General features: G+C 34.9%; 99 protein-coding genes and 1 pseudogene (2 of these 100 running past the window's edge). 59 read left to right on the plus strand and 41 right to left on the minus strand.

Features of this window, described 5'->3' with window-relative positions:
• The 5 genes from ACEN92_RS05770 to ACEN92_RS05790 all read left to right on the plus strand — a co-directional run.
• Positions 1 to 33, plus strand: partial view of a glycoside hydrolase family 97 protein gene (locus ACEN92_RS05770; protein ID WP_495641418.1) — the end only. The gene continues 1914 nt to the left of window position 1, outside the view; 33 of the gene's 1947 nt are visible here — the last part of the coding sequence; its start codon lies off the left edge, out of view; the stop codon is at positions 31 to 33.
• Between the two features lie 398 nt (positions 34 to 431).
• Positions 432 to 896, plus strand: coding sequence for an Hsp20/alpha crystallin family protein (locus tag ACEN92_RS05775; protein WP_495641419.1), 465 nt, complete (start codon positions 432 to 434; stop codon positions 894 to 896).
• 44 nt (positions 897 to 940) lie between these two features.
• On the plus strand, positions 941 to 1387 hold the full coding sequence (locus tag ACEN92_RS05780) for a DUF2541 family protein (protein WP_495641420.1): 447 nt from the start codon (positions 941 to 943) through the stop codon (positions 1385 to 1387).
• A 21-nt stretch (positions 1388 to 1408) separates the two neighbouring features.
• On the plus strand, positions 1409 to 1867 hold the full coding sequence (locus tag ACEN92_RS05785) for a YbhB/YbcL family Raf kinase inhibitor-like protein (protein ID WP_495641421.1): 459 nt from the start codon (positions 1409 to 1411) through the stop codon (positions 1865 to 1867).
• Positions 1868 to 1880: 13 nt separating this feature from the next.
• Positions 1881 to 2324 carry a DUF2188 domain-containing protein gene (locus ACEN92_RS05790; protein WP_495641422.1) on the plus strand — a complete coding sequence of 148 codons (444 nt, stop codon included), beginning with the start codon at positions 1881 to 1883 and terminating at the stop codon, positions 2322 to 2324.
• A 78-nt stretch (positions 2325 to 2402) separates the two neighbouring features.
• Here the strand turns inward: ACEN92_RS05790 and ACEN92_RS05795 are convergent, their stop codons facing one another.
• Positions 2403 to 3275, minus strand: a complete 873-nt coding sequence (locus tag ACEN92_RS05795; RefSeq protein ID WP_495641423.1) for a class I SAM-dependent methyltransferase — start codon at positions 3273 to 3275, stop codon at positions 2403 to 2405.
• Positions 3276 to 3280: 5 nt separating this feature from the next.
• Positions 3281 to 3535, minus strand: coding sequence for a toll/interleukin-1 receptor domain-containing protein (locus tag ACEN92_RS05800; protein ID WP_495641424.1), 255 nt, complete (start codon positions 3533 to 3535; stop codon positions 3281 to 3283).
• 337 nt (positions 3536 to 3872) lie between these two features.
• On the opposite strand from ACEN92_RS05800, the gene ACEN92_RS05805 reads away from it, so the two are divergent.
• The 5 genes from ACEN92_RS05805 (at position 3873) to chrA (ending at position 7487) form a co-directional block, all read left to right on the plus strand.
• Complete coding sequence (locus ACEN92_RS05805; RefSeq protein ID WP_495641425.1) at positions 3873 to 4454, plus strand: TetR/AcrR family transcriptional regulator; 582 nt, start codon at positions 3873 to 3875, stop codon at positions 4452 to 4454.
• Between the two features lie 56 nt (positions 4455 to 4510).
• Positions 4511 to 4969, plus strand: a complete 459-nt coding sequence (locus ACEN92_RS05810) for an acyl-CoA thioesterase (protein ID WP_495641426.1) — start codon at positions 4511 to 4513, stop codon at positions 4967 to 4969.
• Positions 4970 to 5021: 52 nt separating this feature from the next.
• The gene (locus ACEN92_RS05815; protein ID WP_495641427.1) at positions 5022 to 5570 is read left to right on the plus strand and encodes a nucleotidyltransferase family protein; all 549 of its coding nucleotides are present in this window, start codon (positions 5022 to 5024) and stop codon (positions 5568 to 5570) included.
• A 365-nt stretch (positions 5571 to 5935) separates the two neighbouring features.
• A complete protein-coding gene (locus ACEN92_RS05820; protein ID WP_495641428.1) occupies positions 5936 to 6367 on the plus strand; it encodes a DoxX family protein in 432 nt (143 codons plus the stop codon).
• A complete protein-coding gene (chrA, locus tag ACEN92_RS05825) occupies positions 6357 to 7487 on the plus strand; it encodes a chromate efflux transporter (RefSeq protein WP_495641429.1) in 1131 nt (376 codons plus the stop codon). Before ACEN92_RS05820 ends, chrA begins: the two co-directional genes overlap by 11 nt.
• Before the next feature lie 97 nt (positions 7488 to 7584).
• On the opposite strand, the gene ACEN92_RS05830 is transcribed toward chrA, so the two are convergent.
• Positions 7585 to 7761 (minus strand): hypothetical protein, encoded by a 177-nt coding sequence (locus tag ACEN92_RS05830; RefSeq protein WP_495641430.1) that lies wholly within the window; start codon positions 7759 to 7761, stop codon positions 7585 to 7587.
• Between the two features lie 171 nt (positions 7762 to 7932).
• Here ACEN92_RS05830 and ACEN92_RS05835 point away from each other — a divergent pair, with 171 nt between their 5' ends.
• On the plus strand, positions 7933 to 8364 hold the full coding sequence (locus ACEN92_RS05835; protein ID WP_495641431.1) for an IS110 family transposase: 432 nt from the start codon (positions 7933 to 7935) through the stop codon (positions 8362 to 8364).
• On the plus strand, positions 8358 to 8933 hold the full coding sequence (locus ACEN92_RS05840; RefSeq protein ID WP_495638449.1) for a transposase: 576 nt from the start codon (positions 8358 to 8360) through the stop codon (positions 8931 to 8933). Before ACEN92_RS05835 ends, ACEN92_RS05840 begins: the two co-directional genes overlap by 7 nt.
• Before the next feature lie 73 nt (positions 8934 to 9006).
• On the opposite strand, the gene katG is transcribed toward ACEN92_RS05840, so the two are convergent.
• Complete coding sequence (gene katG, locus ACEN92_RS05845) at positions 9007 to 11280, minus strand: catalase/peroxidase HPI (RefSeq protein WP_495641432.1); 2274 nt, start codon at positions 11278 to 11280, stop codon at positions 9007 to 9009.
• Positions 11281 to 11586: 306 nt separating this feature from the next.
• On the opposite strand from katG, the gene ACEN92_RS05850 reads away from it, so the two are divergent.
• The 4 genes from ACEN92_RS05850 (at position 11587) to ACEN92_RS05865 (ending at position 14949) form a co-directional block, all read left to right on the plus strand.
• The gene (locus ACEN92_RS05850) at positions 11587 to 12036 is read left to right on the plus strand and encodes a DUF4262 domain-containing protein (protein ID WP_495641433.1); all 450 of its coding nucleotides are present in this window, start codon (positions 11587 to 11589) and stop codon (positions 12034 to 12036) included.
• A gap of 595 nt (positions 12037 to 12631) precedes the next feature.
• Positions 12632 to 13075 carry a hypothetical protein gene (locus ACEN92_RS05855; protein WP_495641434.1) on the plus strand — a complete coding sequence of 148 codons (444 nt, stop codon included), beginning with the start codon at positions 12632 to 12634 and terminating at the stop codon, positions 13073 to 13075.
• Positions 13076 to 13457: 382 nt separating this feature from the next.
• Positions 13458 to 14297 carry a helix-turn-helix domain-containing protein gene (locus ACEN92_RS05860; protein ID WP_495641435.1) on the plus strand — a complete coding sequence of 280 codons (840 nt, stop codon included), beginning with the start codon at positions 13458 to 13460 and terminating at the stop codon, positions 14295 to 14297.
• A gap of 94 nt (positions 14298 to 14391) precedes the next feature.
• A complete protein-coding gene (locus ACEN92_RS05865; RefSeq protein WP_495641436.1) occupies positions 14392 to 14949 on the plus strand; it encodes a YbhB/YbcL family Raf kinase inhibitor-like protein in 558 nt (185 codons plus the stop codon).
• 323 nt (positions 14950 to 15272) lie between these two features.
• On the opposite strand, the gene ACEN92_RS05870 is transcribed toward ACEN92_RS05865, so the two are convergent.
• From ACEN92_RS05870 to ACEN92_RS05915, 10 genes are all read right to left on the minus strand, one after another.
• On the minus strand, positions 15273 to 17534 hold the full coding sequence (locus ACEN92_RS05870; RefSeq protein ID WP_495641437.1) for a glycosyl hydrolase family 28 protein: 2262 nt from the start codon (positions 17532 to 17534) through the stop codon (positions 15273 to 15275).
• A gap of 44 nt (positions 17535 to 17578) precedes the next feature.
• Complete coding sequence (locus ACEN92_RS05875) at positions 17579 to 20797, minus strand: pectinesterase family protein (protein ID WP_495641438.1); 3219 nt, start codon at positions 20795 to 20797, stop codon at positions 17579 to 17581.
• 231 nt (positions 20798 to 21028) lie between these two features.
• Positions 21029 to 22720, minus strand: coding sequence for a glycoside hydrolase family 28 protein (locus ACEN92_RS05880; protein WP_495641439.1), 1692 nt, complete (start codon positions 22718 to 22720; stop codon positions 21029 to 21031).
• 199 nt (positions 22721 to 22919) lie between these two features.
• Positions 22920 to 24158 carry a glycoside hydrolase family 88/105 protein gene (locus ACEN92_RS05885; RefSeq protein ID WP_495641440.1) on the minus strand — a complete coding sequence of 413 codons (1239 nt, stop codon included), beginning with the start codon at positions 24156 to 24158 and terminating at the stop codon, positions 22920 to 22922.
• A gap of 210 nt (positions 24159 to 24368) precedes the next feature.
• On the minus strand, positions 24369 to 26018 hold the full coding sequence (locus ACEN92_RS05890) for a glycoside hydrolase family 43 protein (RefSeq protein WP_495641441.1): 1650 nt from the start codon (positions 26016 to 26018) through the stop codon (positions 24369 to 24371).
• A 328-nt stretch (positions 26019 to 26346) separates the two neighbouring features.
• Entirely contained in the window at positions 26347 to 27996 is a 1650-nt protein-coding gene (locus ACEN92_RS05895; protein WP_495641442.1) for a DUF5123 domain-containing protein, read from the minus strand.
• Positions 27997 to 28095: 99 nt separating this feature from the next.
• Positions 28096 to 29988, minus strand: coding sequence for a RagB/SusD family nutrient uptake outer membrane protein (locus ACEN92_RS05900; protein WP_495641443.1), 1893 nt, complete (start codon positions 29986 to 29988; stop codon positions 28096 to 28098).
• A gap of 20 nt (positions 29989 to 30008) precedes the next feature.
• Positions 30009 to 33221 (minus strand): SusC/RagA family TonB-linked outer membrane protein, encoded by a 3213-nt coding sequence (locus ACEN92_RS05905; RefSeq protein WP_495641444.1) that lies wholly within the window; start codon positions 33219 to 33221, stop codon positions 30009 to 30011.
• 76 nt (positions 33222 to 33297) lie between these two features.
• Positions 33298 to 34113 carry a hypothetical protein gene (locus ACEN92_RS05910; RefSeq protein WP_495641445.1) on the minus strand — a complete coding sequence of 272 codons (816 nt, stop codon included), beginning with the start codon at positions 34111 to 34113 and terminating at the stop codon, positions 33298 to 33300.
• A gap of 996 nt (positions 34114 to 35109) precedes the next feature.
• Positions 35110 to 39447 carry a hybrid sensor histidine kinase/response regulator transcription factor gene (locus ACEN92_RS05915; protein ID WP_495641446.1) on the minus strand — a complete coding sequence of 1446 codons (4338 nt, stop codon included), beginning with the start codon at positions 39445 to 39447 and terminating at the stop codon, positions 35110 to 35112.
• Positions 39448 to 39760: 313 nt separating this feature from the next.
• Here ACEN92_RS05915 and ACEN92_RS05920 point away from each other — a divergent pair, with 313 nt between their 5' ends.
• Positions 39761 to 42349, plus strand: coding sequence for a glycoside hydrolase family 3 C-terminal domain-containing protein (locus ACEN92_RS05920; RefSeq protein WP_495641447.1), 2589 nt, complete (start codon positions 39761 to 39763; stop codon positions 42347 to 42349).
• A gap of 119 nt (positions 42350 to 42468) precedes the next feature.
• Here ACEN92_RS05920 and ACEN92_RS05925 read toward each other — a convergent pair whose 3' ends face one another.
• Positions 42469 to 42720: a DUF7218 family protein gene (locus ACEN92_RS05925; RefSeq protein WP_495641448.1), complete on the minus strand. Its 252-nt coding sequence runs from the start codon at positions 42718 to 42720 to the stop codon at positions 42469 to 42471.
• Between the two features lie 519 nt (positions 42721 to 43239).
• On the opposite strand from ACEN92_RS05925, the gene ACEN92_RS05930 reads away from it, so the two are divergent.
• Both ACEN92_RS05930 and rhuM read left to right on the plus strand, forming a co-directional pair.
• Positions 43240 to 43455 carry a hypothetical protein gene (locus ACEN92_RS05930; RefSeq protein ID WP_495641449.1) on the plus strand — a complete coding sequence of 72 codons (216 nt, stop codon included), beginning with the start codon at positions 43240 to 43242 and terminating at the stop codon, positions 43453 to 43455.
• Between the two features lie 422 nt (positions 43456 to 43877).
• A pseudogene (rhuM, locus tag ACEN92_RS05935) lies at positions 43878 to 44482 on the plus strand (RhuM family protein); the annotation flags it as partial.
• Here the strand turns inward: rhuM and ACEN92_RS05940 are convergent.
• The 3 genes from ACEN92_RS05940 to ACEN92_RS05950 all read right to left on the minus strand — a co-directional run bounded on the left by ACEN92_RS05940 (position 44483) and on the right by ACEN92_RS05950 (position 48250).
• A complete protein-coding gene (locus ACEN92_RS05940) occupies positions 44483 to 46597 on the minus strand; it encodes a T9SS type B sorting domain-containing protein (RefSeq protein ID WP_495641450.1) in 2115 nt (704 codons plus the stop codon).
• A 143-nt stretch (positions 46598 to 46740) separates the two neighbouring features.
• Positions 46741 to 47469, minus strand: a complete 729-nt coding sequence (locus ACEN92_RS05945; RefSeq protein WP_495641451.1) for a hypothetical protein — start codon at positions 47467 to 47469, stop codon at positions 46741 to 46743.
• A 139-nt stretch (positions 47470 to 47608) separates the two neighbouring features.
• Positions 47609 to 48250: a GNAT family N-acetyltransferase gene (locus ACEN92_RS05950; protein WP_495641452.1), complete on the minus strand. Its 642-nt coding sequence runs from the start codon at positions 48248 to 48250 to the stop codon at positions 47609 to 47611.
• 197 nt (positions 48251 to 48447) lie between these two features.
• Between ACEN92_RS05950 and ACEN92_RS05955 the strand changes: the two genes are divergently transcribed.
• Positions 48448 to 49245, plus strand: a complete 798-nt coding sequence (locus ACEN92_RS05955; protein ID WP_495641453.1) for a ThuA domain-containing protein — start codon at positions 48448 to 48450, stop codon at positions 49243 to 49245.
• 90 nt (positions 49246 to 49335) lie between these two features.
• Here ACEN92_RS05955 and ACEN92_RS05960 read toward each other — a convergent pair whose 3' ends face one another.
• The 8 genes from ACEN92_RS05960 to ACEN92_RS05995 form a co-directional block, all read right to left on the minus strand.
• On the minus strand, positions 49336 to 50172 hold the full coding sequence (locus ACEN92_RS05960; RefSeq protein WP_495641454.1) for a DUF4249 domain-containing protein: 837 nt from the start codon (positions 50170 to 50172) through the stop codon (positions 49336 to 49338).
• Between the two features lie 4 nt (positions 50173 to 50176).
• Positions 50177 to 52789: a TonB-dependent receptor gene (locus tag ACEN92_RS05965; RefSeq protein ID WP_495641455.1), complete on the minus strand. Its 2613-nt coding sequence runs from the start codon at positions 52787 to 52789 to the stop codon at positions 50177 to 50179.
• A 101-nt stretch (positions 52790 to 52890) separates the two neighbouring features.
• A complete protein-coding gene (locus ACEN92_RS05970; RefSeq protein WP_495641456.1) occupies positions 52891 to 53733 on the minus strand; it encodes a FecR family protein in 843 nt (280 codons plus the stop codon).
• A gap of 9 nt (positions 53734 to 53742) precedes the next feature.
• A complete protein-coding gene (locus tag ACEN92_RS05975) occupies positions 53743 to 53952 on the minus strand; it encodes a hypothetical protein (protein ID WP_495641457.1) in 210 nt (69 codons plus the stop codon).
• 45 nt (positions 53953 to 53997) lie between these two features.
• Complete coding sequence (locus tag ACEN92_RS05980; RefSeq protein ID WP_495641458.1) at positions 53998 to 54516, minus strand: RNA polymerase sigma factor; 519 nt, start codon at positions 54514 to 54516, stop codon at positions 53998 to 54000.
• Positions 54517 to 54718: 202 nt separating this feature from the next.
• Positions 54719 to 57508: a DUF8487 domain-containing protein gene (locus ACEN92_RS05985; RefSeq protein WP_495641459.1), complete on the minus strand. Its 2790-nt coding sequence runs from the start codon at positions 57506 to 57508 to the stop codon at positions 54719 to 54721.
• Between the two features lie 45 nt (positions 57509 to 57553).
• The gene (locus ACEN92_RS05990; protein ID WP_495641460.1) at positions 57554 to 60961 is read right to left on the minus strand and encodes a tetratricopeptide repeat protein; all 3408 of its coding nucleotides are present in this window, start codon (positions 60959 to 60961) and stop codon (positions 57554 to 57556) included.
• 19 nt (positions 60962 to 60980) lie between these two features.
• Positions 60981 to 62357, minus strand: coding sequence for a sugar porter family MFS transporter (locus ACEN92_RS05995; RefSeq protein WP_495641461.1), 1377 nt, complete (start codon positions 62355 to 62357; stop codon positions 60981 to 60983).
• Between the two features lie 330 nt (positions 62358 to 62687).
• On the opposite strand from ACEN92_RS05995, the gene ACEN92_RS06000 reads away from it, so the two are divergent.
• Positions 62688 to 63566, plus strand: coding sequence for an AraC family transcriptional regulator (locus ACEN92_RS06000; protein ID WP_495641462.1), 879 nt, complete (start codon positions 62688 to 62690; stop codon positions 63564 to 63566).
• Positions 63567 to 63624: 58 nt separating this feature from the next.
• On the opposite strand, the gene ACEN92_RS06005 is transcribed toward ACEN92_RS06000, so the two are convergent.
• Both ACEN92_RS06005 and ACEN92_RS06010 read right to left on the minus strand, forming a co-directional pair.
• Positions 63625 to 65040, minus strand: coding sequence for a sulfatase family protein (locus ACEN92_RS06005; RefSeq protein WP_495641463.1), 1416 nt, complete (start codon positions 65038 to 65040; stop codon positions 63625 to 63627).
• A gap of 383 nt (positions 65041 to 65423) precedes the next feature.
• Positions 65424 to 68336, minus strand: a complete 2913-nt coding sequence (locus ACEN92_RS06010) for a S8 family serine peptidase (RefSeq protein ID WP_495641464.1) — start codon at positions 68334 to 68336, stop codon at positions 65424 to 65426.
• Positions 68337 to 69460: 1124 nt separating this feature from the next.
• On the opposite strand from ACEN92_RS06010, the gene ACEN92_RS06015 reads away from it, so the two are divergent.
• Complete coding sequence (locus ACEN92_RS06015) at positions 69461 to 70864, plus strand: exonuclease domain-containing protein (protein ID WP_495641465.1); 1404 nt, start codon at positions 69461 to 69463, stop codon at positions 70862 to 70864.
• Between the two features lie 19 nt (positions 70865 to 70883).
• Here ACEN92_RS06015 and ACEN92_RS06020 read toward each other — a convergent pair whose 3' ends face one another.
• Both ACEN92_RS06020 and ACEN92_RS06025 read right to left on the minus strand, forming a co-directional pair.
• Positions 70884 to 71921: a hypothetical protein gene (locus tag ACEN92_RS06020; RefSeq protein ID WP_495641466.1), complete on the minus strand. Its 1038-nt coding sequence runs from the start codon at positions 71919 to 71921 to the stop codon at positions 70884 to 70886.
• A 16-nt stretch (positions 71922 to 71937) separates the two neighbouring features.
• Positions 71938 to 72975, minus strand: coding sequence for a hypothetical protein (locus ACEN92_RS06025; protein WP_495641467.1), 1038 nt, complete (start codon positions 72973 to 72975; stop codon positions 71938 to 71940).
• Positions 72976 to 73226: 251 nt separating this feature from the next.
• On the opposite strand from ACEN92_RS06025, the gene xth reads away from it, so the two are divergent.
• Together xth and ACEN92_RS06035 are read left to right on the plus strand one after the other, a co-directional pair.
• The gene (gene xth, locus ACEN92_RS06030; RefSeq protein WP_495641468.1) at positions 73227 to 74003 is read left to right on the plus strand and encodes an exodeoxyribonuclease III; all 777 of its coding nucleotides are present in this window, start codon (positions 73227 to 73229) and stop codon (positions 74001 to 74003) included.
• A 33-nt stretch (positions 74004 to 74036) separates the two neighbouring features.
• Positions 74037 to 74543: a DNA-deoxyinosine glycosylase gene (locus tag ACEN92_RS06035; protein ID WP_495641469.1), complete on the plus strand. Its 507-nt coding sequence runs from the start codon at positions 74037 to 74039 to the stop codon at positions 74541 to 74543.
• Positions 74544 to 74655: 112 nt separating this feature from the next.
• Here the strand turns inward: ACEN92_RS06035 and ACEN92_RS06040 are convergent, their stop codons facing one another.
• Complete coding sequence (locus tag ACEN92_RS06040; RefSeq protein WP_495641470.1) at positions 74656 to 75270, minus strand: YciE/YciF ferroxidase family protein; 615 nt, start codon at positions 75268 to 75270, stop codon at positions 74656 to 74658.
• Between the two features lie 312 nt (positions 75271 to 75582).
• On the opposite strand from ACEN92_RS06040, the gene ACEN92_RS06045 reads away from it, so the two are divergent.
• The 6 genes from ACEN92_RS06045 to ACEN92_RS06070 all read left to right on the plus strand — a co-directional run bounded on the left by ACEN92_RS06045 (position 75583) and on the right by ACEN92_RS06070 (position 82243).
• The gene (locus ACEN92_RS06045) at positions 75583 to 75987 is read left to right on the plus strand and encodes a response regulator (RefSeq protein ID WP_495641471.1); all 405 of its coding nucleotides are present in this window, start codon (positions 75583 to 75585) and stop codon (positions 75985 to 75987) included.
• Positions 75988 to 76038: 51 nt separating this feature from the next.
• Positions 76039 to 77640: a sensor histidine kinase gene (locus tag ACEN92_RS06050; protein ID WP_495641472.1), complete on the plus strand. Its 1602-nt coding sequence runs from the start codon at positions 76039 to 76041 to the stop codon at positions 77638 to 77640.
• Between the two features lie 174 nt (positions 77641 to 77814).
• On the plus strand, positions 77815 to 78615 hold the full coding sequence (locus ACEN92_RS06055) for an SDR family NAD(P)-dependent oxidoreductase (RefSeq protein WP_495641473.1): 801 nt from the start codon (positions 77815 to 77817) through the stop codon (positions 78613 to 78615).
• A gap of 133 nt (positions 78616 to 78748) precedes the next feature.
• Complete coding sequence (locus ACEN92_RS06060) at positions 78749 to 79495, plus strand: DUF72 domain-containing protein (RefSeq protein WP_495641474.1); 747 nt, start codon at positions 78749 to 78751, stop codon at positions 79493 to 79495.
• A 184-nt stretch (positions 79496 to 79679) separates the two neighbouring features.
• Positions 79680 to 81260, plus strand: coding sequence for an FAD-dependent oxidoreductase (locus tag ACEN92_RS06065; protein ID WP_495641475.1), 1581 nt, complete (start codon positions 79680 to 79682; stop codon positions 81258 to 81260).
• A gap of 224 nt (positions 81261 to 81484) precedes the next feature.
• A complete protein-coding gene (locus ACEN92_RS06070) occupies positions 81485 to 82243 on the plus strand; it encodes an SDR family oxidoreductase (protein WP_495641476.1) in 759 nt (252 codons plus the stop codon).
• 108 nt (positions 82244 to 82351) lie between these two features.
• Here ACEN92_RS06070 and ACEN92_RS06075 read toward each other — a convergent pair whose 3' ends face one another.
• Entirely contained in the window at positions 82352 to 82477 is a 126-nt protein-coding gene (locus ACEN92_RS06075) for a hypothetical protein (protein WP_495641477.1), read from the minus strand.
• A 385-nt stretch (positions 82478 to 82862) separates the two neighbouring features.
• Between ACEN92_RS06075 and ACEN92_RS06080 the strand changes: the two genes are divergently transcribed.
• The 5 genes from ACEN92_RS06080 (at position 82863) to ACEN92_RS06100 (ending at position 86377) form a co-directional block, all read left to right on the plus strand.
• Positions 82863 to 83309 (plus strand): response regulator, encoded by a 447-nt coding sequence (locus ACEN92_RS06080; protein ID WP_495641478.1) that lies wholly within the window; start codon positions 82863 to 82865, stop codon positions 83307 to 83309.
• A 10-nt stretch (positions 83310 to 83319) separates the two neighbouring features.
• Positions 83320 to 85089: an ATP-binding protein gene (locus ACEN92_RS06085; protein ID WP_495641479.1), complete on the plus strand. Its 1770-nt coding sequence runs from the start codon at positions 83320 to 83322 to the stop codon at positions 85087 to 85089.
• Positions 85090 to 85154: 65 nt separating this feature from the next.
• Complete coding sequence (locus tag ACEN92_RS06090) at positions 85155 to 85586, plus strand: DUF2383 domain-containing protein (protein WP_495641480.1); 432 nt, start codon at positions 85155 to 85157, stop codon at positions 85584 to 85586.
• A gap of 128 nt (positions 85587 to 85714) precedes the next feature.
• Positions 85715 to 86110 carry a hypothetical protein gene (locus ACEN92_RS06095; RefSeq protein ID WP_495641481.1) on the plus strand — a complete coding sequence of 132 codons (396 nt, stop codon included), beginning with the start codon at positions 85715 to 85717 and terminating at the stop codon, positions 86108 to 86110.
• 36 nt (positions 86111 to 86146) lie between these two features.
• The gene (locus ACEN92_RS06100; protein WP_495641482.1) at positions 86147 to 86377 is read left to right on the plus strand and encodes a YtxH domain-containing protein; all 231 of its coding nucleotides are present in this window, start codon (positions 86147 to 86149) and stop codon (positions 86375 to 86377) included.
• Between the two features lie 279 nt (positions 86378 to 86656).
• Here ACEN92_RS06100 and ACEN92_RS06105 read toward each other — a convergent pair whose 3' ends face one another.
• Entirely contained in the window at positions 86657 to 87313 is a 657-nt protein-coding gene (locus tag ACEN92_RS06105) for a DUF6766 family protein (protein ID WP_495641483.1), read from the minus strand.
• An 89-nt stretch (positions 87314 to 87402) separates the two neighbouring features.
• A complete protein-coding gene (locus ACEN92_RS06110) occupies positions 87403 to 87969 on the minus strand; it encodes a YciE/YciF ferroxidase family protein (RefSeq protein WP_495641484.1) in 567 nt (188 codons plus the stop codon).
• Positions 87970 to 88303: 334 nt separating this feature from the next.
• On the opposite strand from ACEN92_RS06110, the gene ACEN92_RS06115 reads away from it, so the two are divergent.
• A complete protein-coding gene (locus ACEN92_RS06115) occupies positions 88304 to 89020 on the plus strand; it encodes a YqjF family protein (protein ID WP_495641485.1) in 717 nt (238 codons plus the stop codon).
• Between the two features lie 102 nt (positions 89021 to 89122).
• Here the strand turns inward: ACEN92_RS06115 and ACEN92_RS06120 are convergent, their stop codons facing one another.
• From ACEN92_RS06120 to ACEN92_RS06135, 4 genes are all read right to left on the minus strand, one after another.
• Positions 89123 to 89470, minus strand: a complete 348-nt coding sequence (locus ACEN92_RS06120; protein WP_495641486.1) for a hypothetical protein — start codon at positions 89468 to 89470, stop codon at positions 89123 to 89125.
• Positions 89471 to 89574: 104 nt separating this feature from the next.
• On the minus strand, positions 89575 to 90576 hold the full coding sequence (locus ACEN92_RS06125; RefSeq protein WP_495641487.1) for a chemotaxis protein CheB: 1002 nt from the start codon (positions 90574 to 90576) through the stop codon (positions 89575 to 89577).
• Between the two features lie 80 nt (positions 90577 to 90656).
• A complete protein-coding gene (locus tag ACEN92_RS06130; protein ID WP_495641488.1) occupies positions 90657 to 91238 on the minus strand; it encodes a YciE/YciF ferroxidase family protein in 582 nt (193 codons plus the stop codon).
• Between the two features lie 33 nt (positions 91239 to 91271).
• A complete protein-coding gene (locus ACEN92_RS06135; protein ID WP_495641489.1) occupies positions 91272 to 93425 on the minus strand; it encodes a catalase in 2154 nt (717 codons plus the stop codon).
• Between the two features lie 302 nt (positions 93426 to 93727).
• Between ACEN92_RS06135 and ACEN92_RS06140 the strand changes: the two genes are divergently transcribed.
• The 10 genes from ACEN92_RS06140 (at position 93728) to ku (ending at position 101348) form a co-directional block, all read left to right on the plus strand.
• Positions 93728 to 94864 carry a glycosyltransferase gene (locus ACEN92_RS06140; RefSeq protein WP_495641490.1) on the plus strand — a complete coding sequence of 379 codons (1137 nt, stop codon included), beginning with the start codon at positions 93728 to 93730 and terminating at the stop codon, positions 94862 to 94864.
• Positions 94861 to 96000, plus strand: coding sequence for a UDP-galactopyranose mutase (gene glf / locus ACEN92_RS06145; RefSeq protein ID WP_495641491.1), 1140 nt, complete (start codon positions 94861 to 94863; stop codon positions 95998 to 96000). Before ACEN92_RS06140 ends, glf begins: the two co-directional genes overlap by 4 nt.
• Positions 95997 to 97154, plus strand: a complete 1158-nt coding sequence (locus ACEN92_RS06150; protein ID WP_495641492.1) for a glycoside hydrolase family protein — start codon at positions 95997 to 95999, stop codon at positions 97152 to 97154. Before glf ends, ACEN92_RS06150 begins: the two co-directional genes overlap by 4 nt.
• Positions 97155 to 97158: 4 nt before the next feature.
• Positions 97159 to 97599 (plus strand): adenylyltransferase/cytidyltransferase family protein, encoded by a 441-nt coding sequence (locus ACEN92_RS06155; RefSeq protein WP_495641493.1) that lies wholly within the window; start codon positions 97159 to 97161, stop codon positions 97597 to 97599.
• A 2-nt stretch (positions 97600 to 97601) separates the two neighbouring features.
• Complete coding sequence (locus tag ACEN92_RS06160; protein ID WP_495641494.1) at positions 97602 to 98219, plus strand: SET domain-containing protein; 618 nt, start codon at positions 97602 to 97604, stop codon at positions 98217 to 98219.
• Positions 98220 to 98645: 426 nt separating this feature from the next.
• Positions 98646 to 99014: a response regulator gene (locus tag ACEN92_RS06165; RefSeq protein ID WP_495641495.1), complete on the plus strand. Its 369-nt coding sequence runs from the start codon at positions 98646 to 98648 to the stop codon at positions 99012 to 99014.
• Between the two features lie 186 nt (positions 99015 to 99200).
• On the plus strand, positions 99201 to 99680 hold the full coding sequence (locus ACEN92_RS06170; protein WP_495641496.1) for a hypothetical protein: 480 nt from the start codon (positions 99201 to 99203) through the stop codon (positions 99678 to 99680).
• Positions 99681 to 99772: 92 nt separating this feature from the next.
• The gene (locus tag ACEN92_RS06175; RefSeq protein WP_495641497.1) at positions 99773 to 100144 is read left to right on the plus strand and encodes a SpoIIAA family protein; all 372 of its coding nucleotides are present in this window, start codon (positions 99773 to 99775) and stop codon (positions 100142 to 100144) included.
• A gap of 13 nt (positions 100145 to 100157) precedes the next feature.
• A complete protein-coding gene (locus ACEN92_RS06180) occupies positions 100158 to 100544 on the plus strand; it encodes a YidH family protein (protein WP_495641498.1) in 387 nt (128 codons plus the stop codon).
• A gap of 24 nt (positions 100545 to 100568) precedes the next feature.
• Positions 100569 to 101348 carry a non-homologous end joining protein Ku gene (gene ku, locus ACEN92_RS06185; RefSeq protein ID WP_495641499.1) on the plus strand — a complete coding sequence of 260 codons (780 nt, stop codon included), beginning with the start codon at positions 100569 to 100571 and terminating at the stop codon, positions 101346 to 101348.
• Here ku and ligD read toward each other — a convergent pair.
• Entirely contained in the window at positions 101345 to 103909 is a 2565-nt protein-coding gene (gene ligD, locus ACEN92_RS06190; RefSeq protein WP_495641500.1) for a DNA ligase D, read from the minus strand. The two genes, ku and ligD, sit on opposite strands and share 4 nt — an antisense overlap.
• A gap of 219 nt (positions 103910 to 104128) precedes the next feature.
• On the opposite strand from ligD, the gene ACEN92_RS06195 reads away from it, so the two are divergent.
• Positions 104129 to 104323 carry a hypothetical protein gene (locus ACEN92_RS06195; RefSeq protein ID WP_495641501.1) on the plus strand — a complete coding sequence of 65 codons (195 nt, stop codon included), beginning with the start codon at positions 104129 to 104131 and terminating at the stop codon, positions 104321 to 104323.
• A gap of 64 nt (positions 104324 to 104387) precedes the next feature.
• On the opposite strand, the gene ACEN92_RS06200 is transcribed toward ACEN92_RS06195, so the two are convergent.
• Positions 104388 to 104633 carry a hypothetical protein gene (locus ACEN92_RS06200; protein WP_495641502.1) on the minus strand — a complete coding sequence of 82 codons (246 nt, stop codon included), beginning with the start codon at positions 104631 to 104633 and terminating at the stop codon, positions 104388 to 104390.
• 183 nt (positions 104634 to 104816) lie between these two features.
• On the opposite strand from ACEN92_RS06200, the gene ACEN92_RS06205 reads away from it, so the two are divergent.
• The 12 genes from ACEN92_RS06205 (at position 104817) to ACEN92_RS06260 (ending at position 115205) form a co-directional block, all read left to right on the plus strand.
• Positions 104817 to 108098, plus strand: coding sequence for a CheR family methyltransferase (locus ACEN92_RS06205; protein WP_495641503.1), 3282 nt, complete (start codon positions 104817 to 104819; stop codon positions 108096 to 108098).
• Positions 108099 to 108542: 444 nt separating this feature from the next.
• Positions 108543 to 108923 (plus strand): hypothetical protein, encoded by a 381-nt coding sequence (locus tag ACEN92_RS06210; RefSeq protein ID WP_495641504.1) that lies wholly within the window; start codon positions 108543 to 108545, stop codon positions 108921 to 108923.
• Between the two features lie 68 nt (positions 108924 to 108991).
• Entirely contained in the window at positions 108992 to 109678 is a 687-nt protein-coding gene (locus tag ACEN92_RS06215; RefSeq protein WP_495641505.1) for an SRPBCC family protein, read from the plus strand.
• A gap of 184 nt (positions 109679 to 109862) precedes the next feature.
• Positions 109863 to 111629, plus strand: a complete 1767-nt coding sequence (locus tag ACEN92_RS06220; protein WP_495641506.1) for a hypothetical protein — start codon at positions 109863 to 109865, stop codon at positions 111627 to 111629.
• 19 nt (positions 111630 to 111648) lie between these two features.
• Complete coding sequence (locus ACEN92_RS06225) at positions 111649 to 112101, plus strand: hypothetical protein (protein WP_495641507.1); 453 nt, start codon at positions 111649 to 111651, stop codon at positions 112099 to 112101.
• Positions 112102 to 112222: 121 nt separating this feature from the next.
• Entirely contained in the window at positions 112223 to 112681 is a 459-nt protein-coding gene (locus ACEN92_RS06230) for a hypothetical protein (protein WP_495641508.1), read from the plus strand.
• Between the two features lie 74 nt (positions 112682 to 112755).
• On the plus strand, positions 112756 to 113073 hold the full coding sequence (locus ACEN92_RS06235; RefSeq protein WP_495641509.1) for a hypothetical protein: 318 nt from the start codon (positions 112756 to 112758) through the stop codon (positions 113071 to 113073).
• Positions 113074 to 113175: 102 nt separating this feature from the next.
• The gene (locus ACEN92_RS06240) at positions 113176 to 113562 is read left to right on the plus strand and encodes a hypothetical protein (RefSeq protein ID WP_495641510.1); all 387 of its coding nucleotides are present in this window, start codon (positions 113176 to 113178) and stop codon (positions 113560 to 113562) included.
• 18 nt (positions 113563 to 113580) lie between these two features.
• Positions 113581 to 113739 carry a hypothetical protein gene (locus tag ACEN92_RS06245; RefSeq protein ID WP_495641511.1) on the plus strand — a complete coding sequence of 53 codons (159 nt, stop codon included), beginning with the start codon at positions 113581 to 113583 and terminating at the stop codon, positions 113737 to 113739.
• Positions 113740 to 113743: 4 nt separating this feature from the next.
• Positions 113744 to 114223, plus strand: coding sequence for a hypothetical protein (locus ACEN92_RS06250; protein WP_495641512.1), 480 nt, complete (start codon positions 113744 to 113746; stop codon positions 114221 to 114223).
• Between the two features lie 124 nt (positions 114224 to 114347).
• Positions 114348 to 114638 (plus strand): hypothetical protein, encoded by a 291-nt coding sequence (locus tag ACEN92_RS06255; RefSeq protein ID WP_495641513.1) that lies wholly within the window; start codon positions 114348 to 114350, stop codon positions 114636 to 114638.
• 87 nt (positions 114639 to 114725) lie between these two features.
• Positions 114726 to 115205 carry a hypothetical protein gene (locus ACEN92_RS06260; RefSeq protein ID WP_495641514.1) on the plus strand — a complete coding sequence of 160 codons (480 nt, stop codon included), beginning with the start codon at positions 114726 to 114728 and terminating at the stop codon, positions 115203 to 115205.
• Positions 115206 to 115329: 124 nt separating this feature from the next.
• On the opposite strand, the gene ACEN92_RS06265 is transcribed toward ACEN92_RS06260, so the two are convergent.
• Positions 115330 to 115343: the 3' portion of a hypothetical protein gene (locus ACEN92_RS06265; RefSeq protein WP_495641515.1), read on the minus strand. The gene runs 190 nt beyond the window's last position; only the last 14 of its 204 coding nucleotides appear in the window; its start codon lies beyond the right edge, outside the window; it ends in the stop codon at positions 115330 to 115332.

Genomic DNA, 115343 nt, shown 5'->3' on the forward strand with positions numbered 1-115343 from the left:
GCAAATGGCGGGACCGTGATATTTATGCCTTAAATCATAAAAATCTGCCACATATATAATGTAAAAAACACTGTTTAAACAAGGTTTGACTTTTAATTAAAGTTGAACCTTGTTTTTTTTATAATAGTTTTTCAGTAAATATACTTATGCAATTTAAGCAACAATATTCAAAATACATGGATTAGATCCACGAGCTTTAAATCTGATTGTTAAAAATTAATTTAATAAAAATTTTCTGCAACTTTTGTTATAATTTCTTAGAATATTATAAAGATTTCGTGAAATTATGTAATACTTCTGGTTTCTGCTACTGTAATTTTAATGCTCTTTAAATAAAAAAATAAAGTCACCAAAAAAAAATAAAGTCACCAAACAATTCATTTGCCTTAAAGCAATATGAACCAAGCATTTAAAAATAAATATTAAAATTTATGACACAACTAACAAAAAGAAGAAACGGAAATGAATTGTTTCCTTTCTTAAGAAATGATTTCCCGGTTAACAGGTTTTTCACTTCAGATCTCTTTGATTTCGATGATGATTTTTTTAACGCCACTATGACCGTCCCTCCTGCTAATATAACTGAAACTAATGATGATTTCAGGGTCAATCTTTCAGTTCCCTGCATGAAAATAGATGATTTTAAAGTAGATATTAAAGATGGCATTCTCATTATCAGCAGTGAAAAGGAAGAAAAAAGCAAAGAGTACAAGCATAAAGAATTTTCATGCAGCAGCTTTTCCCGCTGCTTTACACTACCCGATGATGCCGATGAAAACAATATCAATGCAAAATATGATAATGAAATACTGCAGATAACCATTCCGAAAAAGAAAGTAACAGTTTCCAAATCCAAAGAAAAGATTACCGTTTCTGACATTAATAATTTAAATTAAATAAGTACCTGAAAAAAGTATTAAACTATTAAAAATCAAACATTATGAAAAATTTAAAAATAATATTATTTGTTTTATTCTTAGCAGCAAACTACACCACTGTATCTGCACAGCAGCCGGGAGTTGTACTTAGTGATAAAAGCGGATGGCATAAAATCGGTGAAACAAAAGTTAATTTCAAAACCGAAACTGACGAAATCATTGTCATTGGTGCCAATCGTTTCAGCGCAATTAAGATTAAAGTAACTGAGGCTCCGGTGAACTTAAAATCATTTGACATCCATTTTGATAAAGGTGACATCCAAAGCGTCACTATTGGAGAAAACATTAAAGCGCCGGGCGAAACCCGTGTCATACAATTGGATGGAAAAGGAGAAAGAATCATAAGAAAAGTAACGTTCAGATATAACACAGCTGCAGGCAATGCCGGCAACAGGGCACATTTGGAACTTTGGGGATTAAAAACAAATGCGGACAAAAAGAACAAATAATAAATTCATGAAAGCAATATTATGACAAAAGTCCTTAATAAACCGCTGGTAGTGACAAGTCCGGTTTTTGCAAATAACGAAATTATTCCGTCCAAATACACCTGTATTGGATCTGATATCAATCCGGCAATTACTATAACCGACATACCTGACGGTACAAAATCGCTGGCTCTTATCATTGATGATCCCAATGCGCCCAACGGTCCTTTCGATCATTGGGTTATGTGGAATATTCCGGTAACCGGCAAGATTAATGAAAACAGTGCACCCGGCGTTCAGGGTAAAAATGGAAAAGGCGAAAACAAATACATGGGACCTTGTCCGGCAAACGGCACACATCATTACAATTTCAAAATATATGCTCTCGATACAAAACTGGATTTGCCTGCAAGTTCAGACAAAAATATGCTTCTCAAGGCAATGGATAAACATATCCTTGCCTCGGGCGGGCTTATAGGCCTTTTTAATAAGACAATCTAAATTCAGTATTATTATGCCATGGACAAAAACCAATTACCCTTTTTCCATGAAAAATCTTCCTGCTGAAGTACGGAATAAAGCTGTAGAAATAGCGAATGCCCTTCTCGAAGAAAGACACATGGATGAAGGGATTGCAATAGCCACCGCCATCAGCAGAGCCAAGGACTGGGCCGCAGAACATGGCAAAAAAACAGATAATCCGGAAAAATCAAAAATCACAGATATCAAAAAGCATGGCCAGGATCGTATCGTGATTCCTTATAATAAAGAATGGGCAATCAAGGTAGAGGGCAGAAAAAAGGTTGAAAAAACATTTCATACCAAAAAGGAGGCGATAAGCCAGGCACGACAGGAAGCTAAAGAAGCTAACGGCTCCCTGACCATCCAGTTGAGAACAGGGCGGGTGGAAAAAAGGATTTCCTACAACCCAAATAATAAGGGACAAAAACAATCTTGATAAAGTGGTTTACGATATTAAATTTCCGCTAAGGAAAATAAAGCCAGCTATTGCACAAAACCGCTTTTAGCTTTGTGGTTATTGCTTTATTGCTATTGCTGCTCTATAAAACTCATATCCATTTTCAGCCCGATTTGGTAAATATTTAGCACGATATTCAGTTGCGCCCATATCTTCAAGAAGCAACATGCCAAATTGCTTTAAATAATCTGATAGTTCCTCTGGCTGAAAACCAAAAGTCCATTTTTCTTCAAGTTTGTCAAGGTTCTCCAAAAGCTTTTCCCCTCCTAAAAATGAACGTGGATTTTCAAGAATTTTTCTGTGAACATAAGTAAAAATAACATAACTGTTTGTTGTAAATTTTGCAATAAAACTAAAAGTACTTTTTATGGCGTCTTCTGTGAGATAATTTGTGACACCTTCCCAAATAACTGTAGTAGGTTTTGTAAAATCAAAATTATGTTGAGCCGCCAATTCTTCAAGACTTTGTTTATTAAAGTCAATTTGATAAAACTCAATGTTTTTTGAAAGGTTACCAATACGGCTTTTATAAGTTTCGGTTTTAAAATTGGATGTGTTTGGATGGTCAATTTCTATTACTGGTATTGACTCTAAAAAATCAAGACGTAATGCTCTTGTGTCAAAACCTGCTCCCAGAATTATTACCTGCGTTACCCCCTTGGCGACTGTTGATTTCAGTAAGTCATCAATATATTTTGTCCGGGCTATTCCTGAGGAAAATGCTCCCGGGATTTTCTTTTGAATTGTATTACTAATATATTTTCTAATAACTGGATACTTAGACATTCGGACTGCAAATCTCAATTTGGCTTCAAGAAAGTGTATAGCATAAGGATCAGAAAATAATTTATCGTTTGCCTCACGTTCTGTTTCCAATGCTCTAAATAAAGCCATATACTGAGCCGTTCGGCTTGTTTTGTGTGTTTTCATTTCTTTTAGGTGTTGTTTAATATTACCGATAATGTTCTGGTGTTATAGCGGGTTTCTTTATTAACCCAAGGTTTTTGAATTGATACGTCTGAAAGAAAAGTAACAAATCTTTCACTTGATTCAATTCCACTTGCAATTTTATCTATCAAACTGCTTCCGCCAACAATCTCAAATTTATCAAGCCACGATTCTAATTCTGGATGTTTCTTTTTTAATTTGTTGTATATATGCTCAACCAAATGGTCTATCTTCGGTTGCATGCGAAAGAAATATTTTTTTCATAATGTAAACGTTTTCGTGAAGAAAAATTGGTCAACTTATTTATATGTATGACAAATCATACAAATATACCCAAATCAAAGCAAGTATGTGTAAATTTTAATCATATATTAATTTTACCTATTACCCCACATTTAAGCATAGCAACATTCAATAAATAACCTAATATCAGGCAGCTAGCAGTAAATAGGTTCATTTATCTGCATCCCTCCTTTCTTTTTACTGGAATCTTAATGATTGTTTTTTTTTACATTTATTAAATACCGATCGGTATTTAATATTATATTTGTTCTGATTTTTTTATTCAAACAAAAATATATGAATACTTCAGAATTTATATTAGATAAAGTAGCGCCCATTTTTAACAAACAAGGATACGTTGGAACTAGCCTGACTGATATCACTAAGGCAACCGGTCTCACAAAGGGTGCTATTTATTGCAATTTTTCTAACAAAGAAGATTTAGCATTAAAGTCATTTCAGCTAAATATAAATCTGGCAATAACACCCTTATTCAAATTGGTTGCTGCTACAGAAGGCAGTATAAATAAGCTGTCTGCCATAACAGATTATCAACGAAGCTATTATGATTTAGTCAAAGACAGAGGTGGATGCCCGATGTTACGAGTGGGAGTTGATACAAAATTTATCAATCCGTTATTATTTAAAACAGCACAGAATTTGTCTCAAAAATTTACTGCCGGCCTGACCAATATTATCAGTGAAGGTATCAGTAATAATGAAATCCAGCAAAATACTGATCCGGCTAAATATGCAAAAATAATTTTATCACTAATTGAAGGAAGCTCCCTTCTGGCATTTACCCATAGTGATCAAACATACATAACCACCGCTATGGATTTTATAGATAATACAATAATTGACAGCATCAGGAAATAAAAAAAATTTAACCCGTCAGATACCGATTGGTATGTGATATAAATATATTTTGGAAAATGGAAAAAATATTAAAGACAAAAAGAAAAATCAGATTTCAGGATTGTGATCCTTTTAATCATTTAAACAACTCAAAGTATTTGGAATACTTCATTAACGCCCGCGAAGACCAAATTGCAGAGCACTATGACCTTGACGTATTTAAGTACATGCAGACAACTGGGCTTAGCTGGGTTGTTGCCTCTAATCAGATATGTTATTTGAAACCGGCTTCTACGATGAAAACAGTATTAATCGAGTCTCAACTGATTCAATATACGGATAATCTTCTGCTGGTTGAAATGAAAATGTGGAATGAAAAGCAGATGGAACAATATATATGTCCTGCCTTGGGAGTAATTGAAACAAGAACGAATAATCATAAGAACAATGTAATACTAACATGGTCTGACAAAAATTTGGATTTTGAATCCCAACCTTCACCAAATCCACAACTGTTCACTGTTGTTTTTATATGACAATGGAGAACTCAATAATTTTATAAAAATAAATAGTAAATCCTACTAAGCAATGGAATATCGAAATGAATTAATTGACATAATAACAAAGGATGAACTAATTATTGAAACTCTTAATATCGTTAAAAATTTAAAACTAAATGATTGTTGGGTTGGAGCTGGATTTATAAGAAATAAAGTTTGGGATGTTTTACATGAGAAAAAAACAATAAAACTTAATGATATAGACGTAGTCTTTTTTGATGAAACGAATGTTTCAGAAACGTTAGAAAAAGAAATAGAGCAAAAACTTACTGAAATAAATCAAAAGATTAAGTGGTCTGTTAAAAATCAGGCACGAATGCATTTTCGTAATAATCATCTGAAATATATTAACACTGAAAATGCAATTTCCTATTGGCCAGAAACTGCAACAGCTATTGCGGTGAGATTAAATTTAAATGATGAAATCGAAATTTTGGCACCATACGGTTTAAGTGATTTGTTTAATTTAATAGTTAAACCTACTCCCGACTTTGATTTAATCGTTTTTCAGAAAAGAGTAAATGAAAAAAAGTGGAAAAAACAATGGAAAAATTTAAAACTAAACAACAACAGTTAACTTCTTAAGTCAAGAGACATTAAACTTTTTTAAAAATACTATGCAAGAATCTAATCAAGAACTAAATTTCTTAATTCGAATTTCTTATTGTCAGTATTTGATTTGTTTATCAAAGAACCTCCAAAATCAATGCCTTTGGAGGTTTATTTTTTAATGATCCTTACTGATCTTTTAAGAACCATTTTTTGCAAGGTTTGAAGATAAATTGCAATTAAACAACTGTATGATGCATTCTAAATCATTTTATTTTTAGCAAATTAGCTGCATTAGCATGTAAAAAAGACTATTTATTATTCGATCTGTTTTGAATATTTTTAAGCAATTACGACCTTTACCTCTGAATGTTTCAAAAAATGAACTGACAAATGAAATATACAATATTCAACACAGACAATTCCAAAACTACGATCCTGATCAGACTGATGACAGGAACAGTATTTCTATCCGAAGGCATTCAAAAATTTCTATTTGCGGACAGTTTAGGCACTGGCCGATTTGCAAAAATCGGATTACCTGTTCCTGAGTTTTTAGGAAGTTTTGTCGGTAGTTTTGAAATTATTTGTGGTGCTTTGATTTTACTTGGTCTATTGACAAGGCTTGCGAGCATTCCGTTAATCATCATTATACTTATTGCCATTGCCACAACAAAGACAGAAATTTTAGCCGAAAAAGGTTTTTGGGCAATGCTTCACGAAAGCAGAACCGATTGGGCAATGCTTTTAAGCAATATCTTTCTTTTAATAAAAGGCGGCGGCTTGTGGTCACTTGATAATAGAATGATGAAGAATGAAAGATAACGCTGACTTAAAAGAAATAGCGAAGCTTTTTCTAAAACTTGGAGTAATTGGTTTTGGCGGTCCTGCTGCTCATATTGCCATGATGCGGGAAGAGATTGTTATAAGAAAAAAATGGCTGAGCGAACAGCATTTTCTTGACTTAGTTGGTGCTACAAATTTGATCCCAGGTCCAAACAGTACTGAAATGGCAATCCATATCGGACACGAAAAAGCGGGTTGGAAAGGTTTAATTACAGCCGGACTTTGTTTTATACTGCCGGCGGTTTTTATTACAGGAATTTTTGCCTGGCTCTACAGATTATACGGACAGCTCCCGGAAGTACAGCCTTTTGTTTATGGTATAAAACCTGCTATTATCGCCATTATTCTTGGTGCAATTTTTCCATTGGCAAAAAAATCAATAAAATCAATTGAATTGGCAGTCATTGGAATTTTAGTTTTAATAGCTTCCCTGCTGAATTTCAGTGAAATTTATCTAATGTTCGGAGCAGGTTTTCTTGCCTTGTTTCTGGCTTCAGTGAGAAGCAAAAAAATGACAAATACAAACAGTATTTTTCCATTTACATTTTTGCAGGTATCAAATGCAACTATTCTCTCCGTAACGAATTCAAATCTATTTTGGATATTTCTGAAAGTTGGTGCCATACTTTATGGCAGTGGTTATGTTTTATTTGCTTTCCTAGACACGGAATTAGTTTCTACAGGGCTTTTAAATAAACAGCAATTGATTGATGCAATTGCAATTGGTCAGCTTACCCCCGGTCCCGTTTTTTCTTCTGTAACATTTATTGGATATCAAATCAACGGACTAGCTGGTGCAGTGGTTTCGACAATCGCTATATTTTTGCCTTCCTTTATATTTGTTGCATTGCTAAATCCAATTGTAAGGAAAATGCGGAACTCAAAAACATTTTCTGCATTTCTTGATGCTGTTAATGTGGCTTCGGTAGCAATTATTATAGCTGTTTGTTTTGACATGGGTAAAGTGACTATAACAGATTGGAGAACAATATTCATTGCGGTTTTAAGTATTGCAATCACATTTGGATACAAAAAAATAAATAGTGCTTTTATTGTTTTGGGCGGTTCATTTATAGGGTACTTATTGACATTGGCATAAATTTAAAAAAAGCTAAAGAGATATTTAATACAAATCTTTTGGTAAAATAAAAAGGAGCCATAATTTGGCTCCTTTATTATATTGATTATGATTTTTATTAAAAATAGATCAAAAAGTATAAATTTGAGTAAAATATCTTTATACTTCCAAAATCATTATCATCCTGAACCCATTCGGCTTCGCTCAGGATAAACTTAGTCGAAGGCTTTTTAAATGAAAGGGCTTCGACTCCGCCTTTACTTTGGATTTGATAAAAAGCTTTAAATTTATTCAAAGGAAAGCAGAGGTGAACTTTCGACTCCGCTAGTTAAGAACTATGCTGTGCATTAGTCCTCTGCCTTCCCCTTGAATCCCGTTGAATTGCTTCAAATAGAATGATAGACATAGCGGTCTAATAAAGGCTCTAAAGAAGTTCAACATTTTTGTTTATCTTAAATTCAAAGTTATGAAAAAGTATTCATTTTATGTCGGCATTGATGTATCAAAAGCTAAATTAGATATTAATATTCTTGATGCTTCAACTCTTAGGTCAGAGCATTTTAGCATAGAAAATAATATCAAAAACATTTCTGTTTTTATCAAAAATATGAGCAGGCAGGTTAATAAAGAATATATTCTTTTTTGTTGTGAAAACACAGGTATTTATACCAATCATATATCAAGTGCTTCAGTAAAACTCAATCTGGATTTATGGATTGTTCCTGCGATTGAAATAAAAAAATCAAAAGGAATTTCAAGAGGAAAAAATGATAAAATTGATGCCAGGGATATTTCTTATTACAGTTACAGAAACATAGATAAATTAAAACTATTTACTTTAACAGGCATAGAGATTCTAAAACTAAAAATTCTTTATACCGAAAGAGAAAAATGCTAAAAGCCTTATTGCTTATACAAGCTACAAAAGAAAATAAAGATTTTACAGATAAAATAATTTTCAGGGAAGTATCTCAAATTAACCAGGCTCTGGCTAAATCTATTAAAAATTCGATCAATAAAATTGAGTCGAGAATTAAAGAAATAATTAAATCAAACGATCAATTAACCAAACAAATCCAACTTATCAGATCAATTCCCGGGCTCGGAGAACAAACCAGCGTGTATTTGATTATTGCAACAAAAGGATTTACAGCGTTTAAAAACTGGAGGCAATTTGCCTGTTACTCTGGTGTTGCCCCTTTTGAACATAGCTCTGGTTCCAGTGTAAAAGGAAGGACCAGAGTGAATCATATGGCTGATAAAAAAATGAAGTCACTATTGCAAATGTGCGCTATGACAACATTAAAATATGATCCACAATTAAAGGAATATTACAATAAGAAAAAAGTGGAAGGCAAAAACTCAATGTTGGTTTTAAATAATATCAGATGCAAACTTATAAGCAGGGTCTTTGCTGTTATAGCAAGGGAAACTCCATATATAAATACCTATAAATTTGCATCGTAATTTTTTAGTACTTTTTGTTGTTTTTTATCATAGAATGCTCAGCCTGACAACTATTTTAAATTAACTAAACGAGTTAAATTAAATTAAATCGATCCAGATTCATTACTTTATTCCATGTGGCAACAAAATCATTTATAAATTTCTCTTGTGCATCGCTGCTTGCATAAACTTCTGCAACAGCTCTTAATTCTGAATTAGATCCGAAAACAAGATCGGCGCGCGTTCCAATCCATTTTGGCTGACCTGTGGTACGATCATTTCCTGCATAAAGTTCCTTATCATTAGACACTGCCTTCCATTGTGTATTCATATCAAGCAGATTGATAAAGAAATCGTTGGTAAGCTGACCCGGACGATGAGTAAAGACACCATTTTTTGTACCGTCAGAATTAATATCAAGCACACGCAATCCTCCCAGAAGTACTGTCAATTCCGGTGCTGTAAGTGTCAATAAATTTGCTTTATCAATAAGAAGTTCCTCTGTAGAAACCGCCGATTTTGTATTTCTGTAATTACGGAAACCATCTGCTTTAGGTTCCAGATATCCGAATGATTCAGCATCTGTTTGTTCCAAAGAGGCATCCATACGACCCGGAGAGAAAGGTACTGTAACTGAATATCCTGCATCTTTAGCCGCTTTCTCTACTCCTGCACATCCTGCTAAAACTATTAAGTCGGCCAGTGAAACTTTTTTTCCATTTCCTTGTGCAGCATCAAATTCTGTTTTGATATTTTCAAGTTTGTTTAAAACCTGACCAAGCTGAACAGGGTTATTAACCTGCCAGTTTTTTTGCGGAGCGAATCTTATACGTGCTCCATTGGCACCCCCACGTTTATCCGATCCTCTAAAAGTAGATGCCGAAGCCCATGCAGTTGCAACTATTTGGGATGTACTTAATCCTGCATTTAATATTTTTCCTTTTAATTGAGCAATATCGTTCTCATCAATCAATGTATGGTTAACTTCCGGAATAGGATCCTGCCATAACAATTCTTCCTGAGGTACATCTGGCCCCAGATAACGGCTGCGTGGTCCCATATCACGATGCGTTAGCTTAAACCAGGCACGTGCAAAGGCATCTGCAAATTCATCCGAATTTTCCAGGAATCGGCGTGATATCTTCTCATAAGCAGGATCTAACCTTAATGATAAGTCAGTTGTAAGCATTGTTGGGAGATGTTTTTTGGTACTGTCAAAAGCATCCGGAATAATCGCTTCGGCATTTTTGGCTACCCATTGGTGTGCACCGGCAGGGCTTTTAGAAAGTTCCCATTCAAAACCAAATAAATTTTCGAAGAAGTTATTACTCCATTGCGTTGGCGTTTTTGTCCACGTAACTTCCAGTCCGCTTGTGATTGTGTCAGCACCTTTACCGGAACCGAAACTATTTTGCCATCCAAAGCCCTGCAATTCAATACCTGCAGCTTCCGGTTCTTTATCTACGTGATCAGAAGAAGCTGCTCCATGCGTTTTTCCAAATGTATGTCCTCCTGCAATCAGTGCTACTGTTTCTTCATCGTTCATTGCCATACGTCCAAAAGTATCTCTTATGTCTTTGGCAGCAGCTATAGGATCAGGATTTCCGTCCGGTCCTTCCGGGTTTACATATATAAGTCCCATTTGAACGGCTGCAAGAGGTTTTTCCAGATTTCTGGAGTGAATCTGGCCATCTGCATTATCATCAGCTGACACAACACCATGCTCTTTCGGTACGCCCTCAGAGCCATCTTTATAACGTTCATCCCCACCCAGCCATGTAGTTTCAGCACCCCAGTAAACCGATTCGTCCGGTTCCCAAACATCTGCTCTTCCTCCTGCAAAACCAAATGTTTTGAATCCCATAGATTCCAAAGCAACATTTCCGGTTAGTATCATTAAATCGGCCCACGAGATTTTTTTACCATATTTTTGTTTGACTGGCCATAAAAGTCTTCTGGCTTTATCAAGACTCACATTATCAGGCCAGCTGTTAAGGGGAGCAAAACGCTGCTGTCCCGCACCCGCACCACCGCGTCCATCATGTACACGATACGTTCCTGCACTGTGCCACGCCATTCTAATAAATAAACCTCCATAATGACCAAAATCTGCCGGCCACCAATCTTGTGAATCCGTCATAAGATCATGCAGATCTTTTTTTACTGCTTCAAGATCAAGGCTGTTAAAAGCTTCTGCATAATTAAAATTGCCTCCCATCGGATCTGATAATGGGGAATTCTGTCTTAGGATACTTACTTTTAGCTGTTTTGGCCACCAGTCTCGATTCTTTGTGCCTGATGCAGCCGCATTATCCATACTTCCGTTATGAAAGGGGCACTTGCTAATGTCATTTGATTGATTTTCCATAAATTATTCTTTTGATTTTTGTTATTTTTTCGAATGACTAAATTACGAACTATATAAAAGAGTTGCATGTGCTATTTATATTATATTAATCTACTTTGATAGATAAAATCTATTACGAAAGAATTATTATTTTGATAAATGCATTTATCAGATTAAATAATTTTTGTACAGTACAAATCTTTTTTATATCAGCTTGTTATTTGAAATTTCTTTTTCACGAAGAAAGTTTTATCTTGGCAAGAAAAACTCAATTCGTTAAGATCAGCAGCTTCGCTTATCGTCAAGACGTTATATGCTATTTAAAAAATGGAGGAAGAAAAAAAAGAAAGATATTTTAAAAAAGTTAATCAAAATATAAATCAAAATGGATTCCACACTACTTATGTGACAGAAAACATTGATTTTACTCCTTTTGGTTATTCAACTGGAATTTACAAAAATTTCAAGATTCCTGAATTATTTATATCTGGATTACCTAATGGTCTAACTACAGAGTTAATTAAAAATTACATTGAAAAATATAAGTTTGGAATAATACCCATCAACAAAAAAATTGATGATTTAATTGACAGATTCCAGATTTATTTTATTGAAGTTGAAAATGAATCCCTAACAGAACATGTCTTAAGTTCAATAAAATATTATGATAATAATGAATTCAAATACTTGCAATTAATATTTCCAGACTTAAATGGACATTTTCCAAATGAACCTGATTATGATTATGATCAGAAAATTTTAGGCAATTTAAATTAGACAAAAGAAAAGTATATAACCACCGTTTGGTAATATGGCGGATTTAGACTTAATTTAAAGGTGATTTTGTACTTGTAAATTAGTCATATCAGAAAGTTTAGACTTCTTTATCCGTAACTGTCAAGCCACGGAATATTCCCGCAAACAGATAAAAAATTACACATAAGAACATATTTTAAATTATATCGACTTAAAGAAGAGCAAATGAGACTCCATAAAAATGACATTCTGTTTTATATAAGTTTACTATTTGCAGTTTGGTTTGCTTGGACTGGAATGGTTTGGACATATAATGCAGCACTTTTCATTTCATATCCTATTGGAATTATTAGTTTCATTCTATGGAGAATAATTAAAAATGAAAATAGAAAAAGAACTAAATTTATACCAATTATTTTGATAATCGGTTTAACACTTTCCTTATCAGTCTTACTTTATTTACTCATATGGGACTAAGAAAAGGCGCATTCTAAATTAGAAGTTATTAAGCAGTAATAGCCGCTTAGTTCAGATTTTTGTTTTGCTGAAAAGTAATCATTCATAAATTACAAATAGCTATAGAAAGGCGAGAACATTAAACAAAAAACGTAATAAATTGATACTAATCAAAATCTTAGCTACAGTTCTTCTTTTAATTTTAGTTTTATTGTTTACCTACATTTATTTAATAAATAAAATAAGTGCAAAAAAGCATAATGATTTTAAGAAAAAACTTGAAGGAAAATCATTGTATATTACTACAGATAAGAAAGGCTTTCAAAGCATAAATAATCAAATAATAGAAAAGCTCGACAAAGAAATAATTCATATTGTACTTTTATCTGGTACAGTAAAATCCATTTATGATACAGATAAAATTCATCGTTTCATTAGCTATGAAAAATTAAAAAAGTTTCCAATTACACTTAAAATTGTTAATCAAAATGTTATCTATAAAAGTTTCTATGATGATTTTAAGCAAGCTACCAAAGATGAAGTACATGAAGGGATTCTTCAAAAAAAGATAATCGATTGGTATAAGGAAAAAGTAAAAAACTGATTATAAGGTCAAATACTAATATAGATATGCCTTGGCAAAATCTGAATTTGGTATAATTTAAAAACACCAAATTATACCCAGTCATTTAAAACACAACAAATCATTATACTTTAAATAACTGAATTAAAACTTTAAAAATTACCCTCTGATCCCACCCTGGCTCGATTACATCGAACACCTACTTACATTAATAGATAAATATAGCGTTTGCAACGCGGCCAGCTAAAAACAGGAGCAACTTTAAACAAAGTGTACTTTTATTTTTTTATTTCATAGTTTTCCTTAAAAACCAATACTTTCATATATTTGTTTGTACCAAAAACTGAAGTTTTTCACAGGCTGACGCTAAGTGCAATTCAATTTAAATGACACTCACAACATAATGAACATTCAAAACCTTCCTAATGATTTAAATATTGATAGCCAAAGTGAGGTGCAAATTTTTGATTATCACGTAGCAACTTCCAGTGTCAAGAATAAAGTTATGCTGAATAAGCATATTTTTAGCTTTTTACTTGAAGGAACAAAAGAACTCATCACGCATGATGAGAGAATAACTATTAATAATGACAAGTTTTTACTGATAAAATCAGGAAATTTTTTAATGACTGAGCATATTCTTTCTGAAACAAATGCCTATCGAAGCGTATTATTCTTTTTTAATGATGATATGCTCCTGAAATTAGCGCAAAAAAACAATCTTTCAAAAACGGTTAATTCAAGTTCTAAACCTTATGAGATATTCCAATATGATGATTACATTCATGATTTTGTCAGGAGTTTAATTAAAATAAAAACACACGATAATACACTAAAAAATAAATTATTAAAAACTAAGTTTGAGGAAATATTGCTGTATTTATTGCACAAAAACGGTACTGCGTTTTTAGATAACATACTTACCGGCCAAGACAGTCAAAGCAGGCATTTTACAGCTGTAATTGAAAGTAATAAATTGAATAATCTAACGATTCAGGAGCTTTCCTTTTTATGTAATATGAGCATTTCTACTTTCAAGAGAAATTTTGAAAAACACTATCAAACCAGTCCCATAAAATGGTTTCAGGAAAAAAGACTAGAACATTCCGCTTACTTATTAAGTACTAAAAAAATGCGTCCTATTGATATTTATTCCGAAATTGGGTTTGAAAGCTTATCGAGTTTCACTCAGGCATTTAAAATAAAATACAACACTACTCCGAAACAATTTCAACTGGAATAATGAACTTTTGGAAACACTTTTAGAACTTTTAAGAGTAACTAAAAAGTTTTACACCAAATTATCTTTACAGTCTAACTTTTTAAATAATTAAAAGATGAAAAAGATTAATTTGGTATTACTTTGTTTGCTGTTTTCAACAAGTATAATTTTTGCTCAAAAGTCATTTACTTTAACCAGCAAAGATTTAGGCGGACAAGCCACAAAGATTGAAGAATTTAACAGTTTCGGCTGCACTGGAAAAAACCAGTCACCTCAATTATCATGGGCAAATGCACCCGAAGGCACTAAAAGTTTTGCAATTACCATGTATGATCCAAACGCGCCAACAGGCAGCGGATTTTGGCACTGGGTTGTATTTGATATTCCCGGAAATATTAATGAATTAGTTACAAACGCAGGGAATTTAACGTTAAATCTTACACCTAAAGGAGCTATCCAGAGTGTTACAAACTATGGTGTTGCCGGATATGGCGGACCTTGCCCTCCTGAAAACCACGGTATACATCAATATATAATAACTGTACACGCTTTAAAGACTGATAAATTAGGTTTGGATTCCAATGCAAATCCTGCTATTGTCGGTTACTATCTATGGATGAATACCATCGCAAAAGCAAGTATTGTAGCCTATTATCAAAGAGAAAAAAAATAAATAAATTTGAAGCAGCACTATTAAAACCAAAAGCCTTTTTGTTGAAAAACAAAAGGGCTTTTGGTCAACAAATAAATTGGTCTTAACACAGGTTTTACTCTTGTATCGTTGTTCATAATTTTACAATTTATTTTCAATAGATTATTTGAAATAATTGGGACAAAGCCCAAGCTCCATCCCCATTACATTGAATAAACATCATAACTAGTACTACCGATTCCTCGGGCAATTTTAGATTTACAACACTTTTACAGGTATTTACCTCTTTTGATTCTTTTACTGTTTCCAGTCCAAAAGCATTAAAAGTATTGACCGTAAATCGATTATTCTTTGATAAACTTCGCTGTGTTAATTTTCCCATTGTCCAACATAATTTGTACAAGATAGCAACCGGCAGAAAATCCTTCAGCATCAATGGTTTGTTGAGTTGAATTATTCCCGTTCAGCTCTTTTATTTTTGCACCGGAAAAATTATAAATTACAATTTTTTCAATCCCTGAATCCGTATTTACAGTAAAATTACCTCCCTTTACCGGGTTTGGATAAAAAGAAAATTTATTAGTAAAACTTACATCCCCCACTGATAAATTACATGATGTCGAGGCTCCCGTCGTTGTATTAATGCCGTTTATTATATTGCTGCCGTTTACTGTTTCTGCTTTATAAGGAATAATCGCATCCCCTTTACCACCAGGAATAGTAATTGAGGAACAGTTTTGGAATACAAGCCCTGTTACGAAATTGGCAACCATTCCTTTAGTGTTTGCGCTAATCTTCACATTATCGAAAACAACGTTGATGGCAAAGGATTCCGGTAAAGCATAAATTATACCTGCATTATCAGAATTGGTTACAGTAATATTTTTGAACGTAATATTTTTCCAGGCCGGGGTAGTACTCGTGACAGTTCCTGCTACCAAAGTTGATGGTGCAGCCGTAGGTTCTTTGGGATACCAGCTGGTAATGGCAAAAGGAGTTGATACATTTCTCATGGTAACATTCGAATAGGTAAATGAAGTCTCCCCTCCACCACGAGTATTATTGGATTTAAGACGAAATCCGTTGGAGGTCCCTATAAAGCTGCAATTATCTACGATAAGGTTGCTTACGTTGGAGGTATAACTTCCTACCGAAACACCATGACCATCACCAAAACTACAATTTTTAACTATAACATTTTGAGTATTAGTATCTAATGCTATATTATCATCACCTACAGAAAAATAACAGTTTAATACATCCAGTCCGTTCCAGTACCAGACATCAAGGGCATCTGTGTTTGGTGCAGATGAAGGTGCCATAACAGTAACGTTCTTAATTGTCCCTTTTGATCCTTGACCGCTCCCGCTTTTTCCCATAGTAATGCTAACATTTGGAGCGTTTTGTATCGTAATATCAGTAATTAAAACTGTATTACAGGCCTTAAAACGTATTATACCAGGACGACCGATACCTGTTGCATCAAAAGCAGTCCACCAGGCACTGCCATTTCCTTCAATAGTACCCTTTCCACTTATTTTAATATTAGTAAGATTCTCTCCATAAATAAAGGTTGTATAAGTATCTGTCGTTCCACTATTTGGATAAGAACCGGCAGGAAGTCCGTTTCCATTTCCGTAAGGCATTAATTGCAAAGTGGCTCCGGCTGAAATAAAAAGGTTAACATTGCTTTTCATGGTAATAGGACCACTCAAAAAAGGGGAAGCAGCAGCAGGGATAACAACGGTACCGCCTCCTGCAGCGTTTGCAGCAGTAATAGCAGCATTTATTGCTGCCGAATTATCAAGATTGGAAGTACTGCCTCCATATATTAACTCTGTAATTACATACTGGGTAGAAGGTATGTTTGGCTGCATCTGAGTAGAAGGGATATCAGGAAAAGTAACCGCTTGAAATTGTGCAATACGAGTAATGTTTGCAGTCATAGTAACCGCAATTGTACTATTTGTAGAAACAACTGCTCCATTTTCATCTATCCATTGAACAAAATTATATCTAAAATTATCTGTTGCTGTTAATGTTACTACTGTTCCCTGAAGAAAAGAAGTACCTCCCGGATTCGCAGAAATAGTACCTGTTGAAGCAGGGCTGACATTCGTTGTCAAAGTAAAAGCAGCAGCATTAGGATCACTTGTGATTTTTTCAAAATAATCGATATTGAACAAGTAACCGGTATTTGTTGGATGCTTAAAAACCAGATATAAATCGTGTGTACCCGTTGTTTGCGTAATTGCTGTAGAAAATATTTTGTAATCGCTAAACCCTGAACTTCCTGATACAGCAGCTGTTCCAATTAAAGTCCCTGTTGTCGAATCTAATCGAAACTCAATATTCCCGCCAGTTGCTCCCGAAGCCAGTATATCAAAGCGAGTATCATATTGATCAAATACCTGCCCGGTAAATTTAATCCAGGTTCCGTTTTTAATATAACCAACGTTACCTCCGCCGGAAAGAGCAGCATTAGTTTCTTTCTTTGCTCCGGAATTTCCACTATAAGTTTCGGCTTCAATTCTTGTTATAGTTTCCGCATATCCTATTACTGAAAATAGTACCAGTAATAAGGAAATAAAATATTGTTTTTTCATTTTGCTATTGTTTGGTTTAAATAATTTATCCGATCCTTCCTGCACTAATTTTTAATAACTTTCACTTTATAAACAACTCCTTCTGCATTTTTCATACTAACAATATACACACCTGAAGTCAACATGCTTAAATCTACTGATCTGGTTATATTAGCTGCCAATACGCCTTGTTTAACTTTCTGTCCCTGAACCGAATACACTTCATAATTCAGGCTTCCGATTCCTTCAGGCAATGTCAGGCTGACAGCATTATTTGTAGGTATTGGATATGCGCTTACTTCTTTTGGTTCTTTTTTCTTTCCCAAACCCAAAGTAGCGAATGTACTGACAGCACTCAAACCACCGTATTCATTGGCCGTTTGTACCGTATATACATAATTTCCTCCTGCTGCGGTAGTATCAATATAGGTATCATCTGTTGTAATAGCCAACACCTTATTATCCCTGCTCACCACATAGCAAATAGCATATTGATTATCATCCCATTTAAGAGTGTTGTTTCCAGGATTCGAAAGATTAGCCGGTGCTTCAATTTGTTCTACCACCAAACGCGGATCCCATTTGTCTGTTCCGCTAAGGACATTTTCAATCGTATATTCATCCGCCTGTGCTTTGGTTAAAACCGGATTATAATTTCCCGTTTGGGCAATACCGCTTACTGTGAATACATTGGTTCTGTTAGCTGTATTAACTGCTACTCCATTTGCATTTACGCTATTGTATTCTGCAAAAAGTGCCGGTAATGTTCCCATACTTGCCCAACCTTGGGTATTAGGTTCATTTATCATTGTAGTATTCAGATAAACAGCTCTTGGAGCATTTTGCCAAGGGCGTCCTAAATAATAACCGGTAGCCGCAGTAATGGTATTGTTATTAAAAATATATCCGTACTTATTGTCGACAGTATGATTTGGAGCCACAATATAGCCGCCTCCGACAGAAACCAGTTTACATTCTTCAAACCAATGTGTTCCGCCTCCGCAGATAAAATCCACATCTCCTTCAATGGTTGATTTATAGTAAAAACTTCTGTTTCCGCCCGTAACCTGAGTATCTTGTCTGCTTCTTAGTTTGATTCCGTTATATACATTTCGGTCTCCGGCAGGATTAAGTGCTGGTTTTTGACCAGAATTAACTACTCCGTCTTTATGCTCAATGATTATATTTTCCATGTATAAATCATTGGCTTCAATCGAAAGGACCGGGTTTTTAATTCCCTGACCAGGATTTCCCTGAAGAATTACTTTATCCTTAGATTGGGCAATCAATGACACGTTATTTTTTCCTGAAGGAAGCTGAAGCAAAATTCCCTGTGGATTTGTACCATCTCCTCCAAGATTATAAGTTCCGTTAGTAATCAGTACCAGAAATCGGGCTGATGAATTGGAAGGTGCCGCATTAAATGCTTCGGCTATGGTTTTTACATATTTTCCGGAAGCCACTTGTTCTGCTGTTGCATTTACATCTACAATCAAATTAAATACACGTTTTGCAGGAACCGGTTTTTCCATTGTTTTAAATGTCAAATTCACTGCCTGGGCATGATTACCCGAAAGATCTGTAACAAGTCCGACTGGCATACTGAATATATATTGTGTATTATAGTTTAAACCGAAATAACTGAATTTCACCGTTTTATTTATAAACTCCGGATTTAAAGTTTTCCCGTTAAGTGTTGCCTGTCCGGTACCTAACTGAACTTTTTCATCATAATTAAGGATAATATTTCCGCTTGCACCAACTGTAGTTGAAGCAGCTGCAGGAAGTGAAGATAAAAGTACCGGAGCAGTTGCATCTGAAACAAAAACTTCCTCTGCTTTTACCATAACATTTGATAAAACCGTTGCCGTTACATCTGTGGCAGTTCCGTGTTTTGGTCCGCTCACATTCGGAAACCATCTGATATATACTTTTTCTTTTCCTTCTGCATCCACAGGCAATATTCCTCCAATGGAAGTAACCGAGCTTGTATTTATTGTAGTTAAAGCCGAGATATTTTGAAAGTTTACACCATCAAGTGAATATTGAAAAGTCCATTCATTGCAACCGTAATAATAACCAATCAGTCCCGATGAAATAGCAATATTTTTATATCCAACAGTTGAAAAAGAGGTCATAAAATAGAAGAATTCACCTCTGTTTGTGTTCCATACTCCTACACCATTTATTCCGCCTCTGTTTAAAAGCCTCACATTCGGAGCAAAAACATTATCCGTAACATTATAAGCTGATAACTGGGGTTTGTTTTCCACATTAGAAAATAATTCGGCAACCCTTGGATTAGCATATTGATCGTTCTTAAATGTCCATCCCGCTATAAATGTTGCATTATCATAAGTACCCGTGATAGTTTTGTTTTCATTCATTGTTACAGAAGTGCTCAATTCTGTTGATCCGTCAGACCAATTATTGAACTTAATAATATTATTTTCAACAGCGGTAATTGTAACATTTGTTCCTGCTTCATAAACAGAGAATGCTCCATCTTTACCGGCAGGAGAAACTGTGTATTCTCCCAAGCCGAATGCACCTGCAACATTTACGTTTAAAGTATATGTATTAACTGCTGTATATTCTGCAGTAAGGGTAGTATTTGAAGTTATAGTAAAAGTATATGGATTTGCCGTTGAAACAACTGTTCCATTACCATCTGTCCATCTAACAAAATTATATCCGAAGTTTTTATTTGCGGTTAATGTAATTGCGGTTCCCTGATTAAATGCACTGCCGGCGGGATTCGAAGAAACTGTTCCTGATGAAGCGGGACTAACAGTAGTCACCAAAGTATAAGTAACTGCATCCGGAATAGTAGTGACTTTTTCTAAATAATCTATATTGAATAAGTACCCCGTATTTGTTGGATGCTTAAAAATAAGGTATAAATCATGTGTCCCGGTTGTAGGTGTAATTGCAGCCGAAAACATTTTGTAATCGCTAAATCCGGTGGATCCGCTTACTGTTGCTGTTCCTATTAATGTCCCTGTTGTCGAATCCAGTCTAAACTCAATAGTTCCTCCGGTTGCTCCGGCGGCTGCTACATTAAAACTAGTATCATATTGACTAAATACATGTCCGGTGAAACTAATCCAGGTATTATTTTTAATATACCCAACATTTTTTCCTCCCGATAGTGCAGCGTTATTTTCTGACTTTGCACCTGAATTTAAATTATAACTTTCGGCTTCAATTTTGAGAGTGGTTTGCGAAAATCCCATTACTGAAAAGAGTGTCAGTAACAAGAACATACAGTATTGTTTTTTCATTTGTGGTTTGGTTTTAGTTAGTAACTTATTTTTTCCTGCTCTAAAATTTTAATAAAGTAAGATTTCAGAAAGAGGCTCATCCATATTTAATTTTTTCTCTGATTTAATTAGTTTTTAATGATAAATTTTTTTGTCAGTTCGAGTAATCCCGCCCAAAAGTTAAAAATCAGTATATTTATGATAATCCTACGTTTTAGAACTAATCACTAAGGACTAGTTACTAAGAACTAATCATTCAATTATTTTCACCTGATCTTTAATCGATTCCAGCACTTTTACATCTGTATCAAAATTCATTTTCTTACCATCCTTTTTCAATGCTATTTTTTTTGTGGAAGTACCTCCAATCCAAAACAATTGATTTTCTCCGGCAGCTTTAAAACTTCCGACATTTATATTCTGGCTATTCGAAAGACTTACCGCTATGCCTGGTTTATCAAGTTTTAAATCAATATTTTCAAAATTAATTTTACTCGCATAATTTATTCGAACCCCAATATCCGATCGAACAATCATGTTTTTAAATTGAATGTTTTCAACAGGCATTTCAGGAAGTCCCATAATTTTCATGGCTTGTTTAGCTCCATCAACATAAATATTTTTAAAATACATGTTTTTGAAAACAGGAGTTGTTTCAGATACAGGAGCCTTTTCTACAATCATTTCACCTGTATAAGGATCTTCGACCCCAGTCTTATTAAAATAGTACATCTCAAAACGAATTGCCTCTGTAGGAATGTCACTCATCCTGATATCTTCCATCCAGATATTTTCAACTAAACCGCCGCGACCTCTGGTTGATTTGAACCGTAATCCGCAATCCGTACCAATAAACGTAAGGTTCTTAACAAACAGATTACGAACTCCACCCGACATTTCGCTTCCTATTACAAATCCACCATGACCGTGATAAACCACACAGTCTTTGATTACAAATAATTCGGTTGGTTTTCCGCGTTCACGTCCTTCCTGATCCTTACCCGATTTTATACAGATAGCATCATCACCAACATCAAAACGACAGTTTGTTATTGTGCCAATTCGGCAGGATTCCAAATCAAGTCCGTCACCGTTTTGTGAATACCACGGATTGCGAATATTCAGGTTGCTTAGCGTTACATTTTCACACATTAACGGATTTACATTCCACGCAGGAGAATTTTGAAAAGTAACCCCATCCAACAACATTTTTTTACAATTAACAAGGCTTACCATTACCGGACGAAGGGCGTGTTTGTATGGTTCCATATTTTCAACAGTAGCCGTTTTGGGAAGCTTATTTCTTTCTTCATTACCTGTAAAGGAACCTTTAGAAGGATACCAGGTCTTACCATCTTTAGAAAGAATACCACCTGAGCTAATCAGGTTCTTCCATTGCTCATTAGACAATTTACCAATTTTAACGGGTCTCCATTTAGAGCCGTTTCCATCAAAAATTCCCTCTCCTGTAATGGCTATATTTTCTAAACCAACTCCCATAATAGGAGATTCGCATCGAATGACCTTATTGCCTTCAAAATAGGAACTGATTAATTTGTATTGATTTAAATCGCCTGTAAACAAAATATAAGAGCCGTTTTTTGTGTGCAGATTGACATTACTTTTCAGGTATACTGGGCCTGTAGTCCATAATCCTGAAGGAATAACAACAACGCCTCCACCCGACTCAGAGCATTTCGTGATGGCATCGTTAATCGCTTTCGTACAAAGTTGTTCCGTATTTGGAACAGCTCCGAAATCAACAATATTCAAAGTATCTTTTTTAAATTTTGGAATCTGGACTTCCGGCATATCGAAAGGAAGTTTTTTGTCTATTGAAACCTTATCTTCTGGTTTAGATGTATTTTGAGCAACGATCTTATTGTTGCAGAAAATAGAGAATATTACTATCCAAATCAGGAAAGTTGTTTTAGTTTTTATCATAATCAATTGTATTTTTTAATTTCTTAACTCATGTTTTTTAACATATAGAAACATAGATTTTTTCTATTCTTCTTTAAGATTGCAAAAGAAGCTAGCTTCCACGCATAGCCAATCTATATGAATTGATGCAAGTGAAACGTCTTTAAGCATTTAGTAACTATGTTTTTAGCCTGCACTGAGCGGAGTCGAAGTGTGTTAATTACCGGAGTTTCTTACTTTGTTTTTCATCCAAAATCTTTTGCAATTCGATACCCGCCATAATAAACGGACCAACAGCCTTAGCGTCATCATCCCTGATAGGTTCTGAAATATAATATTCGAATGACCCGTCACGATCTTTAGGATTTTTTCCTCCTAATCCGGCAACAGCACAACATTTTGTAATCGAAATAGTTCTATCGGGATTTTCTTTTATGAATTGTTTTTGAATTCCGTTAAAACCAATTCTGGCAGATTTTAGAAATTTTGAACCTACATATCCTTTTCGATATGCTTTTGCAAACGAATAAACAAACATGGTTGAGCAGGTTGATTCCAGATAATTGCCTTTGCGCCCGGGCTGATCCATTACCTGCCACCAAACTCCTGAATCGGCTTCCTGTGCTTTGCGGACAGCTGTGAATACTTTTTGCAATATTTTTATTAAATCTTTGCGTTTTGGATGATCTGCCGGAACAAAATTTAAAATATCCACCAAAGCCATACAATACCAGCCCTGAGCGCGTCCCCATATGTGAGAAGAGCGCCCGGTTTCCTTATTTGCCCAAAACTGTGCCTTCTTCTCATCATAACCATGAAAATTCAGGCCGGTTTTTGAATCAAAAGTGTGTTTTTGAATCAATTCTGCCTGCAAAATGGCATCATCAATTGACTTCGGAACATTAAAAACTGCTCCGTATTGTGCAGAAAACGGATCTGCCATATAAACACCATCCAGCCACATTTGCCACGGATAACTTTTCTTGTGCCAATAACCTCCATCTGAATTTCTCGGGTGTGTTTCCAGTTGTTTGTGGATTGTATCCATTGCTTTTTTGTAGTGCTCATCACCTGTTCTCTTGTAGATCTCAAAAAGGATTTTTCCGGAGTTTACTAAATCAAGACTATACTTTTCCAGTCCGTAACCTCCTAATATTTTTCCTTCCATATCAATCAACTGATTGGCATATGAAAGTCCGTAGTCCCAGTACTTTTGCTCTTTGGTATATTCATAGAGCTTCTGATTTGCAAGCGTTACTAATCCGTTTGTATAGTTCCATTTAGGAAATTTTACTCCGTCAAGGAACACTGCATTTGGTGTACGTTTTTGATCAGAATCAGCCATTTTTTTAGCCCATTCAATCGGTAAAATTTGATTATCCTTTAATTTTGATTGTCCAAATGAAGCCAAATGACAAACCAGAATTGAGAGAATGAAATATTTAATTTTGTTTATCATTGTTTATTACTTACCTGTTGTAATTGTTTGAAAATCTATCCTGATATAAAACAAATACATCAAAAACATAAAATTGAGTAATGTATCTTATACTTTCAGAAGTGAATGTCATCCTGAGCGGAGTCGAAGGCTTTTAAACGGAAAGGGCTTCGACTAAGTTTATCCTGAGCGAAGCCGAACGGACTCAGCCTGACACCTTTTATTTGCTTATTACTTATCTTCTTCTACTCTAAACCAATCATAATCAGCATAACTGCTGTCACTAATAGACTTGGTGCCTGTTGCAAAAAGTCCTATTTTTGCTCCTACCCAACGTCCTGCGCTTGGTTTGAAAGGTTTTCCAAATGCTTTAAATGTTTTGCCATCAGTACTATAATAAAAAGTAACCTTCGCGTCAAAAGGCTCAATATTTTGCAGCATTTCAACTTTGGCACGGAAAAACACATTTTTTTGGTCAATCGGCATAGAAGTTATTTCTGTCTCGATATCTTTAGAAGTACGGGCGTCTTTCATCTGTCGCTGTACCAATTTTAATTTTCCATCTTTGCCTTGCTCTATAGCGATGTATGCGTAATCTTCACCAAATACAATTAAACCTGTGCTGCTTTCTTCCGCATCTGGATTATTTTCGAAACTGAGTTTTGTTGTTGTTGTAAAATTGGCACCGGGAAATTTTTGTAACAGCAAGTTGGGCATCATCCACATCGATTTTATCTCTTCGCTGTGAGGAATACAGTTTAAGCGCATAAATCCCAAATTAGCCGACGACCATCCCCATTGTTGACCAGGATTTTGATTGGCCTGCCACTGCCATTGTAACCCAAATTGATGTCCATTGAATTCATCAGAAGAAACCAAGGGTGTAGCAGGATAATTTTTCCCCACATTTGGTTTTGTCCATTCCATAACCGGTTCACCAATACCATCTTTGTTTGAGTCTTTTCCCATGATTGGCCAGCCGTCTTTCCAGGTAACTGGCTGAAGATTGACAACGCGCCCATAAGCCCAACGATCCTGAAAATGTATAAACCATCCGTCTCCGTTTGGAGTTTCGACATATGCCCCCTGATGTGGTCCGTTCATTTTTGTATCACCCTGATGCAGCACAATTTTAGACTCATAAGGCCCCCAAACATTTTTGGAACGCATTGCCAATTGCCATCCGGGTTTTACGCCTCCGGCCGGGGCCATAACCCAATAGTAACCATCTCTCTTGTACATTTTTGAACCTTCGACAGTGGTATGACCATTATGTCCATCAAAAACCATCGCCGGATTACCAATCAATTTGGTACCATCGGGCGTAAGTTCTGATAACATTAAAACGGTCTTTACATTGGCCCGGCTGCCTGCAAAGGCATAAGACAAATAAGCTTTTCCATCCTCATCCCAAAACGGACAGGTATCAATAATTCCTTTTGCTTCTTTAATCAATACCGGCTCTTCCCATGTACCTGCGGGGTCTTTAGTTTTGACCATGTAGATTCCAAAATCAGGATCACCCCAATAAATATAATATTCACCATTATGATACCGAATTGATGGAGCCCAGACACCATCGCCATGGCGTACGGTACGAAAATGCTCAACAGGAAATTGATTTTGCAATGCATATCCAATCAACTCCCAATTCACCAAATCTTTTGAATAAAGAATTGGAAGTCCCGGAGAACTGTTAAAACTGGAGGCAGTCATATAATAACCTTCTTTTCCGGCACATACATCCGGATCTGAATAATCCACATGTAAAATGGGATTCTTGTACTTTCCGTTTCCTAAGTCACCATTCCATCCCTGAGCGCTTGCTCCTAATCCATAAACTGCCAAACTTATGGACAGCAATAATTGTTTTAATTTCATTTTAAATAGTATTTAATCAAGTTTTTTAAAAACTTGCGTCAGATATGTGCCTTAGATTTAGATAAACTGATACCAGAATTATATTTTTTTGAATTGCCTCCTGCTTTAGCTGGGGGTAAATTAAGGAAAAGTATAAGCTGGCTTTAGCCAAATAAACTGTTGCCTTTTTTGGCTAAAGCCTCTTACTTTCTTCAAATAAATCCTCCAGCTAAAGCAGGAGGCAATTCAAAACTTACTTTTTTACAGTTAATCTGATTTTGAAACATGGTAGGAAAAAGAAGTATCCGTGTGGATACTTCTTTTAAACTAAAAAATTAACCGGCAGGGTTTAAGGAAGCCATCTAAGATCGCCTACTTTGTTTGTAACAATCGGAGAGTTTGCATCTTTGATTGTTAGATCTCCTGCTTTTGGATTCACGAATAAGTCTTGTGCACTTATTCCTAATGCGGTACCCTGAATACTCGTAGGTCCCAGCAGATAATTTGTAGTGGTATAATTATTACTGAATGAAGTTGTACAACCTGCAGCAATTGCCTGAATTACTTTACCACAAGCAGAAGCTAATAATACATTCTTGAAAACCAACGTAGACCCTACGGCTGCCGGGATATTAATTAAGGAACGATTATAAGCATAATCATAAATCGTTACATTGCTGTATTCTAAATAAATCGGATACGTAGACGTACCATAATCAAACAAGTTTTTAAAGTTGTACGTATTGTTGGTTGTCCCATAATAATCTCTCATAAAAGTACAATTGTTGAAAACTGCTCTTTTAAAATTGTCTGCTCCGGCAGAACCCATAACAAAAGTACCATAGGTTCCGGAATGACCGCCAACTTCATCCAAAGTACAATATGTCATCTCAAAGTTGCCTACTTCTTTATATTTCCCGTTTCCCTGATGTCTCCAGAAACCGCGTTTAAAATTATTAAATACACAGTTATAGAAAGTAACTTCTCCTATTGTCCAGGAGGTACCACTATTAAAGAAATAACTGGCATCAATTGTTTGATAAAAACGAATGTTTTCAAACGCTAATGAACTCAAAAAGGATCCTTCAGTAATATTCCAGTTTCCGTTCATTTCTATTTGAGGTCTTTCTCCCTGAGTTCCGCCGGTAAGTTTAAATCCTTTTGAAATAGTAAAAGGAGTAATCTTAAATAACGAACCTGCTTCCAGAAAATATTCTGTTCCTTCCGGAATTGTCGGGTCTGCATTGTTGGCTTTCAAAAGTGCCCCTAAATCCGTTCCTTTTGCCACCAAAATTGTTGAAGCCGATGGTCCTGCAGAGCGAAAATTTACCTGATTGTAAGGCCTGTCATAAATACGTGGCTTATTATTGTCATAAACATTTACATTATAAACTGTATTTTTTTCCAAACCTTCAACTTTAGCTTGTCCACTGCTTTTTTCTGCTTCCGTTAACTTGCGTCCTATAGCCGGAATTTCCTTAGACTGTGCCGGTACGACAGAAATACTGTCCACTGGATTAGCCGAATCAATTATCCAACTTGCGATCACATCAGTTTCAGTAATATTTACCTTCTCAACAGGTTTCAATATTTGGGCATATGCCGGACGGTCTGCTGTCAGTGCATTTGTATTTGTCCATTGTGAATTAAATTTAGCGTTGTCGCTATTAGCACGAACCCGAATATAGAACTGTGTTTTATACGGAATATCATCCATCAAAATTTGTGTATCTGTAATAGTATACGATTTGAACAGACTGGAGTAATAATTGTCCAAATGCAATTCTACAGTATAGGAAACAGCATCATTTACTTTGTACCATACTACAGCAATAGAATTATTTTTAACCACAGGGGCGGTAAGTACAAACTTGGGCTGAAACAAATCTCCGACCTTAGTATAAGTCAAATTGTCTTCCTGGCAAGAGTTTAACATTCCTCCAAACAAAATCATGCTGAAAAATGATAAAATATAAATTGCTCTTTTTGAATTTTTCATATGTGGATATTTATTGTTTTTTATTGGTCATATGTAATTTGCATTTCATAATTGGTATTGCGGCCAATTTTAGATATGCTCATTTCATACTTAATTCAATTAATAGTTAAAACCATAATAATTCTGAATAGCTCCACGGTGGTCCGAAATCACTTTAGACGGATAAGGGCATAAATAACGTAATGGGTCATTAGGAGATTTACTGGTAGCATTGTTGAAATTTATAAAACCTCTAAAACTCCATTTAATATCGTTTCTTGGTTCATAAGATGCAGTCTCATTATTTAACGCATACCAACTTGTTGCAAATACCTGTTCTGTATAACCTGCCGGTTTCGCCTGCAGAATTTCATCAATTCCTTTGATATCTAAAATTGTTCTGCTTGCATTATTAGGATCCGGAATATTTTTCCAGTAAACACTTCCGGGAACCTGATCTATACCGGGAACATAAGCTCCATTAGCTACTTTCCCCCAGTTTACAAATTTGTTATATTGATTATAAATTACTTCACTGTATTTATTCCATCGGGCTAAGTCAAACTTACGCTTACTTTCACCGCCAAATTCCCATGCACGTTCATCCATAATTGCCTGGAAAAATAAATCAGGATTTGATTTGGAAGCTACATAACTATCTACTTTTGCTGACCAGTCTGCCTGACTGAATGCTCTGCGGCGTACTCGTTTTAAACATTCCTGAGCATCCTGACGCGGACCAAATCGTTCGTTTACAGCTTCTGCATACATCAACAACACATCAGCAAATCGCATCCATGAGTAATTGATACCAGTTGCTTTAGTACTTGTACCTCCTAGTGGAGAAGTTGAGTAAAGCTTCGACCATTTTGCAACAGCCAGCTTAGCTAAATCCAGACGAATTACCTGATTCAGGTTTGCATCATACGAATAAGGTGCGCAGGTAACATCACGTCTCAAATCTTTGTTGTCAAATGAGTATAAATAGGTTCCTGATAAACTAAGGCTTCCTGAAGCACTTCCGTAAGGATGGCTTCCTTCCAGAATCGGAATACCAATAGCATAGCCATATTCACCGGATGTATTTTTCAACAATGGTAATGAAAACATAACATCATCATTAACCGGTGTTACCCAATTGTTTTGTTTAACCCAAAAATCACGGTAACTCATTTTCAGGTCATGTTGACCCTCATTAATTACTTTACCTAAATATTGGATGGCAATATCATAATACAATTCATGATTTTCTCCACGAACCATGTGTCCAATACTGGCAGCATCACTATCAGGACGTAAAGTCCATCCTCCGCGGGTAAGCGCAAGCAAACCAATCAGACCCTGGTTAAAACTTCTTGATGCGCGTTCAGGACCATAATCCAGTGCACTTGCATATTGCATTAGCGGCTCAACCGACTTTAAATCATCTATTAGAAATTCAAGAATTGTATTTCTGTCAGTAACTCCTACCTTAAAATCCTCATCGCCTGATGACGATGTGGTACGAAACACAACATCTCCCCAAATTCGGATCATATCTAAATATACCATTGCACGAAGTGTCTTAACTTCTCCATAAAGCTGCGTTATCGCTGATGGCTTGTCTTTGGTATCTGCCTTGTAAATAGCCGAATTTTCAATTCCCTGAATAACATCATTAGACAAATTAATAATCTTATACATGGCATTCCAGGTAGAATTCAAAGTTGTCCAATAAGGTTTAGGTTCAAAACAGGCAATATCAGAACCGTTAACATTTACCGTATTAGTTGAAATTCCCGACATCTCTACATCGGTATTCGGATTAAAAACAAAGGCAAGGCGATTAGAGTATGCATCGTCAGTAAGCATAAGGGTATATACTCCCGCAACAGCTGATTGTATTTCACTTTCAGAACTAAAAACTTCAGCCTCGGTAAAACCGGTTGCCGGATGTACGTCTAAATAATCATCGCAAGCTGTAAAACACAGTCCGAAACTAAATAGCATACTTAATAATATCTTTTTATTCATAATTTTAAAATTTAATTTAATTAAAATGATAACTGAGCTCCAAAAGTGTAGTTTCTTGTTCTTGGATAAGCATTATAATCAACGTTAGGTGTTAATCCTGTTGATAGATTAACTTCCGGGTCATAGCCTGAATAATTAGTCCAGACAAATAAATTAGAACCGGTTGCATACAGACGAACTCTGTTAAATATTAATTTTCTGGTCACATCCAAAGGAATTGTATATCCTACAGAAAGTGTATTCAATCGTAAAAAAGAACCTTTTTCAACTGCATAAGACGAAGCAATAGGACGACCGATTGAAGTTGGATTCCACATAGTGGCATCTTTATTAAAGTCGGCCAAAAGTGCCGGTGAGTAACGAAGATCATTCCCCATATCATCAAAATTTCTCCAACGGTTATCCAGCGATACTTCCATTCCTAAATTATTTTGGGTATTTTGATACCAGGAAGTCATCATGACTTTGTTTGCGTTAAAAACATCAAACCCATATACAAAATTGAAAAAAGTAGAGAAATCAAAACTTTTCCATACTGCATTCAGTCCAAAACCTCCTGAATATTTTGGGTTAGTATCACCAATAACTTTTCTGTCGTTCGCACCAATTACATATGTATTTGCATCTGATGCATCAACAGGTGTAAGCTTTTTAAATTTAGCATTTCCCGGACGCGGATCACCTGACAGGTTTTTGGAGTTGGCTACACCTTCTTTCAGTTTCCATGTTTTTGTTAATGGATCAAATGAGTCAAAATCATCCATGGTATAAAAACCATCATTTACAAAACCGTAAATCAATCCTTTTGTACCTCCAACATAAGCACGATAATCATCATCATTTAACAATTGTGTTCCTGCCCATCCTGAACTAAGAATCCATTCATTCTCTCCGGTTGAAAGTGCATCAATTTTATTCTTATTGAATCCGATATTGAAATTTAAATCCAGGTGAAAATCTTTTTGCTGAACCACATTAGCATTAATAGCAAATTCAATTCCTTTATTAGATGTCTGTCCCACGTTGGTCATGATTTTACTAAAACCGGATGATCCGGGAATATCAGAAGGCACTAACAAATCTTTTACAGTGTTTTGGTAAATTTCGATATTACCGGTAAGTCTTTCTTTAAAAAAACCAAAATCAATACCAAAATTTGCAGTATAAGTTGTTTCCCATTTCACATTAGGATTATTCAAATACGCAGTTTTACCATTAGGATTATAAAAATTATAGTAGTAATGACTGCTCTCTCCCCAACCTACTGATTTCTCTTGTGAAACGCCATAATATTTTGCATACAAATCGCCATCAATTCGGTCATTACCCGAAACTCCGTAACTTAAACGTAATTTTAAATTTGAAATGGTTTCACTCTCTTTTAAGAATTTTTCATTTGACATTCTCCAGGCAAATGCTGCAGCCGGAAACAATCCCCAGCGATTATCCGGACCAAACTTTGTCGAACCATCCGCACGAATAGTAAATGTTGCAAGATACCTGTCATCATAGCCATAATTTACACGGCCGAAGAACGATGAAATTTTATTTGGCGAGCCTTCTTTCGATGCGTTTTGGTAAGGAGTTCCCAGAGCAAGATTATCCAATGCTTTTTCTCCTGTAATTGTTTCCGGAAAATAACGAGTGGTATAAGTCTTACTGGCACTACGCTGATCTTTCATTTCCTGCCCCACCATAACCTGAAAATCGTGAAGTGTATTGATTTTAAAATTATAATTTAAGACATTATTTAATTGTGTACGAGGGCTTTGGGTCATTTGCCAACCCGCTACCGGCAGACTATTATTCTCATTTGCTGTTTTGGTACCTACACCCCAAAAACGTCCGTCTTCTTCATATTGGTATTCAAAACCGAACGAACTGCGAAGACTCAGTCCTTTCATTATATTCCAGGTTAATGCTCCAACTGTATTGAATGTACGTTTAGTACGATTGCGATAATTCCTTTCAGCTTCCTGAATCGGATTGAAACGTTTAACAGGCTCATAATCTTCCGGATCAAAATAAGTATCATCTTCAGGCAATGTCATATAATCCTGCAAACCAAGTGTGGGTGCCTGACGTATTGCGCTAAGCAAACTAACTCCCTCGGTACCTGATCCCTCAATTGTTTGATTTATAAAACGGGATTGGAATTCAAAAGTAAATTTATCAGACAATTTAGTATTAAGAGTCAGGTTCATGTTGGTCTGCTTTAAACCGGTTCCTATTAATACCCCGGGCTGATCCTGATTGGTTACCGCAAACTTAAATTTAGTTTTTTCATTACCGCCATTCATACTAAAGTCAAGGTATTTGGCAATTGGATTACTGCCAAAAATTTCGTCCTGCCAGTCTACTCCCTTATCACCTTTATAAATATACATTTCATTGGCCTGCCCATAACGATTGTAAAAAGCGGTTGGGTTTGAGGTTTTTCCTTTTTCATACTCATATTGCATCGTAACATATTCATACGGATCCATTACATCCAGACGATTCGCTAATGTTTTGATTTGCATATAACTGTTTATATTCACAGAAACCTTTCCTATTTTAGGATTTTTTGTGGTTACCAAAATAACTCCGTTAGCACCACGGGCACCATATATAGCAGTAGATGCGGCATCTTTTAATACTTCTACCGATTCGATATCCGTTGGCGGAATATCATTTAGAGTTGCAACTTCAAAACCGTCAACCAAAATTAAAGGGGAATTATCCTGGGTAATAGAACCTCCTCCACGAATTCGTATCATTATTTCAGAACCCGGAGAACCATCAGCCGAAGTAATCTGAACACCCGGCAATTTACCAACCAATGCTTCTGCTACAGAACTGGTTGGAACTTTTTCTAATACCGTTCCTTTTATACTGGAAACTGCACCGGTCAGATTGCCGCGTTTTTGTGTACCATAACCAATTACCACTACTTCATTCAATTCACTTGTCGATTCCCTCATCTCGATGTTAATTCCGGAAGTACGCCCGTTTAAAGGCACCGCTATATCTTCCAGACCAATAAACCTAACCAGCAAAACAGCTGTTTTAGGGTTGTTTACTTTGATGGAAAATTTTCCGTCAAAATCAGTGGAAGTATTTGATTTTTCATTTTTCACACTAACCGTTGCACCTGGAATCGAGCCCATTTTATCTCTTACCATTCCCGACACGGTCACTTGCTCCTGAGCATAACCGCTAATTGTCAGGAACAGGACGATTAAGGTGCTCATGATATGTTTTTTTATCATAACTGCTATATTTTATTAGATTTAGATTTATTTTTTAAATCTGTTCATCATTGGATTTTTATTTGGTCTGTATAACTCCATTAATGGTTACTACATAGTCTTTAATAATGGGTGTATCCGCATCATTCAGATTAAAATCGATATTAGTAACCCCGTTTCCTAAGATTGGAAAAGAGCCTTCAAATTCTTTTGTTTTTACCACAGCTAAATCCGCAGTCATAAACTCTATACGAACAGTAACATTATTCGCCGCATCATCAGTTTGAAATACAATAAAATCATCTAAGTAATTAATTCCGCCTGTGGTCGTTTTCTTAGACCTGGAAACCGACATATCCCCTTTCAAAAAGCTTTCGTCAGAGACTTTGTATCCGGTACGTTTTACATAAACTGTTGTTTTTATCACAGAATAACTCGGATCTGCTACAATGTCTTTTGACTTTAAACGCAATGTACCTGTTCTCGTAAGAATGTTCATAGTAAGTTTTTCCTCAAATGGAGACTGGTATGGCATAGCAGCAGACAGATCCACCCTCTGATCAGCATTGATTGACTGAGGAACGACAAAATCATTTAGATTAACCGGTAAAGGGACCATTTCTGCCGGGATATCAGATGCTATAAACTTGTAATTTCCTTTTTCGAGAGCAAAACGATAAAGCGAACTGTAGTTACCAAAATAATCACCGTTATCCTTATAAATAAAAATAGGTCTTGTTGAAATCCCAACATTTATATTCCAAGGGGTGCCGTTCAGCTGAAGCTCATAATCTCTCACAACAGAAGCTTCATATTTCATCTCATCGCCGGAGCAGGAACTCATCATAAAAAGAAGGACACCTACTCCAAGTATTAGTTTTTTTATGTTTTTCATATCATATTATTTAAATTGAAAACTGTTACTGTCTAGTCAATATTTGCCTATAAGAGACAACAGATATATCAGTTAATAATAGGATGAAAGTTTTGGTTTGTTTCATAAGGTTGGTTTGTTAATAGTTAGTTAAGAAATAGTTAAATGCTTTTGGTTATGGAGCAAAACTAGAGATAGTGAATCGTAATTTGGTGGAAATATTGCTTTTCAAGGAGGGTGAAATCGCTAATTCAGCTGTTTAAATTGGTGAATTGACAAATAATTAGGATATTTTTTACATAGTGTAAAAAAATAAGTATAAATAAAAGCAGATTCATATATACCTCAAACAAGTTTTTGAAGCATTAGAGTGGATATTGAAAATCAATACAATCCTTAACTTTTGAAATAAAACGATTTTTAGTATGTAAAATGATATTACAACCCTGAATTCTAAGAAGAAGATTGAGTTGCCTCCTGCTTTAGCTGGAGGATTATAATTTGAATACAATAAAGGCTTAGCCAAATGTAACTTGCTGTGTTTTTTTCGGCTAAAGCCAATTACCCTTGAAATTTATTTACCTCCAGCTGAAGCAGGAGGCAATTCACAGATTTTCTTAGCTTCTATTATCAAACTGAGCAAAATCGAAGACCATTCCAATTGGTGGGTCTTCGACTTCGCTAAAGATAACCTGAATTCTACAGTAAGAAAATTTGGGTAGCCTCCTGCTTTAGCTGGAGGATTATAATGAAATGCAGTAAGGCTTTAGCCAAATGAAACAGCTGTGTGTTTTCGGCTAAAGCCAATTTACCTTTAAATATATTTTCCCTCCAGCTAAAGCAAGGAGGCAATTCACAGAATTTCTAGTTACACTCAGAATGAGGTAGGTATGTAAAATTTATTTTTCAGTTGATTTTCTTAGGTCTTATTGCCAGTCTAAATGTAGTCGAAGTCCGTTCTGATTGGTGCGCCTTCGACTCCGCTCAGGATGACACTAAAGTTCCATTCAGAAGATTTTATGAACGAAACTGCCGGCGATATTCAGCCGGAGTACAATTAAATTTCGCCCTAAAACATTTTCCAAAATATTTCAGGTCATTAAAACCGACTTCAAAGCAAATTTCTTTTATCAGCAGATCTTCTTTTTTGATAAGTTCTGCGGCCTCATTCAGTCGCATATCCCGAATGAATACGACGGGTGAAACTCCCGTAATACTTTTAAGTTTGTTAAAGAAACTGGCTCGCGACATGCACATTAATTTCCCTAATTCATCCACTGAAAAATCTGATTTAGACCTATTTTCCTTTACCAGTTTAATCACCTGAAACATGAATTTATGATCCTTATTGGAGATTTGTAATGGTTCTTCTTCAGGTATTTCAGTAATATTACCTGAAGAATACAACAGCTGAAGGCGTTCGCGCTGTTCCAAAACATTCTTAACCCTTGCCCTTAAAAAACTCACGTTAAACGGCTTGGTTATATAATCATCAGCACCATATTCCATCCCTTCCAATTTACTTTCAATCGCTGTTTTGGCGCTAAGCAAAATCACCGGAATGTGACTGGTTGCAAAATTATTCCGAATTAATTTAAGCATTTCTATACCATCCATATGAGGCATCATGATATCGCTGATAATAAAATCAGGAGATAATTCTGCGGCTTTTAAATGTCCTTCAACACCATTTTCCGCTACATAAATAGTATATTCTTTTTCTAAAACTGAAACGATAAATCCTCTCAATTCCGGATCATCTTCTACAATCAGCCCTACGGGCAATTCTTTTTCCACTTCTTCAAATGGTGTTAGATCCGGCTCACTTTCAAATCTTATATCATTCACCAAATCCGTATCAGACTCTTCAAACAAAATATCCACATCTTCAGTGAAATGCTTATATCCTTTTAAAAAACAAATTTGAAAGCTGCTACCTTTACCCGGCACACTCTCAACCAAAATAGCAGCACCATGTTTATCCGCCAGATCTTTCACAATAGAAAGACCAATTCCCGTACTGGGGTTATATGGATTTTCGTTGTAGTTTGAGAAACGTATAAACAATCGTTTTTGAAGTATCGGGCTAATACCCGGCCCGTTATCACTAACCTTTAAAACAATCTGTTTTTCAGATTCCTCTACTTCCACCTGAACAGTATCTCCTTTATGGCAATATTTAAAAGCATTTGAAAGCAGGTTTACCAAAATTTTATCCAGACTATCCGGATCAGCCCATACAATTGGTTTTGAAGCACTTATACTTACCTTCAATTCTATATTACGCTGCAGGCTCATTTCACTAAAATTTTCACATATTTTAGTCGCAAAATCACCTAAATCTATTTCACTCACCACCAGCTTCCTGTCCTGGATTCTCCTCAGATCCAAAATCTGATTGACCAGATTCAGCAGCTTATTACTATGTTTCTCAATAACCCGAAGCTGATCTTTTACCGAATGTTTTATATCATTATCAGAAAGCATTATTTCCAGCGGAGCAGTAATCAGGGTAAGAGGAGTCCGGATTTCATGTGAAATATCGGTAAAGAATTTCAACTTTAATTCTCCCATTTGCTTCTGCAGTTTCACGTCATTACGCAGTTTCAAAATCGTTGAAATCGCACGCCGAACCACTAAAAACAACCCGACAGCCAATAACAGATAACAGAAATAAGCGAAGTTAGTTCCCCAAATTGAAGGGCGAATCGTGACTTTAATCCGCCTTTCATTATCCGCCCACAAATTATGACCATTTGTAGAGGAGACAACAAGAGTATATTTTCCACGGTCCAGATTCGTATAATTAATGGACTGTCCGCCTTTAAGATAATTCCATTGACTATCAATTCCTTCCAGCTTATAACGATATACAATATTTTCGTTTTTAATGTAATCTAAGGCTGAAAATTGCACTCTGAAAAAATTCTGGTCATGTTCCAGCGTAACTTCCTTAAGTAAATCCGGATTTCCGGGAGTTTCAGGATTTATTTCGTGTAATTGTTTATCATTGACTGAAAATCCCGATATCGCCAAATACGGTTTAAATTGAAAGGGTTTAATAACTTCAGGTTTGAAATAAATAACCCCATCGGAATATCCCACCACAATTTCACCATTGTGAAGCCTGCACTTTGTCGCCTCTGAAAATATTTCGGTTCCAATAATGGATTTAAGTTCAGGAAATGTTTCTGCACTATTTTTTTTTGGGTCGAACCGAACAACCTGATCATCACCCATAAGCCAGATTTTGCCTGCTTTATCTTCCTGCAAAGCCACAACTCCTTCGATAGGAAAAGCGATAGTCTCGTTTCGGACAGCCGTAACTTTTAACTGTCCCTGCTTATCTAAATCAGCCAGGACTAACCCCTTACCATTGGTTGCCAATGCCAGCCGGTTATCAGAAGTGACCAGAATATCCAAAATATCATTACCTGAAACCTGAGAATATTCTTTGAATTGCAATTTACCTGCCGATTGGTTTTCTCCGGAAAAAGAAAACAATTTATAAGACGAAATAAAAAACAGTTCGTGCTCTTTATTTTCCACAATCGAACGAACTTTATCAGCCTTTTTTATTGGATAGTTCTTTAGTTCGTTCTTATAGCTGATAAAACGAAACTTATTGTTTGACTCCCGGACAAGATTAATTCCTCCTCCCCAGGTAGCTAAATAAACCTGGCCGCCTGATGACTGAAAAATTTTATAAATATTATCCGAATTAATACTATAAGGATCCTTCTCATTATATTTATAATGGCTTACCTTATATCTAAAAGGCTGTTCGCCGGGCACCAGGCAAAATAATCCATTACCCCTTGTCCCAATCCATATCCTGCCCCGGGTATCCTGCATCATGCTGTAAATATCCGCTCCCCAGCCTGGACTGTTTGCAGATAGTGTTCCATCAGCACCTAACATTCCTATCCTCTTTTTTTGAGCATTAAAAAGTGTAATTTTTTCAGAACGGCCGGCAACCCAAAGATTACCTTTATTGTCTGTCATCAGGCTCCGAACGTTATGCTTTTGACGATTACCTGAATCTAAGTTTAATGTTGAAAAATTACTGTTGCTAAAAGTGATCAGGTCCAGTCCCTGCTTGTACGAACAAAACCACAGGTTTCCTAATTTGTCAAACATAGCTGTATGCATCACATCAGACATCGTTTCTTTCGATTCCTTAATGCATTGCATGATAGAAATTAACTTATTCTGCTTTTCATCCCAGTAAGCAAACGCCTCTCTCCTTGATTGGATCCAGACTGTTCCGTCAGGCGAAACAAGCAGAAAACTTTTTCGTTCTGCACCCATGGTAGCAGGATCACTTGAATCCACTTTCATCTGCTTTAGCTTTTTGGTGGCTATATCAAATTGATAAACACCTGCCGAAGTTTCAAACCAAAGCTGCCGCGAACGTGTCAATCCTAAATAATTAGTCTTTTCACCCGAAAGACCCGATAATGTTTTGCTGTTATAAAGATCCAGTTTACCTGTTTTTATGTCATAAAAATAAAAGCCTTGTCCTTTCGTTATTATCAGCACTTTACTATGCTTCATAAGCTTTATTTGAACAATATCTTCCTTTATGCCCAGCTCAAAGTCAAAAAACGTACTTGAATTTTTAGTGTAACGTGTCAATTTGCCTTTGGCTCCCCCAAACCATATGTCCTCTTTCGTTTCCATAAAAGAAGTAAACGAATAAGACTTTCCGGACTGTTCGGTCATATTCAAAAAGAAGTATTGAGGTTTGGTACCCGATTTATTTAATCGGCAAATGCCGGCGTCTGCCATAAACCAGATTGTTCCCAAATCATCTTCAAAAACATCGTTGATGCTGCCGCAATGTTTTGCAGGATCAAAATCAATCTGTCTGATTTGCTTATCAGTTTCGAAAGCGATCAGGCAGTTTTTATTTTCAGGAAACAGCCATACTCTCCCCGATGACATTATCTTAAATTTTTGAAAAGCAATATTGGGAGATTTTACGGACTTTCTTTCGATAGGATAATGAAATTTTAACTGATGGGTATCGAAATAATAAATGTCATTTTTTTCAGACTGAATCCAAATTCTCCCGTTTTTATCAAACTTAAATTTGGACACCCGATTCGACATTAAGTTAAATGAGGCACTTTGTTCTACCCTGAAATTTTGAAAAATGTTTCCATCATAACGAATCAGTCCATTGAAAGTTCCCAGCCAGATAAATCCTTTCTGATCTTGCTGAATACCAAGAACACGTGACTGGCTTAATTTTCCATCATGGGCAAAATGAGTCAGAATACCGGACGGCTGAGACATGCACAGGGCACAAATCAAACAAAAGAAAACTGCAATTACGTTTTGTTTCAACATTTATATTTTTATTTGCTAAAGCACAAAAATATCAAAATTCTTCTCCTAACCTAAAATACCTGCTCTCAGTAGTTAAATACCACCCCTTAAATAGTATTTTGTACCCTTTTTCTATGAGTAAAGAAAATTAAAAAACGCAGCCACAAGCTTTACAGCCTCCTTCAAATAGCAATTTATCCCAGGCTGCAAGATATAAACATTTAATTTTGCAGTCAGTAAGTATCCGGACTATCCTAATCTTTACTAAAATACCCAAACCATAACCTAAATCTTTCAGGAAAACTCAATGAGAAAAGTATATTGTCTCGTGTTTATGTTGAACTTTCTAACACTAAGCACTTTCGCTCAAAATAACTTCGCGTTTAAAAATCCGAATTTAACAATCGAACAGCGTGTTGATGATCTCGTATCCAGAATGTCTGTAGATGAAAAAATCAGCCAACTGATGGACGCCTCACCTGCCATCGAACGTCTTGGCGTACCGGAATACAATTGGTGGAACGAATCTTTACACGGTGTTGCCCGTGCAGGATATGCAACTGTTTTTCCACAATCTATTTCAATTGCATCCTCCTGGGACCGCCAATTAATTTTTGATGTTGCCAGTGCTATTTCTGATGAAGCACGTGCCAAACATCACGAATATTTGAGACGGGGACAACACGGTATGTATCAGGGATTGACATTCTGGTCACCGAATGTCAATATTTTTCGTGATCCGCGTTGGGGACGCGGACACGAAACCTATGGCGAAGATCCTTACCTTACCGGTCAATTAGGACTTAAATACGTTAACGGTCTTCAGGGAACTGATGAAAAGTACTTTAAAGTGATTGCCACGGCCAAACATTTTGCTGTTCATTCGGGCCCGGAACCATCCCGTCACCAATTCAATGCTGAAGCCAGCGATATTGATCTTTATGAAACGTACCTTCCTGCCTTTCGTACTTTGGTAAAAGAAGGTCATGTTTATTCCGTTATGGGCGCCTATAACCGTTTTAGAGGTGAATCTGCCAGTGCAAGCCCATTCCTGTTCAATATTCTTCGAAATGATTGGGGATTTAAAGGTTATATTGTATCAGATTGTGGTGCTGTAACAGATATCTGGAAATACCACAAAATTACCGGCGATGCAGCGTCAGCTTCAGCTTTGGCTGTAAAAACAGGGCTAGATCTGGAGTGTGGAAGCAGTTATAAATCATTAAAAGAAGCATTGGACCGTAAATTGCTTACCGAAACTGATATTGACATTACTGTAAAACGTTTGTTTACGGCCCGTTTTAAATTAGGCATGTTCGATCCTGAAGAAATGGTTCCCTATGCACAGATTCCTTATTCGGTAAACAATAACTCTGCTCATAATTCGCTGGCCCGTGTGGCTTCTCAAAAAAGTATTGTTCTTTTGAAAAACCGGAATAATACACTTCCGCTTTCAAAGGAAATCAAAACAATTGCCGTAATAGGACCAAATGCCGATGATGTCCAGTCTTTATGGGGAAATTACAGCGGCGTGCCAAGCAATCCTGTAACGGTGCTAAAAGGTATTCAAAACAAACTGGAGCCTAACGCCAAAGTGCTGTATGCAAAGGGAACTGATCTTGCAAAAGGAGTTCCCGCAATGAAAGTTGTTCCCTCTGTTTACCTTCAAAACGAAAACGGATCGCAAGGTCTGAAAGCAGAATATTTTGATAATACGGAATGGCAGGGAAAACCGCTTTTTACCCGTACAGATGATACAATAGATTTTCACTGGGATATTGATACTCCTGACCCGCGCTTGAAAATGGGAAACTATAGTGTCAGATGGACAGGTTATATTGTCGCACCAAAAACCGGGATTTACAACATTTCCGAATGGTCAAAACCTTTTATGACTATCGAAATCGAAGGCGGAAAAACATCCGGCGGAAAAAACAAACACAATCCCCGAATCCGTCCACAGAAAATTGAACTGGAAGCCGGAAAAAAATACAAAATAGAGGTCAAATACCAAAACTTCTATGGCGACGCAATCGCGCAGCTTTTATGGGCTGAGCCACAAGAAGACATATTAAAGGAAGCTGTTCAGACTGCCAGTCAGGCGGATGCCATAGTTTTAGTATTGGGATTGAATGAACGTCTGGAAGGTGAAGAAATGAAAGTCGAAGCAGATGGTTTTGAAGGCGGAGACCGTACCAGTCTTAACTTGCCCGCTAATCAGGAAGAACTAATGAAAGCGATGGCAGCAACCGGAAAACCAGTCATCCTGGTTTTAATAAACGGAAGTGCGCTCTCCATAAATTGGGCAAATGATAATCTGCCGGCAATTTTGACTGCCGGATATCCGGGTCAGCAGGGCGGTAATGCCATTGCTGATGTACTTTTTGGAGACTACAATCCCGCCGGCCGACTGCCGGTTACTTATTATAAATCCGTAGATCAGCTTCCGGCTTTCGAAAATTATGATATGAAAGGACGCACGTATCGCTATTTTCATGAGAAACCTCTCTACCCTTTTGGATTTGGTTTAAGCTATACCAAATTCAAATACAGTAACTTAAAACTTCCCGTAAATCCGGGTTCTGAAAAAGATTTTGAAGTATCAATTGACGTAACCAATACAGGTGACCGTGACGGAGATGAAGTAGTTGAATTGTACCTGAAAGATGAAAAAGCGTCTACTCCACGCCCGATATTGCAATTAGAAGGATTTGAGCGTATTAACCTGAAAAAAGGGGAAACAAAAACGGTTCGTTTTACCATTACGCCAAGACAGCTGTCCTTAATAAATAAAAAAGGCCAGCGTGTAATAGAACCCGGTTGGTTTACGATCTCAGTGGGAGGAAAACAGCCTGATGGTTCTGACGACACACAAAATGGACGATTCAGAATTACCGGTAAAACAGTATTTCCGGAGAAATAGTATTGTATAATTTTAGAGGTGCCTGTCCGAAAAAGGCAGCTCAATTAATAATAAAAATTAGTTACATCGACGTGAATCAAAAAAATAAGTCTTCCGGCAGAAGACTTATTTTTTTATGATTAATTATTGCGTAACGCATGCATTAATTCTTCTTTAGTCATTTTGGATCTTCCTTTTATATCCGCTTTTTTAGCTTCTTTATAAAGATCTTGTTTGGTTCTTTCGCCATAGTCACTGCTGCTTCCGCCTCTTTTTTCTGCTCCCTGACTGTTCGCTATTCGTGCAGACTTTTGTTTGCTGTAGCCTTTGTCACGGAGTGCTTCGTATTGGTCCTTATCCTTAATTTGCGGACCGGGATTTTTTCCTGGCATAATAGTACTGTTTAAAGTTATACGGGTTAAAAAAATTGAATCATATTTTGACCTTAATCGTCATCTGAATCATGAGTATACTATTCATCTTGTGCACCTAGATCTTTTTGATGCTCATTAACCTACAGGATCATTTTCCTGAAGGGATTTTGAAATATTTAAAGTTTGAAGTAACAAATCTATAACCTGCAAAAAACAAAGTTTTATATCTTTTACATTTACAATTATATTATTATCAGGTAGTTATATGTTTTTAACGAATTTATGTACCGATTTTCCGTAAGTTTTTAGGCGTTATACTGATAATTATATAATTAAAAAGTTCAATTTTATAAAACTGAACAAGGATTAGTTTTATAACTTTAGGTTTAATTTAGTCATGATACAAAGGTTCTGCATCAAGTTGGCACAGAACAGATATAAAAACAAATCAATCTCTGCAAAAAGACTCGAAAAATTTCAATAAAAAACTACTATTAAAAGAGTTCTTCTAAAATATAATTTAAAAATCAGAAAGTTATGGTAGAAAAAAATTATGATCCCGACAACGAGAATTGTCCGGAAAAAGACACAATAGAACATCTTCAAAGTTTAAAATTAAATTCTGAAAAAAATAAAAATACCCAAACTGTTGAAGAATTTATAGATGATAGTCCAAATCGGGTTCCTAATAAAAATAACTCGAATACTCCGGATTCAAATTATTATCAAAAAAAGAATCAGATCAATAAATGAAGAAATTACACATCACAAAAAGGCATATGTATCGAAACATATGCCTTTTGTTATTTTTAATAACATTCTGAGTAACAAAATTTTCCATTAAATTAAGTTACAAAGATTCTTATTAGGAGCTATTTCCTGCTGTCCTTCCAAATCTTTTGTGCCAACCCACCCCGGCATAAAAGGATTTTACCTCCCATCTGGGCTAGGGGTTTAGGTTTCAAAAAATCTTTTTTATCCTTTATAGTTTCCTTAATCATCTTAATTAATTATTCAATACTTTAGCATTTGAATTTAACCTTACAAAATTCTTAATGGCTTTCAACGAAGATTCTTGTGCATTAATACGAGTATTCCCGAAGCTTGCCAAACAAATTAACGGAATAGTTGTTTAAAGAATAATAGGAGTGAGTTTTATGAAAGAACAGCGTAATATGAACACAGGGGAAATACTTATATATCAAAATCAGGAAGGCAATATTAAAATTGATGTTCGACTTAATGAAGAAACAGTTTGGCTGACGCAAGCTCAAATTGCGTTGCTTTTGGCAAAGGAAGATCTACCATTACGGAGCATATTGCTAATGTTTTTAAAGAAGGTGAACTAGACGAAAAAGTGGTATGTCGGGATTTCCGACTAACCTCTTTACATGGTGCTGTTGAGGGAAAAACACAGGAAAACAACGTTAAACATTATAATCTTGATGTCATCATTTCTGTTGGTTACCGCGTAAAATCGCAACAAGGAACGCAATTTCGTATTTGGGCAACGCAACGTTTAAAAGAATATATCGTTAAAGGTTTTGCATTAAATGATGATCGCTTTAAGTCTGGCACTACCATGAACTACTTCAACGAATTGCAACAACGCATTCGTGAAATACGAATATCTGAAAAATTCTTCTATCAAAAAATAAAAGACATTTACACTACAAGTATTGATTATGATGCAAAAGACGAAAAAACAATTTCATTTTTTAAAATTGTACAAAACAAGCTTCTTTGGGCAATCTCTCAAAACACTGCAGTGTTTTTATTATTATCTTATTAATGAAAAATGGCCTTTTGCTGTTCTGCCATTCTCCAAATTAACAACAAACCAATAATCAGTAGCAGGCAAAGGGTTACCGTTATAGGTCCCGTCCCAGCCAATACTTACGGCATTAGGAATTATTTTGAGGATTTTTCCATATCTGTCATAAATAACTACTTTTGAATTTTTAAGTAATTCATTGTTTATTCCTCTTATATTCCAAGTATCATTGTAACCATCATCATTTGGCGTAAAATATGGAGGAGCACCAACAACAGAAATATTTTTTGAAATAGTACTACAGCTATTTTTGTTGTTTACATATACTGTATAAAAACCAGGCTCAACATTTTCAAATTTATTGGAAAGTTGAAATGGTCCTGATGGATTATTCAAACTGAATTCACTATTTTCCATCTCAGAAGCTATGATCGTTATTGTATTGTTTTCCGTTAAATCCGAAATTATAATTTTTTCGATAATTAATGGATTTGAATAAATTACCGTATTCGTACTGATGCTTTTACAAAAAGTTATATTGTCTGTTACCTGACAGGTATATGTACCGTCCTGACTTACGTCTATGTAATATTGATTATTAAATGGCAGCAATTGACCGTTTCTTGACCATTGGTAACTATATTGAGATTGAGAACCTGAAAGTAAACCTGCATTTAGCTTTACTAATTCTGTGTTTTCAGGACAAATTACTTCCTCATTATTCAACTTTACATTTGGAGGGTTTAGCACTTCAATTTCCATCTTAGCTATAGCAGCACAAGAACCGGCTGCTGGGGTAAATGTGTAGGTTGTTGTAGCGGTATTGTTTAAATCTGGAGACCAGCTGCCTGTAATATTGTTGTTTGAAATTGCAGGTAATTGAGTCATTAATTCTCCTGAACAGATAGGAGCAATCTGTGTAAAATAGGGCATCATGCCTGAGTTTACCTTAATAGTCATTGTTACTGGTACAGCACATGATCCTGATGCTGGGGTAAAAGTGTAGGTTGTTGTAGCAGTATTATCTAAAGCCGGTGACCAGCTTCCAGAAATTCCGTTGTTCGAAAGCATTGATAATGGCTGTAATACTGTACCTGAACAAATATCATTTATTTGTGTAAAAACTGGTATAAGGGGTGTGTCAGCAGTTACTGGTACTTTTGTTCTTGCGCTTTCAATACCCCCTACAGTTTGTGAAACGTAATAAGCAGCAGTATTTAAAATTACATCCGGTGTCAGCGGTATACCTCCAATTTCGGTATCATACCATTTTAAGTCTGTGCCTATCGCAGTTAAATTAGCAACAGTAGAATTGCTGCAAACAGATTGCGGTGTGGCAAAAGGAGGTAATAATTCGTTGTTTAAACGAACTATTGTATTGGTACGGATACCATCATAATTAGTGAATTGGCCTCCAACAATAATTTTTCCATCCGTTTGAACTGCAGAAGAAGTAAGATAAGCACCACCTGTACCAAAATGGGAAACACCTTCAACTGGCGCGAAAGATAAATCTAAACTGCCATCTGTATTCAAACGTGCTATATTATTTCTAACTATACCACTAATCGTATTAAACAATCCTCCAATAATAATTTTACCATCTGTCTGCAGAGATGTGGTAAAAATAATGCCCCCTAAATTAACACCGTTATTATCATGAAGAAAAATTAAATCAGAATTAAAACTTGTGTCAATAGTCCCATCTCCATTTAAACGGGCAATATTTCCAGTTGTGTTGTTATTAATAGCACTGAAGTCGCCAGCAATTATAATTTTTCCATCGGGCAGCAGTACTATGTTTCTAATTTGGGAACTAGCTGTAATAATTGGAAATGTCGTATCTAAGCTTCCATCTGAATTTAAGCGGATTAATCTGCTATCTCCAAAATCATTTGTTATAAGAATCTTGCCGTCTGGTAAAACGAGTGTACGCTGAATCGAATAGACATCTGTTAAACCAAGTTTAAATGAAGTATCTAAACTTCCGTCAGAATTTAGGCGAGCCATTCGGTTTATAACAGCATTGTTGTAAGTATATAAATAACCGCCAATAATAATTTTTCCATCAGGCTGAAGGGAAATGTTTAGTATATCATCATTGGGACTGCCATTAAGCAATTATTGTATTTGATTAATCTGATATTTGAGTGCTAAAGTATCAAATATATACTGAAGTGTAAAGAGGAAAGTTGTAAAGTCAACAACAAATGTATTCTTTTCTAGCTCCGTAAAATTTACATAAATTTATTACTACTCACAACCTAATCAGCAGCCTCAAACCATATCTCAACACCTTTCCGTGTTTTAGTATCGATTTTTTTAATGGATGTATTTTCTGTTATGGAAGAAAAACTTAACGCTGTACCATCAAACTGAATTGAAATTCCATAAGCTCCGGAATCTTGGGAGACAGGAATATGATCAGTGCTTTTAAGGAGAAAATACCCTTCTTCTAAAGACATATTGGGAATAAAATAACAAGTGGAAATGTCATAATCACTGCCGTTTTCTATAATGGAAGCTCTATTTTTATACAAATAGGAATTAGAATAGGCATTGTCTTTTTTAGGATCCGGTTTTTTAGCTTTTTCCTTAATCAGCTTAAATTCCTGATCAAAATAAGAGGTACTGAATTCAAAACCATGCTTTATTTTTGACAGACAGGCATCAAAAACATAGCCGGCTTTTCCGTCATTGGTTTTTACTTTTACCCAAAAGCCGGATAAAGAGAATCCTTTAAAATCATCTTCCGCATCTCCTTTGGGACTAATTTCGAGAACTGTATACGGCGTTTTTTTTAAATCGTCATCAATAACAACACATTCTTCTTCAAATTTTAATACGCTTACAATCTTACTGCCAGCATTTGAATGTGCATATAAATGAATGTCAGACGGACTGCAATTGTATAATGTATCTCCCTTTTTGTATAAACTAATACTATAAGCCTGTATGGAAAGGCAAAGAAAAAAGGTGGTGATGAATTTCATAGTGTATTGTTTTTCTTAATGCTTCATTGTTTTACAGCACAAATGTAATCGAAGATATTATTAATAGGTTGTGTATATTCGTAAAATACAAATCCCTTGAAAGTTATAGCACAGTAAAACAAAGGGATTCATTAATACATCAGGCAGTAATAACAATAGACGTATAAAGACTGTACAATTTCCAGCCTAAGGATTCGTACAAAAATTTGCCTTGATCTGTTGCAACCAAAAAGTTTTTGAAAACACCTTTTGACAATGCGATCTTTTCAAGTTCTTTCATCAAAAATGTTGCAAGGCCTTTTCTTCTGTGATTAATTTCGGTTGAAATTCTATCATAAACAGCCCAATCGTCAACAAGAACAACACGGCCAATTGCGGCTGGCTCTCCTTTTTTATCCACTACTCTAACAACGTAAGTTGAATTATAATAATCGAATTCCAATTTATAATCATCGCTTAAACCGGTTATCGGAATATTCATTGTGTGAAAACAATACATCATAAAACCTTGTGGCTGAATTATCCATTTCTCAGAAATGACAGGTTTGATTTCATGAGCAGACGCGCAAACCTTTAGAAAAATCCAGGGTTCATCGATATTTTTTGAAAGCCGGATAAAATCCTCATTAAGTTCAGAAAATACATATCTGGTTTTTTGCTTTTCATAACCAACATCGATTTGAAAACCAGATTTATAACTAACCGGTAATGGCAATTCCCTTGACAATGACCAGGCTTTAAGCCACTTTTCAACAACATCCCGAGAAACAAAATTTTCCATTAAATTAGCTAATAAATTACAAAAATAGTCCGTTCGAAATAAAACGCCTGCCTAAAGTAAAAAAATATTATTTTAGTCCTTTAATTAATTTCGTCTATACCTTAAATTTTAATATGTACGGGAACGTTAAGTTTCGTACATAAGAAATTAGCCTGTAAACAGAAATGAATAATTGCCCACAAAGAATTTATAAACTTATGACTCATTCACAAATGCCCCGAAATATATCCCTGCTTTTTACAGGAATCTTGTTAGCAACTGTACTATTTTTATCGTGCAGCATAAAAAAACAGTCCGATGCAACAGGGGAAAAAATATTAGTTTTCACCAAAACTGCCGGATTTCACCATTCGTCAATACCACAGGGAATCGAAGCTGTCAAACTGATCTGCAGTCAAAACGGACTGAAAGTTAAGGTAACGGATAATGCAGACGATTTTACAAAAGACAGTTTAGCGGTGTATAGTGCCGTTGTATTTCTAAACACTACCGGCGATGTTCTAAACAACAGCCAGCAGGAAGCTTTTGAACACTATATAAAATCCGGAGGAGGTTTTGCAGGTATTCATTCCGCTGCCGATACGGAGCAGGACTGGCCATGGTATATTCGCCTTACGGGAGCTAAGTTTGCAGGGCATCCTAATAATCCAAACGTTCTGAAAGCGGTCATAAACATTACTGACACACATTTCCCTGCTACAAAAGGGCTTCCTTTGCGATGGGAACGAACTGACGAATGGTATAACTATTCCAATATTTCGGAAGACATAAAAGTTATAGCGGTTTTGGATGAAAGTACTTATTCGGGGGGTACAAATGGTAAAAATCATCCCATAGCGTGGTATCATTCCTTTGAAGGCGGCAGAGCTTTCTATACAGGCGGAGGCCATACGGAAGCCAGTTATGCTGAACCGCTGTTTCTCAAACACCTGACAGAAGGGATTAAATATGCTGCAGGAATTGGTTCTGCTGCTGCTTCAAATAAAGACAAATAACCAACTGGTTTTAAACAATATACATCTGACATATGTTATTATTATTTTTATATGTCAGATGTAATTAAACAGGATTAAAATTTAAACTTTTTATTTTACTGTATAAGAAACGTTATCAGCTTCACAAAGCCTGAAATAACCTAAAGCAAAATTATTGGCATCATTGGCATTTACAATATTTCCCCTGATATTGGCCGGAGGAGTTGCAAAAGGATTTGCATTGGATGCCTCCAGAATTAAATTCATATAGTTATAAAAATTTCTGGAAATGCCACGATTTGTAATTTCAACTGTATTTCCCGCCTTCATATCTTCGTTAGAGAATCGAATGTTAATTTCATTCCCATTAAAAAAATCATCATCCATCAGGTTATATTCCGGAAAGAGCAGGAAGGCACTTTTAAAATCTGAAAGATTATAATTGACTTCATTTGCGGGATCATCATAATAGAATGTCAGTTCGATTATATCGTCGGTGCCTTCAAGAACCAAACCCTGCTCTACCCTTTTGATCGGTGTCACGGACATCAGCTTTTCAACTGCTGTAAAGCTTTGTCCTTCTGCCTGAACATACAGCGTATAATCCGTATTAAGTACAGGAATAAAATCGGTACATACATACAAACCGGGCTGTGTTTCATTAAAAGTAAAAACAGTTCCGTCACTATTTTCAACCCTCACCTGTGCTCCTGACACTTTTGGTGCAGCAGTACTGTAATAAGGAGCCATTTTGGTAATCTTTATGGTTTGTTCATTACCGCTTGTTCCTTTTTTCCAGATTATTTCGGCATCTATAACTATTTTGGCTTCTCCTGTTTCTAAATCAAGATTTACGACGTCTTCACACGATGAAAAAAGCAAGACAATAAGAAGGCTGCATAAAGCCAGTGCTTTATTTTTTAAGGTATATTTTTTTAACTTTTGCATGTTATTAAAATTTAAAATTATAAGAAACACCAGGTACTAATCCAAAAATGGATAATCTTCTGGTCTCGTTCGCTCCCGTATCCTCATTTGTTGTAAAGGTCATAGAGGCAGCATTTTGCCTGTTGTAGATATTATAAATGCTGAATACCCAATAGCTTTGCCATCCTTTCTTTTTGTCGGGCTTAGGTGTATATGTCGCAGCAAGATCCAGGTGATGGTAAAGCGGCAGCCTGTTTTCGTTTCTCAGTGAGTAATTAGGGATATTGATTCCCCCAAATTCATAATAACCATTTGCATACGTTACAGGCTGGCCGGAACGCAATGAAAAGTTAGCGTCAAAAGACCATTTTGGATTAAATTTATAACTTCCGACAATACTTAAATTATGTAATTTGTCATAGCCTGACAAATACCATCCGCCATTTGCTATACCCGGTTCGTCCGGTGTTCTTCCGGGAGTTTTCTGTTCTGCTCTGGACAGGGTATAAGAAACCCATCCTGTGAAATTGCCGGTGTTTTTCCTGAATAATAATTCCAAACCGTATGATCTGGCTTTTCCGCTGAGAATAACCCTCTCGATATTATTATTTGCGATTATATCTGCCCCGTCAATATAATCAATTCGGTTTTGAATGTTCTTATAAAACAATTCTCCTTCAAAAGAATAATCACCACCCTTAAAATTTTTAAAATAACCTACTGCATACTGATCCAGCAATTGCGGTTTGGTAAACGGACCGCTTGGCGTCCAGATATTCATTGGCAACGGGGACTGGGTATTGGATAAAATATGAATATACTGGGCCATCCTGTTATAACTTGCTTTCACGGAAGTATCGTCATTAAAAGCATATGACAGTGCAAATCGCGGTTCAAAATTATTGAATTTACTTATCGTTTCACCACTTTTATAGGAGATGCTCCCGGTTGGGGTTCCTTCTTCATAAATATTATATAACGGATTATATGCGACAGCTTTACCATCTTCATACGTGCTGATTTCCTCCCCTCCCAAACGGTAAAACAAACTATAGCGGAGTCCGTAACGAAGATTCAGCTTTTCTGTAATCTGATGTTCAAAATCAAGGTAGGCCGAGGATTCTAAGGCATATTTTTTATCCAGCTGCCTGTAATTGAACTGTGAACCGGGGCTGGTAGGTTTTGCGGTACCGGGATTAAAATTATAAAACAAACCGTCGACCCCGTAATTAAGCTTAAACTTTTCTGACAGGGAATGATCCCAGTCGTATTTAAGTCCGTAACTGCTGATGTTGCTTTCCCACTCAAAATTTTCCGTCTGCAATCCCAGATTAAATTTATAATCGCTGTAGAAAACCGATAAATTGGTGTTTAACTGTTCTGAAAATTTATGTTTCCAGTTTAAGATGCCCATAGTGTTTCCGTAGGTACTTGAAAACCGCTCATTTATATCAAAAACGTCATTCCCTAAGTATCCGGAAAAAGCAACACTGTTATTGGCACTTAACCGATAATTTAATTTAGCATTGATATCATAAAACATGGCAGAGTTCTTATTGTCTGCCAGCTTCAAAAATAAATGGGCATACGAAGCACGTCCGGCGATGATAAAGGATCCTTTTTCTTTTTTTATGGGTCCCTGAACCAAAAGACGGCTCGATATTAATCCGATTCCTCCATTTACCCTGAAGTCTTCAAAATCTCCTGTTTGCTGACTTACATCAAGAACTGAGGAAACACGTCCTCCATATTTAGACGGAATACCTCCTTTGTACAAATCCAGTCCATTGACAATATCGGCGTTAAAAACCGAGAAGAACCCAAACATATGCGAATCACTGTAAACCGGAGCGCCATCCAGAAGAATCAGATTCTGATCGGCTGCACCACCACGGACATTAAAACCGGAAGAAGCTTCCCCTGCATTGGTAACTCCCGGCAATGTCAGTATCGATTTTAAAGGATCCGGTTCACCCATAGCAACCGGAATCCTCTTGATGTCTTCCATAGTAAGTTTATTGACACTCATTTGAGTATTCCTGATATCGACTGCTTTGGTATTGGTCACAATCACCTGCTCTAATTGCTGGCTGTCAGTCTCGATGCTGAAATCTATTCTTAGATCATCATCAACCGTAATCTGTTTTGCTGCATTTTTGAACCCCACATAACTAATCAGAACAGTATAAGTTCCTTTGTCCAATGCCATGGAAAACATTCCGTTTTTATCGGTTGTGGCAGCTGTTCCAGATTCTTTGATAAAAACATTGGCACCAATAACAGGTTCATTGTTATCATCAAGAACCTGACCTGTTACATTATTTTTTTTTTTGGCTGCTTTCGAAGGTTTTTGCTTTACAAAAATATTATTCCCTACAATCGAAAATTGAATCGAATTGTTTTTATTCAGTTCGCTGATCAGGTTTTGTATTTCGATATGGCTATAAGTACTTTTTTTGGCAAAATATTTTTGACCTGTATTAATTTGATCCGTAAAGGCAAATTTATAGTCGGTTTGATTTTCAATTTGTTTAAATAATTCTTTTAGCGTTACAGTTTTATCTACAGTTACGGTTACATTTTGAGAGAACATACACAAACTGAATAAAAAAAAGCATGCTGAAATTATACGCTTCATAAAATTTTGTATTTTTGAATATTATTAAATAGCACAGTTTTATACTGTACTCGATATAAGGAAGGATGTTTAGTTTCGCGGCTAGTGCATCCTTTTCTTTTCTATTGAAAAGTAATTTGTTTTAAATCTTCATTTACTTCAAAGTTTAGGTTATACATTTCTGATATTAATTGGACAATCGTTTTTAAATCTTCTTTTTTATTTATTCGTATTGTAATTCGCTGGTCATGATATTTCTGCGGAACTGCCATTTTATAACCGTAGTTTGTTTCAATAAAAGCACTGACAACAGTAAGTTTTTCGTTTTCAAAATCGGCAAACCTTTTAAATTCAGTTACTGAAGCGGTTTTGCTTCCATAAGTGAATTTCTCGCCGGGCACCAAAATCCATTTTTTATCCTGGTTTTTTACCGTCATCTGAACGCTTCCTTCATAAAGTTCTACACTGATTTCTTTTTTTGGATATCCATTCACCGTAAATGAAGTACCTAATACTGTAGTGACTGTTTCATTGCAAAAAACCTGAAAAGGATGTTTTTTATCCTTTTTGACTTTAAAATAAGCTTCACCTTCAACTTCAATTTTTCTGTTGCTCTGGAAATTATTCGCATAGACAATTTTAGAATTCGGATTTAATTCTACCCTTGAACTGTCCGGTAAGACTACGTTTTTTACTTTCGAAGTATGATTTTCGATCACATTTGAAGCCAGGAAAATATCATCCTGTAATGGACTTCTGTTAAAATAAATTCCAGTTCCGATAAACATGAAAATTAAAACTGCTGCCGCTGCTGCGAAATGCCAGGCTTTAAATTTCTTCTTTTTTGAAGAAAAGACTTTAGACTGAAATTGTTCCCAAGAAGCTTCTTTTACATTATCGGAATGTGAAACGGGAGTTTCATCCCAGATCTTTTTCAACTCCTCTTCTATTTTTTTCTCATCCATGTCTTTGTATTAAAGTTGTTGACAATAAAATCCCTGTTTACTAAAAACACGATAAACCATTTCTTTAATATCCCTGTTGGTTTCGATTCTTAATATATGATCACAATCTTCCAGATCAAAATTCATTTTACAGTCAGGAATGACAAATTGCAAAAGAGCTGTAATAAAGCTTGCTTCTTCCTTAGTGCTGATATCCGTTTTATAAATTTCAATATTCATTTTTATGCCTCGTTTTATATATAACAAACGAGAACACAAAAGTTCCTAATGGTTTTCGATTTTTTTTCTAATAAATTTACTGGCAAGATAAATATGATTGGCAATCGTCTTTTCAGAAAGGTCCGTTATTGCTGCAATCTCCTTATAGCTAAGGTTTTCCAGTTTGTGTAAAGTAAATATTTTTTGCTGCTGTTCAGGAAGAAGATTTATGAAGGCATATAATTTTTCTTGTCTTTCTTCAAAAATTCCTGTTTCAGAATCTTCCTGTGCAGTTTCGTACTCCGGATCTAGCTGAATTATTTTATTTTCCCTGTTAACATGATTGATAATGATGTTCCTGCATATAGTAAACAGCTGCTTATCAAATAAGACCTCTTCATTGAGTAATTCCCTTTTATCATATAGTCTTAAAAAAGTCTCCTGAACAAAGTCTTCAGGGGTAAGGACAGAAAAATTAAATCGTCTGGCAATGTTTATCAGTCTGTCATAGTAATTAAGATAAACTTCTTTGAAAGAAGCTTCCTTACCTTTTTTTAAACTTAATACAAACTTTCTGTTGTCCATAACGTAACTCTTGACTAGCCTTAACTCGCAAAACTTATTTACTTATTCTAAATAAATTCTGAGATACAAAGAACAGAAAATTATTATAATTTCTTTTATAAGAAAGCGTATAATCTTAAAAAAATAAAATCCGTATAAACAGCAAACGAAGTACACATTTCATTTTACTGTTTATACGGATTCGGCAGGATTAAGTTTTTTTCTAATAAATACTTGTAGCTGCTTCTTTATCTTTTTCCTTTTGATCAGCCAGAATTGATTTCAAAATATCCGGATTCTTTATAACTTCAGGATTGAAAGATTTACTGTTCATATAATTAAGGATCGAAATCAACATCTGTTTTGCAACTGGGCGTTTTTCTATATCCTTTGATAAATCAAAAGAAGCGATTACCAGTTTCCCCGAACCTGTGCTTCCTTCAAAAAGCGATGCCAGTTTACGATTATTGGCAAAATTATCTACCATTTCCACTAAAGGGCTGCCGCCAATAATGCTATCAACAATCAGCGTTGTAGAATTCACATTTAAATCCCACCATTGCCAATCGGTATGCATATCCGTAGGGAAATCAGTAAAAACTTTGTGCGAAGGATTACAAAGTATTCCCATAGTTCCTGCTTGTTTTGGAAAATGGACAGGGCTCCAAAAAACAGGGACGAACTTCCCTTCTATTCCTTTTATTTTTTTCCAGTCTGGATTTAATAACACTTTACGGCCTTTCTTCAATGATTTATAAGCTTCTTCAAGACTTCTTGTATAAACCACATCGCCATAATTGATGCTTTGCTGCTCAGGGTAAACCCAAATATTCCATTGATTTTTATAATCAGTATCTTTTATATTTACTTTAAGAGTAAGCTTAGTTGCCTCTTTTATTTTTTGAAGGCTTTCATTAATCGTAAATAATTCGTGATTATAACCTGAAATAATGGTACTTGTTGCTGATCCGGATGCCATTAGAATGGTATCCTCCATAATACTCCATTCAATCACTTTATCATTTAAGGCATCACCCGAAAAATTACTTACATCCAGGCTGGCGGTAAAAGATTCATTGTTGGTATATGTTGCTTTTGGGAAACGCAGCAAAGGAACAACAGGAGAAGAAAACTGTCTGAATTCTTCTGCCGAAATTAAATTTTTACTATCCCAAAAAGCATCCAGCAATCCTACCAATGCTGTACCCTGACCCGGAAAATCATGTAAGTCCAACAACTGAAATCCACTGATTCCGGCTGTTTTCAATGCTCTTTCTATTTCTTCTTTATAAAGTATAGCAGCCAATTTTCCGGAAGCTTTGGTATAATCAGCAGCTTTATCGATTAATCCTTTACGTTCTAAATCTTCTTTTACAGCCATGAAATTTAATGGTTCTAAAACTCCGGTGTATTTCGGAATCTCATCTATTTTAGGATAAACTGCATACTGGCCTATTTCATGTGTTATTAAAGGCACAGTAACATCCTGCAAAGCGACCTTATAATCTTTATTGAACGTTGGGGATTCACTATTAAAGATCCCTTGCCCGCGTACCCATCCTTTGTTAGTCCATTGTGTAATAAAAAAATCATCCTGCGGTTCAGGTAAAATACCGTGTCCTTTTTCAAAAGTAAAAGAAGTACTAGTGTACAAATGTCTTGGATCCTGAGTTTTAATATTTTTGACCATTTCTGTTAAAAGTGCCATATCTCCTTGTAATTCATTACCCATAGACCACAGGCAAAAAGAAGGATGATTGCCATACTCATCAATCATATGTTGGGCTTCCGAATATAAAAAGTCAGTCACTTTTTTATCTTTTCCAATATTTAAAACCCAAACCGGAAGTTCTACCTGCAGGTAAAAACCCATTTCGTCTGCTACTTCAAAAGCAGCTTCCGGAGGACACCAGGAATGAAAACGAAGGTGGTTCAAACCCCATTCTTTAGCCGTTATAAATACTTTTTGCCATCCTTGTTTGTCCATTGGAGGATGACCGGTAAGTGGAAAAATATTGCATTCTAAAGTTCCTCTTAAAAAAACAGCTTTATTGTTTATCGTTAAAACAGTTCCTTTTTTTGAAAACTTTCTCATTCCAAAATCGACTGCTTTTTCGGATATCGACTTTTTTGCCTTGAATTGGACTTTTAATTCATATAGTTCCGGAGAAAATTCACTCCAAAGCTTTATGTCCTTACCCATATCATAATCAAGATTTACAACAGATTGTCCGCTTTTTATTTGAACCGCTTGTTCAAGGGCAGTAACCGATTCTTTGCTTTTTTTGTTAACAGCGACAACATTCAACATTCCTTTTTGAGTATTTTTCGAGCTATTATTTAAAGTAACAGCTACTTTAATTTTATTTAAATCAATATCCGGATATACCTGTACATTAGAGATATGAATTGGATCTACAGCTTCAATATTCATTTTGCCAATAATTCCATTCCAAATAATTTGAGTTTCATTCGTATAAGCATGCGCCATATTGTCCAGGCTGATATCAAAGTGCTTTCTGTTGTCAACACGTATGGTTATCCTTTGTTTTTTTCCAGGAACCAAATAATTAGACAAGTCAAAATAATGAGGTGAAACCAAACTATTTTGTTCCGATTTGACCTCTTTGCCATCTATCCAAATATTCGTTTTCCAAATCACACGTTCCAATTTCAATATCAATTCCTTTCCTTTCCAATCGCTGGGGATTTCTATTTCGCGGGTATACCAGGCTGCTCCTGTATAACTATTTTTCCTTGTTAAATGACTTAACTGAGGTTTTGAGAGACCTGGTTTCAGTTTGTTCGGAATTCCAATCCCAAAATCATCTGTTGTTCCCGGCAGGTTTACTGTTTGTTTAAAAATGGTATTTTGCCAGCCATTTTGCAATCCGATATCGGTACTGTCTAATTGTACTGTCCATTGACCGGAAATATCGATTACGTTTTTATCTGTGGCACTCCATGAACAAAGTAAAAATGACGTAAGGACTAACAATAAAATATTTTTCATTTTGAATGTTTTGATAATTAAAATTTAAATTGCCGGCAGAAATAATTATTTTCTAAACGTGTATTTGTTTATATCTAATTGCTTCACTTTTTGATAGAAGTTTTCTGAAAGTTCATCATTTCCTAAACCGCTATGCCCTAATGCCATAACATAATAACAATGTACCTGGTTACGAATGTTTAAATCATCTTCCCAGATAGCAAGATCCGGAAGCGATACGGCAAAATAATCGATACGGCATTTTTCAAATAAATACTTTTCGCCATGAGCAACTAATTTATTAAAACGACTGCGGGCTTTATCTTCATCTCCCAATTCACGCCAGGCTAGTCCCTGATAGAATATCTTATCCGGCTGTTGATCGTTATAGAAAAATGCCTGAACAGGTTCCGGTGATCCAAGTGTCGCCTGCATAAAATTTGCTTTGGCATTTTCTTCATCACCAAGTCCTTTATAAGCTAATCCTTTGTAATAATGGACTTCGTTTTCTTCCGCATTTTTTAATTTTCCTTCCCCTAAATTATGAGGATATATTTCTGTTTCTTTAAGCAGCTGAATTGCCTCAGAAAAACGTTTTTCGACTATTGCTATTTTAGCTAATTCTACCCTGCACAAAGTATATAAACCCGTTACTTTACCTTCGCCACCTTCCCAGGGATGAAATTTTCTGGCAGCAATATGTTTTTTTGCTTCTTCATATTTACCAATCTGACAATACAAACCTATCCGCTCAATACACAAATCATCTCTTTCTTCTGTTAAATTACTATATTTCTCAAAAAGTGCCAGTCGCTCAATAGGCGATTTCGCTGTTTTTTTATACAGTTGATCTAACTCCATAAATATCCTGGAATCTGTTGTGTCAAGTTCAAATGCTTGCTCTAATACTTCCTGAGCACGAATTTTATTTCCTTGTTTATTGAAATAGGCAAGCGCAAGATTCCTTAAAACCGTAGGGAATTCATCATCAATCTCTACTGAATTTTCCCAGCATTGTATTGCTTCATCATATTGACGAAATGCATACCAAAAATTACCTAAATAAAAAGGTGCTTTTGCATAATTTGGATTCAATAAAATAGCGTCCTGCAGAATATTAACTTCTTCAATTCGGTTAGGGAAACATTTTTCCGGAGACAATACTGAGGCTTTTTTATACCATTCAATTGCTTCGTTTTTATTTCCTTTCATAGATTCAAAATAACCTATTGCATAGAAAACCATTGGATAAACAGCATCAATTTCCTGAGTACATTCCTGTAAAAACTGAATGGCTTCATCATATAATCCTGCTCCTGCAAAATCAAGCGCATATTCGATATACCCATGCGGCCATTTACGCATGATCGTGTTCATTTCATTAAGTTCTGTTTCATTGTTAGTCAGCAGGTACTTCTCAAAGCGGCATCCCATATTAAAACGATCGATTTTAATTGATTCTTCCGCTAAAAGAAGAGCTTCTTCTGTTCTTCCTAATTTTCTTAATAGGGAAGTTTTTAATTGACGTGCTTTATGATTGTGCCAATTGCGTATCAGACAAGAATCAATACGTTCTAAGGCTTCCCCCCATTCTTCTCTGATGCAGTCTATTTGTGCCAAAGCAAAAAAAGCAGCATCCTGCCAGGCAGCATTCCAGGTAGATTTAAAAAGAGCGGTATAAGCCTCATCCAGTTTCCCCTGAATTTTTAAACAGAATCCTAAATTATAATGCGGCTCACCATCATAAGGATTCGGACTGCGTTCTGTCAATACTTCTACAGCTGTTCTAAAATAGGCTTCCGCTTTTTTGAATTGCCCGCGTCTCAGCATTAATAAACCAACAGCATTATTGCAGCGTACATCCTTAGAATCTCTGCTTAAGGCTTCCTGATAATAATCTAAAGGATTATAGGTAGCATGACGGTATTGTTCAAGATGCAGACCTGTTAGAAATAATTGTTCCATTGAAGCTATTTCTTTAGGATCATGAGCTGCTTTTGCGGGATCCGGTGCAGGTTTAATTTCCGGTTTTTCTTCTTGATATTCAACAAGAACTTTACCTTCTTCGGTATGAATACTAAAAATTAAATTCTCCGGTAAATTATTACCAATTGATACCGTTTTTTTATATGGATTATATGGCGAAATAGTAATTACTTCCTGATGCAATACATTTCCCTGAACATTTTTTAATTCTAATTTTAAATTCTGAAAAAGACTGGTTGTAAACAAAATTAAATCTGCTTTATTTCCGTCCACTTCAATATTGATTATGGCATCTTTAGTAGCATTTTTCACATAACCAACTTCAGCATAAGGCATAAAATATTGAATCCACGATTTTTCTTCATAAGCCTGCAGCCAGGAAAAATCAGGTTGGTTGTCTGTAAAAACACCTGTCATTAATTCAATATAAGGTCCGTCTTTATCAGTCAGATTTCTATCCCAGGCAAGTCCAAAGTCCCCATTACCCCATGTCCACTGTTTTTTACCCGGCGATACATGATGATTGGCAACGTGCAGCAAACCTGCCTGTACACCATCTTCATAACCTCCGACAAAATTGTATTTAGACTGAACAGCCATATACGATGTTGGTACAGGAATATTTTTATACTTCGAAATATCCACGCCTGCAGAGTAATCCTGTTTGTAATATTCGCCGGTTGCTATGGGAAAATTTGATACATCACGCTTTCCGTGGTCAAATACAAAATTTACATCCGGCGGAAAAACAGACTTATATTCATCATTAACTACAACAGCAGGATTTGCCCACCAAAGAAAAGTCTGAGGAAAAGCGGTCCTGTTATAAATTTTGACTTTTATTTCGATATAAGCCTTATCAGGATGCAAGGTAAATCCCTGCATTCCTTTGGTTCTGAACATTCTTTCTACTTCATTACACCAAACAGTTTTGCTTCCGTCAGCATTCTCTTCAATACTATAATCCGTAGGTAAAAAAGTGCTTGGGCGGTGATGCTGTGGCCAGTTGAACTCAATTCCTCCTGAAATCCAGGGCCCGGTAAGCCCTACTAACGCAGGCTTAATTACCTGATTATAATATACGAAATGACGTCGCTTTACCTTATCATAAGCCATATGGATACGGCCTCCGAGCTCCGGTAAAATCATTATTTTAATGTATTTATTTTCTGTAAATAAGGCGTGATATAATTTATCTTTCTTTACATCCGATATTTTTTCAACTACCGGATAGGGATAAACGGCACCTGAACTTCCCTGATAAACCCTCTTCTCCAGGAAAATAGGATTTTTTTCTTCTTCACCAATTTCATAAGTAGGCAGCATAATATCTTCTTCCCATGCGCGAACTACACCATCCTCATAAACAGTAGACTGAATCAGGTAAGCAGTAATTTCTTCATCTTTTATTTCTGTGATAGGCTGAGAATTTGAAAGTAATTCACCTTCTTCAATTGTATTTGATTGGACTGAAGTTAATTTTTCCATCTTAATTTAGTATCCGTTGTTATTTTGTTAATTCTGTTTCAATTTGTTCCAATGATTTTCCTTTTGTCTCTGCTAAATAAATCCGTAAAAAGAGATACCCCAGAAAACAAATTATTCCATAAAGCCAAAATGTTCCGTAAGACCCTAAACTATTATTTAATAACGGGAATGTATAGGTAAGTACAAAACAGGCTGTCCATAATGAAAAGGTACTTATAGCCATTGCCATTGCCCGAATTTTTACGGGAAATATCTCAGATAAAACCACCCAGGTTACCGGAGCAAGTGTCATGGCATAACAAGCGATAGCAAGAATTACAAGTATTAAAACAGCCGCGCCGGTAACAGCAAAATAATAACAAACGCCTAAGAGTGCATAAATACATGCCAATCCTATAGATCCAAAAAGCATTAGGGGTCTTCTGCCTAATTTATCAACCAGCAGCATTCCGACATAGGTAAATATAAGGTTCGTCAAACCTGTAATAACGATGTTGAAAAGAATATCAGAGACACCATAACCGGCAGCAGAAAATATTTCCTGAGCATAATTAAAAACAACATTAATTCCGCACCATTGCTGAAAAGCAGCGATAACAATACCCAATAAAAGAATTTTAGGCATTTTGCCTTCAAATAACATTTTATAACTAACTGATTCTTTTGCAGTACTAACTGCAGATTTCAATTGTTCGATTTGCTCTGAAGCAAATTTGATACCTCCAATTTTTGTAAAAATAGATTCCGCCTTATCATATTTATATTGACTGGCCAGCCATCTTGGACTTTCCGGGATAATTAGTATTAAGGCAAAGAAAGCTACGGAAGGAATTGCTCCAGCCCAAAACATGTATCTCCAGCCCCATTGTACATTCCATGAATCCAGCAGAATACTGCCATCAATAATAGGTTTTGCTATCAGCATATTTACAATTTGGGCAGCCAAAATACCAAAAACAATTGTTAATTGATTAATGGATACAAACTTACCTCTTGATTCACTTGGCGCTATTTCTGCTATATACATTGGGGAAAGGTTAGATGCAATCCCGATCCCAATCCCTCCTATTATTCTCCAAAAAATAAACATATCTGTTTCATTCGCGCATCCTGTCCCAACTGCTGCCAATGTGAATAAAATTGAGGCGACAATCATCAATGGTTTTCTCCCGTATTTATCAGACATACTTCCTGAAATTGTTACTCCCAATAAACAACCTAAAATAGCACTTCCCATTACCCAGCCCTGCATTGAAGGAGCATCGGTTATATCGAAAAAAACTTCATAAAACGGCTTTGCACCTCCAATAACTACCCAGTCATATCCAAACAACAATCCACCCAAAGCAGAAACCAAAGCAATGAAAAGCAAATAAGAAGAATTATTTTTACCCATGATTTAAAATTTATAGTATTGAAAGACAAATTTAGAAGTATAACAGTAGTCAAAAAATGCAAAAAACAAATAAAAAGATGTATAAAACAACTAATTTAGCCAAATATAAATCATTGTTTAAATTTAAGGAGAATTAAAAACAATAGGTGTCAGGCTAAGCGGAGTCGAAGCCCTTTTCAGGTAAAAAGCCTTTGACTAAGTTTATCCTGAGCGAAGCCGAATGGACTCAGGGTGACAATGATTTATATATGCAAAACTAATTTTGCACAACAATAATTAAAAAAACCTGTACTTTTCGACTTATTTATTACAAGTATAATTTTTAAACAAATGGAACATATAGCGGATGGTTTTAAAGGAGAAAGAGCAATTGTGTTACCCTATAGTATTCGAAATTTTCAAACCAATAATGAATTAACCAAATCGCTTTATATTACCCACATTGGTTATTATCCAAATGCAAAAAATCATTTTCGCAAACGTTCAAAAGGAGCACTTGAAGATATTTTAATTTATTGCGAAAAAGGAAAAGGAACCATAACCATAGAAAACGAACAGTTTAAGCTTACAGAAAATCAAATTTTAATCATTCCTGCAAACAAACCCCATTCATATGAGGCTGAGGCTTCAAACCCCTGGAGTATCTATTGGATTCACTTTAGAGGTACAAAATCCTCCTTATACGCTCCTGTTGCTGAGAAAATTATAACTCTAAATGATGTCAGAATATCCAATCGTCTGGATCTCTTTGAGGAAATGTATCAAAATTTAGAAATGGGATTCTATGCTGATAACTTAGAATATTCAAGTATTTGTTTAAAACATTTTCTGTCCAGCATAAAATATATTGATCAATATATCAGAATAAAATCAATTAATACATCAGATCTGGATACCATTCCTATGAGTATTATTTTCATGAGGGATAACCTGACCAACAAATTAACGCTGAGTCAAATCGCAAAACACGTAGGCTATTCGGATTCTTATTTTCGCAATTTATTTTTAGAAAAAACATCGTTTACCCCTATTGAATATTTAAACAAATTAAAAATCCAGAAATCCTGTTCATTATTGCAATTCAGCAACATGAAAATAAATGAAATTGCTTATCATCTGGGCTACTACGACCCTTATCATTTTTCAAAATCATTCCGTAAAGAAATGGAAATTTCTCCTCGTGAATACCGAAAAAAATATAAAAACTAAGGTTAAGAGTAACTGTTTATATTTCCGTTTTAAAGAACCCTGAAATGATTTCAAATATTTATTCCCCCTGATCTAATCCGGCATTTACATTTTTATCATCTTTAGCAAATTGTTTTTCCAGTAATACTTTCATTTTTGCGGTAAGTGAAGCGTCTTTGTCAATTAAATTTTCTTTTTCTTCAGGGTCTGCCTCAATATTAAAAAGCTGATAAATAACCGACTTCCCTTTATTGTTTCGCTGCCTGATCAGTTTCCATGGTTTGTGTATTAAACTTTCCTGCTTACTGCCTCTAACATAAATATCATGTTTCGTTTCTATTTTGCTATCCGTAATAGACGGCCAGACATTAACTCCTTCAATTCCTTCCGGAATTTTTGCACCCGTCAGAGAAAGTATCGTTGGCATTATATCGGTAACTGAAATATAATTTTTGTTATCCTCGGCAGTTAAATGATTTTTCCAATACAATATAGCCGGTACCCGAATAGCTCCTTCGTAATTGGAATTTTTAAAACCCTGCAATGGTGCATTGCTTCCTAATACCGAATTAGGTCCGTGTATTAAGTTGTATTCTTTTACAGGAAACCAGTTTCGCTGGGCACCATTATCACTCATAAAAACAATCAGGGTGTTTTCATCAAGTTTTGTTTGTTTTATAACATCTAAAACTTCACCGAACGCATAATCTAAGTGTGACATGGCTGCGGCATAATCTCTGCGTGAATTATCTTTAATTGTTTTTAAATAAGGCTCTTTCCATTTATCTTCTTCCTGCAGTGGATAATGTGGTGCACTGTAAGCTATCTGCAAATAAAAGTTTTTTGTTGTGTCTCTTTTTTGGGTGAGCCAATTAATTGCTTCTTTTGTGATTAAGTCGGTAGCATGACCTTCTTCCGTAATCATTTTATCATTTCTGTACCAGCTTTTGTCACCATTTTTATAAACATGTGAGTACTGATCTATTTGTCCATGCAAAAAACCATAGGAGTAATCAAATCCGAAAGCGCCCGGGCCATTTTCAATATCCAGTCCCAAATGCCATTTGCCAATTAAAGCACTTTGATATCCTTGTTTTTTTAAGGCTTTGGGAAGAGTTACTATAGAATCAGGAAGTGTTTTTTTACTTCTGCCATCGATAGGTGCTAAAATCCCAATTCTACTGGCAGGCATTCCTACTAAAAGTGCGGCCCTGGAAGGAGAACAGGTTGGAGCCACATAAAAACGATCTAATCTTACGCCTTTACTTGCTAATAAATCTATGTTGGGTGTTTTAATCTCAGACCCATTATAACCTACATCATTCCAGCCGGCATCATCAGCTATAATCACTATAACATTTACACCCTTTTTTAGTTCTGCTGCTTTGTTCTCTTTTTTAATTACACTGCAGGAAATTAAATTTATCGCTAAACCAACACTTAACAGGTACTTAAAAATGCTTATAGATCTCTTTTTAAACATATTGTCATTCATAAATCGGATAATTTAAAACCTAAAGATAAAAATTATTATCAGATGAGAAAGAACCGGACCCTGCGAAATAAAATTTATAAAACCGAAGCGGCTTTTACCTCTTGTATAGAAAAGCAAAGTGGTAACAGTTTTTACTTTTCGAAGAGAAATAATAAATTTGTTATAGAAATTGTGCACCTGCAACTTGCAGATACTGATGACTCAAACCATATATCAGTTTAAATGGGAATGTAAACGAATTCTGCAAAAATATAATAAGAGAGCTGTTTCACAATAAGTAAAACAGCCCTCCTGATTTATTTCGGACACGGATCGAAATACGACATCCTGATATTGAATTCCTGAAAAGCCTTTTGGTACTGAGGAATTTTTCTTTTTTATAATTATTTTTTAATTATTTTTTTTGAAGTTATTGTTCCTTTATCAGAAACAAACTGAACTATATAAATTCCGGGAATTTGTTTTGCAATATCTACATTAAACTCTTTCTGTTTGTTGGTTTTTTTCTCAAAAACAATAGTGTTATGAATGCTGATTATTTTTAAAGTACCCTGTTCCTCATTGTTTACATTTATTTTAAATATTCCATCAGTCGGGTTAGGATAGATTACAAAAACCCCGGACTCTGCTTCTGTTAGTGTTATTTTGTTACTCTCGGTTTTAGATTTGTCAGCTTTAACTAAAGCAAAACGCTCTCCTCCTTCCAGTTCACCTCTTTGGGCATCTTCCTGAATAATATCTAATGTGATTTGTTCATCAGCCGGAAAGTCTTTTGCTACTCTAAAATCGAATGTTATTCCAAAAGTTTCATCAATATCAATAGGTAAGTTTGTAATCGATGCTTCTCTGGAGTCAATAAGTATCTTATTTTTATCTATAATTTTTACTCCTCTAAGGCTTCCGTTTGTTTGTGCTCTTTCAAATAACCGCTCATCCAGGGTTGCTTCAATTGTTCCTCCCAGATCAAAGAAATTATTTTTTAGTTCTTCATTAAACCCTTTATCTTCAAATTTTATGTTTATAGATTTAGATTTTATTCCTCTGATAAATATCGCTGTGGGAGGAACAACATCAGTTGTTACTAAATTATAAACACTCAGGTTTCTCCATGCAATATTATTGTTGTTCTTAACATTTACGTTAATTCCGACGCCAGTTGCTTCATTAAACATTGGATCTGTTGAAGATATAATTCTGGCTGTTAAGCAAAAATGATGCTGGTCATAAGTAAAATCTGCCGGGTTTGGCGGATACCACGGAATCATAACTATTGTACTGCTGCCTGCTGCTATAGATGGAATATTTACTTCTCCAATTTCATCGCCATGCAAGATACCGCCAACATTAAAATTCACAAAATTAACAGGCCATGTTAGTCCTGAAGATGCTTTTGCGAAATAGAGTTTTACTTTTGCAGCCGAACTTGCAGATGTTCCCCTGTTATAAACTTTTATATACACTCCGTTTGGTGAACTTGTTTTATATTCCGGGTTCTGATGCGTAAGCCCTGCATCTATGTTTTGTCTAACCCAGATACCTTCACTTATCCACATTGGGCCTGAATCCGGATTTGGTTCTATTCCTGTATCAAATGGTCTGTCTTTTATATATAAATCAGCTATAGGTATTGTTATACCGGTAACAATGACAGAATATTTCTGATTGCCGTTAACCAAAGTTCCCTTATGATTAATGGTTATAGTATAATTACCTGCAGCGCCAATTATCCTTATTCGTTCAAAAGGATCTTTAGTATTATCTCCCAATCCATTTGTTGTGGCCGATAATAGTCTGTAAGGAAAAGTAGTACCTGATATGTTTGTTACACGTATATCTAAGTCGTTGATAAGTTTTGCAGTACTAATATTTGCAGTGCTGCCGGTGTAAGCTACACCAGCCGGATCAGTCCAGGATATAGAGGCAATTAACGGGTTTATTCCATCAGATGTTACCTGAAAACTATATGAACTCCCATTGTTTAAAGTGTTTTCCTCAATAATGGCCTGTGTTCCTTTCTTCGTAATTGTTTCTGCTGCAAATTTTGCATTTAACAAACCCCACCCAAATATAGCATCAGGGCCTGTGGCTCCTGCATCATCCGCAGTGTGTAATGCCAGCCCTTTTAATGTTGCCGCACGCATAAAATTACTGGTCACATTTTTATAATGTTGCTGCAATAAAAGCAATGTCCCGGTAACATTTGGAGATGCCATCGAAGTTCCGGTTGCATTACCGTAACTGCTATTGGTTAATGGTGTTATTGGTGATGTAAGTGTAGCGGTCGAATATACAGAAGTGCCATTTCCTGTAAGATCAGGCTTTATCCTTAAATCATCTGTTGGCCCCTGACTGCTGGAAGTGTTAATAGTTACGCTGGTTAATGCTCCGGAAGCATTAATAACAGCATCATTGGCGTTGGCAATTACCAGATTATTTTTGCAGGTAGCATATCCGGTAAGTTTATCATAACTTGTATTTCCTCCTAATGGACTTGTATTTGCAGTATTATCAGTGCCATCATTTCCGGCGGCTTTAATCATTAAGTAATAGGGCGCATTAAACATTACATTATCCCAGTCTCTTGCCACTGTCTCATAAGCTCCAAATCTCCACGGTGCCATAATAACAACTCCGGAAGCATTTCTTAGCCCCCATCCGTAAGAATGATTAGATAATAACATCCCATTTGTTGCAGCAGTTGTAGCTTCAGATAAATCAGTATTCCAATCATTGGTTTTTGCATTTGCCTGATTAGCCATACCTTTTGCAGCTGCTACTGAACCTGCTGCAACAATAGTACCCGTAACATGGTTAGCATGTTGACTATTGTTGTTGGTTGTTACAATAGTTGTTACGCCATCCAAAATAGAAACTCTTCCCCCAAATTCATTATGAGCAGGAAGTGTAGCTCCTCCATCCCATACATATGCAGTCATAGACTGCCCATTAAGGTTAAGCCCTAAAGCACCGCCAGAATTCAAAAAATTTGCTCTGGTTGATTTGGCAGCATTTACATTTTCGGGCGTAAAATAAATTGGATTTCTTTCGTCGGGGGAAACATCTATGAGTTCACTTAAGGTGCCGTCTCTATTAATAAATGTAACATTCCATCCATTGGTTTTTGCTAAACTTAAAGCCCTTTCTTTCTTTTTATCCGCTTCTGTCTTATATCTGACACTTAATGATTCCAATTCTGCCACGTTTGTATTAGATCTAATTTTTTCAATATCATTTTGAGTTTGGGAATACGTTATTCCGAATACACAAAAGACAATAATTTTGTATAAGTTTTTCATGTGATTTGATTTAAGGTTAATATTTTTAAAAGTCTAAAATCAAAAAAAGGAGGGCTTCTGTTATTGGTAAATTCAGGGAATTGAAAGAATAAGTTTGTTTTCATTTTCATAATTTTTTAATTTAAAAGTTAATAAGAATTGATTTATTGTGATAAAATTGATTGCTGAAGATAAATTAATGCAATTTTATTTACAAAATAATTTAATTATGTAAGATTATATTTTAATTATATCAAAATTCGTAAAACTAAACAAATCAAAAAAGAGTATAAATACCTGATTTTTAACATTTTAATCATTTATTCAAAAAACAGCCGTAATAATATCCCATAAAATCATTTTTCGGATATAAAATATGAAGCTTACAAACAATTAATAGAGCGCTGAAGATTTCGGAACTGCTTTTTGAAGAAGTGAAATATTGGAAAGAATCAATTATACCAATGATCCAAAAGCAGTAATACACTTTGATTAAAGAATAGCATAATCTAAAACTGTCAATTGAAACAGCAGTATTTTATATTCCTCGTTTTAGGTAGAGAAGCGACTGAACATAAAAAAAGAAGACGGGCAGTAACTGTCAAATTAATTAAGCTATCTCTATAAACAAAATCTTGTTTTATGATAAATAACTTAGGTTTCAGATTTATGTTAAATTTCAAATAAACAATTATTATGAACTTTCAAAACATGAAGAATAAAACTTTTTAAAACACTAAAAAACAACATATTAATACATTATCGCTTCTTATTTAATTTGGATATTATATGATATTTTGCTTAAATTTGCAACCTCAAATGTGAATTACAAAATTATTATTTTGCTCTATTACATAAGCAGAAACAAGGGTTCACTTTATAGATAAGCTGGCTCAGATATTCTTTTAAGTTGATGTTTGCCATAACAATAATTAAAATATCCATGATATTTTTTATTCCAAATCTGAATACCAACAAAGACAGCAAGAGAATTAACACACAAGAAAGATTTCACAGTATAATATCCAACTGCCTAATCTAAGAGACATCAGATTTATATATTCATAAAAAGACCCAATAAAAAAATAGGAGATTTTTATATGTTCAATAAATTAAGAACAAGCTTGCGTTATATTTTTTTTTAGATGAAAACACAGGAATATGCCATAGTAGATATCGAAACCACAGGCGGTAATGCCAGTGGCAGCCGCATTACAGAAATTGCGATTATCATTCATAACGGAACAAGGGTAATTGATCGTTGGGAAACTCTCGTCAACCCCGAAAAGGAAATACCGCTTCCCATTTTTGCCTTAACCGGCATTAACAATGAAATGGTAAAAAATGCCCCTGTCTTCGATGATATCTCTGAAAAAGTACTACAAATGCTTACAGGACGTATCTTCGTTGCCCATAATGTCAACTTTGATTATTCATTTGTCAGACACCAACTTGAAGAAGCAGGATTTAAGTGGACAGCGAGGAAATTATGCACCGTTCGTGCAGCAAGAAAAATCAGGGCGGGACTTGGATCGTACAGCCTGGGAAATCTTTGTACTTCACTGAATATACCTGTCAAAGACCGACACCGTGCAGGTGGTGATGCAGATGCAACCGCCATATTATTTTCTAAATTACTGGAATGGGACAGCGAAGGAGAGATCGCAAAAATGATTAAGAACACCTCACAGGATCAACGTTTACCTCCTAACCTGCCGCCAGAAGATTTTGAGCGGTTACCGGAAAAACCGGGTGTCTATTATTTCTACAATGAAGCAAAAAAGGTAATTTATGTCGGCAAAGCCGTCAACTTAAAAAAACGTGTGGCTTCTCATTTCAGCGGCCATAATGTCAAACCGCAAAGACAACACTTCTTAAGGGATATACACGGAATTTCGTTTGAAGTCTGTGCTACTGAATTAATGGCGCTATTACTCGAATGTACTGAAATCAAGAAACTTTGGCCGGCATATAACAGGGCATTAAAACGATTTGAACCAAAATACGGACTTTATTATTATGAGGCCCGTAGCGGATACAAATATCTCGTTGTTGGAAAACTGAATAAATTTCAGCGTTGTATTGAAGCTTTTAGCAGTGAGTATGATGCCATAAATTTACTGCGCAGCCTGGCTCAGCAGTTTGGAATTGATTATCGATTCTGCAAATATTCCAGACCACCGGAAGGTGAATTCATCAAAAAGAATGATGTCGAAAATTTACCTGATGTCTTGTCACACAATGGTCAAATCGAAAATGCAATTGATTTTTTATTGGGCAACAGATCAAGTTTCGCTATTATAGACAAAGGCAGGTCAACAGATGAGCGCAGTTGTATCTGGGTAGAAAATGGTCATTTTTATGGTATGGGTTACATCACATCTGATGTTGGATTTACGGATCCGTCAGAGATAAAGGATTTTGTAACACCCTACAAAAGCAACCAATACATCATGAATTTGATAGCTGCCTATGCAAAGAAATATCCGGGTAAAGTTATTTTTAAGAAACATCTCTTAATGGAAAAAGAACAAAATCAATTTAATTAATATTATTAAACCAATCTGTTTATCGGATCTGATACCAGTTGGTACCATCACTCTGTACTTCAACGCAGCTAGAAGCATTGATTGTGGTTACTGAACTCCCGTCTAACTTAATATAGCTGCCTGTGGTTTTTGCACCAACTGTATTATTGACAATCGTATAAATTCGGCTCGGTACTGCTGCTGCTGCGGGCAGCGTAACGGTAAATGCAGACGCAAGCGGAATGATTACTGTTTTATGAGTGTCACTTAATGTCAGATCTGCGGAAATCACCAGAATACTATTGGCAATACTGCCAGTGACCTGCAAAGTCGAAGTTGGTGCAGTAGTAGCGATTCCAAAATTTCCAGCATTAGTAAACCTTCCATATTCAGTAAAAGCGGTTGAACTGGTATATTTACCAAAAGCGAGATGTGGTGTCCCGTTAAAATTTGAAGTAAACACACGCAATGCATCTGTTGTTCCAGTCTGGGCAGCTGAAACTTTCTCCAGACCATAAGCATCACCTATGGCGGCTGTATATAATGCTGCCATTCCCATTCGTGTATCTTTGGGAAGTCCTACCGGAACTGGAGCCAGGAAATCAGCCTTTCCAGAGCCTGAAAAAGTAAGATTATCAGCTCCCATTGTTACTGTTCGATTACCCGTGAGGGTACCGTTACTGTTATAAATATCGGTTGCAGTTACTGATGATCCCAGTGTAGTCTTCCATGCCCCATTGGTATAGATAAAAAGCAGGGCCTGACCATTGAGAATAGTAGTACCTGCAAAGGTTGCATTAAAACCTCCTGTAATATTATTTGAGATGGTTAATATATGCCCATTGATAGTCGGTGTATAAGCCGTTATCGCAACTATACCGGTAGCGGTACCTGTAATACTGGCCAGTGAAGTTTGTGTATTAATACTGGCCGCATTAGAAGCCACAGTAAAACTTACTTCCCTGCGGGTAACCGCTCCGTTGACATCTAGTGTTGTTCTGGGGTCGGTGGTGTTTATTCCCGTTTGGGCAAAGGAGAAATAGGTGATAAAAAACAGCAGCAGAATTTTACTTTTCATTTTAGTTGTTTTTAAGTTATTGTATCTGATACCAGTTGGTATTATCACTCTGTACTTCTACACTGCTTGCTGCAGCAATAGTGGTTACAGTAGCCCCGGCTAAATTAATATAACTGCCTATGGTTTTTGCACCAACTGTATTATTGACAATGGTGTAAACTCTCCCGGTTAATCCTGAGTTAGCAGCTGGCAACGTAACGGTAAAAGCAGACCCAAGCGGAATGATTGCTGTTTTATGGCTCACAGTTAATGTTAAATTTCCGGAAATAACCGTGATACTGGTGGCAATACTGCCATTTACATGTAAGGTGGAACTTACTCCGGTACCGGTCCAGATACCAAAAAAACCGTTAGAATGAAACCTGGCATATTCAGTAAAAGCGGTTGCAGTGGTATATTTACCAAAAGCGAGATGAGCTGAAGCAGCATTTGCTGTAAATAAACGCAATGCAGGAGATGTACCAGTCTGGCCAGTTGAAGCCTGCTCCATACCATACACATCACCATTACCATCATTATACGATGCTACAATCCCCTTTCGTGTGTCTTTGGCGTATCCAAACCAATTTGAAAATTCAACTCTTCCTGTACCTGAAAAAGTAAGAGTATTAGATCCCAGTGCAACAGTACGATTACCTGTCAGGGTACCATCACTGTTGTACAGATTGGATGTTGATACTGTCGATGATCCCATTGTAGTTTTCCACGCGCTGTTGGTATAAACAAAACCTATGGACTGGGCATTAGGAATTGTCGTTCCTGAAAACGTTGCGCCAAAACCACCAGTAGTATTATTGGAAATGATTAATAAATGTCCACTGATAGTCGGAACAAATGCCGTTACCGCTACAGTACCCGTAGCAGTACCCGTAATATTGGCCAGTGAAGTATCTGTATTAATGTTCACTGCATTAGAAGCCACTGCAAAGCTTGTTTCTCTGTGCGTAACTGCACCATTTACATCTAAAGTTGTTCTGGGATCGGTAGTGTTTATGCCTATCTGGGCAAAGGACAAACAAGGAATAAAAAACAGAAGTATAATTTTATTTTTCATTTTAGTCATCTTTTCATTAAATATTTTTTAAGCACATCTTTAACTCAATAATTTCAAAAATCGATTGTCATAAAAACTTCAAATCAAAACAGCGACCATGGCTATTTAATTGATTTCTATATCCTTTCAAATTTAAGGAAAAAAAATTGTTATATGCTTTTTTAATTTTTTTAGTTTAAATGCAGTTCCTTTAGTGCAGGACTGCCAAAGATAATTTGTAACTTAGAATTTAAATCAATTATCAATGCATTATGAAAATAGCTACTTATAATGTCAATGGAATCAACGGCCGTATAAATGTGTTACTTCGGTGGCTTGGAGAAGCGGCTCCGGATATTGTCTGCCTTCAGGAATTAAAAGCCCCACAGGACAAGTTTCCGGAAAAAGTTATTGCCGATGCAGGTTACAATGCGATATGGCATGGGCAGAAACAATGGAATGGCGTCGCTATTCTGGCCCGAAATATGGAGATAGAAGAAGTCACACGAACACTTCCCGGTGATCAGGAAGATATCCAGAGCCGCTATATTGAAGCTCTTGTAAACGGAATTGTTATCGCCTGCCTGTACCTGCCAAACGGTAATCCTGCACCCGGTCCAAAATTAGAGTATAAACTGAAGTGGTTTCAAAGATTGTCTAATCGGGCAGCAATGCTTTTGAGCTTAAAGACACCTGTGATTCTCGTTGGTGATTATAATGTAATGCCAACAGAACTCGATGTCTACAAACCTGAACGATGGATTGATGATGCTCTTTTCAGGCCTGAAGTCCGTAAGGCTTTTAAGGATATTGTATCCCAGGGATGGACAGATGCCATTCGTAAATTATACCCAACTGAAAAAATCTATACCTTTTGGGATTATTTCAGAAATGCCTATCAACGGGACGCAGGTCTTAGAATTGATCATTTCCTGCTAAGTCCGCAAATAGCAGAGAAGTTACTTTCCGGAGGAGTCGATCGTCATGTGCGCGGATGGGAAAAAACAAGCGACCATGCTCCCGTATGGATCGAAATTGATTCAGAATAAATGAACGGAGCCTTAAAAATATAAACTTTTATAATGTATAAAAAAGCCCTACAGCCATTTATAGATGATTCCAGCAAAGTACTTATTCTTGGAACTATGCCTGGTGACCAGTCTATTGCCAAACAGCAGCATTACGGAAATAATGGAAACCATTTCTGGAAAATAGTATTCACAATTTTTAACGAAAAATTCAGTGAGTCGTATGAGGATCGAAAGGCTTTACTAAAAAAACATCATATTGCTTTATGGCATGTACTGAGCAGCTGCAAAAGAGAAGGAAGCAGTGATTCTAAAATTACAAATGAAACCGTTAATGATTTTGTAAGTCTTCATATTAGATATCCAAACATTAAACATGTATTCTTCGAAAGTAAATCTGCTGCCAAATTCTTCCACAAATACATTACACCTCATCCCGGTATATCTTATTGTACACTTCCATCAACAAGTGGTTTATATGCAGGAATTTCACTCCCCGAAAAAATTGAAAACTGGAAAATATTGGCTGAAGTAGTCAGAACCAATGAAAAGGATAAATAAACTTTTATAAGTCAAAAATTGGCAGAACTATTTGTAGTATCTATCTAAAATAAAAAAACCTGCAGCATAACATATACACCACAGGCTTTCTAACAAAACTCAGTCTTAACTTCTAAGCTTCATTACTATCTTCTTCAGCTGCATCAAAATTAATCGTATTATAAGCCGCTTCTGTAAGCAGGTTATCTGCCTCTTTCTCTTCTGCCAGGGTTTGCTCCAGTAATAATACTACATCATCCTCGCCTAATGTCTGTGCAAATGCGGCTAATGTACCGTATGTCGCAATTTCATAATGCTCAATTTTTTGGGAAGCTGCAATGATACCGGCATCACGTACTGGTCCAACTTCTGTTTCTTCCATAATGCTTTCACCTTCTTTTATCAGGCCTTCCATCGCATCACATTTTTTGGCTACTGCTTTTTCACCTATAGATGTAAACACTTTTTCAAGTCTTGTAACTTGTTCTTCTGTTACTGCAAGGTGATCGTTAATAGCAGAAATAAGATTATCCGATGTAGCATTTTTTGCCATTTTTGGAAGTGCTTTTACCAGTGCTTTTTCTGCCCAGTAGATGTCTTTTAGAGAATCTACAAATAATTCTCTTAATCCTTCTGCTGCGCTTGATTTTGCTGTAGTCGCCCCTTTGCTGTTTGTTTTTTTTGCAGTGGTAGCTGCTTTCGTTTTAGAACCTGTTGTACTGTTTGTATTTTTTGTTGCAGTTTTCATGATATTTTTTTTATAATTTGTATTTCAAATTTATAGAACAAATTCTGTATGCTTTTTACAGAATTAATTATCAAGCTTATAGGATTTACATCTTCATTAAATATTGGATTAATTTAAACTCTGTTTTTGCTGTTCATCATTTAAAAAACATATTTTCTTTATTCTTCTATACAAATCATTAAATCTATTTCCGAAAGAAATTTCGTTATTAAAATCTGACGTCAAATAATCATAAAGCAAATTAAAATAATTGGTATAGTTTATTACGATTGTTTATATTTGTTTTTCTCAAACTAATGCTACTAACCGATTATGAAGTGTTTTTTAATTGACGATGACGAAGACGACAGAGAAATTTTTTCGTTAGCCCTTAGCACAGCCAATTCATCTTCTACCTATATAACAGCCATAAATGGCGAGGATGCATTACGTATTCTGGAAGAACAGCCGGACTATGTTCCTGATTTTATTTTTTTAGATCTCAATATGCCTTTTATGGACGGACGGTCTTGTCTGAAAGCATTAAGAAAAATACCCAGATTACAAGATGTTCCTATAATAATATTTACTACGTCTTCATATACAAAAGATATCGAAGATACTTTAAGGCTTGGTGCCTCTCATTACCTTATAAAACCTACAAGCCTCAATAGTCTGGTGGCAATACTTATTTCTTTTTTTGAAGGCAATCGTACTGCCTATCAATTAAATTCTTAGTTTAAATTTGTTTTTTTTTTTAATTGGCTTATCTTTATCAGTATGACAATTATGAACACAACACATATAGTGGATTATAACTCACTGCAACTGCTGGAAGCCCTGCCTGCAGCGGTTTATACTTGTGATTTACAAGGAAAAATTACGTTTTTTAATCAGGCAGCTGCAGATTTATGGGGACGCCGCCCTGAAATAGGCAAGGATATGTGGTGTGGTTCCTGGAAAATCTATAATCCTGACGGAACAGTTTTAGACCTGGATAAATGTCCTATGGCAATTACTTTGAAGGAAGGCAGAGCTGTTAAAGGTGTTGAAATTATTATTGAAAAGCCCAATGGCATCCGTGTACATGTTCTGCCCTATCCCAGCCCCATTTTGAATAATGACGGAAAAATAGTAGGCGCCCTGAATATGCTTGTTGATATATCTGAAAAACAGGAACGGGATCAACATCTTATACAGAGTCAAAACAGCTATAAAAATTTATCCGAACAATTAGAAGAAAAAGTTACTGAAAGAACTCTGAACCTTCAAAAAAGTGAAGACCGCTATCATAAAATGGTGGAAGAGGTAGAAGATTATGCCATCCTGCTGCTTGATCCTGACGGCAATGTACAAAATTGGAATTTAGGAGCGCAAAAAATAAAGGGATATACTGAAAAAGAGATTATTGGTAAAAATTTCAGTGTGTTTTATCTTCCTGAAGACAGAGAAAAAAAACTGCCGCAAACACTTATTAATCGGGCGGCACGCGAAGGAAAAGCCATGCACGAAGGCTGGAGGCTTAAGAAGAATGGAGAAAGATTTTGGGGCTTCGTAGTTCTCACAGCGCTGCATGATGATGAGGGTACTATTATCGGATTTTCTAAGGTAACGAGAGATCTTACCGAAAGGAAATTATTTGAAGATCAATTAAAGGAAAATGCCCGGAATATAGAATTTCGAAATAAACAGCTTGAAGAGTATGCCCATATTGCCTCGCATGATCTTCAGGAGCCATTACGGAAGATACGGATTTTTGCAGAAATGCTCTCACATAAAATTAAAGATGAAGACGCTTTACGGGACATCCGAAAGATTGAATCATCGGCTTCAAGAATGACAATGCTTATCAAGGATGTTCTCGCCTACTCCGAAATCGCACAAGGCGAACAGATATTTGCTCCAACTGACCTGAATGAAGTATTGAGTAATGTTAAGGAAGATTGTGAACTTTGGATCCTGGAAAAGAATATCACAATCGAGCACACACCACTTCCGGTTATTAATGCTATTCCGATTCAAATGCATCAGTTATTTTCCAATCTTATTACAAATGCATTAAAATATTCTAATCAGGGAGGAACTATTTCTGTATTAGGCAAAATCATATACGCAGCTGATGCAAGAAAACTCAAACTAAAGGAGAACACAAATTACCTACAGCTAATTTTCCGTGATAATGGCGTTGGTTTTGATTCAAAATATAGTGATCAGGTTTTTAAATTATTCCAAAGATTAAACAGCTCTCAGCAGGGAACTGGGATAGGTCTGGCACTATGCAAAAAAATTATCGAAAACCATAGTGGCCTCATTACAGTAAAAAGTGAAGCGGGAATTGGTACAGAATTCCTTATTTACCTTCCTTTAGACTATGACGTCAATAACTTTTGATTATCAATTAATTACATAGATTAATATTCTCAATTAATACTCAACATTCCACATAACATTGTGAACAGGTAAATAATATAACCTCAGCGTTAAATTATATAAGAATTTATAAAATGCCGAATCTAATTTTAGAATGTACATTTTATATCCTTGTTCAATTAAAAAACAATTGTTATGGAAAACAATCAGCAATACGTCCTTATTACGGGCGCAACAGAAGGAATTGGTTATGAACTGGCAAAATTATTCGCAAAAGACAACTACAATCTTATTATTGTTGCCAGAAACCACTATGAACTTGATACCGCAGCAAAAGAACTGAAGCAATCCGGAATTGAAGTGATTACGTTTACAAAAGATCTTTTTAAAAGAGAAGAGACTTTGGCTTTATGTCAGGAACTGCAGGAAAAAAATATCGAGGTAAATATATTAGTCAATAATGCAGGTCAGGGTGTGTATGGACTTTTTAAAGATACAGATCTTGATCGTGAACTTGATATCATTGAACTGAATATTACCGCTACGATTATACTGACGAAACACTTTTTGAAGGGAATGTTACTGCGAAATGAAGGCAAAATCCTCAATTTAGCTTCAATTGCAAGTAAGTTTCCGGGACCCTGGCAATCTGTTTATCATGGCACAAAAGCCTTTGTACTCTCTTTCTCTGAAGCACTGCGATCTGAATTAAAAGATACCAATATAACTGTAACAGCACTCATGCCAGGTCCTACCAATACCGACTTTTTTAACAAAGCCAATATGTTGAACAGTAAGGAAGTCCAGGATAAGGATTCCCTTTCATCACCTGCAGATGTTGCCAGAGACGGCTATAAGGCACTTATGAAGGGAAAAGACAAAATCGTATCCGGATTTACAAATAAAATGAAAGTAGGCATGAGTAATATACTCCCTGACAGTACGAATGCTGAAATGATAAAAAAACAACAAGAACCCGTTCATGAAGGTGAATAATTTCTTTAAAAAATTGATAAAATCATAATCAAGCATGTTTGTTAGTTGTTTCTGCTTCTAAAATCAGGGATAGAAACAAGTAATATATTTTAAGCACCCGGGAGTTACAATTTCACAAAATAAATTATCGCTTATGTTGAGTAAAACTAAGAATAAGTCCGGTAATATTTATATTGGAACATCAGGCTGGTCTTATAAACACTGGAAAGGAACTTTTTATCCTGATAATTTAAAAACAAAAGGACATTTTCAATATTATCTGCAGTATTTCGATACTGTAGAAATAAATAATTCCTTTTACCGATTGCCTTCCAAAGAAGTATTTGAAAGTTGGAGAAAAGCTGTTCCTGAAAATTTTATATATGTGGTCAAGGCAAACCGCTTTATAACCCATATGAAAAAACTTAAAGATCCGGCAGAAAGCCTTTCTGAATTTTTGGAGAATGTTTCGGCTTTAAAAAATACTTTAGGACCAATATTGTTTCAGCTGCCTCCCGGCTGGGAAATTAACATTGAAAGATTGCATATTTTTTTAAAGGCTTTACCATCACACCTTAGGTATGTGTTTGAATTCAGAAATCAGACATGGTACACTGAAGAGGTTTATAATTTGCTCAGGGAATTTAATTGCGCCTTTTGTATTTATGAATTAGACAGGCATTTAACTCCTTTTGTTATAACTTCTGATTTTGTATATGTCAGGCTTCATGGACCGGGAAATAAATATCAGGGAAATTATGATGAATCTTCACTGCAGAAATGGGCCGATCAAATTAAGTCCTGGTCAGTAAATAAAGATGTTTTTATCTATTTTGACAATGATGAAAAAGCATATGCCGCATTCAACGCAATCCGATTAAAAGAATTAGTTAGTTTATAAGTGTTCTGCCCTATGAATCAACTATTTAATATGTTTCAGTTAATCCAAAAAATATAACTGGCAATCCTATAAAATTATAGACTAAAGTTGTAAGCTTTCAGATTATTTGGTTAATAATTTTGATAAGCTCATTTTGATACTTCATCAAAAGGTATATTTCTCCCAACTATAAAAATTTATTATTATGGATGATTTGAAAAACAAATTGAATGACGGAACCATAACTTCAGGAGATAATGTTTCGTTTTGGATTGATTCTGCTTCACTTATATCCTGCAATAAACCGGATCGGGACATAGAGACCGAAGTTCTAATAATTGGAGGTGGTATTGCAGGTCTTACAACAGCTTACAATCTACTGCAAAAAGGAAAAAAAGTTGTGCTTGTTGAAGATGGTTTTATCGGAAGCGGTGAAACAGGAAGAACAACTGCTCATTTAACGAATGCTCTTGACGATCGTTATTATTACATTGAAAGTATCTTAGGAAAAGAAGCCGCAGCACTTGCAGCTGAAAGTCATACTGCAGCAATTGATGAAATCGAGAAAAATGTTACCAGTTTAGGCATCGATTGCTCGTTTAAAAGAGTAAATGGATATTTGTTTTTGCATCCTAATGACAAAGAGAAAAATTTGGACAAAGAATATGATGCTACTCAAAGAGCCGGTCTGCAAACCCTATTATTGCAAAACACTCCTTTTATAGCCAATGGAGAAGGGATGAGATGCATTGAATATAGAAATCAGGCACAGTTTCATATCCTGCATTACCTCAAAGGATTAGCCGATGCTATCACAAATCTAGGCGGAATTATCTATACAGAAGCCCATGCTCAAAATATTTCTGTAAAAGGAGCTGAAGTAAATGGATTTACCTTTTCTGCCCAACATATAGTGGTAGCCACCAATACACCAATTAATGACCGGGTTACAATGCATACCAAACAGCATGCCTACAGGACTTATGTAATTGCAGGTAAGATCCCAAAAGGATCATTGCCATTTGCTTTGTGGTGGGATACGGGAGATCTGGATTCTAAGTGGGTTTCGCAGCCTTATCATTATGTTCGTCTGGAAAACTTTGATGACAAATATGATTTACTTATTGCAGGAGGAGAAGATCATAAAACAGGTCAGGCAGATGAGGAAGATATTCCTGAAATTACAAGATATGACAATCTTGAAATATGGACAAGAAAACATTTTCCTATGCTTGATGAAATTACGTATCGCTGGTCCGGCCAGGTAATGGAGCCTGTTGATTCACTTGGTTTTATGGGGAAAAATCCCGGTGACGATAATATCTATATCATCACAGGAGACTCCGGTAACGGAATGACACATACTACTATAGGTGCCATGATTATCAGTGACATTATTACCGGCAGGAAAAACAAATGGGAGGATTTATACGACCCAACAAGAATTACTTTAAGAGCTTCGGTTGATTTTTTAAAAGAAGCGGGAAATATGGCTGTACAATATCTGGATTGGGTAAAAGCAACAGATTTAGAAAATACTGCTGACTTACCGGCGGGCGAAGGAGGCATACTCACTTCAGGGCTTAAGAAAATTGCAGTATATCGTGATTATGACAATACATTGAGTGCTTTTTCTGCTGTATGCCCACACTTAGGCTGCATCGTGAAATGGAACTCTGACGAAAAATCTTTTGATTGTCCATGCCATGGTTCAAGATTCGCAGCTGACGGTACCGTAACTAATGGTCCTGCCCTGACCAATTTATCAAAAATCCATATAAAATAACAAAAAATAAAGCATGTGGAAGTTCCGTCCAAAACTGACAAGGTAATGGCTGTATAAAATTTTGAAGAACAATTTGCCATAAATCAGGTTCAACACCTAAGACATAAAAGCAGGATTGCAAAATAGGATTTCTGAACTTTTGTATGACGGTCTGACTGGCAACATCATGCTTTTCTCTGTTATTTTAGTATAACATTTTTACATAACTCAAAAAAAAAATAAACATGAAAAATTTATCAGACTATTTTGGGGAAAACATCAAAGACAAACGCATTGTTATTACCGGAGGTACTACCGGTATCGGAAAAGCAATTGCTGATTTACTGGTTTCACTTGGTGGCCGTGTACTTATTTTTGGAAGAAATCCGGAGGATTTTAGAAAGGCCATCAACGATATCAAAACTCAATTTCCTGAATGCGAAATCTATGGTACTCCTGCCGATGTTACAAAAAAAGAAGATATCCAAATGATTTTTAAAATGGTTGATGAATCCCTTGGCGGAATAGACATCCTGATCAACAATGCGGCATTGTCTGTCGATGGAATTACAAATTCTAATTTAGAAGATTGGACATATGCATTAGAGACTAATATTATGGGATATCTTACCTTTTCACAAGAAGCGGTTTCAAGAATGTCGGTCCAAAAATCAGGACATATTATCAACATTGGCTCCATGAGTGCTGAAACTCGTGAAGAAACCAGTACCATTTATGTCGCAACAAAAACAGCCATAAGAGGCTTTAGTGCCGCACTCCGAAAAGAAATCAATCCGCTGGGAATTAAGGTTTCACTTATAGAACCAGGTGCAGTAACGAGTGATATGCAGCCAGGTACAAAAGAAGAACATCAGGAAAAAATAGATAAAATGGAAATGCTCGAAGCAACGGATATTGCTATGAGTGTTTTATTTTGTTTGTCGCAGCATGAAAGATGTGATATTGTAAGTATGCAGATACGGCCACATTTGCAGATTATATAAAAGAAATTACTTTTATAAAGCTTATGTATAAAATCTAAAAGCGTGCTGTTTACAATTAAACAGCACGCTTTTATCTTTAGCTTCGCTTTTATAATTTAAAGCAAAAAATTAGTGACTTCCTCTTTCTTTTGATCCTGTAGATTTATTGTCACTTTTTCCTCTTGAACCAGAATCTGATTTTTGAGTTTTACTACTTTTCATTCCTGATTTTGAATCTTTTTTTGAAGTTTCCATAGTATTGTTATTTTAAAATTAAGAACACAATTTCTGAAAATTACTCCCTTTTTTGTTACAACTTTTCCCTTATTTATTACAATATTTTCAACTACAGTACTTAGAATAATATAAAAATGAATGTGAATTTTGTAAATACATATCAGAATATATAATAAAATTTGTACTAATAATTCTTATCTAAAGACCCCAGATTAGTTCTATAATCAATTTTAACAAAACTGATAGTTTTGGAAATATATAAGAATAAATAAAATACAGCAGACAGTATTTTAAAAGCAGCAAGTTGAAAATAGAAAACAGGTATTTCGCCTCTATACTTGTTACAATTGATACCTACACAATAGAAACTTAATTAGTTTATCATTATTAAAAAATTACGAAAATGTCAAACATTACTATGCAGGTACTTTTAGCTGATGATGATCAGGATGACAGACTTTTCTTTTCAGATGCTTTTGACGATTTGCCGTTAAAAATTAAGCTAAAAATAGTCAATGATGGTGAAGAACTTATGAAGTATCTTAAAACACCCAATATAACATTGCCGAGTGTGGTTTTTTTGGATTTAAACATGCCTCGTAAAAATGGAATTGATTGTTTAAAAGAGATCCGGAGTAATGAAACGCTTAAGGATTTATCAGTAGCAATATATTCTACTTCTTCCAGTCCCGAAGATATACAGAACGCATTTGTTCTGGGAGCCAATATTTATATCAAAAAACCTAACAATTTTGATACTTTAAAAAAGGTTCTTTATAAAGTAGTCACAATAAATTGGCAATATCATATTTGTGATCTCAACAGGGAAACTTTTTTATTAACGCTATAAAAAAAAATTAATGGACGTGCTTAATACTAATAAAAAAGAATCTGTACTCACTTTCGTATTTATAATTGCCCTGATTACCTTGTTTGTCCTTGTCGCTATTTCATACCAGAAAACAATGGTAAACATTGAAAGTGAAAATACAATGATTCAGTCTTATAATGTACATCTGTCGACTATTCGCCTTGTTTCAAATATAAATGAAACAGAAGTAAAACAACGTGATTTTATTGACGCAAAAGACAGCACGTCCTTATCTGAATACAATCTGGCAGTACAAAAACTTCAGGATTCTTATGATGATCTTAAAGCAAAACTGAAAACAAATTCTGTACAGCAAAAAAATCTGGATACTTTAAAAAATTATATCAATCAAAAATTCGAATTATTGAATCCTAAAATGATTGATGATCCAACAGATCTCACCGTTTTTAAAAATAAGGCAGAACAAAATAAAAACATCCTTAAAGCATTATTACTTCATGCAAATAAAATGGCCGGCATGGAAATTTTCACGCTTTACAATAAAGAAGTCACTCATTTGCAAGACAGGACACTGCCGCCGTTTTACTTTTTATGCACAGCATTATTTACAATTTTAGTATTTAGCATCTCGTACTGGAAGATCCAATCCGGTTACAGCAAATTAAAGAAAGCCAATAACGAATTAACAGTCAACAAAATAATCTATGAATACTCCGAAGAAATTGGGGGACTGAGTCATTTTTACAACGATATTAATTCCGATAAAGTAGTTTTTTCAAAAAATGGTTATAAAATGCTTGGCTGTTCTTTTGGAGAATTTGATTCATTTACAAAGTTTACTGAATTTATTCATCCTGATGACCGTCATTTGGCGCATGATTTACGCCAAAAGATAATTTCGGGTAAAGATGTTTTTGTAAATTATTTTCGTATTATTCGAAAAGACGGAACCATCCTCCATTTAAAAGCTACAGGAAAAGTTATTTCAGATTCCTTTGATAAAAAAATTCTTATTGGAATTTATGCAGATGTAACAGATGAATTTAAAAGAGGCAAGGAACTGGAAGAGAAAATTTTTGACCTCGAAATTTCAAATAAAGAACTTTCTGCATTTAATTATGTGGCAAGCCATGACTTACAGGAGCCATTACGCAAGGTACAGCTATTCATCTCCAGAATAAGGACTACACATTTTGAATCCTTTCCACAAACGCTAAAGGATTCATTCACCAGAATAGAGGTTGCTGCCAACAGGATGGAAAAACTTATTAATGATTTACTGCTGTTTTCCCGTTCAAATAAATTAAACAAGGACGTGGAAAAAACAAATCTTAATGAAATTCTTGAAAATACCATTCAGGAATTTGATGAAAGCTTAAGCGAAAAAAAAGCACAAATATCCGGCGGTGTTCTACCAACTATTGAAGCAATTCCGTTTCAGATACAGCAGCTTTTCAATAATATAATAAGTAATTGCATAAAATATGCTAAAAAAAATGTTCCGCTTATTATTTCGATTACAACAAAAATAGTTTCCGGGGATGATATTCCCCGACTAAGAAATAAAACACTGAAATATTATCAGATTTCCTTTGCTGATAACGGAATTGGGTTTAATCAGGAACATACCGAAAGTATTTTTACCATATTTAGCCGTCTTCACGATGAAAGTGAATATACGGGAACGGGAATTGGTCTTGCCATCTGCAGAAAAATAACAGATAATCATAAAGGATCAATAGATGCTACAGGGATACCAGGAGTTGGCGCCACTTTTAATGTCTATTTCCCCGTATAAAAAAGATATACCATGAATAAAGCTTGATTCAACAATAAAATGTGTAACTAAAATGAAAATGATTTATGGAAAATTTAAAAGAAACACTAAAAACACTAAAAGATATTATTTTTATCCTTCAGGATAGTAATGACAGCTATCAAAATGCTGCAGAAGTCGCAGACAATCCTTCTATGAAAGACTATTTATTAATAAATTCCCGGGAACGTGCATTTTATTTATTACAGCTGCAGGATGAAATGGAGAAATTGGGGCATCCGTACAATGATTCGGGATATTATATACACAAGACCTGGAATAGTTTTAAAAATGCTTTTACTTTCAATACTTTTCTTTGTAAGTGTATACAAACCGAAGAAAAATTGAGAAGCAAATATTTAGCATCTTTAAAAGAAGCCAAATTTTATTCGTCCCTGTCCTTAGTGCTGCAAAATCAACTTTCAGGCATTGAAAAAACACTGATGGACATGAAAAATTACCAATTGCAAATGAATTAACACACTCCTCAATTTAAAATTGTGTAAGATTTTAAAAAAAAATTGTAACATTTTTAAAGCATTTTTATACAAATTTGAAAATGTAAAATACTTTTTTTTAAGCATAATCAATTTTAAGTCAGACAGCTATGGACAATTTAAAAAATCAGGAAGAAAATGATTTTGGTATAGATGCAAACCAAAAATCATATGACTGCAGCAGACCTCATAATGATACTACTGCTAATGAGAATGAAGCCCTTGATGAGCAATTTACAAGTGGTGAAGATCCGGATACCAACTTACGCTATAAGCAAAATGCAATGAAAAATGATGCTTCGGAGTTAATAGAAAGCGGACTGAATCTGGCGGAGGATAATACTCCTTACCCTGAACGCGATGACACAAATCCTTATGACAGCTACAATCTGGACAATGAAGATGAGATATATCAGAATAATAATGAAAACAATGAAGAAAACTATTCTGAAGATCGATTTAAGGATAATCAGATTAGTTCGGACTCAATATTAGCAACAGATTAAATTATTTCAATTAATTATTCACATAAATTTTAAACCATGGAAAATAAAAAAACAATATGCGCTTTCTTCGCAGGAGCAGCGATAGGAGCAGCATTGGGCGTGTTATACGCTCCTGAAAAAGGAGAAGATATAAGAAGTAAAATAGCTGATTTGAAATCAGATTATTTAGGCAGCTTAAAAAGCAAAGTAAATGAATTTACGGGAAAAACCTCCGGCTCCGGCAATACAGATTCTGATACAGGTACAGATACAAACCAAACGGTTTAATAATTTCAAAGAACCTAGAGTATATATCCATAAAAATCCGTTGTAAATTACCATCAATTTACAACGGATTTTTTTGCATAAATTAAAAATTATGAAATTAATAAGTCAGTTAAGTACTGCCATTCAATACAAAAACACGAAACCCCTTTTAGCAGTAATCACTAAAAGAGGTTTCCGAATCAACACTATAAATAAGCACAAACAATTTGGGATTATTTTAATATTTTTCACAATAAAATTACTTTTCACCTATATTTTGTCATGAGTTTAAAATGAAGATTATGAACCGGTTTCATCAAATGAAGCATCAACAGGTTTGGATTGTGATGATCCTTTTTGCCTTAACCATATCGAAAGCAATACAATGGCAAGCACGGATAAAAACTCACTTTGCCAGTTCTGAAATGATTCGAACCAAAAGCGGGAATCAGTTATATACTCTCCTGCATTTTCTAGTGGCTTGCCCTTAATTGCCAATTGCTCATTCTCATCCTTAAGGCTTCCATAAAAATGTATACAGAAAGAAATCAGAAAAAATGTAGTTAATGCAATAGTCAGCGAATATTTATAAATACTTAAAATCCATCCTCCTTTTTTCACCGGCCATGGTGCATCTTTCTTATTTGGGTCGGGTTCACGGTCTGTTTCTTCTTCCTTGTCAAAATCTTTAGATTCAGAAGATCCTTTTTGTTCTAAAAATATGGTAAATACAACAAATAGAGCCATCTGCAAAAACTCGCTTTCCCAGTTTTCGAAGGTAGCCTGAATGAAATGCCCCGAACTCAAATACGGAAACAAATCAATTACTGCGGCACCTTCTTCTGCGCGTTCTTTATTATATTCTGCAAAACCAAAATAAATCTGGCCCGCTATCGATAACACAAACAAGAGAAAAAAAGCAATTGACAATCCGTTATTCCTAATAAAGTTTTTCATAAATACTTAATTTTAATTATCAGATAATTCAAAAAAAATACCCGAAGAAAAATCGAATCATCAGGTATTTTTATCACACATAGTAATTATTAACCTAAGATTTCATCATTTGCTGCGTCAAAATTAATGGTGTTATAAGCTGATTCAGTCAGTATGATATCCGCTTGTTTTTCTTCAGCAAGAGTTTCCATAAGCAAATCGGCTACTTTTTCTTCTCCTAAAGTCTGAGCAAAAGCAACGAGTGTTCCGTAAGAAGCAATTTCATAATGCTCAATTTTTTGTGAAGCTGCAATAATACCCGCATCACGTACAGGTCCTTGTTCAGTATCTTCAAGTACACCTTCTCCTTCTTTAATAAGACCTTCCATTGCTTCACATTTTTTACCCCTTGCTGTTTCACCAACAATTTCAAAGATTTTTTGTAATCTTTCAACTTGCCCTTCTGTAACAGTAACATGATCATCAATTGCAGTAATCAGATTTGGCGATGTAGAATTTTTGGCCATTTTAGGCAACGCTTTAACCAAAGCTCTTTCTGCCCACAGAATATCTTTCAGTTGGTCTACAAATAATTCTCTAAGCCCATCTGCTGCAGTTGATTTGGCTTTTGTCTTAGATTGTCTCTTTTTTGCTGTTGTTGTCGCTGTATTTTTCATTATGATAGTATTAATTGAATGTTGCTTTAATGTTTACCAAGTTAAATGTTACTTAAAATTATTTTAATTTATCTATATGGTTTTTATATTATTATGCTGTAATACTTACATAATTCAACTTTGTTAATTGGATATAAGCATCAAAAATGGTATGGCAGAATCTTATTTTTGGAATTTTATGAAGCAGAAACTACATTAAATCATATAAAATCCTAATCATAATTCTGTAAAAAAACGTCCCATTTTTGCTGTTAAATTTATACTCATTACTATTTTACCAAATCACATATCAAGCCCCATTTAAATATAATAATTAGTTCTAAAAACAAATAGTATGGATCTGAAAACAATTTTAGCAGATACTTCACAAAGAACCTATCCGCTGCCGGATGAAAATTGGAAATATTATCAGCAATGGCATAATACAACATTTTTGCATTGGAGTATTCCTGCAGAAAAAATTGCAGGGTTACTCCCACCAGGATTGCAGCTTGACACTTTTGAAGGCAATGCCTGGGTTTCGCTGGTAGAATTCGAAGTACAGAAAATGAAGGTCCGTTATCTTCCGCCTTTTCCTTATATTTCAAATTTCAGGGAAATAAATGTACGTACCTATGTGATCCATAAAGGAATTAGAGGTCTCTATTTATTTTCTATAGAAACAGATAAAATAATTGAAGTTTTATTTACGAGAGCTTTTATCGGACTTCCTTATGAAAAATCGCTCATTAAAAAATCTTCAGATAAAGTTTTGTCCGTTAATAATTATCATAACTATTTTCTGAATTATTCATTAACGCTGGTTGGTCTGCCTACTGTGAAATCAAAACTTGATTATTGGCTAACAGAACGCCATTGCTTATACAACTATCAAAATAATAAACTATATCGCCACGACATACATCATAAGGAATGGGAACTGGAAGAAATAGATATTTCAATTTCGGATGTCAACTATGATTTTAAAAATTTCTCCCTGAACATTAACCCTGATAAAATTCATTTTTCCAAAAAATTAGAAGTATTGTTGTGGAACAGAAAAATTGTTTAGCAAGAATTCATGCACAATCTCCAAAACACAAAAAACCTGTAACACACAATTGCATTACAGGTTTTTAGCGAATGAATAAATAACAAAAAGTAAAAGAGAAAATTATCTTTGTGTTCCTGAGCCTCCTGTTCCTGAACTTGAACCTCCTGAGCCTGTTCCTGTTCCTGAACCGTTGGTATTACCGTTATTATTAGTATTTCCTTTTTCAGTTGTACCTGCAGATCCGGAACCGGTTGTACCTTGTCCTGTAGCTCCCGTAGTACCGGTTGTACCGGAATTCACATTAGTAGTATCCGTGTTTGGACTTATACTGTCTGTGGTTGTCGTACTGGTTGTATCCGTATCATAAGCAGAAGTTTCAGAGTTGGTTGTATCTCTGTTTTTTTTACAGGAAACAGTTAATATTCCTGCCATCAATATCAAACCAATAAATTTAATTGACTTTTTCATAACATGTTTTTTATAATTAATAAACTATCTTAAATTCAAAAATATAGTAGATGGATAGCTTATTTTTATATAATTTTAATTGAGATTTATATTATTCCACCTTTCTATTCCGGAATCTTAGGATTCAGGTTATTAAAGAAAAGCAAAAATGACTTCAGTGAATTAATGTGCTGCTTAATTTGAGATATCCGTGTCTGATAATTTTTTGACATCAATTGGTCATCATTACGATTGGACATTAATTGCATCAGGTTTGCCTTTTCTTCGAGCATTCGAATAGATACCCAAAGTGATTCTTCTAATTTATAGTCCTGAATTTCATTAAGCACTTTTTCATTATATACATGACCGGTATAACATCTGTATCGATGCAATGGTTCATATTTTAATGTATAAAGTTCACCTCCACAATCCGGGCAGACAAAATCACTCTTTTCACCAATTTTTTTTAGATTGGAATCGCCTGTAAACATCTTTTCAACAATTTCAACCTCGATTTTTATTTCTTTTAAAATTGGGATTTTTGGAGGAAGCGGTACTGCCAAAAATGACATTATAGCTTCGGCTATTTCTGTTACAGGCAGAATATAATCAACCGCAATTTTATTTAAAACACTTTTTGGCATATCCGGAAAAGAAGCATCCGAAGGATCCTGAACAATGCATAATCCACCGCTTTTTTTAATAGCATACATCCCTGAAGTCCCATCATCCAACAGTCCTGTAAGTATTACTCCTATAACCCTGTTGGCATAATATACTGCTGCAGATCGAAAAAGAACATCAATTGCCGGACGGTATTTATTTTCATATGGGCCTTGTGTCAATACGATACTGTTTTCTTTTAACATCAGTTGCTGTCCTGCAGGTGCTAAATATAAAAATCCTTTTTCCAGAATCATTCCGTTTGAAGCAACTATACAGGTTAAGGAAGTGTAATTTTGTAAAATTGAAGTTATTATACCGCAATCTGAATTTGGAGAAACATGTAGAACAACTACAACAGCTGCATTAATATTTTTTGGAAGCCCGTTAATTACTTCCTTAATAGCCGTAATCCCTCCGGAAGATGCTCCTATTACAATTATATTTCTAATCTTTTTCATAAACTGAAATCCTAAACAACAGAATTAAAAAAACTCATAAAAACAGAATTAATATGAGTTTTTTTAATCTGCAAAAAAAATTAAATGATGTTGCCCATACAAGCACTAAAGTTGATTGAATTATAGGCAGTATCACTTAAAATCATATCTGCCTCTTTTTCTTCAGATAAAGTCTGACGCAACAATTTTGCTGCATCATTTTCTCCAAGAGTTACCGCAAATGCATATAACATACCGTAACTGGCTATTTCATAATGTTCAATTTTTTGTGATGCTCCTATAATGGCAGCATCACGAACAGGTCCGGCCTCTGTTTCTGACAGAATATTTTCTCCTTCTTTTATGAGTCCGGCCATAGCATCGCATTTTTTTCCTTCTGCCTCTTCATTTAAAAAATCAAAAATCCTTTCCAGCCTGGTTACCTGATTCTCAGTCACAAGAATGTGTTCCTTAATGGCAGCGGTAAGGCTTCCTGAACTGCTGTTTGCAGCCATTTTGGGTAAGGCTTTCAATAATGCATTTTCTGCCCAGTAAATATCTTTAAGACTTGTAAGAAACAATTCTCTCAAGTCTGAAGCTGCATCAGAGGATGCATCAACATAATACTCATTTTTGTTTATGTTAGCAGGCGTACCTGTTTTAATATTATCAGAATTTTTCATGATTGTTTATTTTAATTTTTAATATATTATTCATTACAATGCAGCTTCACGTTCCCAGTAACGGTGATTGCTCATTGCTGTAATAAATTCCATGGCAAAATCAGAGTCTCCGGCAGTATCACCAATAATAATTCCGTCATCATAAATACCTTCATCTTCCAGTTTTGCCTCACTAAGCAATTGAGTACCATTGGCTTCTGCTCCAATAATTTTACAATGTTTGTAAGCATCAGTAAGGAATTCAATGACATTTCTATTTTCCAGCAGACTAAAAGAAATTTGTCCATCCGGTATAAATACGGCATCAAATAATACGGATGAAGCCGTCAGAAAAGTATAATCTACCGGAATTAAAGCATCTGTATCAGAAGTAATAAAACCAAGATGCGGTGCTATTATGAATCCTTTTGCATCCAGTTTCAGCAATTCGTTTTTGAGATTCATTACCGAGATTTCACTTATCCCGTCATTACAAACAAAAGCAACTTTTCTTGATTCAATAGTTTGTGTTACAGTTGGATTGTTTATCATACTTAATGCATCCGAAGTTATAACCGGTTCTTCAACTTCCTTAGGTTCCTGTTTTCCGGGTACCGCATCTGCGCCAACACCTTTATTCATTGGTTTTTCAGGATTTTCAGGTACTATTGCCCCTAATGCCTCGCCTACTTTTTCGGCAAGCGTTGCATCAACCTGATTCAATAATCCAAGCATTCGTACCCTAATTGCTGTAGTTTCTACTTTTCCTAATTCAAAACTTAAAGCTCTGACAATATGATTTTGCTCTACGGTTGTCTGACTTAAATAAAACATACGGGCCTGAGTAAAGTGGTCTGAAAAGCTTTCGCTTCTCTCACGTACCTTATGTGCTTCAATACGTTCATTAAAACTGGTAAATCCTCCTTCTGAAACCATCGCCTGATACGGACATCCTCCTCCAAGTGAATTTGGATGATAACTTACCCTGCCTATATTAATTTCCTGGCGCATATGTCCGTCACGCTGATTATTATGGGTTGGCGAAATCGTTCTGTTAATAGGAATTTCATGAAAATTTGGACTTCCTAATCTCTTAAGTTGCGTATCAGTATAGGAGAAAAGTCTTCCCTGAAGTAAAGGATCATTGGTAAAATCGATTCCTGGCACTATATGCCCGGGGTGAAAAGCTATCTGCTCGGTTTCTGCGAAAAAATTATCAGGGTTTTTATTCAAAACCATTCTTCCGACGATGGTAACAGGAACCAGCTCTTCGGGTATCAGTTTGGTAGGATCCAGAAGGTCAAAATCAAAGTCATGTTCATCTGAATCCGGTATAATCTGAACACCCAGCTCCCATTCAGGAAAAATTCCCATGTCAATCGCCTGCCAAAGGTCTTCTCTGTGAAAATCCGGATTTTTACCTGATATTTTTTGTGCTTCATCCCACACAACAGCATGAGTTCCTAGTTTTGGTTTCCAATGAAATTTTACAAAGTGAGATTCATTTTCAGCATTTATAAAGCGAAAAGTATGAACTCCGAAGCCTTCCATCATTCTGTAACTTCTCGGAATTGCCCTGTCTGACATAAGCCACATAACCATATGCATCGATTCGGGCATAAGGGAAATAAAATCCCAAAAAGTATCATGGGCAGAGGCTGCCTGTGGCATTTCGTGATGCGGTTCAGGTTTTACGGCATGAACAAGATCAGGGAATTTATTGGCATCCTGAATAAAAAAGACCGGCATATTATTGCCTACCAAATCAAAAATTCCTTCCTGGGTATAAAATTTTACAGCGAATCCGCGGACATCCCTGGCCAAATCAGTAGAACCCCTAAATCCTGCGACAGTAGAGAATCTTACAAAAACCGGTGTCTTTTGACCTACTTCCTGCAAAAAGCCTGCTTTGGTAATTTCAGGTATTGGATTTGTTACTTCAAAAAAACCATGGGCACCCGAACCTCTTGCATGCACAATTCTTTCCGGAATGCGTTCATGATCAAAATGTGTCATTTTTTCGCGAAAAATAAAATCCTCCAATAAGGATGGACCTCTTTCTCCGGCTTTTAATAAATTATTATCATCATTGATCTTTACACCCTGATTTGTTGTCAGGAACTTATTTGTTCCATCAGATTTATCAAATTGTAAATCTTGCTGTTTTTCGTCCTGATGATTGGTAGACTTGGAATTTACTTTCTTCATAATACAGATTTTTTTAAAAAGTTAGAAGACAGTAAATAAAAAAAATATATGTACAAAAAAGTTATACAATTATAATACTTCACTTATAAAATTATAATATTATTTTTAGCGAAAGCATTGATTTTAAAAGTATTGACAGTTTTTCTGCCCGCCTTAAAATTGTGTAACATTAGCTAATAATGTTGTAAGAAAAGGTTGTTATTCATATTTAATTTTCCGATTCTGAAAAACAAAAAATCTTTACAAATAAACTTATCCTAGTTTTCTTTAGATTTTTTATATAACCCTTTAAAATTTGTTTTATGATCGAAAATTTAAAAACCAAACAGAAAGACTTAAAAAAGATCAATATCCGCGACGAAAGGCCAGCTTACTATGATGTGATTGTATTTTGTCATTTACGCTGGCAATTTGTATATCAACGTCCACAACATATTATCAGCCGTATGGCTCCTGAAATGAAAATATTATTTATTGAAGAGCCCATAGCTAATGACGGGCTGAACGATATTCCGGCAAATCTGATCATTATCAATGACTATTTACACATTCTGCAGCCCAAAGTAAATAACATTGAATCTATTGCAGACATAATTCCATTATATGTAAAAAATAAACATATTCCGATAGGCTGGTTCTACTCCCCTTCTTTTAGTCCAATATTAGAAACATTAAACTTTGAAACAGTCGTATATGATTGTATGGATGAACTTTCTTTGTTTAAAGGAGCTTCCAAACATCTTATAAATCAGGAAAAATATCTTATTGCACATGCTGATATAATTTTTACAGGAGGAAAATCATTATATGAATCAAAGCAGAAACTCCATTTAAATGTACATTGTTTTCCAAGCTCTGTAGATCGTGACCATTTTTCAATCAAAGCGGATGAGTCAGATATCCCGGCTGATATTGTTCATATTCCTTCGCCTGTAGTTGGTTATTTTGGTGTCATTGATGAACGTATAGACCTGAATTTATTACAGGAAACGGCAAAAAAAATGCCGGGTGTTTCTTTTGTAATGATTGGTCCGCTGGCAAAAATTGAAGAAAATGATTTGCCAAAAGAAAGCAATATTCATTATTTGGGAATGAAAACCTATGGGGAACTTCCGCAGTATATCCATGCATTTGATATTGCAATGATGCCTTTCGCCCTGAATGAAGCAACAAAATATATCAGTCCCACAAAAACATTAGAATATATGGCTGCTCAAAAGCCCATTATTTCAACAAAAATTACTGATGTGGTGAGGGATTACAGCATTTGTGTAAGCTTAATTGAAAATGCAGATGAATTCTCCGATGAAATAAACTTTCTATTAGATCAAAAAGAAGATCTGTCCATGCTGTTGGAATATAATAAAATACTTAAAAAAACTTCATGGGATGCAACTGTTGAAAAAATGAAAGTATTAATTAAAAAATTGCAAAAATGAAATATATCGACGTATTAATTATTGGCGCAGGAATTTCGGGAGCTGTTCTGGCAGAAAGATATGCATCATCAGGAAAAAAAGTGCTGATTATAGAAAAACGGAATCATATTGCAGGTAATTGTTATGATTATACAGATGAAAACGGAATTTTAGTTTCGAAATACGGAGCCCATTTATTTCATACCAATGAAGAAAGAGTATGGAAATATGTAAATCGGTTTACAGACTGGTACCCATGGGAGCACAAAGTAATTGCAAGGGTTGATGACAAAACAGTTCCTATTCCGGTAAATATAACAACTGTTAATACCTTATTTAATACCAACATAAAAACAGAAGAAGAAATGCAAGACTGGCTCAGGCAAAACCGGGTACCTTTTGCAAAACCTGCTAACGGTGAGGAAGCTGTTCTGAACCGTGTAGGAGTTACCCTTTACGAAAAAATGTTTAAGCACTATACCAAAAAACAATGGGACAAATATCCCGCTGAACTGGATGCTGCTGTTCTTGAAAGAATTCCGGTAAGGTACAATTTTGATGATCGTTATTTTTCTGATAAATACCAGGCATTGCCAAAAGGCGGATACACAAAATTGTTTGAGCGTATGTTAGATCATCCAAATATTGAAATACTATTGGATACAGATTATTTTGATGTAAAAAACGAATACAAAAACTATCAGAAATTATTTTATACCGGACCTATTGATCGTTTTTTTGATCTTAAAGCTGCCGGTTTTGAAAAACTGGAATACCGCTCCATCAATTTTGTAAGCGAAACCGTTGATGCAGAATTCTTTCAGGAAAATTCAGTAGTTAATTATCCCGGAACTGAGGTAGATTTTACCAGGATTATCGAATATAAACATTTTGGCAATCAAAAGTCGGCTAAAACAACAATTGTAAAAGAATATACTGTAGATGACGGAGAACCTTATTATCCGGTTCCCAACCCCCGAAATCAGGAAATTTATAATCATTATAAAGCTGAAGCCGACAAATTACCTGATGTTTACTTTGTAGGAAGGCTTGCCAACTATAAATATTTTAATATGGACCAGGCTTTTATGAATGCCCTTGATTTATTTAATAGTCTTGAAAAAATAACGGAACCAAAATACAAAACTGCCGTATGAAACTCTTTAATACATTCTTTATGGGCGGCTACGAATGTGCTGATCATATTAACCGCTTCGGTGAAAGAATAAATCTGCTGAAAGAAACCCAACATGACATACGTGTTGAGGAAGATTATGAAGCACTGGCTGCCCTGGGAATAAAAACGGTACGCGAAGGAATCTGTTGGAGCAATGTAGAAAAGAAGCCTCATATTTTTGATTTTCGGGAAGTTCAAAACCGAATGCGTGCAGCCGAAAAATACGGGATTCAGCAAATTTGGGATTTGATTCATTTTGGTTATCCGGATGGTATTTACCCTACCCATCCCAATTTCTGTGACCGCTTCACCCTTTTATGCAAAGCTTTCGCCTCTTTTTATACGGAATTTTCGACACAAGAGTTATTTGTGGTACCTATCAATGAAATTAATTTTCTTTCCTGGCACTCGGGAGACGTACGAGGTACGGTACCTTTTGCAGTCAATAGCGGCTGGGATATTAAATACCACTTATGCAAAGCAGCGATTGCAGGAATTAAAGCTCTTAAGGCAACTGATCCTTTCTGTCGCATTATTCTTGTCGAACCCCTGGTAAAAGTACATCCGTCATCCTGGAATGAATCGTCAGTTATTGGCAGCAAGGAGAAGACGGAACATCAATATCAGGCGATGGATATTATTGCCGGACGAATGTGCCCTGAACTTGGCGGGTCTGAAGAGTTTCTTGATATTCTTGGCTTTAATTATTATTGGAATTGCCAATGGGAATTTAATGGGGAGCCGCTACCCTGGCCTGAAACGGATGTGAAAAGAATTCCTTTATCCGAATTATTACAACTGGCTTATAAACGGTATGAAAAACCAATTTTTCTTTCCGAAACCGGGCATTTCGGACCCCGAAGAACCCAATGGCTTGAAGAAGTAATCAGTGAATGTGCAATAGCCCAACAGAATGGCGTTGACCTCAAAGGTATTTGCATTTATCCGGTGACTGACCGTCCGGACTGGGACAATCTTACAGATTACTGTAATTGCGGAATATGGGATCTTGATGAATCAGGCAACAGAATACCTCATACTCCTTATATTAATGCTTTGCTTAAAGCTCAGAAAAAAGTTAAAGCCCCCAAAGAAAATATTCTGGATAATATTGTTCAATTTTTTAAAATATAATAAAATGGAAATGACTAAAACAATAACAGGAATAACCTTCAGTGCATTCGATTTACTGCACGCCGGGCATATCCGTATGCTCGAAGAAGCAAAATCGGCTTGTGACTATTTAATTGTTGGTTTGCAGACAGATCCCACACTGGACCGCCCGGAAAAAAATAAGCCGGCACAGACTGTTGTAGAAAGATATATTCAGCTAAAAGGCTGCAAATTTGTTGATGAAATAATCCCTTATACCACAGAGCAGGATTTGGATGATATACTTCGGGCGTATCCTGTCAACGTGCGCATTTTAGGCGAAGAATACAAAGACAAGAATTTTACAGGCCGTGAATATTGTGAAAAGGCGGGAATTAAGCTTTTATTCAATAAACGAAATCACCGCTTCTCGAGCAGCGGCCTAAGAAAAGAAGTATATCAATGTGAATCTCTTAAAAAAGTATAAAAATGATCCATCCAGATACAAAAATCAGTTTTATAAGTCCTGAAAAAGGCTACGGCATTGTGGCTACAAAGTTAATTCCCAAAGGTACCATCACCTGGGTTCAGGACGATCTTGACAGAATATTTAAACCGTCGGAAATAAGCAAAATGAATCCTTTTATCAAAGACTATCTCAACAAATATTGTTTTACAAATAAATTTGGAGAGTCGGTCCTGTGTTGGGACAACGGAAAATATGTTAATCATAGCTTTAAACCAACCTGTTTCAGTACTGCTTATGATTTCGAAATTGCCATTAGGGATATTATGCCCGGAGAGGAACTGACAGATGACTATGGTTATCTAAATGTAAGTGAACCTTTTGATGTTATAGATGAAGGGACTGATCGCAAAACTGTTTTCCCAGATGATCTTTTGCATTTTCATGCAGAGTGGGATTTGCTTATTAAAAGTAATGCTCCACATGTTTTAGAGGTTAGCCAGCCGCTCTTGCCCTTAATCCGCCATCGTGTATGGGAGGAATTTATTACCGCAGTAGATAACCCTGATCAAATGCGTTCTTTATTAGAATGCTATTACAAAAGAGAAGAAGTCCAGGATAATGTGTCATCTCAAACATAATAATTTTAAACTTTTTAGTAAACAAAAAAACGCAAAACATGGAAATTATATAAGAAAACGGATAAAATTATATAAAATGAAATTTTAACACGATCATACTTTTATCAATATTTAATAAATTATTAACTATAAATGTAGTATATAAGTGTGAAATTATTTTTTATCAACGTATTTTCATATAATTTTTTTGTAAATTTGTAAAATTGTTACGAAAGCAATTTTTAAGATATAAGCCGATAGATATTTTAATAAACATTATTGAAGTTCTTATAGCTATAACTCGAAATAAAAAAATTAAAACTTGTTTTAAAAAAACAAGTTTTTTTTATAAAAATAGATTTAGAACAATAACCATAATCTTACAAAAATAACTAAATTTGAGGATAACTTTAGAATAAAAAATAATGATCTTAAAAAACATCTGCTATGAAATATAAAAATATTTTGCAAATTGATGATGATTTTGATGATTGTGAATTTTTTCAACAGGCTTTAGAAGCAGTTTCCAATGCAGTCTATATGGCCATGCATAATCCTGTAGAAGCACTGCAAAAATTGACAAGCAAAGAAATTGAGCCGGATCTTATTTTTCTGGATATAAACATGCCAATGATGACCGGTTTAGAACTATTGGCTGAAATTAAAAAAAGTGATATTATCAAAAACATCCCTGTCATTTTATTCTCTACATCACCCGTACCACCAAAATTAGCAAAAATTCTGGGTGCAAAAGATTATCTGTCTAAACCCAATAATTTTAATGAACTAAAGAATGTACTAAGACAAATAATCTAAGTCATTCTAAGATTACAAAAAAGTATTTTGCAAAAATAAAAGAACCTAAAGGAACTTATTTCATTTGCAAAATTTCAATAACTGCAAACCTGTTTCAATCTTCCGCTCCAACTAAATTAGGAAACAATCACTGTATTACAAACCGTATGCAGTCATGTATTTGACATGCACCCAAAAATATCAATTATGGATTTTTACACATTTTTTCAAATAATAGCAGCATCAGTTCTGGCAACTTCAGCCATGACATTATTCAGTTATGCAATGTCTGCAAGTTTCAGGGAACTTTATAAGGAACCTGTATTATTGAGTTTTATACTTGCAAAAATAAATCTTGAAGTATCGATGCAGACAAAAAAATATTTAGCCTGGTTACTTCATTATCTTATCGGATTTATTTTTGTAATAGCATATCATCTGCTCTGGTATTACAATGTTCTTACTATATCAATTTTAAATACCTTATTACTGGGCGCTCTAAGCGGCATTATTGGTATTATTGGCTGGGTTCTTATGTTTAAAATGGCTGATTACAAACCCAATATTGATTTCAAAGGATATTATATTCAGCTATTCTTTGCCCATATTATTTTTGCAATTGTTGCGGTTGCTGCCTATTATCTTTTATCAACTATATCTGTATTAGTAAATGCTCTGGCATCTTAAGCATTGTGATTTTATAAGATTTTGTTTTTTATGTGTAAGCAAAAGGAAATACACTTAAAGTAATTTTAAGAGAATTATTTAAAGTAAAAATCATGATAGAATTAATCCCCAATATATCAAATAATGTCGCCGGCTTTCGTGCAATAGGAGAAGTTACCAAAGAAGATTATCAAAATGTTATATTGCCCGAAATTGAACGCTTGATAAAACAAATTGGCCATATTAATTTTCTGCTGGTTCTCGACACTGAATTAGAAAACTTTACAGCCGGTGCATGGATTCAGGATGCACTGCTGGGTCTTAAAAACATTGGAAAATGGAACAGAGTCGCCATTGTCACCAATTCTGCTACAATAATTTCATTGACCAATAAATTTAGTTATCTGGCTCCGGGCGAATTCAAAGGTTTTAAAAAAGAAGAATACGATCCCGCAATAACATGGGTATCTGAAGAAGCACTCTAAAAGTTATATACAAATGACACCAAAGAATGACGAACAGATTATGAACGAGTATCAATCTAATGAAAGAACTTTATTAGCATGGATACGAACCGGGATTGGAATAATGGTTTTTGGTTTTGTGGCCGTTAAGTTTTCCTTATTTATAAAACAACTACCTGCAAAATATTTAGCTGAAACTACAATAGCAAAGAGCAATTTCAGTGTTTATTTGGGCATCGGACTGCTTATTACAGGTGCATTAACTATACTATTATCCTATTTGCGTTATATGCGCACAATAAAACTCCTGAAACAGGGCAGGTATCAATATTCTACCATTTTATTGACCTTTATCACGATGACATTGTTTTTTATGAGCATTGCGTTAATCGCCTATTTAATTGCTGCGAGTTATGATTGATAAAAATTTTTTAAAATCAATATTATGAGATCAATATGGACAGGTTCAATCAGTTTTGGGTTAATTAATATCCCTGTTAAATTATTCTCGGCTGTACAGGAAAGTACACTAGACATGGATATGCTTGATAAAAACGACCATTCGAATATTAAGTTCAAAAGGGTAAATGAAACTACCGGAAAGGAAGTAACGTTTGCCAATATTGTTAAAGGATACAAAATTGATGACAAATATGTGATTCTCGAAGATAAAGATTTTGAAGCAGCAGATGCAGAAAAAACAAAAACCATAGAAATCCTGAGCTTTGCACTTGAAAAAGAAATCGACAGTATTTATTATGAGCATCCTTATTACCTTGAACCTGACAAAGGGGCAATGAAAGCTTATTCCTTATTACGCGATGCACTCGACGCTTCAGGAAAAGTTGGGGTTACCAGTTTTGTATTGCGCAACAAGGAAGGCCTTGCTATCTTAAAGCCATATAAAAATGTTATTGTCCTTAACCGGATTCGTTTTCAACAGGAAATCAGAGATACGTCCGAATTGAAATTGCCTCCTGTGTCCAAAACGAAAGTTAAGGAAATGGAAATGGCTACTAAATTAGTAGAACAGCTTACCGAAAAATTTGACATTTCCTGTTATAAAGATGAATATACCGATAAGCTTTTGAAAATCATAAAAGACAAAGCCAAAGGCAAAAAAGTGGCTGCACCTAAACTCAAAGTGGTTCACAAACAAAATGATGATTTAATGAGCATGCTTAAAGCCAGCCTTGAAAACAAAAAGAAGAAAAAATCCTCTTAGGAAATGCTTTTGATTATTGCCTGAATGTCGGCTCCTTTTCCTAAAACAGGCTTCCATAAATCACCTTTTTTTTCAAATCGTTTCTGTACGTTTTTGATGGTAAATTGTGAAGGCGACAATTTTTCATTTACCTCACTCCATTCTAAAGGTGTAGAAACTGTGGCACCCGGTTTTGGTCTTACCGAATAAGGAGCTGCAAGGGTCTGCCCTTTTCTGTTTTGCAGATAATCAATATATATTTTGTGGTTTCTCTTTTTGATACTTCTTTCCAGGCTTGTCGTTTCAGGCAATCTTGAATGGACTTCACGGGCAATTAATTCTGCAAATATTTTTACGGAATCATAATCATAACGTCCTCCCAACGGAATATAAACATGCAGGCCTGAAGCACCGGAGGTTTTACAATAACATTCCGTTTCAAAACTGTCCATTACTTCTTTTACAGCCAAGGCAGTTTTTACTACTTCCTTAAAATCATCTTTTTCGGGATCAATATCAATCACAACCCAATCAGGATTGTCGATATGTTTAATAGTTGAATTCCACGGGTTAATATCTATACATCCAAGATTTGCCATATACAATAAAGTAGCCTTATCATTGCAAATCAGATAATCAATATCAGCATTATTAGATTCAGAAAAAATCTTCTCCGTTTTAAGCCATGACGGAATTTTATCCTGATCGACATCTTTTTGGTAAAAACCAAATTCCTTAATTCCATTAGGAAAACGATACATGGATTGTGGACGGTTTTTTAAATAAGGCAAAATCAAATCGGCAATTTCATTATAATAGTTTACAACATCCCCTTTTGTAATGTTATCATCCGGAAAATAAATTTTGTTTTGATTGGTTAAATGCAATGTTATTTTACCTGCTTTTAAATCATAATCATTTTCCTGATTATTGTTTTTATCCTTTTTTTCCATCTCTTCTTTTTTTTCTTCAATAATTGTTTCCTTATTTTTTCCGGCAAAAACAACCTCCTTAACCTTTTTATCTATTCTAAGTCCCAGATAAACCGGCTGTCGCAGGTGGTCACCTTCAGTCCATTCCGTAAATTTAACCTGACAGATAAATTTTGGTTTAATCCATTGTATTTTATCGCGAAGAGGGATTTTTTCTTCAAGGGGTGATTTATCCATAAAATACGGAGCAAATTTTGCATGCAGTTCTTTTAGGATTTCCTGTGTAAAACCGGTTCCGCATTTGCCTATAAATTTTAGCTTATTATCCTCATACTGCCCTAATAGCAAAGCGCCAAAATAAGCACGTGAGTTTTTAGGTTCGGTAATCCCGATAATGATTGCTTCTTCCTGTTGTGATAATTTTATTTTCAGCCAGTCGCCGCTTCGTTTTCCTATGGTATACGGACTGTCTGCTTTTTTGGCAATTATGCCTTCCATTTCATTTTTAGCTGCAAGTTCAAAAAAATCGATTCCTTTTTCCTGGATATGATCTGAATAAAAAGTATTCGAAAACTTAAACTTCGACAATAACATTTTCAATAATTCTTTTCTTTCCAGTAAAGTCAGCCTGGTAGTATCATTACCGTCAAGATTCAAAATATCAAAAACATAATATTTGATACTTCCCTTTCCTGTCTTTAAATAATTTTGAAGCAATTGAAAATTAGAGCGTCCGGATTCATCTTCAACTACTACTTCTCCATCCAAAACTACATTATGCGACATTTTTTTCAGATCTTCAGAAATCGGTTTAAAATTATTGGTGAATGAAATTTTATTCCTGCTGAAGAGCTCTGCTTCCTCTTCATTAATAACTGCAAGAGTGCGATAACCATCGTATTTGTTTTCAAAAACCCAATCCGGACTGTCAAAAGGTTTTTCTGTAATGCTTGCAAGCATAGGCGTACTAAAACCTGCCAGAGTCGTTTCATTATCTGTCTCTCCATTATTTATTTCTTCGGAGACAATAGTTTTCTCAGCTGTTTTTTTTTTGCTGCTGCTTTTTTCTTTGGCTGTTTTCTTCTCTAAATTATCCAGGCTCAATTTTGAAATTACCGATTTGTCTTTTTTAAGAACATCATCCGTTGTAGCATATTTATCTTCTTTTTTAATAAGGAGCCAGGCATTTTCCTGTTTCCCTTTTAATTGAACCAGCGAAAAGCTGCCTTTAAGTTTTTTGCCTTTTAACGTAAAACTCAAATGTCCTTTTTTAAGATCTGCAAGCAGTTTATTTTCTGCAGTACCTTTATAATTATCATCGGTGGGAAGATATGTTCCGTTATCCCAGACAATGACATTTCCGGCCCCATAATTTCCTTCCGGAATTGTACCTTCAAAATCTTTGTAATTGTAGGGATGATCTTCTACCATCATCGCCAGACGCTTTACTTCCGGATCTAATGACGGACCTTTTGGTATAGCCCAGCTTTTTAAAACGCCATCCATTTCTAAACGAAAATCATAATGCAGATGAGAGGCTGCATGCTTTTGAACTACAAAAATCAATTCATTTTCTGATTTTCCAATCTTTCCCTGTGGCTCGGCAGTATTTTTAAAATTACGTTTCTGATTGTATTTTGATAGCGTCATACTAAATGATTTATGATATTATCTAAAAATAAAACATTCATTTTGCTAATGTTTTACATAATTCATTATGGATTTTATAATATTAAATCTATTTTAATCAGATAAACCTATTAAAACATGGAAATTATATAACTTTATAATATAATTATATAAAAAGTTCGTCAGGTCGCATTTTATTTTTGAGAAAAAAGATATAAGAAATTTAATCTAAAAAAAAAAATGAAAAAGGTATCTTTACTAAAATTTATCCCCTGTGTATTGTTGACTGCATTTTTAAATACAAATTGCTCCGGGCATTGTGATGATGAAGATTATACAAGAGATGAGCACGAAGAATCAGTTATAAAACAACAACAAGATTCACTAAAAATAATTTCTTTTAAAAAAAATAATTCCTTGAATACCACCACATAATAACATAATAAGAAAAGCCCGCTTTTGAATTTAACTAAGCAGGCTTTTTAGTAAACTACAATTGCTATTTTTTAGGTTGTGAAGTTCCCACAGTATCCCTGGTGGTTTTCACTTTTTTGGTTCTGTCATAAGTAGTCGCATCCCCCTTTTTGGTTTTCTTATAGGTTGTTGTTTTCGACTTATGCACTTTATGGCTTCTAACTGTATCTTTAGTAGTTTTAGAACGTTGCGAAGACGTTTGTGTACTGTCTTGTGCCGACGCGTAGCCAAAAATAAAAAGTGCTGCCACTGTCATAATTAAATTTTTCATAATACTCTATTTTTTAACTTTAAACATTTGATTTACAAGCAAAAACCTTTTGCTTTTTTTACAAATTTTACAATTTGTAAATATGTTTTTTTATAACTTTTTACTTTCAAATTACATCATTTCCATATTACCGTATACTTGGTTTAAAAAGACTTCTTATCTTTGATCACAATAAATTGCAACATGAAATTATCAGAACAAAAAACATCTCGAAAGGCTCCCCAAAAATTCCCGGTAGTTGGTATTGGAGCTTCAGCAGGAGGGCTGGATGCTTTTAAAAAATTATTACGGGCAATTCCTGAAGATTCCGGCATGGCCTACGTAATTGTGCAGCATTTATCACCGGATTACGACAGCAAACTGACCGAAATATTAACTCAATCGACCAATATTCCGGTTCATGAAATAATTCATAATATAAATTTAGTTCCAAATAACATTTATATTGTTCCTGAAAACAATAACTTAATTAGTCATGATGGCGTATTGCAATTAGAAAAACGCAGCCGTAATAAATTAAGGAATAACAGTATTGATATCTTTTTTGAGTCGCTTGCCGAAGTTCATAAAAGTTTCGCTATTGGAGTTCTTCTGTCCGGAACAGCTTATGATGGAACTTTTGGACTTAAAAGAATAAAAGAAGAAGGTGGTGCAACAATTGCACAAGATCCTGAAACAGCAGCTTTTAAGAGCATGCCACAAAGTGCTATTGAAGCCGATGCTGCCGATTTTGTACTTGCTCCCGAAAATATTCCGGCACAATTATTAAAAATACATGATAGTTATAAAATTAATCATGGCTATAGTGACGATGAAAATTTCTCTGTAAATGAAGATGAAACACTTAAAAAAATAATTAATATCATTTTTTTGAGAAGCGGAAATGATTTTCGCCATTATAAACAGGCAACATTACGAAGACGTATTGCCAGACGCATGGTCAATTTAAAAAAAGACGCTCTGGAAGATTATTATAATGCACTTCGAAATGATAAGACAGAACAGGATTTATTATTTAACGATTTACTGATTCCGGTTACCTATTTTTTCAGGGATTCCGGTTTTTTTGAATCCCTGCCTAAAACGGTATTTCCACAATTGGTACAAAATGCGGTAGACAATAATTTACGTATTTGGGTTGCGGGCTGCTCAACCGGCGAAGAAGCGTATTCGCTGGCAATCTGTCTTCACGAATTTTTAACCGAAAATAATTTCAAGGAAATACGGGTACAGATTTTTGCTTCGGATATTTCAGAAAGATGCATTACAAAAGCACGTACAGCAATATACTCTCCACAAGACATACAACAAATATCCGAATCCCGGATTCATAATTATTTTACAAAACGGGATGGCCAATATCATATCAATAAAGTAATTCGGGATATGTGTGTTTTTGCAATTCATAATTTTATTAAAGACCCGCCGTTTGCAAAAATTGATTTGGTATCATGCCGAAATGTATTAATCTATTTTGATACTTATTTACAGAATAAGGTATTAACCTCTTTTCATTATTCCCTTAAAGAAAAAGGATTTTTATTTTTAGGGAAATCAGAAACTGCTGCCAATGTTCAGAATTTATTCGAGCCATTTGAAAAAAATGAAAAAATATATTCCAGAAAATATGCTCCGGGACGCTATGTTCCAGAGCCTTACAAAGCAGCTGGCACCAGTCGTGAAAGAGTTGAAATAAACGATAAAAAACATATACTTGAGACCGATTTTCGAAAAATTGCTTCAGATATTTTATTTACGAAATATACACCGGCCGGCGTTGTGATAAATGAACATCAGGAAATTGTTCATTTTCATGGTGATACGAGTCCATTTTTATTGCCTTCTCCCGGAAAGCCAAATTTCAATGTCCTGAAAATGGCACGGGAAGGAATTAGTTTTGAATTACGAAATGCGTTATTAAAAGCAGCCAAACAGAAAGAAAATATTCTTAAAGAAAATATTATCGTAAAAAATCAGCCTTATCTCGTTTCATTTGAGGTTGTTCCCCTTGACACAAATGATTTGCATACTATGGTTCTTTTTCATAAAAAACCATTACCTGAAGTGGAAGAGAATTCTAAACTGAAAAGGAAAAATGCAGATCAGCAGCGTATTACGGATCTGGAAAATGAACTTTCACTTTTACGTGAAGATATAAAACGTGTTACCGAAGAGCAGCAAACCGCTTTTGAAGAACTGCAGACAACAAATGAAGAATTATTAAGCAGCAGCGAAGAACTTCAGGCAATGAACGAAGAGCTGGAAACTTCGACAGAAGAACTACAGTCGAATAATGAAGAGCTAATGTGTGTAAATGACGAACTTATGGATCGTCAGGAACAACTTATTTCTCTTCGCAGTTATTCTGAATCTATTGTAAAAACAATTCGGGAACCTTTAATTATCATAGACAAAGATTTTGTCGTAAAAAGTGCAAACCCTTCTTTTTATAAATATTTTAATACTACCGAATCGGAAACAGAAGGTTATTCTTTTTTTGAGATTGGTGATTGTCAATGGGATATTCCGGAGTTTAAAGAATTACTTCATAAAATGCTTAATGATAAAGTTTCTATTGAAGATTTTAAAGTAAACACCAATTGCAAAGGTATCGGTAAAAAAACTATGATGGTAAATGCGCGCCGTATTATTGATTCTAAACCTGCAGGATTGATTCTTTTAGCTTTAGAAGACATTACTGATCTGGAAAGTGCCAATGCATTACTTACTGAAAAAAACAATAAGCTTCAAAAATATAATGATGAACTGAAATTATTCAGCTCGGCTGCAAGTCATGATTTACAGGAGCCTCTTCGTAAAGTACTTATGTTTTGTAAACGAATTTTGGATGATAAAGAAAAATTATCAGAATCTACAATACATAATGTACAGCGTATATTATTTTCGATTACCAATATGAATCAGTTAATTTCTGATCTTATTAATTATACTAAAATTGATCTTATAGAAAAAGAATATAAAAAAACAGATCTGAATAACCTTATAAAGAAAACTATCCAGGACATGAAAGGTATTATCGCCAATAAAAATGCGGTCATTGACATTACGGCTCTTCCCGAGCTTACTGTTATTCCTTATCAGATGCAGCAGCTTTTTACCAACCTGATCAGTAATGCTGTAAAATATTCAAAACCTGGTGTTCAGCCAGAAATTAAAATTGAAGCACGACAGGCAACACTAATGGAAATTGAAGAAATTAAGGGAAATCCCGATGTTTCTTACAGCAAAATTATAATAAGTGACAACGGAATAGGATTTGGTAAAGAATATCAAAACCGGGTTTTTGATCCGTTTTACAGATTGCACAACTACGATGAATATCAAGGCAGCGGAATTGGGCTTACTCTATCTAAAAAGATTGTAGAAAACCACAAAGGATTTATCACCGCTTCAAGCGAAGTCAATAAAGGGACTACAATTAATCTTTATCTTCCTCAGCAATAAAACAAAAAAAAGGTCAAAAATGAATTCATTTTTGACCTTTTTTTTGTTCATAATTATAAGGAATCAATCTTCATGATTTCATCAAGCCTGTTTTTTAATCAATCTGTGTCAGGTTTAGTATTACTTCCTTATTTAAACCCACCTTCAAACTTCTCAAGTCAAATCCTTTGTAGCTTCTTTTAATATTTGTCTTAAATATTCTAAGTATTTCTTATTACTCTGAAAATTATATAATTACAAATTTTAATTCTATAAAAGGATAAAAAGCTTTCCGTTATAAATTTGAAATTAACTTTAAATTAAATGTCATGAACACAAATAAAAAAACGGATGATAAAAAAACAGGAAAAAGTACGGCTGATAATAATAAATCCGGAAAAGACACTAAAGCTGTGAAAAAAAGTCCTGCAAAAAAGTAAATTATTCTTTAAACAGATAGTAATCATGGAAAATAATACAAACCGTAGTTATAATCATCCGGATCGCAATGACCAGGATATACCCCATACCAATCTTGAAAAATCAGAACTGAATACTGACCTGAATCAGCAGCCAGAAAATGAAGAAGGATTAGAAGAATTTACGAATGACCAGCCAAATCGTTTCAATGATGAAGACCGGAATCAGGATGTAAATAATTCAAACTCTGGAAATAATAATAATAATAATAATAATAATAATAATAATAATAATAATAATAATAATAATAATAATAATAGAGATTGGGATACAAGTCTGCTCTATAATCCTGATGATGATTTTGAAGAAGACAGTGATATGGATGATGCTGATCTTGATGAAGACGAAGACGATTTAAAAAGATAATAAAAACGCCAATTAATGAATCAATAGAAATCAAATCTAAAAAACGGTAAACAATAAATATAAAAATTATGGAAGCAATAACACAAACCCCATTAAAATTTTTAAAGGACCACAGTCCAAAAATTAAAAACAATGTTTCGACGCTTGAACGAATAATAATGGTTACAAGCGGCGCCTATCTTTTATATAACGGATTAGCCAAAAAAGAAAAGAATATGACAAAAAGCGGTATTGGCGGCACCATGCTTTTAAGAGGTATTAGCGGCTATTGTCCGGTATATGATGCGGTCGATCATCTTAAAAATGATAAAGCACATACTATAAACATCAGAGTAAACAGCGTAATCAATAAACCTATCAGCGAAGTATATGCTTTTTGGAGAAATCTGGAAAACCTGCCTAAATTTATGAATCACTTAGAATCTGTTAAGACAATCAGCAGTACAACATCAGAATGGACAGCAAAAGGTCCTGCCGGAATTGGCAAATTAACCTGGAAAGCCGAAATCATAAAAGACGAAAAGGAAAAACTTTTAAGCTGGCAATCTTTACACAATGCATCGATTGAAAATGTCGGAAAAGTTATTTTTAAATCAAAAGGAAAAGCAACAGAACTTGATATCACCATCTCCTATCGTGCTCCGCTTGGTGTTGCAGGAGAAAGTGCTGCCAAACTTTTAAATCCATTTTTCGAGAAAATCGTAAAAGATGATGTTCAAAATTTAAAATCTTATTTAGAATCGGGTCATGAATAAATAAAACACGATTTATTTAAAATAGAAAAGCCGGCAATGTTTATTCATTGCCGGCTTTTTTTTAGAATTAAGTAAGTCAAAAAAGCAGCAAGATGATTCGTGAAAAAATAAAACTTGTAATACTTTATTTATATATTTGCGTCCGTAAAATTAATTAACGATCTATAAATTTTAAATAATAATCATGAGTAAAATTAAAAAGCAAAGAAAAACATTTATTGTAAAATTTCTAGTCTTGATGCTTTTTTTAACTTTATATGGATGTAGTAGTGAAATTGACAAACTTGAAAATCCAGATCAGGAAAAGGAAAATTTTATATTACTTCATAAAAATTATGATTATTTAAAATCAAATAGCACTCTTTTTAATAAGCTGACAAACCTGGATACCCAAAAATCAACTTTAAAAAGTAAAAATATCCAAACCGAAGATTTCAAAATTTTTACAGATAAGGTTACCTATACCAAAAGGCCTGATAATTTAAAGGAATCCTATACATTTTATATCGAGAAGTACAATTATGCTTCAAATAAAATAATAGATAATTTAATTTTGGCCAGAAACTTAGGAGATGAGAAGTTTAAGGCGTACATCATTACCTATTATTTTCCTGACGGAATAGCAAGCGAACATAATAATTTTACCGTTACTGGATTTAAGGAAATTAATAGTGAAACTTTTTCTCTTACCACTAAGACCTCAAAATCAAGCTGTGTTTATTATTATTATGATGTAGTAGAAATACCTCATAAATGCTATAGCGGGAATCATTCAGGAGCTTCCGAAGCAGATAATTGCGATGGCAATGGCTCCTTGCCTTACTCTACTTATCATGTTGTTGCCTATTTTTCGGACGCATGCGGTGAAGGAACTGGTGGAGGAAATCCCGGCAGTGGTGGTAGTGGTGATCCGGGCGTAGGAGGTGGTGGTTCCGGAAGCGGTGGTGGTGGTGGTCCTGTTGATACTGGAATATCATTGCCTCCGTCATGTCAGTCTGAAGATTGTGATGTACAGATACTTGCCAATGATATAAATGATTTATTAGGAAGTACTCTTAATTATGAGCAGTTAGAGTTTTTATTGAATAATGATGATAAGGCAGTAGCTATCAAGAGTTTTTTAGATCAAAATAATTCTTCCGAAGCTAAGATTTTTATTGAAAAATTACTGGAACAAATGATTTTAAATCCTGCTTTGCAATTTGATATTGCTGCTTCTTTTAAATCCCCAATGAATATTGACAGATCCGCCATAACAAACAATATTCCGGGAGGTGAAAAGTTTAACGAAATTTATGATAAGGCATTAACACAATCTCCCGAATTTAAAAAATTATTTATTGATATCTTTGGAAGCAGCACCAGATATAATGTTAAATTTGAAATTGCCGAGCATGTTTATGAAGATAATGATCCAGCAAAAAAAGAAGTAAACGCAACAACCAGCCAGGATCCGGTTACCAAAAATATTATTATAAAAATAAGTCAACAAATATTGGTGCCAGGAACATCTAAAAGCCAGACCAAAATAGAAAATGCCAAAACCATTTTGCATGAATGCATTCATGCTTATCTTTTTGTAAAAGCAAACAATCCTGCTGTTGGGACAGATTTTGTAAAAATCCTAAACACGATGTATCCAATGGCAAATGAGCAGCATGATTTTATGTACAGTTTTATGATACCTACGATGCAAAAAGTGCTTTCTGAAATTAGGGATTCGGTAACAACCACTACTGGCAGAAATGTGGTAGATAATTCAATTACAATGCATCCTACAACAAATCCATTAACTTCGACACCTTGGATTTGGAGTGAATATTATAAATATCTTAGTTTAAAAGGATTGGACGAAGCTAATTGCTTTAAAGTAGATTATCCTAAAAATTCAGATCAGTGGAATCTATTAAGCAAATATATAGAATATGGGCATAATGAATTGGATAAATAATAATAAAAAGCTAATAAATATGAAAAAGTTAATTATTCTATTTCTTATTTCAAATTTTGGATTTTGCCAAGATATTGATCATATAAAAAAACTTGATACAATTTATATTTCGTTTACAAAAAAAAAGAATTCAGAAAAAAATATCTATACAAGTAATTATAGGGATTATCGTTTCTATTTAAAAAAGAAGGAAAAAAAATATCTCCTTTTTGAAAAACCTGATTATAAAAATTCACTTTCAGAAAATGGAAATTCATTTCTTCCAAGGATTGAAGATAAAGCATTTTTAAAAAAAAATAAAAAAAATATAATTGATATTAATTTTTTAAAAAAATTCGAAGATGAATATATTGCCTGCGAACTATTATCAGGATTTAAAACACTTTATATCATTGATTTAACTGAAAGTAAAAAAGAAAAAATTGTATTATACAAAGTCTATTTAATATATAATTGCCCAGTTTATGAATAAAAGCGCCCCTATATAAATTCATAGGGTTTCAAATTTTGAAAAAAATTATATTCTTAGGCTTAATCCATTAAGAGAATATATATGATGATGCTGGTAAGTGCGAATTATACGGTTTAAAACAATGAAAAAAGCAACTTTTATAATTATATTCCTTTATTCTATTTATAATTATGGACAAGATATTGAGTACATAAAAAAACTTGATACTGTTTACGTAAAGTTCAAAAAATCTGTCAATCAAACAAAACAGGGTTCACAAGATTATCGGTTTTATACAATTCGATTAGGGCAAATTTCAGACAGAACATGCTTATATTTTACTAAACCTGATTTTAAAGATAATTCGACAGAAACGGCCAAAAAATATTTGCCAAGAATAGAAAAGAAATCATTTCTTAAAAAGCATAAAAAAGATATTATTGGAATTGGTTTTTTTGAAAAGTATGGTATTGAAAAGAGCACATATGAAGCTATTTCGGCAAATAGTGTAATTTATATTATTGATTGTGATGAACAAAAAAACGGCAAAATTATGTTATATCGAGTAATAATGTCTAGTTCTTATCGCATGGGAGAATAAGTATATATAAAAGCAATTTTAACAAATGTTCTAAATTCTTCGCAGGGACAGATTTTGTAAAAGTTTTAAATACGATGTATCCAACACCCAAAGAGCAGCATGATTTTATGTATAATCAAATGATTCCTACGATGCAGAAAGTACTTTCTGAAATTAGGGATTCGGTGACAACTCAAAGGGGTAGGAATGTTTTAGATAATGAAGTTACTATGCATCCAACAGAAATTCCACTAACATCAACTCCTTGGATTTGGAATGAGTATTATAGATACATAAGTTTAAAAGGATTGGAAGAAACTGTTGGCTTCAAAAAAGATTTTCCGAACCCTTCGGACAAACTTAGATTATTTAATGATTATTATAGAAATGGTCATAATGAATTAGATAGATAAATAAAATAAGACTATGAAAAAAATTGTTATACTTTTTTTGTTCTTTTCGTGCTATACTTATTCGCAAGAATTGAACACATAAAAACACTAGATACAATCTTTGTGAATTTTAAGGAAGATAGTGAGCAAACCAAATTTGTATTTCCAGTTGATTACATTGGCTTTCGAGAAAGAAGGTTTGTGATCAACTTTTTAGACAATGGAAAGAAAGAGTATTTTGTGTTTTATTTTAGTGAATATCCAAATTCTACAAGAAGAGATTTAAAAATAAAATCAGATATAAAAGTTGTAAAAAAATCATTTTTAAGAAAATATAAAAAAAATATAATTGGTGTTAATTTTTTTAAGAAATATGGTATTCTAAAAAGTACATATGAAGCATTTGAAAATTGCAAAGTAATTTATATCATTGATAATTCTGAAAGAAAAAACTGTAAATACATTTTATATGAAGTTTCAAAAGTAAGCTCGTATAGTATGGGCGAATAATTTCCAACACAAAATCCTATGACTTCAACACCTTGGATATGGACTGAGTACTACAAATATATTAGTTTAAGCGGATTAGAGGAAGTTGATTGTTTTAAAGTAGATTTTGAATCTTCTGATAAGATTGCATTATTTAATCAATATATAAGAGCAGGAAAAATAGAATTAGATAGATAACAACATGAAAAACATACACCTATTATTATTATTATTATCATTTACAACCAATGCTTATTGTCAAGACATTTCGTATATAAAAACTTTGGACACTATTTTTGTAAACTTCAAACAGAGTGAGTCTCAAATTAAAACAGTCCTCCCTGTAAATAGCAAGGGGTTCCAGAGATGGTACATTATCTATTTTGAGGAGAATAAGAAGAAAGAGTATTTACAATTTTGGGTTAGTGAATATCCAGATTATGTAAGAAGAGAGATGAACGTTAAATCGGATGTAAAGGTTGTTAAAAAATCATATTTAAGGAAAAATAAAAAAAAGATTATCTCAATAGATTTTTTTAAAAAGTATGGCGTATACAGAAGCATGTATGAAGCTTTTGAAAAATGCAAAGTAATTTACATCATTGATAATTCAGAAATCAATAATAGACAAATTACTTTGTATGAAGTAACAAAAAGTAGTTCGTATGTAATAGGAGAGTAATATCAAAAAACAGTTTTAGTGAAACACTAAAACTGCTTTAAAATTTTTAGTATAAGACTAAAATCGAACCAATATTGAGAATGCCAAAACAGTTTTACATGAATGCATTCATGCTTATCTTTTTGTGAAAGCGACTAATCCTGAAGTAGGGGCAGATTTTGTAAAAATCTTAAATACTATGTATCCTCCTGCTAATGAGCAGCATAATTTTATGTACAGTTTTATGATTCTTACGATGCAAAAGGTGCTTGGAGAAATTAGGGATTCGGTAACAACTGAAGCCAGGAGAGCTGATGTTTCTGATTTAAAAATTTACACAAAAACAGATTTGTCTGCATTTGAAATATGGAATTGGACAAATTATTATAAATGTATAAGTATAAATGGATTAGAAGAAACCATTGTTACAAAGTAGATTTTCCAAATCCCATCAGATTCTCTATTTTTATTGGGCAATTATATTAATGCAGGTCGTGCGAGACTTGATAAAAATTAAATGATTATGAGAACTATTATACATACAATCGCTATATTTTTTATATCTATGACTATTTATAGTCAAGATTTTGAATGCCTAAAAAAATTAGATACAATTTACATCGAATTTAAGGGTCATAAAAATGAAAAGAAGTATTCAATACAAACTCAAATACAACCAATTAATTTCAATGAAAGAGCGTATAATTTTGCTGTACAAGATAAGTGGGAGCTTTACTTTCAGCACCCTAAATATAAAAATTGGAAAAAAAAAGAGGCTAATATTGTTTCTGAATCAAGAAAAGTAAATAAATCATTTTTAAAAAAATATAAAAAGAATATTGTTAGAATTGATTCTTTAAAAAAATATGCATATAATGACATTGTATGTAAATTGTTTACTCAATTGAAAGTCTTTTATATTATTGATTTTACCGAAAAGAAAAAAGGAGACATTATGCTATATGAAGTGAATTGTACTAACTATTGTCCGAGTATTGAGTGATGATAAAATTCTAATGTCGAATCATCGAATTAAAAAAGCCAGCAATGAATAAACATTGCTGGCTTTTTTTTAGAATTAAATAATTAATTAATAATTACTGTTCTACGCTAGGCATATAAAAATCTTATGGCGTTGTTG

The organism is Flavobacterium sp. Flavsp81 (genome assembly GCF_059491325.1).

Excerpts from the sequence above, each read along its gene's own strand:
- ACEN92_RS05775 (WP_495641419.1), top strand. The coding sequence starts at position 432 with ATGACACAACTAACAAAAAGAAGAAACGGAAATGAATTGTTTCCTTTC.
- ACEN92_RS05780 (WP_495641420.1), top strand. The coding sequence starts at position 941 with ATGAAAAATTTAAAAATAATATTATTTGTTTTATTCTTAGCAGCAAAC.
- ACEN92_RS05785 (WP_495641421.1), top strand. The coding sequence starts at position 1,409 with ATGACAAAAGTCCTTAATAAACCGCTGGTAGTGACAAGTCCGGTTTTT.
- ACEN92_RS05790 (WP_495641422.1), top strand. The coding sequence starts at position 1,881 with ATGCCATGGACAAAAACCAATTACCCTTTTTCCATGAAAAATCTTCCT.
- ACEN92_RS05795 (WP_495641423.1), bottom strand. The coding sequence starts at position 3,275 with ATGAAAACACACAAAACAAGCCGAACGGCTCAGTATATGGCTTTATTT.
- ACEN92_RS05800 (WP_495641424.1), bottom strand. The coding sequence starts at position 3,535 with ATGCAACCGAAGATAGACCATTTGGTTGAGCATATATACAACAAATTA.
- ACEN92_RS05805 (WP_495641425.1), top strand. The coding sequence starts at position 3,873 with ATGAATACTTCAGAATTTATATTAGATAAAGTAGCGCCCATTTTTAAC.
- ACEN92_RS05810 (WP_495641426.1), top strand. The coding sequence starts at position 4,511 with ATGGAAAAAATATTAAAGACAAAAAGAAAAATCAGATTTCAGGATTGT.
- ACEN92_RS05815 (WP_495641427.1), top strand. The coding sequence starts at position 5,022 with ATGGAATATCGAAATGAATTAATTGACATAATAACAAAGGATGAACTA.
- ACEN92_RS05820 (WP_495641428.1), top strand. The coding sequence starts at position 5,936 with ATGAAATATACAATATTCAACACAGACAATTCCAAAACTACGATCCTG.
- chrA (WP_495641429.1), top strand. The coding sequence starts at position 6,357 with ATGAAAGATAACGCTGACTTAAAAGAAATAGCGAAGCTTTTTCTAAAA.
- ACEN92_RS05835 (WP_495641431.1), top strand. The coding sequence starts at position 7,933 with ATGAAAAAGTATTCATTTTATGTCGGCATTGATGTATCAAAAGCTAAA.
- ACEN92_RS05840 (WP_495638449.1), top strand. The coding sequence starts at position 8,358 with ATGCTAAAAGCCTTATTGCTTATACAAGCTACAAAAGAAAATAAAGAT.
- katG (WP_495641432.1), bottom strand. The coding sequence starts at position 11,280 with ATGGAAAATCAATCAAATGACATTAGCAAGTGCCCCTTTCATAACGGA.
- ACEN92_RS05850 (WP_495641433.1), top strand. The coding sequence starts at position 11,587 with ATGGAGGAAGAAAAAAAAGAAAGATATTTTAAAAAAGTTAATCAAAAT.
- ACEN92_RS05860 (WP_495641435.1), top strand. The coding sequence starts at position 13,458 with ATGAACATTCAAAACCTTCCTAATGATTTAAATATTGATAGCCAAAGT.
- ACEN92_RS05865 (WP_495641436.1), top strand. The coding sequence starts at position 14,392 with ATGAAAAAGATTAATTTGGTATTACTTTGTTTGCTGTTTTCAACAAGT.
- ACEN92_RS05870 (WP_495641437.1), bottom strand. The coding sequence starts at position 17,534 with ATGAAAAAACAATATTTTATTTCCTTATTACTGGTACTATTTTCAGTA.
- ACEN92_RS05875 (WP_495641438.1), bottom strand. The coding sequence starts at position 20,797 with ATGAAAAAACAATACTGTATGTTCTTGTTACTGACACTCTTTTCAGTA.
- ACEN92_RS05880 (WP_495641439.1), bottom strand. The coding sequence starts at position 22,720 with ATGATAAAAACTAAAACAACTTTCCTGATTTGGATAGTAATATTCTCT.
- ACEN92_RS05885 (WP_495641440.1), bottom strand. The coding sequence starts at position 24,158 with ATGATAAACAAAATTAAATATTTCATTCTCTCAATTCTGGTTTGTCAT.
- ACEN92_RS05890 (WP_495641441.1), bottom strand. The coding sequence starts at position 26,018 with ATGAAATTAAAACAATTATTGCTGTCCATAAGTTTGGCAGTTTATGGA.
- ACEN92_RS05895 (WP_495641442.1), bottom strand. The coding sequence starts at position 27,996 with ATGAAAAATTCAAAAAGAGCAATTTATATTTTATCATTTTTCAGCATG.
- ACEN92_RS05900 (WP_495641443.1), bottom strand. The coding sequence starts at position 29,988 with ATGAATAAAAAGATATTATTAAGTATGCTATTTAGTTTCGGACTGTGT.
- ACEN92_RS05905 (WP_495641444.1), bottom strand. The coding sequence starts at position 33,221 with ATGAGCACCTTAATCGTCCTGTTCCTGACAATTAGCGGTTATGCTCAG.
- ACEN92_RS05910 (WP_495641445.1), bottom strand. The coding sequence starts at position 34,113 with ATGAAAAACATAAAAAAACTAATACTTGGAGTAGGTGTCCTTCTTTTT.
- ACEN92_RS05915 (WP_495641446.1), bottom strand. The coding sequence starts at position 39,447 with ATGTTGAAACAAAACGTAATTGCAGTTTTCTTTTGTTTGATTTGTGCC.
- ACEN92_RS05920 (WP_495641447.1), top strand. The coding sequence starts at position 39,761 with ATGTTGAACTTTCTAACACTAAGCACTTTCGCTCAAAATAACTTCGCG.
- ACEN92_RS05925 (WP_495641448.1), bottom strand. The coding sequence starts at position 42,720 with ATGCCAGGAAAAAATCCCGGTCCGCAAATTAAGGATAAGGACCAATAC.
- ACEN92_RS05930 (WP_495641449.1), top strand. The coding sequence starts at position 43,240 with ATGGTAGAAAAAAATTATGATCCCGACAACGAGAATTGTCCGGAAAAA.
- ACEN92_RS05945 (WP_495641451.1), bottom strand. The coding sequence starts at position 47,469 with ATGAAATTCATCACCACCTTTTTTCTTTGCCTTTCCATACAGGCTTAT.
- ACEN92_RS05950 (WP_495641452.1), bottom strand. The coding sequence starts at position 48,250 with ATGGAAAATTTTGTTTCTCGGGATGTTGTTGAAAAGTGGCTTAAAGCC.
- ACEN92_RS05955 (WP_495641453.1), top strand. The coding sequence starts at position 48,448 with ATGACTCATTCACAAATGCCCCGAAATATATCCCTGCTTTTTACAGGA.
- ACEN92_RS05960 (WP_495641454.1), bottom strand. The coding sequence starts at position 50,172 with ATGCAAAAGTTAAAAAAATATACCTTAAAAAATAAAGCACTGGCTTTA.
- ACEN92_RS05965 (WP_495641455.1), bottom strand. The coding sequence starts at position 52,789 with ATGAAGCGTATAATTTCAGCATGCTTTTTTTTATTCAGTTTGTGTATG.
- ACEN92_RS05970 (WP_495641456.1), bottom strand. The coding sequence starts at position 53,733 with ATGGATGAGAAAAAAATAGAAGAGGAGTTGAAAAAGATCTGGGATGAA.
- ACEN92_RS05975 (WP_495641457.1), bottom strand. The coding sequence starts at position 53,952 with ATGAATATTGAAATTTATAAAACGGATATCAGCACTAAGGAAGAAGCA.
- ACEN92_RS05980 (WP_495641458.1), bottom strand. The coding sequence starts at position 54,516 with ATGGACAACAGAAAGTTTGTATTAAGTTTAAAAAAAGGTAAGGAAGCT.
- ACEN92_RS05985 (WP_495641459.1), bottom strand. The coding sequence starts at position 57,508 with ATGAAAAATATTTTATTGTTAGTCCTTACGTCATTTTTACTTTGTTCA.
- ACEN92_RS05990 (WP_495641460.1), bottom strand. The coding sequence starts at position 60,961 with ATGGAAAAATTAACTTCAGTCCAATCAAATACAATTGAAGAAGGTGAA.
- ACEN92_RS05995 (WP_495641461.1), bottom strand. The coding sequence starts at position 62,357 with ATGGGTAAAAATAATTCTTCTTATTTGCTTTTCATTGCTTTGGTTTCT.
- ACEN92_RS06000 (WP_495641462.1), top strand. The coding sequence starts at position 62,688 with ATGGAACATATAGCGGATGGTTTTAAAGGAGAAAGAGCAATTGTGTTA.
- ACEN92_RS06005 (WP_495641463.1), bottom strand. The coding sequence starts at position 65,040 with ATGAATGACAATATGTTTAAAAAGAGATCTATAAGCATTTTTAAGTAC.
- ACEN92_RS06010 (WP_495641464.1), bottom strand. The coding sequence starts at position 68,336 with ATGAAAAACTTATACAAAATTATTGTCTTTTGTGTATTCGGAATAACG.
- ACEN92_RS06015 (WP_495641465.1), top strand. The coding sequence starts at position 69,461 with ATGAAAACACAGGAATATGCCATAGTAGATATCGAAACCACAGGCGGT.
- ACEN92_RS06020 (WP_495641466.1), bottom strand. The coding sequence starts at position 71,921 with ATGAAAAGTAAAATTCTGCTGCTGTTTTTTATCACCTATTTCTCCTTT.
- ACEN92_RS06025 (WP_495641467.1), bottom strand. The coding sequence starts at position 72,975 with ATGAAAAATAAAATTATACTTCTGTTTTTTATTCCTTGTTTGTCCTTT.
- xth (WP_495641468.1), top strand. The coding sequence starts at position 73,227 with ATGAAAATAGCTACTTATAATGTCAATGGAATCAACGGCCGTATAAAT.
- ACEN92_RS06035 (WP_495641469.1), top strand. The coding sequence starts at position 74,037 with ATGTATAAAAAAGCCCTACAGCCATTTATAGATGATTCCAGCAAAGTA.
- ACEN92_RS06040 (WP_495641470.1), bottom strand. The coding sequence starts at position 75,270 with ATGAAAACTGCAACAAAAAATACAAACAGTACAACAGGTTCTAAAACG.
- ACEN92_RS06045 (WP_495641471.1), top strand. The coding sequence starts at position 75,583 with ATGAAGTGTTTTTTAATTGACGATGACGAAGACGACAGAGAAATTTTT.
- ACEN92_RS06050 (WP_495641472.1), top strand. The coding sequence starts at position 76,039 with ATGAACACAACACATATAGTGGATTATAACTCACTGCAACTGCTGGAA.
- ACEN92_RS06055 (WP_495641473.1), top strand. The coding sequence starts at position 77,815 with ATGGAAAACAATCAGCAATACGTCCTTATTACGGGCGCAACAGAAGGA.
- ACEN92_RS06060 (WP_495641474.1), top strand. The coding sequence starts at position 78,749 with ATGTTGAGTAAAACTAAGAATAAGTCCGGTAATATTTATATTGGAACA.
- ACEN92_RS06065 (WP_495641475.1), top strand. The coding sequence starts at position 79,680 with ATGGATGATTTGAAAAACAAATTGAATGACGGAACCATAACTTCAGGA.
- ACEN92_RS06070 (WP_495641476.1), top strand. The coding sequence starts at position 81,485 with ATGAAAAATTTATCAGACTATTTTGGGGAAAACATCAAAGACAAACGC.
- ACEN92_RS06075 (WP_495641477.1), bottom strand. The coding sequence starts at position 82,477 with ATGGAAACTTCAAAAAAAGATTCAAAATCAGGAATGAAAAGTAGTAAA.
- ACEN92_RS06080 (WP_495641478.1), top strand. The coding sequence starts at position 82,863 with ATGTCAAACATTACTATGCAGGTACTTTTAGCTGATGATGATCAGGAT.
- ACEN92_RS06085 (WP_495641479.1), top strand. The coding sequence starts at position 83,320 with ATGGACGTGCTTAATACTAATAAAAAAGAATCTGTACTCACTTTCGTA.
- ACEN92_RS06090 (WP_495641480.1), top strand. The coding sequence starts at position 85,155 with ATGGAAAATTTAAAAGAAACACTAAAAACACTAAAAGATATTATTTTT.
- ACEN92_RS06095 (WP_495641481.1), top strand. The coding sequence starts at position 85,715 with ATGGACAATTTAAAAAATCAGGAAGAAAATGATTTTGGTATAGATGCA.
- ACEN92_RS06100 (WP_495641482.1), top strand. The coding sequence starts at position 86,147 with ATGGAAAATAAAAAAACAATATGCGCTTTCTTCGCAGGAGCAGCGATA.
- ACEN92_RS06105 (WP_495641483.1), bottom strand. The coding sequence starts at position 87,313 with ATGAAAAACTTTATTAGGAATAACGGATTGTCAATTGCTTTTTTTCTC.
- ACEN92_RS06110 (WP_495641484.1), bottom strand. The coding sequence starts at position 87,969 with ATGAAAAATACAGCGACAACAACAGCAAAAAAGAGACAATCTAAGACA.
- ACEN92_RS06115 (WP_495641485.1), top strand. The coding sequence starts at position 88,304 with ATGGATCTGAAAACAATTTTAGCAGATACTTCACAAAGAACCTATCCG.
- ACEN92_RS06120 (WP_495641486.1), bottom strand. The coding sequence starts at position 89,470 with ATGAAAAAGTCAATTAAATTTATTGGTTTGATATTGATGGCAGGAATA.
- ACEN92_RS06125 (WP_495641487.1), bottom strand. The coding sequence starts at position 90,576 with ATGAAAAAGATTAGAAATATAATTGTAATAGGAGCATCTTCCGGAGGG.
- ACEN92_RS06130 (WP_495641488.1), bottom strand. The coding sequence starts at position 91,238 with ATGAAAAATTCTGATAATATTAAAACAGGTACGCCTGCTAACATAAAC.
- ACEN92_RS06135 (WP_495641489.1), bottom strand. The coding sequence starts at position 93,425 with ATGAAGAAAGTAAATTCCAAGTCTACCAATCATCAGGACGAAAAACAG.
- ACEN92_RS06140 (WP_495641490.1), top strand. The coding sequence starts at position 93,728 with ATGATCGAAAATTTAAAAACCAAACAGAAAGACTTAAAAAAGATCAAT.
- glf (WP_495641491.1), top strand. The coding sequence starts at position 94,861 with ATGAAATATATCGACGTATTAATTATTGGCGCAGGAATTTCGGGAGCT.
- ACEN92_RS06150 (WP_495641492.1), top strand. The coding sequence starts at position 95,997 with ATGAAACTCTTTAATACATTCTTTATGGGCGGCTACGAATGTGCTGAT.
- ACEN92_RS06155 (WP_495641493.1), top strand. The coding sequence starts at position 97,159 with ATGGAAATGACTAAAACAATAACAGGAATAACCTTCAGTGCATTCGAT.
- ACEN92_RS06160 (WP_495641494.1), top strand. The coding sequence starts at position 97,602 with ATGATCCATCCAGATACAAAAATCAGTTTTATAAGTCCTGAAAAAGGC.
- ACEN92_RS06165 (WP_495641495.1), top strand. The coding sequence starts at position 98,646 with ATGAAATATAAAAATATTTTGCAAATTGATGATGATTTTGATGATTGT.
- ACEN92_RS06170 (WP_495641496.1), top strand. The coding sequence starts at position 99,201 with ATGGATTTTTACACATTTTTTCAAATAATAGCAGCATCAGTTCTGGCA.
- ACEN92_RS06175 (WP_495641497.1), top strand. The coding sequence starts at position 99,773 with ATGATAGAATTAATCCCCAATATATCAAATAATGTCGCCGGCTTTCGT.
- ACEN92_RS06180 (WP_495641498.1), top strand. The coding sequence starts at position 100,158 with ATGACACCAAAGAATGACGAACAGATTATGAACGAGTATCAATCTAAT.
- ku (WP_495641499.1), top strand. The coding sequence starts at position 100,569 with ATGAGATCAATATGGACAGGTTCAATCAGTTTTGGGTTAATTAATATC.
- ligD (WP_495641500.1), bottom strand. The coding sequence starts at position 103,909 with ATGACGCTATCAAAATACAATCAGAAACGTAATTTTAAAAATACTGCC.
- ACEN92_RS06195 (WP_495641501.1), top strand. The coding sequence starts at position 104,129 with ATGAAAAAGGTATCTTTACTAAAATTTATCCCCTGTGTATTGTTGACT.
- ACEN92_RS06200 (WP_495641502.1), bottom strand. The coding sequence starts at position 104,633 with ATGAAAAATTTAATTATGACAGTGGCAGCACTTTTTATTTTTGGCTAC.
- ACEN92_RS06205 (WP_495641503.1), top strand. The coding sequence starts at position 104,817 with ATGAAATTATCAGAACAAAAAACATCTCGAAAGGCTCCCCAAAAATTC.
- ACEN92_RS06210 (WP_495641504.1), top strand. The coding sequence starts at position 108,543 with ATGGAAAATAATACAAACCGTAGTTATAATCATCCGGATCGCAATGAC.
- ACEN92_RS06215 (WP_495641505.1), top strand. The coding sequence starts at position 108,992 with ATGGAAGCAATAACACAAACCCCATTAAAATTTTTAAAGGACCACAGT.
- ACEN92_RS06220 (WP_495641506.1), top strand. The coding sequence starts at position 109,863 with ATGAGTAAAATTAAAAAGCAAAGAAAAACATTTATTGTAAAATTTCTA.
- ACEN92_RS06225 (WP_495641507.1), top strand. The coding sequence starts at position 111,649 with ATGAAAAAGTTAATTATTCTATTTCTTATTTCAAATTTTGGATTTTGC.
- ACEN92_RS06230 (WP_495641508.1), top strand. The coding sequence starts at position 112,223 with ATGAAAAAAGCAACTTTTATAATTATATTCCTTTATTCTATTTATAAT.
- ACEN92_RS06235 (WP_495641509.1), top strand. The coding sequence starts at position 112,756 with ATGTATCCAACACCCAAAGAGCAGCATGATTTTATGTATAATCAAATG.
- ACEN92_RS06245 (WP_495641511.1), top strand. The coding sequence starts at position 113,581 with ATGACTTCAACACCTTGGATATGGACTGAGTACTACAAATATATTAGT.
- ACEN92_RS06250 (WP_495641512.1), top strand. The coding sequence starts at position 113,744 with ATGAAAAACATACACCTATTATTATTATTATTATCATTTACAACCAAT.
- ACEN92_RS06260 (WP_495641514.1), top strand. The coding sequence starts at position 114,726 with ATGAGAACTATTATACATACAATCGCTATATTTTTTATATCTATGACT.